This is a genomic window from Peribacillus sp. NPDC097197 (genome assembly GCF_050278025.1).
GTDB lineage: Bacteria > Bacillota > Bacilli > Bacillales > DSM-1321 > Peribacillus.
Genome location: NZ_JBNNST010000005.1, coordinates 1 through 115343, shown reverse-complemented (window position 1 = coordinate 115343; position 115343 = coordinate 1). Strand labels below are relative to the sequence as shown.

The 115343-nt window shown below is 40.8% G+C and carries 123 protein-coding genes, 1 pseudogene and 2 other annotated features (1 of these 126 running past the window's edge); of the genes and pseudogenes, 30 read left to right on the top strand and 94 right to left on the bottom strand.

Annotation, left to right across the window (positions count from 1 at the left end; all coding sequences use genetic code 11):
- The 15 genes from ACQKL6_RS08830 to ACQKL6_RS08760 form a co-directional block, all read right to left on the bottom strand.
- On the bottom strand, positions 1 to 177 hold the 5' portion of the coding sequence (locus tag ACQKL6_RS08830; protein WP_402868183.1) for a DUF1290 domain-containing protein. It extends 57 nt beyond the left edge of the window; only the first 177 of its 234 coding nucleotides appear in the window; it begins with the start codon at positions 175 to 177; its stop codon lies off the left edge, out of view.
- A gap of 377 nt (positions 178 to 554) precedes the next feature.
- Entirely contained in the window at positions 555 to 1331 is a 777-nt protein-coding gene (locus ACQKL6_RS08825; RefSeq protein WP_402987781.1) for a cell division protein FtsQ/DivIB, read from the bottom strand.
- A 113-nt stretch (positions 1332 to 1444) separates the two neighbouring features.
- The gene (gene murB / locus ACQKL6_RS08820; RefSeq protein ID WP_402956204.1) at positions 1445 to 2356 is read right to left on the bottom strand and encodes a UDP-N-acetylmuramate dehydrogenase; all 912 of its coding nucleotides are present in this window, start codon (positions 2354 to 2356) and stop codon (positions 1445 to 1447) included.
- Positions 2357 to 2719: 363 nt separating this feature from the next.
- Entirely contained in the window at positions 2720 to 3826 is a 1107-nt protein-coding gene (spoVE, locus tag ACQKL6_RS08815) for a stage V sporulation protein E (RefSeq protein ID WP_402956202.1), read from the bottom strand.
- A 162-nt stretch (positions 3827 to 3988) separates the two neighbouring features.
- Positions 3989 to 5341 (bottom strand): UDP-N-acetylmuramoyl-L-alanine--D-glutamate ligase, encoded by a 1353-nt coding sequence (gene murD / locus ACQKL6_RS08810; protein WP_402987778.1) that lies wholly within the window; start codon positions 5339 to 5341, stop codon positions 3989 to 3991.
- A 1-nt stretch (position 5342) separates the two neighbouring features.
- Positions 5343 to 6320 (bottom strand): phospho-N-acetylmuramoyl-pentapeptide-transferase, encoded by a 978-nt coding sequence (gene mraY, locus ACQKL6_RS08805; RefSeq protein WP_402868174.1) that lies wholly within the window; start codon positions 6318 to 6320, stop codon positions 5343 to 5345.
- Positions 6321 to 6395: 75 nt separating this feature from the next.
- Positions 6396 to 7868, bottom strand: coding sequence for a UDP-N-acetylmuramoyl-L-alanyl-D-glutamate--2,6-diaminopimelate ligase (locus tag ACQKL6_RS08800; RefSeq protein WP_402987775.1), 1473 nt, complete (start codon positions 7866 to 7868; stop codon positions 6396 to 6398).
- Between the two features lie 153 nt (positions 7869 to 8021).
- On the bottom strand, positions 8022 to 9944 hold the full coding sequence (locus ACQKL6_RS08795) for a stage V sporulation protein D (protein ID WP_402868170.1): 1923 nt from the start codon (positions 9942 to 9944) through the stop codon (positions 8022 to 8024).
- Between the two features lie 120 nt (positions 9945 to 10064).
- Complete coding sequence (locus tag ACQKL6_RS08790; RefSeq protein ID WP_402956196.1) at positions 10065 to 12224, bottom strand: penicillin-binding protein; 2160 nt, start codon at positions 12222 to 12224, stop codon at positions 10065 to 10067.
- Positions 12224 to 12580, bottom strand: coding sequence for a cell division protein FtsL (gene ftsL / locus ACQKL6_RS08785; RefSeq protein ID WP_402868166.1), 357 nt, complete (start codon positions 12578 to 12580; stop codon positions 12224 to 12226). Before ftsL ends, ACQKL6_RS08790 begins: the two co-directional genes overlap by 1 nt.
- A 32-nt stretch (positions 12581 to 12612) precedes the next feature.
- Positions 12613 to 13545, bottom strand: coding sequence for a 16S rRNA (cytosine(1402)-N(4))-methyltransferase RsmH (rsmH, locus tag ACQKL6_RS08780; protein WP_402956194.1), 933 nt, complete (start codon positions 13543 to 13545; stop codon positions 12613 to 12615).
- 50 nt (positions 13546 to 13595) lie between these two features.
- Entirely contained in the window at positions 13596 to 14027 is a 432-nt protein-coding gene (gene mraZ, locus ACQKL6_RS08775) for a division/cell wall cluster transcriptional repressor MraZ (protein ID WP_402868162.1), read from the bottom strand.
- 277 nt (positions 14028 to 14304) lie between these two features.
- Entirely contained in the window at positions 14305 to 15933 is a 1629-nt protein-coding gene (gene bshC, locus ACQKL6_RS08770; RefSeq protein WP_402956192.1) for a bacillithiol biosynthesis cysteine-adding enzyme BshC, read from the bottom strand.
- 109 nt (positions 15934 to 16042) lie between these two features.
- Entirely contained in the window at positions 16043 to 16435 is a 393-nt protein-coding gene (locus ACQKL6_RS08765) for a DUF3397 domain-containing protein (protein WP_402868159.1), read from the bottom strand.
- 4 nt (positions 16436 to 16439) lie between these two features.
- Positions 16440 to 17321 carry a 2-dehydropantoate 2-reductase gene (locus ACQKL6_RS08760; RefSeq protein ID WP_427650969.1) on the bottom strand — a complete coding sequence of 294 codons (882 nt, stop codon included), beginning with the start codon at positions 17319 to 17321 and terminating at the stop codon, positions 16440 to 16442.
- Positions 17322 to 17774: 453 nt separating this feature from the next.
- Between ACQKL6_RS08760 and ACQKL6_RS08755 the strand changes: the two genes are divergently transcribed.
- Positions 17775 to 18260, top strand: a complete 486-nt coding sequence (locus ACQKL6_RS08755) for an N-acetyltransferase (protein WP_402868156.1) — start codon at positions 17775 to 17777, stop codon at positions 18258 to 18260.
- Positions 18261 to 18297: 37 nt separating this feature from the next.
- Here the strand turns inward: ACQKL6_RS08755 and ACQKL6_RS08750 are convergent, their stop codons facing one another.
- The 4 genes from ACQKL6_RS08750 to ACQKL6_RS08735 all read right to left on the bottom strand — a co-directional run bounded on the left by ACQKL6_RS08750 (position 18298) and on the right by ACQKL6_RS08735 (position 20669).
- Positions 18298 to 18930, bottom strand: coding sequence for an RsfA family transcriptional regulator (locus ACQKL6_RS08750; protein ID WP_402868155.1), 633 nt, complete (start codon positions 18928 to 18930; stop codon positions 18298 to 18300).
- Between the two features lie 79 nt (positions 18931 to 19009).
- Positions 19010 to 19768: an enoyl-CoA hydratase/isomerase family protein gene (locus tag ACQKL6_RS08745; protein WP_402956188.1), complete on the bottom strand. Its 759-nt coding sequence runs from the start codon at positions 19766 to 19768 to the stop codon at positions 19010 to 19012.
- 140 nt (positions 19769 to 19908) lie between these two features.
- Complete coding sequence (rpmF, locus tag ACQKL6_RS08740) at positions 19909 to 20082, bottom strand: 50S ribosomal protein L32 (protein ID WP_402868151.1); 174 nt, start codon at positions 20080 to 20082, stop codon at positions 19909 to 19911.
- A gap of 65 nt (positions 20083 to 20147) precedes the next feature.
- Positions 20148 to 20669: a YceD family protein gene (locus ACQKL6_RS08735; RefSeq protein ID WP_402868149.1), complete on the bottom strand. Its 522-nt coding sequence runs from the start codon at positions 20667 to 20669 to the stop codon at positions 20148 to 20150.
- A gap of 217 nt (positions 20670 to 20886) precedes the next feature.
- Between ACQKL6_RS08735 and ACQKL6_RS08730 the strand changes: the two genes are divergently transcribed.
- Positions 20887 to 22110 (top strand): nucleotidyltransferase, encoded by a 1224-nt coding sequence (locus ACQKL6_RS08730; RefSeq protein WP_402956186.1) that lies wholly within the window; start codon positions 20887 to 20889, stop codon positions 22108 to 22110.
- A 63-nt stretch (positions 22111 to 22173) separates the two neighbouring features.
- On the opposite strand, the gene ACQKL6_RS08725 is transcribed toward ACQKL6_RS08730, so the two are convergent.
- Together ACQKL6_RS08725 and ACQKL6_RS08720 are read right to left on the bottom strand one after the other, a co-directional pair.
- Positions 22174 to 23199 carry a SepM family pheromone-processing serine protease gene (locus ACQKL6_RS08725; protein WP_402868146.1) on the bottom strand — a complete coding sequence of 342 codons (1026 nt, stop codon included), beginning with the start codon at positions 23197 to 23199 and terminating at the stop codon, positions 22174 to 22176.
- Positions 23189 to 23986 carry a patatin-like phospholipase family protein gene (locus ACQKL6_RS08720; protein ID WP_402956184.1) on the bottom strand — a complete coding sequence of 266 codons (798 nt, stop codon included), beginning with the start codon at positions 23984 to 23986 and terminating at the stop codon, positions 23189 to 23191. Before ACQKL6_RS08720 ends, ACQKL6_RS08725 begins: the two co-directional genes overlap by 11 nt.
- 243 nt (positions 23987 to 24229) lie before the next feature.
- Between ACQKL6_RS08720 and ylbJ the strand changes: the two genes are divergently transcribed.
- Complete coding sequence (gene ylbJ, locus ACQKL6_RS08715; RefSeq protein WP_402956182.1) at positions 24230 to 25459, top strand: sporulation integral membrane protein YlbJ; 1230 nt, start codon at positions 24230 to 24232, stop codon at positions 25457 to 25459.
- A 39-nt stretch (positions 25460 to 25498) separates the two neighbouring features.
- Here the strand turns inward: ylbJ and coaD are convergent, their stop codons facing one another.
- Positions 25499 to 25990 (bottom strand): pantetheine-phosphate adenylyltransferase, encoded by a 492-nt coding sequence (gene coaD, locus ACQKL6_RS08710; protein ID WP_402868140.1) that lies wholly within the window; start codon positions 25988 to 25990, stop codon positions 25499 to 25501.
- Positions 25991 to 26002: 12 nt separating this feature from the next.
- Positions 26003 to 26566 (bottom strand): 16S rRNA (guanine(966)-N(2))-methyltransferase RsmD, encoded by a 564-nt coding sequence (gene rsmD, locus ACQKL6_RS08705; RefSeq protein ID WP_402868565.1) that lies wholly within the window; start codon positions 26564 to 26566, stop codon positions 26003 to 26005.
- A 467-nt stretch (positions 26567 to 27033) separates the two neighbouring features.
- On the opposite strand from rsmD, the gene ACQKL6_RS08700 reads away from it, so the two are divergent.
- A complete protein-coding gene (locus tag ACQKL6_RS08700) occupies positions 27034 to 27423 on the top strand; it encodes a DUF7147 family protein (RefSeq protein WP_402868138.1) in 390 nt (129 codons plus the stop codon).
- A gap of 148 nt (positions 27424 to 27571) precedes the next feature.
- Here ACQKL6_RS08700 and ACQKL6_RS08695 read toward each other — a convergent pair whose 3' ends face one another.
- From ACQKL6_RS08695 to ACQKL6_RS08675, 5 genes are all read right to left on the bottom strand, one after another.
- Positions 27572 to 27847 (bottom strand): YlbG family protein, encoded by a 276-nt coding sequence (locus ACQKL6_RS08695; protein WP_402868136.1) that lies wholly within the window; start codon positions 27845 to 27847, stop codon positions 27572 to 27574.
- Positions 27848 to 28096: 249 nt separating this feature from the next.
- A complete protein-coding gene (locus ACQKL6_RS08690; RefSeq protein ID WP_402868134.1) occupies positions 28097 to 28546 on the bottom strand; it encodes a YlbF family regulator in 450 nt (149 codons plus the stop codon).
- 60 nt (positions 28547 to 28606) lie between these two features.
- A complete protein-coding gene (locus ACQKL6_RS08685) occupies positions 28607 to 29026 on the bottom strand; it encodes a hypothetical protein (RefSeq protein ID WP_402987771.1) in 420 nt (139 codons plus the stop codon).
- Between the two features lie 60 nt (positions 29027 to 29086).
- Positions 29087 to 29329 carry a YlbE-like family protein gene (locus ACQKL6_RS08680; RefSeq protein ID WP_402868130.1) on the bottom strand — a complete coding sequence of 81 codons (243 nt, stop codon included), beginning with the start codon at positions 29327 to 29329 and terminating at the stop codon, positions 29087 to 29089.
- Positions 29330 to 29353: 24 nt separating this feature from the next.
- Positions 29354 to 29788: a YlbD family protein gene (locus ACQKL6_RS08675; RefSeq protein WP_402868128.1), complete on the bottom strand. Its 435-nt coding sequence runs from the start codon at positions 29786 to 29788 to the stop codon at positions 29354 to 29356.
- Between the two features lie 126 nt (positions 29789 to 29914).
- Here ACQKL6_RS08675 and ACQKL6_RS08670 point away from each other — a divergent pair, with 126 nt between their 5' ends.
- Entirely contained in the window at positions 29915 to 30415 is a 501-nt protein-coding gene (locus ACQKL6_RS08670) for a PaaI family thioesterase (RefSeq protein ID WP_402987768.1), read from the top strand.
- Positions 30416 to 30438: 23 nt separating this feature from the next.
- Here ACQKL6_RS08670 and ACQKL6_RS08665 read toward each other — a convergent pair whose 3' ends face one another.
- Positions 30439 to 31476, bottom strand: coding sequence for a CAP domain-containing protein (locus ACQKL6_RS08665; protein ID WP_402868125.1), 1038 nt, complete (start codon positions 31474 to 31476; stop codon positions 30439 to 30441).
- Between the two features lie 332 nt (positions 31477 to 31808).
- Here ACQKL6_RS08665 and ACQKL6_RS08660 point away from each other — a divergent pair, with 332 nt between their 5' ends.
- On the top strand, positions 31809 to 32171 hold the full coding sequence (locus ACQKL6_RS08660) for a YugN family protein (protein ID WP_402868123.1): 363 nt from the start codon (positions 31809 to 31811) through the stop codon (positions 32169 to 32171).
- Positions 32172 to 32275: 104 nt separating this feature from the next.
- On the opposite strand, the gene ACQKL6_RS08655 is transcribed toward ACQKL6_RS08660, so the two are convergent.
- The 7 genes from ACQKL6_RS08655 to cyoE all read right to left on the bottom strand — a co-directional run bounded on the left by ACQKL6_RS08655 (position 32276) and on the right by cyoE (position 39173).
- Positions 32276 to 32737, bottom strand: coding sequence for a DUF420 domain-containing protein (locus ACQKL6_RS08655; RefSeq protein ID WP_402868122.1), 462 nt, complete (start codon positions 32735 to 32737; stop codon positions 32276 to 32278).
- 239 nt (positions 32738 to 32976) lie between these two features.
- Positions 32977 to 33879: a cytochrome c oxidase assembly factor CtaG gene (ctaG, locus tag ACQKL6_RS08650; protein WP_402956174.1), complete on the bottom strand. Its 903-nt coding sequence runs from the start codon at positions 33877 to 33879 to the stop codon at positions 32977 to 32979.
- A 149-nt stretch (positions 33880 to 34028) separates the two neighbouring features.
- Positions 34029 to 34364 carry a cytochrome c oxidase subunit IVB gene (gene ctaF / locus ACQKL6_RS08645; RefSeq protein WP_402868119.1) on the bottom strand — a complete coding sequence of 112 codons (336 nt, stop codon included), beginning with the start codon at positions 34362 to 34364 and terminating at the stop codon, positions 34029 to 34031.
- A gap of 3 nt (positions 34365 to 34367) precedes the next feature.
- A complete protein-coding gene (locus ACQKL6_RS08640; protein ID WP_402868118.1) occupies positions 34368 to 34997 on the bottom strand; it encodes a cytochrome (ubi)quinol oxidase subunit III in 630 nt (209 codons plus the stop codon).
- Positions 34997 to 36868, bottom strand: a complete 1872-nt coding sequence (ctaD, locus tag ACQKL6_RS08635; protein ID WP_402956172.1) for a cytochrome c oxidase subunit I — start codon at positions 36866 to 36868, stop codon at positions 34997 to 34999. Before ctaD ends, ACQKL6_RS08640 begins: the two co-directional genes overlap by 1 nt.
- A 24-nt stretch (positions 36869 to 36892) precedes the next feature.
- Positions 36893 to 37975 carry a cytochrome c oxidase subunit II gene (gene coxB / locus ACQKL6_RS08630; RefSeq protein WP_402868114.1) on the bottom strand — a complete coding sequence of 361 codons (1083 nt, stop codon included), beginning with the start codon at positions 37973 to 37975 and terminating at the stop codon, positions 36893 to 36895.
- 259 nt (positions 37976 to 38234) lie between these two features.
- Positions 38235 to 39173, bottom strand: coding sequence for a heme o synthase (cyoE, locus tag ACQKL6_RS08625; protein WP_427650968.1), 939 nt, complete (start codon positions 39171 to 39173; stop codon positions 38235 to 38237).
- A gap of 636 nt (positions 39174 to 39809) precedes the next feature.
- Here cyoE and ACQKL6_RS08620 point away from each other — a divergent pair.
- The gene (locus ACQKL6_RS08620; protein WP_402868112.1) at positions 39810 to 40793 is read left to right on the top strand and encodes a COX15/CtaA family protein; all 984 of its coding nucleotides are present in this window, start codon (positions 39810 to 39812) and stop codon (positions 40791 to 40793) included.
- 157 nt (positions 40794 to 40950) lie between these two features.
- Here ACQKL6_RS08620 and pyc read toward each other — a convergent pair whose 3' ends face one another.
- Positions 40951 to 44388, bottom strand: coding sequence for a pyruvate carboxylase (gene pyc, locus ACQKL6_RS08615; RefSeq protein WP_427650967.1), 3438 nt, complete (start codon positions 44386 to 44388; stop codon positions 40951 to 40953).
- Between the two features lie 533 nt (positions 44389 to 44921).
- Positions 44922 to 45203, bottom strand: coding sequence for a YlaN family protein (locus ACQKL6_RS08610; protein ID WP_402868108.1), 282 nt, complete (start codon positions 45201 to 45203; stop codon positions 44922 to 44924).
- Positions 45204 to 45402: 199 nt separating this feature from the next.
- Here ACQKL6_RS08610 and ACQKL6_RS08605 point away from each other — a divergent pair, with 199 nt between their 5' ends.
- Positions 45403 to 45906 carry a peptidyl-prolyl cis-trans isomerase gene (locus ACQKL6_RS08605; protein WP_402868563.1) on the top strand — a complete coding sequence of 168 codons (504 nt, stop codon included), beginning with the start codon at positions 45403 to 45405 and terminating at the stop codon, positions 45904 to 45906.
- A 60-nt stretch (positions 45907 to 45966) separates the two neighbouring features.
- Here the strand turns inward: ACQKL6_RS08605 and ACQKL6_RS08600 are convergent, their stop codons facing one another.
- A complete protein-coding gene (locus ACQKL6_RS08600) occupies positions 45967 to 47295 on the bottom strand; it encodes a PhoH family protein (protein WP_402868106.1) in 1329 nt (442 codons plus the stop codon).
- A gap of 211 nt (positions 47296 to 47506) precedes the next feature.
- Here ACQKL6_RS08600 and ACQKL6_RS08595 point away from each other — a divergent pair, with 211 nt between their 5' ends.
- The 3 genes from ACQKL6_RS08595 (at position 47507) to ACQKL6_RS08585 (ending at position 48866) form a co-directional block, all read left to right on the top strand.
- Positions 47507 to 48106, top strand: a complete 600-nt coding sequence (locus tag ACQKL6_RS08595) for a YhcN/YlaJ family sporulation lipoprotein (protein ID WP_402868105.1) — start codon at positions 47507 to 47509, stop codon at positions 48104 to 48106.
- Positions 48107 to 48253: 147 nt separating this feature from the next.
- A complete protein-coding gene (locus tag ACQKL6_RS08590; RefSeq protein WP_402868104.1) occupies positions 48254 to 48454 on the top strand; it encodes a YlaI family protein in 201 nt (66 codons plus the stop codon).
- Positions 48444 to 48866: a hypothetical protein gene (locus ACQKL6_RS08585; protein WP_407407928.1), complete on the top strand. Its 423-nt coding sequence runs from the start codon at positions 48444 to 48446 to the stop codon at positions 48864 to 48866. Before ACQKL6_RS08590 ends, ACQKL6_RS08585 begins: the two co-directional genes overlap by 11 nt.
- A gap of 31 nt (positions 48867 to 48897) precedes the next feature.
- Here the strand turns inward: ACQKL6_RS08585 and ACQKL6_RS08580 are convergent, their stop codons facing one another.
- The 3 genes from ACQKL6_RS08580 to typA are packed head-to-tail and all read right to left on the bottom strand — an operon-like array spanning position 48898 to position 51368.
- The gene (locus tag ACQKL6_RS08580; protein WP_402868101.1) at positions 48898 to 49182 is read right to left on the bottom strand and encodes a hypothetical protein; all 285 of its coding nucleotides are present in this window, start codon (positions 49180 to 49182) and stop codon (positions 48898 to 48900) included.
- A gap of 7 nt (positions 49183 to 49189) precedes the next feature.
- Complete coding sequence (locus tag ACQKL6_RS08575; protein ID WP_402868100.1) at positions 49190 to 49498, bottom strand: YlaH-like family protein; 309 nt, start codon at positions 49496 to 49498, stop codon at positions 49190 to 49192.
- Positions 49499 to 49520: 22 nt separating this feature from the next.
- A complete protein-coding gene (typA, locus tag ACQKL6_RS08570) occupies positions 49521 to 51368 on the bottom strand; it encodes a translational GTPase TypA (protein WP_402868099.1) in 1848 nt (615 codons plus the stop codon).
- Between the two features lie 125 nt (positions 51369 to 51493).
- On the opposite strand from typA, the gene ACQKL6_RS08565 reads away from it, so the two are divergent.
- Positions 51494 to 51676, top strand: a complete 183-nt coding sequence (locus ACQKL6_RS08565; protein ID WP_402868097.1) for a YlaF family protein — start codon at positions 51494 to 51496, stop codon at positions 51674 to 51676.
- Between the two features lie 96 nt (positions 51677 to 51772).
- Here ACQKL6_RS08565 and ACQKL6_RS08560 read toward each other — a convergent pair whose 3' ends face one another.
- Both ACQKL6_RS08560 and ACQKL6_RS08555 read right to left on the bottom strand, forming a co-directional pair.
- The gene (locus ACQKL6_RS08560; RefSeq protein WP_427651003.1) at positions 51773 to 52576 is read right to left on the bottom strand and encodes an inositol monophosphatase family protein; all 804 of its coding nucleotides are present in this window, start codon (positions 52574 to 52576) and stop codon (positions 51773 to 51775) included.
- Positions 52577 to 52909: 333 nt separating this feature from the next.
- The gene (locus tag ACQKL6_RS08555) at positions 52910 to 53107 is read right to left on the bottom strand and encodes a hypothetical protein (protein WP_402868093.1); all 198 of its coding nucleotides are present in this window, start codon (positions 53105 to 53107) and stop codon (positions 52910 to 52912) included.
- 202 nt (positions 53108 to 53309) lie between these two features.
- On the opposite strand from ACQKL6_RS08555, the gene ACQKL6_RS08550 reads away from it, so the two are divergent.
- Positions 53310 to 53930 carry a YktB family protein gene (locus tag ACQKL6_RS08550; protein WP_427650966.1) on the top strand — a complete coding sequence of 207 codons (621 nt, stop codon included), beginning with the start codon at positions 53310 to 53312 and terminating at the stop codon, positions 53928 to 53930.
- 88 nt (positions 53931 to 54018) lie between these two features.
- Here ACQKL6_RS08550 and trpA read toward each other — a convergent pair whose 3' ends face one another.
- The 9 genes from trpA to ACQKL6_RS08505 all read right to left on the bottom strand — a co-directional run bounded on the left by trpA (position 54019) and on the right by ACQKL6_RS08505 (position 62464).
- Entirely contained in the window at positions 54019 to 54798 is a 780-nt protein-coding gene (gene trpA, locus ACQKL6_RS08545) for a tryptophan synthase subunit alpha (RefSeq protein ID WP_403080053.1), read from the bottom strand.
- The gene (gene trpB, locus ACQKL6_RS08540) at positions 54791 to 55996 is read right to left on the bottom strand and encodes a tryptophan synthase subunit beta (RefSeq protein ID WP_403080055.1); all 1206 of its coding nucleotides are present in this window, start codon (positions 55994 to 55996) and stop codon (positions 54791 to 54793) included. Before trpB ends, trpA begins: the two co-directional genes overlap by 8 nt.
- A complete protein-coding gene (locus ACQKL6_RS08535) occupies positions 55997 to 56614 on the bottom strand; it encodes a phosphoribosylanthranilate isomerase (protein ID WP_402868087.1) in 618 nt (205 codons plus the stop codon).
- Between the two features lie 17 nt (positions 56615 to 56631).
- A complete protein-coding gene (gene trpC / locus ACQKL6_RS08530; RefSeq protein WP_427650965.1) occupies positions 56632 to 57411 on the bottom strand; it encodes an indole-3-glycerol phosphate synthase TrpC in 780 nt (259 codons plus the stop codon).
- Positions 57412 to 58434 (bottom strand): anthranilate phosphoribosyltransferase, encoded by a 1023-nt coding sequence (gene trpD / locus ACQKL6_RS08525; protein ID WP_427650964.1) that lies wholly within the window; start codon positions 58432 to 58434, stop codon positions 57412 to 57414. It lies immediately after the preceding gene.
- A gap of 26 nt (positions 58435 to 58460) precedes the next feature.
- Positions 58461 to 59066, bottom strand: a complete 606-nt coding sequence (locus tag ACQKL6_RS08520; protein WP_407407924.1) for an anthranilate synthase component II — start codon at positions 59064 to 59066, stop codon at positions 58461 to 58463.
- Complete coding sequence (gene trpE / locus ACQKL6_RS08515; protein ID WP_402868080.1) at positions 59063 to 60457, bottom strand: anthranilate synthase component I; 1395 nt, start codon at positions 60455 to 60457, stop codon at positions 59063 to 59065. The genes ACQKL6_RS08520 and trpE overlap by 4 nt, the downstream gene beginning before the upstream one ends.
- 153 nt (positions 60458 to 60610) lie before the next feature.
- Positions 60611 to 60843, bottom strand: a binding site (T-box leader).
- Between the two features lie 35 nt (positions 60844 to 60878).
- Positions 60879 to 61116: a binding site (T-box leader), on the bottom strand.
- Between the two features lie 69 nt (positions 61117 to 61185).
- Positions 61186 to 61458: a UPF0223 family protein gene (locus ACQKL6_RS08510; RefSeq protein WP_402868078.1), complete on the bottom strand. Its 273-nt coding sequence runs from the start codon at positions 61456 to 61458 to the stop codon at positions 61186 to 61188.
- A 46-nt stretch (positions 61459 to 61504) separates the two neighbouring features.
- Positions 61505 to 62464 (bottom strand): NAD(P)H-dependent flavin oxidoreductase, encoded by a 960-nt coding sequence (locus ACQKL6_RS08505; protein ID WP_402956155.1) that lies wholly within the window; start codon positions 62462 to 62464, stop codon positions 61505 to 61507.
- A gap of 338 nt (positions 62465 to 62802) precedes the next feature.
- On the opposite strand from ACQKL6_RS08505, the gene ACQKL6_RS08500 reads away from it, so the two are divergent.
- Complete coding sequence (locus ACQKL6_RS08500; RefSeq protein ID WP_427650963.1) at positions 62803 to 64260, top strand: aminotransferase class I/II-fold pyridoxal phosphate-dependent enzyme; 1458 nt, start codon at positions 62803 to 62805, stop codon at positions 64258 to 64260.
- Between the two features lie 163 nt (positions 64261 to 64423).
- Here ACQKL6_RS08500 and ACQKL6_RS08495 read toward each other — a convergent pair whose 3' ends face one another.
- The 5 genes from ACQKL6_RS08495 to hutH form a co-directional block, all read right to left on the bottom strand.
- The gene (locus ACQKL6_RS08495; protein ID WP_402868072.1) at positions 64424 to 64549 is read right to left on the bottom strand and encodes a GapA-binding peptide SR1P; all 126 of its coding nucleotides are present in this window, start codon (positions 64547 to 64549) and stop codon (positions 64424 to 64426) included.
- 203 nt (positions 64550 to 64752) lie between these two features.
- Positions 64753 to 65748, bottom strand: coding sequence for an agmatinase family protein (locus tag ACQKL6_RS08490; RefSeq protein WP_427650962.1), 996 nt, complete (start codon positions 65746 to 65748; stop codon positions 64753 to 64755).
- A complete protein-coding gene (gene hutI / locus ACQKL6_RS08485) occupies positions 65741 to 67018 on the bottom strand; it encodes an imidazolonepropionase (protein WP_427650961.1) in 1278 nt (425 codons plus the stop codon). Before hutI ends, ACQKL6_RS08490 begins: the two co-directional genes overlap by 8 nt.
- Entirely contained in the window at positions 67019 to 68686 is a 1668-nt protein-coding gene (gene hutU, locus ACQKL6_RS08480; protein WP_427650960.1) for a urocanate hydratase, read from the bottom strand.
- A gap of 16 nt (positions 68687 to 68702) precedes the next feature.
- Entirely contained in the window at positions 68703 to 70205 is a 1503-nt protein-coding gene (gene hutH / locus ACQKL6_RS08475; RefSeq protein WP_402987734.1) for a histidine ammonia-lyase, read from the bottom strand.
- 323 nt (positions 70206 to 70528) lie between these two features.
- On the opposite strand from hutH, the gene ACQKL6_RS08470 reads away from it, so the two are divergent.
- Complete coding sequence (locus ACQKL6_RS08470) at positions 70529 to 70963, top strand: DUF1885 family protein (protein ID WP_402956145.1); 435 nt, start codon at positions 70529 to 70531, stop codon at positions 70961 to 70963.
- A gap of 265 nt (positions 70964 to 71228) precedes the next feature.
- On the opposite strand, the gene ACQKL6_RS08465 is transcribed toward ACQKL6_RS08470, so the two are convergent.
- From ACQKL6_RS08465 to ACQKL6_RS08430, 8 genes are all read right to left on the bottom strand, one after another.
- Positions 71229 to 71471 carry a hypothetical protein gene (locus tag ACQKL6_RS08465; RefSeq protein WP_402868059.1) on the bottom strand — a complete coding sequence of 81 codons (243 nt, stop codon included), beginning with the start codon at positions 71469 to 71471 and terminating at the stop codon, positions 71229 to 71231.
- A 192-nt stretch (positions 71472 to 71663) separates the two neighbouring features.
- Positions 71664 to 72476, bottom strand: a complete 813-nt coding sequence (locus ACQKL6_RS08460) for a polysaccharide deacetylase family protein (protein WP_427650959.1) — start codon at positions 72474 to 72476, stop codon at positions 71664 to 71666.
- Positions 72477 to 72540: 64 nt separating this feature from the next.
- Positions 72541 to 72798, bottom strand: a complete 258-nt coding sequence (locus ACQKL6_RS08455; protein WP_402868055.1) for a hypothetical protein — start codon at positions 72796 to 72798, stop codon at positions 72541 to 72543.
- A gap of 247 nt (positions 72799 to 73045) precedes the next feature.
- Positions 73046 to 74458: a dihydrolipoyl dehydrogenase gene (lpdA, locus tag ACQKL6_RS08450; RefSeq protein ID WP_402987728.1), complete on the bottom strand. Its 1413-nt coding sequence runs from the start codon at positions 74456 to 74458 to the stop codon at positions 73046 to 73048.
- 3 nt (positions 74459 to 74461) lie between these two features.
- Positions 74462 to 75844, bottom strand: coding sequence for a dihydrolipoamide acetyltransferase family protein (locus ACQKL6_RS08445; protein WP_402956139.1), 1383 nt, complete (start codon positions 75842 to 75844; stop codon positions 74462 to 74464).
- A gap of 121 nt (positions 75845 to 75965) precedes the next feature.
- The gene (locus ACQKL6_RS08440) at positions 75966 to 76943 is read right to left on the bottom strand and encodes an alpha-ketoacid dehydrogenase subunit beta (RefSeq protein WP_402956137.1); all 978 of its coding nucleotides are present in this window, start codon (positions 76941 to 76943) and stop codon (positions 75966 to 75968) included.
- Between the two features lie 3 nt (positions 76944 to 76946).
- Positions 76947 to 78062, bottom strand: a complete 1116-nt coding sequence (gene pdhA, locus ACQKL6_RS08435; protein ID WP_402956135.1) for a pyruvate dehydrogenase (acetyl-transferring) E1 component subunit alpha — start codon at positions 78060 to 78062, stop codon at positions 76947 to 76949.
- A 633-nt stretch (positions 78063 to 78695) separates the two neighbouring features.
- Positions 78696 to 79361, bottom strand: a complete 666-nt coding sequence (locus ACQKL6_RS08430; RefSeq protein ID WP_427650958.1) for a YkyA family protein — start codon at positions 79359 to 79361, stop codon at positions 78696 to 78698.
- Between the two features lie 216 nt (positions 79362 to 79577).
- Here ACQKL6_RS08430 and ACQKL6_RS08425 point away from each other — a divergent pair, with 216 nt between their 5' ends.
- Together ACQKL6_RS08425 and def are read left to right on the top strand one after the other, a co-directional pair.
- Positions 79578 to 79745 carry a YjcZ family sporulation protein gene (locus ACQKL6_RS08425; protein WP_427650957.1) on the top strand — a complete coding sequence of 56 codons (168 nt, stop codon included), beginning with the start codon at positions 79578 to 79580 and terminating at the stop codon, positions 79743 to 79745.
- Between the two features lie 222 nt (positions 79746 to 79967).
- Entirely contained in the window at positions 79968 to 80522 is a 555-nt protein-coding gene (gene def, locus ACQKL6_RS08420; protein ID WP_427650956.1) for a peptide deformylase, read from the top strand.
- Positions 80523 to 80594: 72 nt separating this feature from the next.
- Here def and ACQKL6_RS08415 read toward each other — a convergent pair whose 3' ends face one another.
- Positions 80595 to 81362, bottom strand: a complete 768-nt coding sequence (locus ACQKL6_RS08415; RefSeq protein WP_402868042.1) for a Cof-type HAD-IIB family hydrolase — start codon at positions 81360 to 81362, stop codon at positions 80595 to 80597.
- Between the two features lie 893 nt (positions 81363 to 82255).
- Between ACQKL6_RS08415 and ACQKL6_RS08410 the strand changes: the two genes are divergently transcribed.
- Together ACQKL6_RS08410 and rnjA are read left to right on the top strand one after the other, a co-directional pair.
- Positions 82256 to 82468, top strand: coding sequence for a DNA-dependent RNA polymerase subunit epsilon (locus ACQKL6_RS08410; protein ID WP_402868040.1), 213 nt, complete (start codon positions 82256 to 82258; stop codon positions 82466 to 82468).
- 3 nt (positions 82469 to 82471) lie between these two features.
- Complete coding sequence (rnjA, locus tag ACQKL6_RS08405; protein ID WP_402868038.1) at positions 82472 to 84142, top strand: ribonuclease J1; 1671 nt, start codon at positions 82472 to 82474, stop codon at positions 84140 to 84142.
- Positions 84143 to 84227: 85 nt separating this feature from the next.
- Here rnjA and ACQKL6_RS08400 read toward each other — a convergent pair whose 3' ends face one another.
- The 8 genes from ACQKL6_RS08400 to ACQKL6_RS08365 all read right to left on the bottom strand — a co-directional run bounded on the left by ACQKL6_RS08400 (position 84228) and on the right by ACQKL6_RS08365 (position 90917).
- A complete protein-coding gene (locus ACQKL6_RS08400) occupies positions 84228 to 84887 on the bottom strand; it encodes a potassium channel family protein (RefSeq protein WP_402868561.1) in 660 nt (219 codons plus the stop codon).
- 72 nt (positions 84888 to 84959) lie between these two features.
- A complete protein-coding gene (locus ACQKL6_RS08395; RefSeq protein ID WP_402868037.1) occupies positions 84960 to 86090 on the bottom strand; it encodes an N-acetyldiaminopimelate deacetylase in 1131 nt (376 codons plus the stop codon).
- Positions 86091 to 86160: 70 nt separating this feature from the next.
- Entirely contained in the window at positions 86161 to 86871 is a 711-nt protein-coding gene (gene dapD / locus ACQKL6_RS08390) for a 2,3,4,5-tetrahydropyridine-2,6-dicarboxylate N-acetyltransferase (RefSeq protein WP_402868035.1), read from the bottom strand.
- A 127-nt stretch (positions 86872 to 86998) separates the two neighbouring features.
- On the bottom strand, positions 86999 to 87883 hold the full coding sequence (locus tag ACQKL6_RS08385) for a LysR family transcriptional regulator (protein ID WP_402868033.1): 885 nt from the start codon (positions 87881 to 87883) through the stop codon (positions 86999 to 87001).
- Positions 87884 to 88198: 315 nt separating this feature from the next.
- The gene (locus tag ACQKL6_RS08380) at positions 88199 to 89743 is read right to left on the bottom strand and encodes an MDR family MFS transporter (RefSeq protein WP_427651002.1); all 1545 of its coding nucleotides are present in this window, start codon (positions 89741 to 89743) and stop codon (positions 88199 to 88201) included.
- Between the two features lie 91 nt (positions 89744 to 89834).
- The gene (cbpB, locus tag ACQKL6_RS08375; RefSeq protein ID WP_402868031.1) at positions 89835 to 90275 is read right to left on the bottom strand and encodes a cyclic-di-AMP-binding protein CbpB; all 441 of its coding nucleotides are present in this window, start codon (positions 90273 to 90275) and stop codon (positions 89835 to 89837) included.
- A 124-nt stretch (positions 90276 to 90399) separates the two neighbouring features.
- A complete protein-coding gene (locus ACQKL6_RS08370) occupies positions 90400 to 90546 on the bottom strand; it encodes a hypothetical protein (protein ID WP_402868029.1) in 147 nt (48 codons plus the stop codon).
- Positions 90547 to 90677: 131 nt separating this feature from the next.
- Positions 90678 to 90917, bottom strand: coding sequence for a YkuJ family protein (locus ACQKL6_RS08365; protein ID WP_402868027.1), 240 nt, complete (start codon positions 90915 to 90917; stop codon positions 90678 to 90680).
- A 183-nt stretch (positions 90918 to 91100) separates the two neighbouring features.
- Here ACQKL6_RS08365 and ACQKL6_RS08360 point away from each other — a divergent pair, with 183 nt between their 5' ends.
- On the top strand, positions 91101 to 92078 hold the full coding sequence (locus ACQKL6_RS08360) for an MBL fold metallo-hydrolase (RefSeq protein WP_427591059.1): 978 nt from the start codon (positions 91101 to 91103) through the stop codon (positions 92076 to 92078).
- Positions 92079 to 92131: 53 nt separating this feature from the next.
- On the top strand, positions 92132 to 92365 hold the full coding sequence (locus ACQKL6_RS08355; RefSeq protein WP_402868022.1) for a glutaredoxin family protein: 234 nt from the start codon (positions 92132 to 92134) through the stop codon (positions 92363 to 92365).
- A gap of 77 nt (positions 92366 to 92442) precedes the next feature.
- Here ACQKL6_RS08355 and ACQKL6_RS08350 read toward each other — a convergent pair whose 3' ends face one another.
- The 4 genes from ACQKL6_RS08350 to ACQKL6_RS08335 form a co-directional block, all read right to left on the bottom strand.
- Complete coding sequence (locus tag ACQKL6_RS08350; protein ID WP_402987717.1) at positions 92443 to 92943, bottom strand: DUF3993 domain-containing protein; 501 nt, start codon at positions 92941 to 92943, stop codon at positions 92443 to 92445.
- 193 nt (positions 92944 to 93136) lie between these two features.
- A complete protein-coding gene (locus tag ACQKL6_RS08345) occupies positions 93137 to 93367 on the bottom strand; it encodes a hypothetical protein (protein WP_402868018.1) in 231 nt (76 codons plus the stop codon).
- 72 nt (positions 93368 to 93439) lie between these two features.
- The gene (locus ACQKL6_RS08340; protein ID WP_402868016.1) at positions 93440 to 94645 is read right to left on the bottom strand and encodes an EAL domain-containing protein; all 1206 of its coding nucleotides are present in this window, start codon (positions 94643 to 94645) and stop codon (positions 93440 to 93442) included.
- A 200-nt stretch (positions 94646 to 94845) separates the two neighbouring features.
- Entirely contained in the window at positions 94846 to 96702 is a 1857-nt protein-coding gene (locus tag ACQKL6_RS08335) for an SLC13 family permease (protein ID WP_402868015.1), read from the bottom strand.
- Between the two features lie 160 nt (positions 96703 to 96862).
- Here ACQKL6_RS08335 and ACQKL6_RS08330 point away from each other — a divergent pair, with 160 nt between their 5' ends.
- Positions 96863 to 97723 carry a metallophosphoesterase gene (locus tag ACQKL6_RS08330; protein ID WP_427650955.1) on the top strand — a complete coding sequence of 287 codons (861 nt, stop codon included), beginning with the start codon at positions 96863 to 96865 and terminating at the stop codon, positions 97721 to 97723.
- A 143-nt stretch (positions 97724 to 97866) separates the two neighbouring features.
- On the opposite strand, the gene crcB is transcribed toward ACQKL6_RS08330, so the two are convergent.
- Together crcB and ACQKL6_RS08320 are read right to left on the bottom strand one after the other, a co-directional pair.
- Positions 97867 to 98223, bottom strand: coding sequence for a fluoride efflux transporter CrcB (gene crcB / locus ACQKL6_RS08325; RefSeq protein WP_402868011.1), 357 nt, complete (start codon positions 98221 to 98223; stop codon positions 97867 to 97869).
- Positions 98220 to 98600 (bottom strand): fluoride efflux transporter FluC, encoded by a 381-nt coding sequence (locus ACQKL6_RS08320; RefSeq protein WP_402868010.1) that lies wholly within the window; start codon positions 98598 to 98600, stop codon positions 98220 to 98222. The genes crcB and ACQKL6_RS08320 overlap by 4 nt, the downstream gene beginning before the upstream one ends.
- A gap of 118 nt (positions 98601 to 98718) precedes the next feature.
- Between ACQKL6_RS08320 and ACQKL6_RS08315 the strand changes: the two genes are divergently transcribed.
- Both ACQKL6_RS08315 and ACQKL6_RS08310 read left to right on the top strand, forming a co-directional pair.
- Positions 98719 to 99096: a hypothetical protein gene (locus ACQKL6_RS08315; RefSeq protein ID WP_402956118.1), complete on the top strand. Its 378-nt coding sequence runs from the start codon at positions 98719 to 98721 to the stop codon at positions 99094 to 99096.
- 315 nt (positions 99097 to 99411) lie between these two features.
- Positions 99412 to 99918: a YkyB family protein gene (locus ACQKL6_RS08310; RefSeq protein ID WP_402868007.1), complete on the top strand. Its 507-nt coding sequence runs from the start codon at positions 99412 to 99414 to the stop codon at positions 99916 to 99918.
- A gap of 49 nt (positions 99919 to 99967) precedes the next feature.
- Here ACQKL6_RS08310 and ACQKL6_RS08305 read toward each other — a convergent pair whose 3' ends face one another.
- The 3 genes from ACQKL6_RS08305 to corA form a co-directional block, all read right to left on the bottom strand.
- The gene (locus tag ACQKL6_RS08305) at positions 99968 to 100873 is read right to left on the bottom strand and encodes a chemotaxis protein (RefSeq protein ID WP_402868006.1); all 906 of its coding nucleotides are present in this window, start codon (positions 100871 to 100873) and stop codon (positions 99968 to 99970) included.
- Between the two features lie 246 nt (positions 100874 to 101119).
- Positions 101120 to 101626, bottom strand: a complete 507-nt coding sequence (locus ACQKL6_RS08300) for an RDD family protein (RefSeq protein WP_402956116.1) — start codon at positions 101624 to 101626, stop codon at positions 101120 to 101122.
- A gap of 106 nt (positions 101627 to 101732) precedes the next feature.
- Positions 101733 to 102707 carry a magnesium/cobalt transporter CorA gene (gene corA, locus ACQKL6_RS08295; RefSeq protein ID WP_402868003.1) on the bottom strand — a complete coding sequence of 325 codons (975 nt, stop codon included), beginning with the start codon at positions 102705 to 102707 and terminating at the stop codon, positions 101733 to 101735.
- A 166-nt stretch (positions 102708 to 102873) separates the two neighbouring features.
- Between corA and ACQKL6_RS08290 the strand changes: the two genes are divergently transcribed.
- Positions 102874 to 104016 (top strand): aminotransferase A, encoded by a 1143-nt coding sequence (locus tag ACQKL6_RS08290; protein ID WP_402987708.1) that lies wholly within the window; start codon positions 102874 to 102876, stop codon positions 104014 to 104016.
- Between the two features lie 88 nt (positions 104017 to 104104).
- Here the strand turns inward: ACQKL6_RS08290 and ACQKL6_RS08285 are convergent, their stop codons facing one another.
- The 8 genes and pseudogenes from ACQKL6_RS08285 to ACQKL6_RS08250 all read right to left on the bottom strand — a co-directional run bounded on the left by ACQKL6_RS08285 (position 104105) and on the right by ACQKL6_RS08250 (position 110283).
- On the bottom strand, positions 104105 to 104470 hold the full coding sequence (locus ACQKL6_RS08285; protein WP_402868000.1) for a hypothetical protein: 366 nt from the start codon (positions 104468 to 104470) through the stop codon (positions 104105 to 104107).
- Positions 104471 to 104536: 66 nt separating this feature from the next.
- On the bottom strand, positions 104537 to 105409 hold the full coding sequence (locus ACQKL6_RS08280) for an NAD(P)-dependent oxidoreductase (protein WP_402987705.1): 873 nt from the start codon (positions 105407 to 105409) through the stop codon (positions 104537 to 104539).
- Between the two features lie 39 nt (positions 105410 to 105448).
- A complete protein-coding gene (locus ACQKL6_RS08275) occupies positions 105449 to 106234 on the bottom strand; it encodes an SDR family oxidoreductase (RefSeq protein ID WP_402987702.1) in 786 nt (261 codons plus the stop codon).
- A 326-nt stretch (positions 106235 to 106560) separates the two neighbouring features.
- A complete protein-coding gene (gene ptsP / locus ACQKL6_RS08270; RefSeq protein ID WP_427650954.1) occupies positions 106561 to 108279 on the bottom strand; it encodes a phosphoenolpyruvate--protein phosphotransferase in 1719 nt (572 codons plus the stop codon).
- The gene (locus ACQKL6_RS08265; protein ID WP_402867991.1) at positions 108279 to 108545 is read right to left on the bottom strand and encodes a phosphocarrier protein HPr; all 267 of its coding nucleotides are present in this window, start codon (positions 108543 to 108545) and stop codon (positions 108279 to 108281) included. The genes ptsP and ACQKL6_RS08265 overlap by 1 nt, the downstream gene beginning before the upstream one ends.
- Positions 108546 to 108759: 214 nt before the next feature.
- Positions 108760 to 109546: pseudogene (locus ACQKL6_RS08260) on the bottom strand (ABC transporter permease).
- On the bottom strand, positions 109546 to 109770 hold the full coding sequence (locus ACQKL6_RS08255) for a hypothetical protein (RefSeq protein WP_427591054.1): 225 nt from the start codon (positions 109768 to 109770) through the stop codon (positions 109546 to 109548). Before ACQKL6_RS08255 ends, ACQKL6_RS08260 begins: the two are co-directional and overlap by 1 nt.
- A 3-nt stretch (positions 109771 to 109773) precedes the next feature.
- Positions 109774 to 110283: an ATP-binding cassette domain-containing protein gene (locus ACQKL6_RS08250; protein ID WP_427650953.1), complete on the bottom strand. Its 510-nt coding sequence runs from the start codon at positions 110281 to 110283 to the stop codon at positions 109774 to 109776.
- A gap of 75 nt (positions 110284 to 110358) precedes the next feature.
- Here ACQKL6_RS08250 and ACQKL6_RS08245 point away from each other — a divergent pair, with 75 nt between their 5' ends.
- The 3 genes from ACQKL6_RS08245 to ACQKL6_RS08235 all read left to right on the top strand — a co-directional run bounded on the left by ACQKL6_RS08245 (position 110359) and on the right by ACQKL6_RS08235 (position 112356).
- Positions 110359 to 111189 carry a thermonuclease family protein gene (locus ACQKL6_RS08245; protein ID WP_427591052.1) on the top strand — a complete coding sequence of 277 codons (831 nt, stop codon included), beginning with the start codon at positions 110359 to 110361 and terminating at the stop codon, positions 111187 to 111189.
- Between the two features lie 85 nt (positions 111190 to 111274).
- Positions 111275 to 111634 (top strand): PilZ domain-containing protein, encoded by a 360-nt coding sequence (locus tag ACQKL6_RS08240; protein ID WP_402956096.1) that lies wholly within the window; start codon positions 111275 to 111277, stop codon positions 111632 to 111634.
- Between the two features lie 233 nt (positions 111635 to 111867).
- Positions 111868 to 112356 carry a sigma-70 family RNA polymerase sigma factor gene (locus ACQKL6_RS08235; RefSeq protein ID WP_402867981.1) on the top strand — a complete coding sequence of 163 codons (489 nt, stop codon included), beginning with the start codon at positions 111868 to 111870 and terminating at the stop codon, positions 112354 to 112356.
- A 49-nt stretch (positions 112357 to 112405) separates the two neighbouring features.
- Here ACQKL6_RS08235 and ACQKL6_RS08230 read toward each other — a convergent pair whose 3' ends face one another.
- The gene (locus ACQKL6_RS08230) at positions 112406 to 112600 is read right to left on the bottom strand and encodes an abortive phage infection protein (protein WP_402867979.1); all 195 of its coding nucleotides are present in this window, start codon (positions 112598 to 112600) and stop codon (positions 112406 to 112408) included.
- A 425-nt stretch (positions 112601 to 113025) separates the two neighbouring features.
- On the opposite strand from ACQKL6_RS08230, the gene ACQKL6_RS08225 reads away from it, so the two are divergent.
- Together ACQKL6_RS08225 and ACQKL6_RS08220 are read left to right on the top strand one after the other, a co-directional pair.
- Complete coding sequence (locus tag ACQKL6_RS08225; RefSeq protein ID WP_402867977.1) at positions 113026 to 113202, top strand: YkvS family protein; 177 nt, start codon at positions 113026 to 113028, stop codon at positions 113200 to 113202.
- A 202-nt stretch (positions 113203 to 113404) separates the two neighbouring features.
- Positions 113405 to 114034, top strand: a complete 630-nt coding sequence (locus ACQKL6_RS08220) for a hypothetical protein (RefSeq protein ID WP_402987691.1) — start codon at positions 113405 to 113407, stop codon at positions 114032 to 114034.
- Between the two features lie 42 nt (positions 114035 to 114076).
- On the opposite strand, the gene ACQKL6_RS08215 is transcribed toward ACQKL6_RS08220, so the two are convergent.
- Complete coding sequence (locus ACQKL6_RS08215) at positions 114077 to 115120, bottom strand: YkvI family membrane protein (protein WP_402867973.1); 1044 nt, start codon at positions 115118 to 115120, stop codon at positions 114077 to 114079.
- Positions 115121 to 115343 lie beyond the last annotated feature (223 nt).

Sequence of the window (115343 nt, the reverse complement as noted above, 5' to 3'; positions counted from 1 at the left end):
CAGAAAAAAATCTCTTATCCAACTGTGCCCTTTGAATTTCACCCGTATTTTGAAAGTTTCACACGTAAATACAAAGATTCCAGCTAAATACAAGTCTACACCAAGATGTACACCTAGAAAAGTCAAACTTGCAGATAAAACTATTATTAAATAAGAATACAACGGCCAATACCACATCTTCACGGGAAGTTTGAAACGTCCCCGCAACTCCCCACATTAAAAATTCCGCATGCAACAAAGACTACAAAAATGAATATCAGGTCCAACTAAAATCCATGGATTTTAGCACTCAAGAGAATCAACCAGTTGGGGCATGGTCCCCTATCCCATTAAAGGCGGAGAAGGACCCATATATGTATAGTTCTTGGAGTCTCATTTTTACTGGCACTATCAGCAAAATCACTGCAGACCCACATTATCCACTTCCATTTTTAGCTAAAAACGTATTACATTCGGTCATCCTGTACTTGCCTTTTCTATGTTGGTCAAACACTTATTCTTTTCCGAAAATGTACGCTAACTTTAGTTCAATCATTGTTGTTAAAGCAACGGATTCACTCCGGCTCGTCTTCCTTTTGTTCAGACTCATCAAAGGCTTTAAAGTAGGAACCGACCTCTAGATCGATGACTCCCTTTACCTCGGGATCCAATTGGCTGATAATGGATGGATAGTGTATCATTTTCTCAGATAGAGTACGACTTGTCGCACTAACTTCAAATCCATCATTCATGTACATAACAATATGGTATTTATCCGTTTTAGTCGGGTCATGGTGAATCTCGGAAATAGCATTTTGTATGGCCACAGGAAGCTTGTCCAGTTCCTCCAAAAGTAACTTTAATGCTTTACCCTCTTTGAAACCAATTAAAACAGGGGCAAATACTGGATTTTCACCACTCTCTAACTCTTTTAGGATGTCACCGTTTTCCAATATCGGAGCAAATTTACCATTCATGGATAAATAGGCAATTCTAGTATGCTCAGAAACCGTTATTTTAACGGAATTAGGAAAAACAGGTACAACACTGGCACTTTTTATATCCGGATTTTTTTTTATGTTGGCGGCAGTCTCTCCCGTGTCAACTTTCCAGATGCTTCGGTCTTTCTTGATGTTACTTAATTTAATAATTTGCTTAGAAGTAATATACTGGTTTCCCTCTACCTTTATGGACTTCACATAGCTTAGCGGGGATAAAAAATATAATACACAAGCAACCAAAATGAAGAAAAGGGAAAGCAAAAGAACAAGTCGTCTATTTGCTTTGCTCTTTCTAATTTGCTTTAGCTTAGGAATGCGGTCCTCAATGGAAACGATTTTCCCCTTTTCCACCTATTTCACCTCTTCCTAAAATGGATGATTGGTGACACTCACCAAAAAATAAGAAATAGAATTTTTCAAGTAACACATTATACCACAATATTTGGATATAAAGAATGAATATCCTATTGTTTTCTCCCGATGATTTCTACTTCTGTTTCCAATTCAATTTCATACTTGCTATATACCGTATCCTTCGCGTGTTGAATCAGAGCTTCCACGTCTGCCGCACTTCCATTACCAGTGTTGACGATGAAGTTTCCATGCATAGGGGAAATTTGGGCCCCGCCTATCGAATGCCCCTTAAGGCCAGCATCCTCCACTAACCTTCCTGCATGTCTTGGCAGTGGATTCCTGAAAATGCTTCCAGCACATGGCAAGTTATATGGTTGGGTATCTTTACGATAGTTTTTGTTATTCTGCATTCTCTCGACGATTTCACTTCGGTTACCCTCTTCTAATTGAAAGATGGCCTCCAGCACGATACCAGGTTTTTTCTTTTGAAGGAGAGATGTTCGATACGAAAACTCCATTTCCTCCTTAGAAAGCCAAGCCAAGGTTCCATCTTCAAATAGGACATGCACTTGCTTAAGGATGGCACTCATATCCGAATCGTGTGCACCTGCATTCATATACACAGCACCACCAACGGAACCTGGAATTCCACTGGCAAACTCCAGCCCGGCATATCCCTTTTTACTAATCTTCACTGATAAACTTACAAGGGAAACACCAGCTCCAGCCTTCACTTCCGTCCCATTGATTTCAAGATGATCCAGACCTTTACCTAACTTCAGTACCACACCTTCGATTCCATCATCGCTGACAAGGAGGTTTGAACCTCTTCCTATTGCTCTCCATGGCAAATTATTATCTTTGATGACCTTCATCGCTTTTTCAATATTTTCAATGGAGGATGGCTCGATGAATAGATCCGCGGGTCCACCAATTTTCATTGTCGTATGATTAGCAAGTGGCTCATGTTCCAGTATCTTGCCGATTTGCATGTCGGTTAATTGTTGTATCGCTTTATCCATGATTAACCTCCTTGTGCACCTAGATTTTAACATTATAAGTTTCATTTCCCCACCGTAATGAGGCCTCTAATTATGCAATATCAAAAACACTATTTTGTTTAACTTGAAAATGAGCAAGAGTAAGCGCCTCTTCGGTCGAACCCTCTTATACTATAGTCTAAACAAGGCCGTATTGCCAATATTTATTGTAGATATCCCCACATTCCTCTTTGGTAATATTTAAGCACCATTTCATTTTTTTCAAAATCTTCTCATACGGGGCCGGGCAAATCACCGGCAACCATTCCAATCCATCCATTCCACCAAAAAAGAAGCCCGATTTTATGACGGGCTTCCTCTTTAAGAAATGTATATCATCTTGCTTTAAAACCTTGAATACCGACTGATATTCAGCAGTACGCCAATGGCCATCAACATGAGTGTCAGGGAGGAGCCACCATAACTTAATAGCGGCAAGGTGATACCGGTAACCGGCATTAAACCAGTGACCACGCCAATATTGATCATGACTTGAATAGCTACCATTGCAATGATCCCGACCGCTACCAGGCTACCGTATAAGTCTGGCGCACCAAGGGCGATTCGTATCCCACGCCATAGCATGAGAGCGAATAATAAAATCACAAGTGAACCTCCAATGAACCCTAATTCTTCAGATAGTATCGCGAATATAAAGTCGGTTTGCGGTTCTGGTAAATAGAAAAACTTTTGACGACTTTGTCCTAATCCGAGGCCGAACAACCCACCGGGGCCGATTGCATAAAACGACTGGATCATTTGAAATCCACTTCCGAGCGGGTCTTCCCAAGGATCGAGGAAGGAGGTAATCCGTTTTATCCTATATGGGGCCGATAAAATAAGGCCGACAAAACCAGCTACTCCGAGTAGGGCTAGGCCAACAAAATGGCTGATTCTCGCACCTGAAATAAAAATCATCACGATACATGTTCCAACCATCACTGTTCCTGTACCGAGATCAGGCTGTAACATGATAAGCCCAAATGCTAAAAATACAATGCCCAACGATGGCATCATCCCTTTTTTAAAGGAAGTGATCAGTTTTTGTCTTTCCGATAAGAACTTAGCTAAAAAAGCAATCATCGCTAACTTCATGAATTCGGACGGCTGTACGGAGAAAGCTCCCACGCCAATCCAACTCCGGGACCCGTTTCTTGCCATCCCGATACCTGGTACCAAAACGGCCACCAGTAAGATGAAGCAGATAATAATTAGCAATTTGGCCCAAGTACGCCATGTCCAGTAATCGACATTCATGATAAAAAACATGGCTACGACACCTACACAGGCAAACAGCAACTGTCTTTTAGCAAAATAAAAGGAGTCATCGAATTTATAGTCTGCCCAAATTGCACTGGCGCTGTAAACCATAACTAAACCTATTGTCAAAAGGCTTAAGGTGACGATAATGAGAATAAGATCAGGATTGGATTTTTTTAATGGCACGGACATTCACCTCTAGGAAGTTTTTCGAGCCTGTACGAATATAAAACACTACCTGATATGCCACTTTTTTAGCGGCACTTAAGTCAAAAAAAAGCGATAACGGCTCATTATCGCTTTTTTTTCAAGGTGTCAACGTAGAAGCAGGTTCACTTCCTTCTGCGAAAGCTCTTACTTAAGTTTATGCACAGCCTCCATAAACATGTCTCCTCTTTGTTCAAAAGTTTTATATTGATCCCAGCTTGCACAAGCAGGAGAGAGGAGGATGCAGTCGCCTTCATTCGATAAATCAAAAGCAACAGGTACGGCCTTTACTACATTATCGACACGTTTGATATGGGTTATTCCTAATTCTTTAGCTATCCGTTCAATTTTTTCTGCCGTTTCACCAAATGTGATGACCGCTTTGACGTGTTTCATAGCCGGTTTCAACTCGTCGAATTCATTACCTCGGTCCAATCCGCCAGCCAACAAAATAACCGGTTCCGTGAATGAAGTAAGCGCCTTGGATGCTGCAAGGATATTCGTCGCTTTGGAGTCATTATAGAATTTACGTTTTTCAATCGTTGCAACATATTGCAGACGGTGCTCCACACCGCCGAAAGTCGTCAAAACGGTATGAATGGCCTCATTAGACACACCCTTCAACTTCACTGCAGAAATAGCCGCCAGCACATTTTCCAAGTTGTGTTTTCCCGGGAGGGCAATATCCGAAACGGCAATCACTTTTTCACCGCGAAAATACACGGCTCCGTCTTCTACATAGGCCCCATTCTCATGCTTCACTTCTGTAGAAAATGGTACAAGTTCTGCCTTCGTCTTCTTGGTCATGTTTTTAACATCCACTTGATCTGCATTGAAAATCATGAAATCAGAAGCCGTTTGATTTCTTGCAATCGCCGCTTTCGCCTCAGCATATTCTTGTTTGGAACTATGATAATCCAAATGGGCATCATACAAATTCGTCACGATTGAGATTTCTGGCCGGAACTCTTCAATTCCCATCAATTGGAAGGATGACAATTCAATGACGATCGTATCTGCAGCTGTTGCCTTTTCAGCAACACCGGATGCTACCGTTCCAATATTTCCAGCAATAAGTGGTGACTTCTTACCAGCTTGCATCATTTCGAATATTAACGTAGTAGTGGTCGTTTTCCCATTTGTACCCGTGATTCCCAAAAATGGTGCTTCACTTATTTGGTAAGCGAGTTCTACCTCTGTGATGACCGGAATGCCTTTCTCCATTGCACCCTTAACAAGCGGGTTGCTATAAGGAATGCCTGGGTTCTTCACAATGAATTCGAATCCCTCATCCAATAGCTCAATCGGGTGGCTGCCACAAATGACTTTTATCCCTTGTTCAAGAAGCCCTTGTGCTTCCGGATTTTCCGATAGTGGCTTCATATCATTGACTGTTACGAACGCACCTAATTTATGTAGAAGCGAAGCTGCCGTGACTCCGCTTTTTGCCAAACCTAATACCAAAACTTTTTTCTCTGAGTATTTTTCTGTCTCTTTCAATTTATATCCACACCTCTAAATAGATTCCGAGTACCGCACACAATAATCCAACTGTCCAAAACGTCACGACCACGCGCCATTCAGACCAGCCAGAAAGCTCATAATGATGATGAAGCGGGCTCATTTTAAAAATACGCTTACCTCTAAGCTTAAACGATCCTACTTGTAAAATGACGGATAGAGTTTCAATGACGAAGACTCCACCAATAATGACCAACAGCAATTCAAGTTTGGTTAATAGAGCAATCGTAGCAATCGCTCCCCCTAAGGCTAGCGATCCTGTATCCCCCATAAACACCTTTGCTGGGTGGGCATTAAAGACTAGAAAGCCTAAGACTGCGCCGACGATTGCCACTGAGAATATCGCCACGTCGTATTGTGACTGGCTCCAAGCAAGTATGGCAAAAGCACCGAAAGCAATCGCGGACGTTCCTGAAACGAGACCATCCAATCCATCAGTCAAATTGACGGCATTAGAAAAACCTACCAACCAGAAAATCACGATAATTAGGTACGCCCAACCAAAATTAATGGAAAAATCAGTACCTGGAATCGTCAATTCAGGGTTGAAGCCGTCAGTCTGTTTGAAAACGAAGTAAAAAATGACGGATATCACGATTTGGCCTAGAAGTTTTTGCTTTGAAGTCAAGCCTAGGTTCCGTTTCATGACGACTTTGATAAAATCATCCAAGAACCCTAGTAAACCAAATCCTAAGGTAACGAATAATAATAAGTACGTTTCAGTGGATGGTTCTGAAAATTTAAATGTCATAACTAATGTGGCGATGGTGACTGATAATAGAATCACCAATCCGCCCATAGTAGGCGTTCCTGTCTTCTTTAGATGGGATTGTGGGCCTTCCTCCCTGATACTTTGCCCAAATTTCAGCCTTCTTAAAAACGGTATGAAGATTGGTGATAGAAGAACCGTTACTAAAAATGCCATCAAAATTGTATAAAAAATTACTTGTTCCAACATTCCTACTCCCTCATTCCTAACACAATTCAAATATACATTATCCTTGTTGCTATTTCTTTGTTTGGCGGGCGTGAATTAATTTGCACCCAATTTTGTTTGAATTGCTTTTTCTGCTTCTTCACGATCATCAAAGTGAAGGATGGCATCTCCGACCAATTGGTAAGTTTCATGCCCTTTTCCTGCAATTAAAATGACGTCTCCCGCTTCGGCTTTTGAAACGGCATACTCAATCGCTTCTCTTCGGTCCACTATCACCGTATATTCTTCTCCTTCAACTCCCGCTTCCATATCACGAAGGATTTGCAATGCATCCTCGCTGCGCGGATTGTCGGAAGTGAATATAGGGTCAGTTGCCAATCTGCAGGCAATCGCTGCCATGATGGGCCGTTTTGTCTTATCCCGATCCCCACCACAACCTACAATCACGAAAATTTTACTTTTTGCAAACTCCCCTACGGTCTTCAAGACATTTTCAAGACTATCTGGTGTATGCGCATAATCAACTATGACGGGGAAATCCTGATTCGCCATAATAAGCTCAAAACGACCAGTAACACCCTTTATTGATTCAATTGATGCTATGGTCTCATCTAGATTAATTCCCCCACACAAAGCCGCGCCAATGGCAGCAAGGACGTTATAAACGCTGAATTTCCCAATTAACTGCAACTTAACGTTACGTATATCCCTGCCAGCTGTTAAAGTGAAAGTCGTGCCTTGAGCGCCAATCTGTATATCACTCGCCCTAATGTCAGCATCTTTATCAATTCCGTATGTAACAACTGTAGCGGCAGTCGCCTTAATAAAATCGGCTGTTGCTTCATCATCCGCATTTAGGACTGCATATTTAGGGCGATTTTCCAATTGCGCATTGCCCAGCTGGGAAAATAACAATGATTTCGCATGTTTATATCGCTCCATCGTTTTATGGAAATCTAAATGATCTTGCGTTAAGTTAGTGAATACTGCTATATCAAAGTCACATCCATGAACACGGCCAAGTTCAAGAGCATGCGAAGAGACCTCCATGATGGCCGTTGAGACACCAGCTTCAGCCATATCATGAAAAGCCTTCTGAAGCGTGACACTGTCTGGCGTCGTATTCTTCGTTTCAAATACTTTATCGACGATTTTTGTATACATCGTACCGATCAAGCCCGTTTTTTTCTTTTGATCTTCGTAAATCTTTTCAAGCAAATGGCTTGTGGTCGTTTTTCCGTTCGTACCGGTGATTCCTATCAGGTTCATCCTTTGGGTTGGGTGACCGTAAAATGCATCAGCGAGAACGGCCATGGCCCTACTTGAGTCACGGACAACAATCACAGGTACATTTAAGTTAAGCTGTCGTTCAGCAATGACAGCTGCAGCGCCATTTTCTACGGCTGATTGGGCAAAATCATGACCATCCACTGTATAACCTTTTATGCAAACGAATAAACTTCCGTCTTTAACTTTACGGTTATCATTTTCAATGGAGGTAATCTCCGGATTTTCTCCTTCATGCGCATCCAAGGAGTGTAAATAAGTTAGTAATGCGTGAAGCTTCATTTTTCCATCCCTCTCAACTTAATTTGAGGATTAATTATATGTGATTAGTTTTGGCTTGTCGAGAAACCAGCTTTTATTATACGGGGTTTAATCGACTCCGTAAACAAAGCGGCTGATTTTTTTCAGCCGCTTTTCACTATTCTTATTTTATACTTATTCTGTTTGTTCGCCAAGATAAATTCTAATTGTTGAACCTTCTTTTAATTTCACTCCTGCATCAGGAGCTTGTTTTATGACTTTATCCCCCTTACCGGCCATGTCTATCTTAAGGTCCAGAAGTTGGGTTTGTAACTCTTTTTTGCTCATTCCAACAACATTTGGTACCTCGATCATCACCGGATCGGTCCAGACTTTTTCTTTTTCAATCTGGTTTTTCCTCGGTTTGACACCCATCGCCCTTAGTGAATCCTCCATGATGTTCCCAACAATCGGGGCAGCGACCACACCACCAAATTGAACGGTCCCTTTCGGATTATCCACAGCGATATACACGACGATTTGGGGATCATCCGCTGGGGCGACACCAATAAATGAGAGTATATAATTATTGTCTAAATATCTCCCGTTCTCGGCTTTTTGGGCTGTTCCTGTTTTCCCCCCGACCCGATACGATTCCACGAAAGCTCCCTTACCGCTTCCTTTTGCCACAACGGATTCAAGTGCTTCCCGAACTTTCTTCGAGGTTTCTTCGGAAATCACCTTTTTTTTTGCCTGTGGGGTTTTCCGCATGACCACTTCCCCCGTTTTCGGGTCGACCAATTCTTTTGCAATATAAGGGGTATATAGTGTCCCTCCATTCACAGCTGCCGATACAGCCGTGACCTGCTGGATGGGCGTGACGGCAACACCTTGTCCAAAAGCCGTGGTTGCCTGTTCAACGGGACCAACACGATCCATATTGAACATGATCCCCCTACCTTCCCCAGATAAATCAATGCCCGTTTTTTGACCGAAACCAAAATCATTTATATATTGGAACAATTTATCTTTACCAAGCCGGTTCCCTAGCTCAACGAAACCCGGGTTGCATGAGTTTTCTACGACTTCCAGAAAAGTTTGGTCACCATGACCTCCGCTTTTCCAGCAATGCAATGTAGAACCTGCAACCTCCACATGGCCGGGATCATAAAAATGGTCGTTTTGTAGATTCACCTTTCCTTCCTCTAGAGCAGCGGCAAGGGTGATGATTTTAAAAGTTGAACCTGGCTCATAAATGCTCCATACCGGCAAGTTACGGTTATATACTTCTGCAGGTACATCTTGGAATTTCGCTGGATCGAAGGTGGGCCTGCTTGACATGGCCAGTATTTCGCCCGTCTTCGGATCCATTGCAATGGCTATGAGTCCATCTGGATCATAAGTGGCCTCCGCATTATCCAGTTCCCGTTCCACAATGGTCTGAATTCGGCTATCAATCGTCAGTTTCAAATTATCTCCGTCTACTGGAGCCTTGAAATCATCCGCCATATTCTCAAGTCTTTTCCCTTTTGCATCCGAATAAAATTTCACAAACCCTCTTTCTCCATTAAGTTCCTTATCATACGATAGTTCGATTCCCATCAATCCCTGGTTATCCGAGCCTGTGAACCCCAGTACATGTGATAAGTACTCACCGAATGGGTAATGCCGCTTGGAGTCTTCCGCGATATATATACCTTTTATGCCGAGGGCCTTGATTTCCTTTGCCTTTTCATGAGAAATTTTCCTTCCCTCGGGAATCCTGGCGCTCATCGCCGGTTTGGTTAACCATTCAAAGGCTTTCTCCTTCGTGATATTCAATATGGAAGCTAGCTGTTCAGAGGTTTCACTTGGATTCTCTATTTGTCGTGGGATGACATATACTGTCGGTGCTGAGATGTTCGTTGCCAACTCGACTCCATTTCGATCCAATATTTCACCACGTTTGGCTTCAAAGGGGATATTCCTACTCCACGAATCCTTAGCTAAGCTTGTCAAATCATTTCCTAGATAAAACTGAACGATCCCTAGGCGAATGTCAATGATAAAAAAGACGACTAATCCTATTGCCAATGCGATTGCGAGCCGTTTTCGGACGGTAACATTTGAAACACGCAAAAACAGGCACCTCCATTTCATACATGCTCAATATATATGCTTGTCTACTTGGTGGTAGAATAAAAACATGCAAGAAAAAGAGTGACCCATATGAGCCACTCTTTTTCTTGCATGCTTATTTTACTCTACAGTCGTCTCTTTTGTTGGCGAATCCTTCGGTGGCTTTTCCGGCTGCCTTAATTCGACTTTGAAAGAGTCTCCTTCTTTAACCTTTGTGCCACCTTTAGGACTCTGTTTACCCACATATCCTGTGCCTGACGTATTCAGATTAAGCTTGGCAATGCTAGCTACCTTCATAACATCACGCAGTGACCAACCAGCCATGTCCGGAACCTTCATTGCCCCTTCAGAACGGAGAATAATTTTTTCCCCTTGAAGAAGGGAACTACCCGATTTAGGGGATTGGTCGAGAACTTTCCGTCCCGTTCCGATTACTTCCACTTCATATCCTAACTCCTCGAGTTCTTTAACGGACGAATTAATAGGTTGATCCGTATAGTCTTCAATCTTGTTAGTTTCCTGCTTTTTCAAATCGGATGGCTTTATGTTTAAATACATGAGGCTGTTTTGCATGACCGGGTTAAATATTTCAGAAAGAGGATCAGCTCCTACATAGGAAACACCTAATTTCGGTTGTTTGACAGCCACATATACGACAAGTTGCGGGTCATCGGCTGGAGCCATTCCCAAGAAGGAAAAGAAATAGTTGTCCTTACCTTCAAGATATCGACCAGTCGGCCCAGGAATCTGCGCAGTCCCCGTTTTTCCGGCTACGTCATACCCATCGATCGCGTACTTCTTGCCCGTTCCTTTTTTTGCCGAGACGACCGTTTCTAAATATTCACGAACTTGTTTTGCCGTCTCTGCCGAAATCGGTTCCCCCGCCACTTTCGGTTTGGTCGTTTTCAACACTTTTCCGGTATCTTGATTGGAAATACTTTTAATGACATAGGGTTGCATCATCTTTCCGTCATTAGCTACCGCTGAAGCCGCTTGTATCTGTTGGATTGGTGTGACCGTTGTCCCTTGCCCAAACGCGGTAGTGACTTTTTCCATTTTATACTTATATTGAATCTTGCCTGTAATCTCATTCGGCAGATCTATTCCCGTCTTTTTATCAAAGCCAAACTTCGTCAAATAGTCGCGGAATGTATCCGCACCTATTTTATCCATGGCTAAGGTTGCAAAAGCGACATTGGAAGACCGTTGAACCCCTTCAAGAAAGGACATGGTCTTGCCTGGCTCGATCCCGCTATGGTCGCCTATGGAACCTGTTGCAGCCTTGTATCTACCTGTTGTAAAACTATCGTTGGGATTAAAGACCCCTTCTTCTACAGCCGCTGCTAGAGTAAATGTTTTAAAGGTGGATCCGGGTTCATAGGTTTCTTCAATGGCCAGGTTGCGCCAAGTATCCGTAAGCCCTTCCTTCGTCGTCGGATGGAATGTCGGCCTTTGGCCCATCGCCAATATTTCGCCTGTTTTAGGATTGGAAACGATGGCGATGATTTGTTCCGGTTTATATTTCCCCTGGACTTTATTCATGGAATCTTCCAGGAATGTTTGTATTTTCTTATCGATTGTGAGCGAAACATTATTCCCATTATGGGGAGCTGATACCTTTTCCTCCGCCCCTGGCAAGATCAATCCCCAAAAGTCACTTTCATAGGTCAGCTTTCCATCCGTTTCCTGCAATTCTTTATTAAGGTACTTTTCGATACCGAATTTCCCTGTCATCTCTTCTGTTTCTTCATCCTTTTCTACATATCCAATCAAATGAGAAGCAAAGACCCCATTTGGATAGAAGCGTTTGTTCGTTCTTCCAAACGTGATTCCTGGCAACTCTAATTTTTCGATTTTCTGTTTGGTGTCCTGCGTCAAGTCTTTTCCAGCACTCCCAAACTCCACTTGATACGCCCCTTTTTTTGATAGGCGTTCATAAATGGCCTGTTCATCCATATCTATATATTTAGCAAGCTTACTCGCGGTCATTTCTGGGTCTTTCACCCGTTCGCTTTCTTTTTCGCTCAAGATGGCACGTAAGATATAGGAGGAAGTATCCACAGCGATGACGTCTCCCTTAGTATCTAGAATACTGCCACGTTTCGCTTCAATAACCTGCTCTTTCTCATATTTCTTATCGATTTTTGAAGCAAGTACCTCTCCCCCGGCTGTACCCGTCACACCAATATATAAAAAGCGGCAGATTAATACAAAGAAGAGCAGGCTGAATACGAAGAATAATCCAGCTGCTCCAAGCTTCATATTTTTTTGTTTCTGCATCAGTTCTGCACAACCTTCACGTTATTATCATCCAATCCAAGGCCTAATTTGGCAGCGATTGCCCAAATGCGCTCATATCTACTAAGTTCGTCGACCTGCACCATTAAATCATCATTCAATTTACCTTGTTCTTCAATGGTCGCTTCAACCTGTTGGATTTCTTTATTCGTTTCATAAATGGCAGCTTGATTGGAAACTATCTTCACACACGCAAAGGTAATCATGATAGCAATGGCGCATAGTAATAACACTTCACCAATCGATATTTTCGCTTTACGGATGACAACAGTTTGCTGGGATTGTTGCTGTTGATCTTCATATTGCTTTTCTTGTATTTTTTTTGCTATGGCACTCATTCATGCTCCCCCTTACTGTTTTTTTCTGTAGTTTACTGTTTTTCGGCAATCCTTAATTTCGCCGAGCGTGATCGGTTATTACCTTCCAGCTCTTCTTCCGAAGGTAAAATCGGTTTTCTTGTAATTAATTTCAGAGTCGGTTTGAATTCATCAGGGATGATCGGTAGGCCATGCGGAAGATCTGGTAGGGCGCTGGCTTTTTTAAATACCGTCTTACATATCCGATCTTCCAATGAATGGAAAGTGATGACAGATATTCTTCCCTCGGGATTCAACATGGATATCGCTTGTTCAAGGGAATCCTCAAATACGCCCAATTCATCATTTACAGCGATTCTGATTGCCTGGAATACTCGTTTCGCAGGGTGTCCACCTTTACGTCGGGCCGGGGCAGGAATTCCTTCTTTAATTAATTCCACTAACTCAAATGTCGTTTCAATCGGTTTTATTTCACGGGCCGCTTCTATTTTCCGGGCAATTTGCTTGGAGAATTTCTCTTCCCCATACTGGAAGAAAATCCTGAGCAAGTCATGGTAAGACCATGAATTCACCACATCATAAGCTGAAGTCGCCGCACTTTGATCCATCCTCATATCCAGTGGAGCATCGTGATTGTAGCTGAATCCACGTTCAGGTGTATCTAGTTGTGGAGAGGACACACCTAAATCATAAAGGATCCCATCTACCTTATTGACTCCACGAGCATTCAACTCTTCTTGAAGATATTTAAAATTATTAGGAACAAGTACGACACGGTCCCCATAGCTTTCTAATTTAGCTTTAGCATTCTGAATCGCCGTTTCATCCTGATCAAAAGCATACAATCTGCCTTTGTCAGAGAGCTGTGACAGCAAGTATTCGCTGTGACCTGCTCCTCCTAAAGTACAATCTACATAAATTCCATCAGGTTTGATGTTCAAGCCATCAACCGTCTCTTTTAATAACACTGTTGTATGTTGAAACATGTTAGACATCCTTCCAATCGGTAATTGAGTCACTCTATTCGAGGGCAGCCTTAAATTTCAAAGCCAATCATATTTTCTGCTATCTCAGCGAAAGAATCCTCTGAAGCTGAAAAATAGTTTTCCCAAAGGGATTTGCTCCAAATCTCAATTCGATTGGTAACACCAAGAATTACACATTCTTTTTCCAATTGGCCATATGAAGTAAGCGGCGTGGGAATATTAATTCGCCCTTGCTTATCAATTTCGCATTCTGTTGCAGCGGAAAAGAAAAAACGGGTAAAGGCACGAGCGTCTTTTTTGGTTATGGGCAGGGCTTTCAGCTTCTCTTCCAATAGCTTCCACTCATTCATAGGATAACCAAATAGGCATTGATCGAGTCCGCGGGTAAGCACAAATTGTTCCCCTAGGTTGTCCCTGAATTTCACCGGGACAATCAGACGGCCTTTTATATCGATGTTATGATGGTACTCTCCCATGAACATACCCACTACCCCCACATTCTAATCTCAATGTACCACATTCCCCCACCTTTCTCCACTTGTTTTTACTTTCGCCTTTATTGTAAAAATCCCCTTCTTTTACATAGAAGTTTATTTAGCCAATATTCTTATCGAAAACCTCTCTTCTTCTCGAATGGGCACAAACTAAGAGAGTGTTCCTCTTTTCCTGTCGAAAGTTTTCGGAAAACAAAAAGAAGACAGGCGAATCACCTGTCTTTAATCTTCTTTATATCCTCCACTTTTCTCCACCGCGGAGACCTTACAAGTAAATCAGTTTATGCTGGTTATTAAACTGATAGTCCAGTTTCATGATTTCCTTTATAAAATCGGGTCCATATTGATTCAAGTAATAAAAAACATTCCAGGTTCTCTCTTGGGGAGATTCCAAAGGATACAGCGAATTGGCGATACGTTCGTATTTTTTCAAGACGAACGAGTGACGTTCTTTCGTCCGTTCCCCAATCTTACCGTTCATGAATGCTAGTTGTTTCTGGATGAATTCAATATTTTTATTTAGAATCGGTTCAAGCCCCTTATCCAATGAAACAGCATGCATCGATAACTTTTGATGGTTCTCTTCAAGTTGGGATTTCATCGTCTGGAATAAGTGATCGACCGTTTCATCTTTCACAGAATCGAGATAACGCTGTACGGTTCTTCCCGTCCCTTCGGTTAGCACTGTCTTCAACGTTATTTCCGTTTCATCCAAGTCCGTCTGGATACCCCGCTCAACGATAGTTATATTCAATCTTGGGATGATGGGTGGCATCTTCATAGCAAATAGTTCAAATGCTCGTTTCAATTCTGCCCAATAGGCAATTTCACCCGGTCCAGAAATGAAGGCTAGAACGGGAAAGAGCATTTCCTGCATGAGTGGGCGCGTAACAACATTATTACTTAATTGCTCTGGATGGGTTTTCGCCATTTGCAAGAGTTCCTGCTCCGAGAAAGAGAGCTCACCATTTCTGGCAGTGAACTTGCCCTCCGACCGTTTAAGTAAGCAGCGATCTTTTTTGGCAGTATCGTAATAAAACAGATTGGCTGGCTGTTCTCCCATTTCAATCATTTTGGAATAACCTTGTTCTTGCATGAAGGTTTGTTGCTTTCCAACCTCTTCTGCAATCTTTTCGCTTTTTCCTATCAACGACTCAAAAAAGCCTGTTTCTAAATTTCTAAGGGCTGGATCTCCTGCGTCAACAAGCAAGAGGCCATATTCTTGGAACCATTCGTGAATCAAACGAGCAAAAAAGTCGACGAATGTATTCGATTGCTTAACGGTTTCCTTCATATCCATAAGGAGTTTATTCGTAAAGGCGGTTTCGCCATATGTTTCAATGATTTCTTCGAACCATTGCTCCATCTTTTTTTCATCGATTTCTATATCTGTGATCATGGTCTTGAAAGGCTGATAAGAAGGATAAGATTTTTTATCCGGTTTACCATTTTTCATGACATACACATGGTTGACCTCAGCTAGGTCATGATCTTCACCAGCTATCCAAAACACAGGAATGACCGGTTTTCCCAGTGACTTCCTTTGTTCTAGTGCAAGCTTGATGATTGAAATCACTTTATGTATCGTATAAAGGGGACCAGACAACAAGCCCGCCTGCTGTCCTCCAACGACAACGACCGAATCATCACGTCGTAATTCTTCAATGTTTTTATTAACAGCCTCACTGCTTGAAAAACGAGACATATATGTCTGTATGTAATTGGATAATGCTTCTCGTGAAAAAGTCCTGTTCATCAGCTCTTGATATCTATTGCGATAGATGTCCGGGTTGGACAAGTCATAGTGAAAATAATCTTCCGTTTCAAGCTCGCCCTGTAAATAGTCCGATGCGAAACGGTTTAATGATGGTAACGCGAGATCTTTCATCTCCATGTATGTTCTCCCTTTCTCTGCAACTACAATTCTTTTTAGAGTATAACATTCTGTTTTAAGAAAACAAAAAATGTTGCCCAGGAGCAGAAAATTGATGCTTTGCCATTCATTATGCAGTAAAGATTCTAGTAATTCTCGTAATAAATCCTATAGAAAATAAAAGAAGGTACGCGCAAAAAAAGAATGCGAAGTTCACTCTCCAAAATCCTTTCAATACTTTTTGAAAAATGATTTCTCCTTTAACTTGATAATGGACAAGAACAACAACGAATGCATTGGCTATCATGATGAGCATGATCACCCAAAAAATATGTATGTCCCAAATTGTCACGATTAAATAATGGACCGATAATACAAAAAACAAAGTACTCATATCCATGGCAAATTGAACGGAACGCTTATGGTTCCTTGTAAATTGCTTGGCACTAATAAAAAATATGACATAACCTATAAATGGAAGTGTAATGAAAATCGCGGCAAGACTTGAAACAAAGTTTGGCATACCCTCATCCCCCTTGGAACTCTTTTCCTTTGATCATTGCATAAAGAGAAGACGTTAAACATGCCTTTTTCTCTTTTCGTATTGCCTCCGAAATGATATAACCTAAGATTGCGTCGATTTCCGTTTTTCTTCCAAGTTCAATATCTTTCAGCATGGAAGATCTATTTTCTGAGGTCTTCGAACACACGGATTTTACGTGGTTAAAAGATTCCTCTGCATCTGGTAATTCCAGTACAGACGATATTTCAGCAAATAGTTCCTGGAATAATCGGTAATAATACGGATTACTGATCAAACGCCCATTTTCCACTTCCAATAACGCGGTCAGAGGGTTGATTACAGCGTTAACGATTAACTTGTCCATTAGCATGGCATGGTAGTCCTCACACTTACGGAATGGAAAGTAGTCGTTGTTCGCATCCAGAAATGGAAGTACATTCAAGTCCCCCCTGAAAGACGCAACTCTGGTTATACCAAACCCGGTATGTTCCACTGTATTCGGGTCGAGCTTCAACGCCCCATGTTCCACCACACCAACACAAACGGTCGCTGACTTCAACTCCTTTAAATAAGAAATGTGCCCATAGCCGTTCTGCAAAAACAACAAAGGTACATCCATCCCCTCGATCACTGGCAGGACTTGCGGTATATGATACTGTTTAACCGCGACTAGGATTATCTCTTCTCCCCTTATTCCACTTTCGATTGCGTTGGATGTTATATTTCTTTTCCTGGTCACTCCATTCACGATGCAACGGAGACCCTCACTATTAATACATGATCCCTGTTCCTCTGTACGTGTATAAATCGTTACACTGTGCCTCTCACTTAAATAAGAGGCGAATAACAATCCAACGGAGCCGCCTCCAATTACGCCGATTTTCATATTACCCTTCCTAACTTTTCTCATATACTGACTATTTTAACACATTTTCTTTTTTCACTACCTTGCTTTTTCCATATCAAGGGGGACCAACAAAATGCTACAAACAAATCGTTATCACCATTTCCGTCTTTCAACAGCTAATTGCACAAAAACACAAAAACATAGAGAAGTATAAATACGCCAGCCATGGGTATAACTCCTTCTTCACGAGCTAAATTAATGGTATATTATATATGAAAAGTCGTGAATTCCTTAAAGTTTTTAAACACAAACGAATGATACCCTATCTTTATTCTTTGATGATCGATATAAAGAAAAGGAAAGGGATAATGATCAAACGGCTTGTTAGACTCGATTTAGTGAGGAAAGGTTTTAATGGTGACTGTAGTTAGGGTTACTTGTTGATTTAAAAGCATGACGGGAGTAGTTTATCAGAATGAGGGGGAGTTTTATATGGAATACAAGGTGGAACGGTTACTTGTGAATTTTAAGACGCTTGAGGAGTTCAAGAAGTTCAAGGAATATGGGATGCAAGAATTATCCATGCTCGATGATTTAGAGGGGAATATCATTGAGAACGACAGTCAATCGCCTTTCTACGGCATCTTTTATGGTGACATGTTGGTTGCTAGAATGAGCCTATACAAAAAAGATGCTAAATTCGACCGATATTTTGATAAAACAAAAGACTTTCTTGTCCTCTGGAAGCTCGAAGTTCTTCCCAACTACCAAAACAAAGGGTACGGCAAAGCTTTAGTCGACTTCGCCAAAAGCTTTAATATGCCAATCAAAACGAATTCCAGGGTACACTCCCAAGCGTTCTGGGAAAAGATGGGCTTCTCTCCCGCATCCTATGAAATGGATCGTGACTACGGAGAAAATCCTTTGATTTGGACCCCCATTGAAAAACAAGATGAAATCATAGATACACAAGAATAAATGAAAAATGCGGGCGGATTTTTTCCACCCGCATTTTTCATTTATTTACCCTTTCCAAGTTACCGTTCTTATCCATTTGAAAACTCACCTTTGGATTTAACTTTTCATCTTCTAGGACACTGAGTTTTCTAGCCCGCTCCATAATTTGCATGAGAGCCCGATAATCTTCTTCCACTACTCTTAAATTATCCCGTAATAACTCATTCTCTTCCCGCAGCCTTTCATTTTCCTGTTCAAGATTATAAGAATGCCGGGCATTCCTTTCCATTTCTTCCCTATCAATTTTAAAGGTTTCATCCACCTTCGTTAAATATGAAATAACGTCTTGGAGAGGAGTAGATGGCGATGATGGCAATTCCCTTTTCCACTCAGCTGCTACCTCTTGTTCGTTCGGGACTTCTTCATTCTCAACAGCTTCCCCTTCGAAACCATTATCCCGCATGGCCTGTTCTTTTCTCTGCTTTTTAGCCAACTCAATTCCTGACTTATATTGCTTTCTGACAAAAGAATTCCAACGAAAACCGCAGGCTGCAGACGTTCTTGTTAACTGTTTCCCCACCTCTTCAAATGCCTTCAGTTGCGTACTGCCTTCCCTAATATGCCTTAGCACCACTTCAGCCAACAATAAATCCTCGTCCTGTGTCCATGCATCTTGTCTCGCAATCGTCATCTCTCTACCTCCAAGCAAGTTTTACTTCATGATATGCACTTGATAGGAAAGATAGACGGAATATAGAAGCGATAAAGATTTATTTTTTTTTATTAAAAAAACGGCTGACCGCGTCATGATGGGCTTCCGTTGCCCATAGTTTGGAACATTCACGGATTTCCGCATCCATTCTTTCTTTCAGGCCTCCATCTTCCCATTTCTTAACCAGTATTCTTTTATAAGCCATTAAAACCCCGGGTTCATGGCGTAGGAAATGTTGGGGAAATCTTTCCCAGTCTTCCATATCAATTATCTCGTCTATGAAACCAAATTCCTTTGCATCCTCGGAGCTATGTACTTTAGCATCAAGCAGTAACTTCATCGCTTTTTGTTCCGGAAGTTTTTCAAACAAGAGTGACGCTGCCCCCCAGCCTGTTGTTATCCCTAGCGTTCCCTGAACAAACCCTAACTTTATCCCCTTTTTCGCCAATCTGAAATCACAAGCCGTGGCAATTTCACACCCGCCTCCGACAGCGCTTCCGTTGAGTAGGGCAATTGTAGGTTTCGGAAAGATCGCCAGTTCATACAGTACTTTCCCCATCCTCGATAGCATGGCAAAAGCCTCTTCCTCTGTATAAAGATTTTGAAATTCACTTAAATCGCCCCCCGAGCAGAAAGCCTGTGAGCCCTCTCCCGTCAAGAGTAATACTTTGACATCCTTATCACTAGCCGCTTGTGATAAAGCTATTCCTAGTTCATCCATCAACTGAAAATTAACCGCATTTCTTTTCTCAGGTCTATTAAATGAAATCTTCAAGTATCCTTTTGCATTCTTTTCAACGATTAATGTGTTATACACGTGAACACCTTCTCCATGTCTCTATTTATTCTAAATATTCAATTAAATTAATTTGTAAAAAAAGCGCAGAGATTTATCTCTGCGCTTTGATTAGCGTGTTGCATAATCAAGAAAGCAATGCTTTCGAGTAGGTCAAGAAATTATTTTGCGACAACTTCTTTTCCTTTATATGTTCCACATTCTTTACACACGTGATGTGAAAGAGTCATTCCACCACAGCTCGGGCATTCTACCATACCAGGTACTTGAAGCTTGAAGTGCGTACGACGTTTTCTTTTTGCAGTTTTCGACGTTCTTCTAAAAGGTACAGCCATTATTCCCACCTCCTTAAAAAATATAAAAAAGCTGGAAAAATCGGATTAGCGATTTTTCGTTCCAATTAAGATTCTTTATTGTTGTCAAAAAAGTCGGCAAGCTTTGCAAATCTAGGATCAACCTTATGTTTAGTTTCTTCTTCAGAAATAACAGCCCAGTCTTTCCCGGATTGAGGAGCAGCTTCATTAGGATCGACATCCTCACAAAAAACCTGCATCGGAATTTCTAGCAATAAATTTTCTTTAATTACCGGTATAAGATCTACAACATCGCCTTCCACCACAGTAACGTCTTCTCCGTAGAAATGATCGCCATCTGCTTTTAAAAGAAAGGTTTCCTTTGTATCAATATCAATCGGATATTTCACGTCTACCAGTGTACGGGAACAAGGTAATGTTAATTCACCTGTAAGATGTAAGTGAAAAGTAATCTCGGTCGAGTTGATATCAGCTCTTCCTGTTACTCTAATTGGAGAAACGTCGCGTATTTGCTTGTCTCTTTCCTTAATGTCTAAGACATCCACCAATTCATCTAACTGCAAATTTTTGTCCCGAATTTTTTGAAGTTGACTAATTGTCCATTTCATATGAAATCACCTCAAGGCAACAAAAATAATTATAGCTTTCAATTATAAGTTTGTCAATATTTTTTCTTTACACTATAATGTAGTCATCCTAACTGATTTGCCAAGTTTAAAATCATTTCAAACAAAAAATCAGGACGAAACATTCTAGTTCTCTTACTTGAAATACTATTTTAGCACTAAGTTGGAAAAATACAAAGTTTTTCTCTGAGGTGATTGAATGAAATCTTGCGGTTTAGTAGTCGAATATAATCCATTTCATAATGGCCATGCACTCCATGCCAGAGAAAGCAGACAAAAGACAGAGTCGGATATAGTAGTTGCTGTGATGAGCGGACCGTTTTTACAGCGAGGTGAACCGGCGCTTGTCAGTAAGTGGTCACGAACGGAAATGGCCCTACTGGGTGGCATTGACCTTGTCATTGAACTTCCCTATTCCTTTGCTGTCCAAAAAGCGGAACTATTCGCGAAAGGTTCCATATCCCTTCTCGAATATTTGGGCTGTGACTCCTTCTGTTTCGGCAGTGAAGATGGCCGAATCGAACCCTTCATCGAGGCCCATGGCATTCTATCTGAAAATGCCGAAACATATAACGAAACTCTTAAATCTTTGATGGAAAAGGGAAACAGTTACCCTGCAAGTGCATCAAAGGCATTCCAAGCGATAAGCAAGAACACGGAGATGTTGGATTTAACAAAGCCAAATAATATCCTTGGTAAAGAGTATGTTAGTACGGCCCTATCCAATGGATTCTCGATTGAACCCTATACGATACAACGGGTGGCCGCTGGCTACCATGATGTCCAGCTATCTTCAAGCCCCATCGCGAGCGCAACAGGGATCCGCAAGGCGCTACTAGAACAAAAACAGGAATTAGAGGCAGTGGGGACTTATATCCCCCCTTCAACCTTGCATGGGCTTCAACATTACCTAGCCACCTATCATGCTTTACATGAATGGAATATGTATTGGCCTTTATTGAAGTATCGGATTCTCGCATCCTCCCTGACAGAGTTGGCCGACATCTATGAAATAGAGGAAGGAATCGAGTATCGGATGAAGGAAATGGCAAAGGAAGCTATGAACTTTCATGACTTCATAACCGCCATGAAAACAAAACGCTATACCTGGACCCGAATTCAACGGATGTGTGTCCATATTTTGACCCATACGTTAAAAGAAGATATGATTCATGCCGAGCAACCTTCTTATATCAGGTTGCTTGGGATGAATCGTAGGGGGCAAGCTCACCTTCGAAAAGTAAAAAAAGAGTTGCCGGTCCCGCTCATATCCAGGCTTTCAGCCTATCAAGATCATCATATCGATACGGACATGCGAGCTGCACAGGTATATGCAATGGGGCTACGCGAACCTTATCAAACGGCGCTAATGAAGAGGGAGTTTGAAGCTCCAATCATAAAAACCAATTCGTTGGACACATGAAAGGCAGATCCTCTCCCTATCACACAAAAAAGCGCAAAACAGTTAGACTGCTTGCGCTTTTTTTCATTTTTTAGTTTCCTTGATCTTGGATAAATACTCTAATGCGTCATCAAAACTATCCACGGGGATGATTTTCATTTTCGTTTTAATGTCCTTCGCTGCTATCATCGCCTCTTCATAGTTCGACCCTGACGCGCCATTTTCATTAGGGGCAAAAAAGATTTCGGCTCCGGAATTATCAGCTGCGACAATCTTCTGCTGGATTCCGCCGATTGGACCAACCGTCCCATCATCCGTTATGGTTCCTGTCCCCGCTATATCGTAGCCTTTTGTAATATCCCCCTCTGTTAATTGGTTGTAAATTTCAAGGGAGAACATCAATCCAGCTGAGGGCCCACCAATTTGATCCGTATCGATCGTAACGGTCGGCTTCGTGATAACCTTACGATAATCATCAAGGGAGATGCCTATTCCTACCCTACTGGAATCATCCTTAAATGTTTTTAAAGGAATCGTGACCTTTTTCTCTTCACCTTCCCTTTTAAACACCAAATCAATCTCGTCTCCAGCTTTCTTACCATTGATATAGTCCATGAACTCTTGGGCTGACTTGAATCTCACACGATCGACTTGTATAATCTGATCTCCCGCCTTCAATTCCTTCGCTGCCGGCATTTCTTCGAGTACATCCAGAACATATACACCTAAGTATTGATAATCTACCTCTTTGCCCGCTTTATCATAAGCAATCTTAATTGCGTTATTTTTAGACCCGTCCATTAAATGCAACTGCCTGACATTATATTCTTCGTCTGTTTCATCTTGACTACGAATCGAGGTCTCCGGATAAATTTCCTGGTACTTACTCCACTTAGCTAATAAATAGGAGTAAATATTCGCCTTCCCCATCCTTACGGTAGTCAACATGAAGCTCCCTTGCTCTTCGTCCGCACCCGATACTTGAATAATCGGCTCCAATTCTTTAGCCATTCCTGGTTTCGTCACATAATATGGGAGAGAATATAGCGCCGAGGCTATAAGGAGTATAGCGGCCACCAGGATAGTGCGTACAAACATTTTACGATTCATCTACATAAGACTCCTTCCAAGCACTGATACTTTGCTTAATCTGATCTACCTTATCCCTAGCAGCATCTTCTCCAATACTAATTATTTCCTGTATATTTGTAAATGCCTTTGAACTGTATTTTTCCACTCTTGGTCGGATCATGACATCCGAGGCAACTACTCTACTTTCGACCAATTCCATTTGCAAGATGTCGAGACTCTGCATGATAACGTCATATATCGAATTTATTTCTACGTCCTGTTTCACATGTGCAACATCCACAGCAATGATAATATCCGCTCCCATTTCCTTTACGACCGAAACCGGGACCCTATCAATTACCCCTCCATCGACAAGGAGTCGATCTCCAATTTTCTCAGGAACGAAAATTCCCGGGACCGAGATACTGGCTCTTACCGCAGGGGCTAGCGGTCCTTCACGAAATACGACCTTTTCCCCCGTCCTGATATCCGTGGCAACAACAGCCACCGGTATATCCAAATCTTCAAGATTCTTGCCGTATGTGAAAACCCGGATTAAATCCTTCGTTCGTTTACCTGAAATAAAGCCCATTTTTGGTATCGTAAAATCCAAGTAATATTTACGTTTAAATGCTCGCGAAAGTGTATAAAGCCTCTCAATATCTGAACCCGCGCCATAAAAGGTAGCCACCATCGCTCCCATGCTGCTTCCGGCGATCATATCTATTGGAATGCCTTCTTTTTGCAACACCTTAATTACCCCAATATGTGCAAAACCTCTCGCTCCCCCCGACCCGAGTGCTAACCCGATCTTTGGATGCGGCATAAAAATCTCCCCTCACTATAAAAGTTCAATTCTTTTCAAAATCGTACTCATACAAAGTTATGGTCTTAAACAGTTTTATAGAAGCATATTGTTTATATTGACAGTAAAACAAGCCAAACAACAGAAGATTCAGATAACTTACCGAAGCATATAGCCTTTCACTGTATCTATTATCTACATTTTATCATGTTTTACCAGTAGACCCTACGCTATTCGTAACCCTTTTAGGAGGAGGCTCAGAACTTGCTTAAATCAAAATCTAAAACAATAGTATTAGCCATCACGGTTACCATGATGGCAGTTGGCTTAGTCATCTTCCCCCAGGAATCCTTTGACGCTTCTAAAGGTGGATTAAATATGTGGTGGAAAATTGTTTTTCCCTCCCTCCTTCCTTTCTTGATTTTTTCGGAGTTATTAATTAGCTTTGGCGTAGTCAAGTTCATCGGTGTGATACTCGAACCTTTCATGCGACCCTTATTCCGCGTACCCGGTGTTGGAGGGTTTGTATGGGCTATGGGGCTTGCATCAGGTTTTCCGGCAGGAGCCAAATTCACGGTAAGGCTCCGTCAAGAGAAACAAGTCAGCCAAATTGAAGCGGAAAGACTCGTTTGCTTCACTAATTCATCCAACCCTCTGTTCCTATTCGTTGCAGTTGCCGTAGGATTTTTCCACAATCCCCACTTGGGCATCATCCTGGCACTTGCCCATTATTTAGGCAATCTGTGTGTAGGGATTTTGATGCGCTTTTATCGGAGAAAAGAGGAAAAGGGGAAATTCCAGCCCAAAAGCACAGCTAAACTGCCTTCCATCAGACAAGCCTTTAGTCAAATGCACCGCACACGCTTAAAAGAAACCCGGCCGTTTGGAACGTTGCTTGGTGATGCCGTTCTATCCTCCATTCAAACGCTCCTTATGATAGGTGGATTCATCATCCTATTTTCTGTTGTCAATCGACTTTTATTTCATATGAATATAACCAGCCTGCTTGCGACAGGAATCGGAGGGATATTGCATCTCATGAAATTTCCCGATTCTTTAAGCCTTCCATTCATCTCAGGCATGTTTGAAATGACTCTTGGATCTAAATTAACCAGCAAGATAGAAAATGCGAGCCTCCTGCAACAGACAATCATGACTAGTTTCATCCTTGCTTTCAATGGATTTAGCATTCAAGCCCAAGTGGCCAGTATCATCGCAACGACCGATATTCGTTTTATGCCATTTTTCCTGGCCAGAATTGCACATGGCTTCTTTGCCGCCATTTTTACCGTTATACTCTGGGAACCCTTCTATAGAGGCACTGATTACAATGGAAATGTAATTAATGATTTCCCGGTCAATGGATTTACAGGAGAACGTGCACATTCTCTTTACCAATACATGTTGGATTTTGGTCCGCTTCTCACACTCGCTTTTCTCATGATTTACATCATCTTATTCGCTAAACGTCTCATCAGCGACTTTCATAAATAAAAAAGAGCACAGTCCACAAAGCGGGCCATGCTCTCTTTCCTATGCTTTTTGTTCTTCGTACTTTTGTGTCAAAGCTTTCTGAACAACAGGCGGTACTAATTCTGTTATATCCCCACCATATTTCGCGACCTCTTTTACGATACTGGAACTTAAGAATGAATATTGATTTTTCGTCATGATGAAAAATGACTCAATATTGTTGTTCAAAAATCTATTCATCGAGGTTCCTTGCATCTCATATTCAAAATCTGAAGTCGCCCTCAAGCCCCTGATAATTGCATTGGCGGAAACGCTTTCAGCATAATCGACCGTCAATCCCTGGTAGGAATCCACCTTAACATTCGGCATATGAGCCGTTGCTTCAGTGATTAACTTCAATCTCTCTTCTACAGTAAACAGTGAATGTTTTGCTGAATTGTTCACAACAACTACATAGACCTCATCAAATACGTTAGCTCCCCTTTGAATGATATCAAGATGGCCAAAAGTAATCGGATCAAAACTTCCCGGACAAATCGCTATTTTCGACATTCATCGTTCCCCCTATTCGTGTACGTTCCCCCACTGATAAATCGTTACCGCAATACTCCCATATACTTCTTTTCTCTTGATTGTAAAGTCGCCAATTTGTTCTGGCAACGAAACATCATCGCCATGCTCACAAACAATATACCCCATATCGCTGAGCAAGCGGTTTTTATGTATCTCTTCCAATAAATCCACGAGCTTTTGCTTTTTATAAGGTGGATCAAGAAAAATCAAATCAAAGATCATTTCTCTTTTCACCAACGCCTTTAAAGCACGTTCTGAATCATTTTTATAAACCTCAGCACAGTCCGTGAATTTACATAATTCCAAGTTCGCCTTGACAGTTTGGTTAGCTTTAAAATCGCGGTCTACAAAGATAGCTCGATCCATCCCCCTGCTCAAGGACTCGATTCCCAATCCACCACTGCCGGCAAACAAGTCTAAAACAATCCCGCCCTCAAAATAAGGACCAATCATGTTAAAAATGGATTCCTTGACTTTATCCGTAGTCGGCCGGGTTCCTGTACCCGGTACAGCCTTAAGTGGTCTTCCTTTGCAACTTCCGGAAACGACCCTCATCATTCTCACCACATTTTATGACAAATTTCTGTTACTTTCCTATCCTAACATATTAGAAATTACTAGCCAATAACAAAAGCCAAATACACCCGTTTAAGCGAGAACAATTTAAATACATTCCCCCTTTAAATAAAAAGGGCATATCCTCCTCATTAAAATCTCTAATAGTTTGAATAGATAAGCTGATTTTGGTCATAATGAAAATAACAACATGACTTATTAAGTGTTGTTGCCAACCGCGGAGAAGGCTTACGTTTCCCCATAAGTCTTCCTCCGGTTTCTCCTCTCCCTTTGCCTTCTGGTCCTTAATTAGACATAGAAGGACCCTGCATGAAAGTGCAGGGTTTTTTTTATGAAACTGCCGTTATCATGGGCTTTTAGAACCGATTCAGCTTTAAGTTGGCTCTTCTCTTTTACGGGATAAAATGATAAAGTAATGAAAGATAAGTTAGTGAGGAGAGGTTTAATTGATTCAACGTTTTATAGAACTTGGACAAGGTTATTCAGATATATATGAACTGATCGAGGTAGGGCGCAATCAGCAACACCGTGTAGCTAGGATGCTGGCCATGCATACTACGCTTGATGATAAAAAGGTAACTTCATTGGTTATCGTCATGCAACCAACAGATCCGGGAAAATTCCAACCTCTATATATTTGCCGTGAGGGGATCCCAAACCCTCATTTTACCGCCAATAAACGATATCAACTATTTGAAGATCTGGCTAAAGAACTAGACAGACCAATTATAGAAATAGATGTGAAGTCTTCAAAACTTTTCGCCGAAATAGAATTGTACTATCAGCACTTGATAGGTATTTTGCGTATGAATAGATACCTACCGCCATTGGGCTGAAGAGATGAAAAAAAGGGGCTGTCTAATAAGTTCTTATTCCAGTGAATTTCGCAAAAACAAAGAGGCAGAAATGTTGTTAAATCAACGTTTCTGCCTTTTACTATTTATTCAATTTCGGTGTAATTACACCTTTTGGGACAGCCCCTTTTTAGATACCCATTTTATAATCGTATTCCTTAGCCTTATCCGGTTTAGAATTTTCGAATTCCATTTTAAGGAAAGGTTTATAAGAAAGATCAACCTTTTTGACAAAGGAGTAATTATTCAGCTTTTCAACCAATGGTTCAACTTCATCCATGTTCGTATAAAGGACGACATATTTCAGCTTCTTTGAAACGTAATGGATATTTCCAAACTTCCTAAGCATTTTGGCTTGTTTTAATGTATGTAAATAGACGATAATTCCTTGTCTTGCTCCAAGCATATCAATAACTCCCTTTTATAAAGGCTTTAACTAATTTTAGCATAGCAGAATCCTTTCTTTCAACCAAGAAAAATGATTATAAACAAAATTCTCTTACTATTATGAATCATTTCGGGGTCATGAGTAAAAGGGGATAAAAACCATTGAGTGACTAAGAAGTAATGATTGTCCAGACTGTATCTTGCTCGTGAGTGAAATGAACATTTGCCGAAAAAAAAAGCCTGGTGAAATGTCCAGGCTTTCATCATCTTATGCAGAACAACCACAGCTTCCACCTGTTCCGCAACTTCCTGACGAGCAGCCGCCTGAAGATACGAAAAATGGATTTCCTGCAGGTGTTTTCACTTGTTCCGAAACAGCATGGCCGATTAAGCCACTAATTTCATCTAGGATACTCTGCAATTCCGTTTCTGCCATCTTGAACTCAGCAATGGTAGGGTGCATATCCATATCCCGTTTTGCCTCTCGGGTCTCCATATTGATGCGCTTATAGTCCGGATGATACTTACCGAACCTTTGTACATCTTCAAAAAGATCCTTTAGAGAAGTAAACTTGGAGATTTTTGTTTGCGCCTCTTTATCGCTTTGTAATTTATATAAACTAAGAAGATAATTTTCCCCTATATCAGAATGAAGGATCGTTTCTGCTAATCCGTCTGCATGTTGTAAAATATCAACAATTTCCATAGTAGCAAGCATAAATAAGCTCACCTCCACCATCATTTTACCATTTATTCTTTTCATATGCCATTGCTATGATTACATAGTGGACGTGATATGTACTTCGATCTCTTTATTCAGACCCGTTTTTTGACCCGAGTCATTCAATATCTCCAGCCTGATCTTATGCGCGCCATGTGGAATATCTTTTAGGATAAAGGCTGCCGTATGCTTATTGATTCTCTTTTTATCATCTAAAAGGACAGAAACAGTGGCCAACTGTTTTGAAGTATCTCCTGAAAAACTATAGTCGTTCAGGTAACATTCCACATATACAGAGTTTCCTTTGACAAAAGTCTTCACTTGAAAATCCTCATCCATCGTTTGGGCGCTTTGTACAGTGGTGGCAGCCTTAAGGTCAGAAACACTAGCAGCCGAGACATTTTTGGGTTCAGGGATTTTCTTTCCACAACCTGTTGCTGCCATCAGCACTGTTAGAACTATAATCATTCTCTTCATGACATCGTCCCCCTTTTGTCAATATTATTTGCCAAAAGGAGTAATTTACTCTTTTTTTCTTCATTCGCTTGGTACATTCATCGCTTGGAACATATGGAGCATCATCGAAGCAACCTGAACACTATCGGAGAATTTAGAGATTCGATGGGGAATTGATTTTTCAAAAAAGTACTTTGCTTCTGTTTCAAATTTATCCAACTCATGGGGATTACGCATTAACCTTTTATACCAAGCAGGCTGAATCCTTAAATACTTTTTCATATCCTCATTAGTCTGGATGAAGTCATACACATTTTGACGCATGGAATCCTTCCTCCCTCCCGCTACTTAATCCTTGTTAAATAAAAATGGATTACTTCTCTGCTCAGGTGCTTTTGGCGGAGGAGTGGAGTCCCCGCCCGATTTATTTCCCTGGAAAGCCGATAGCACACCTTGAATGGCTCCAATTGCTTGGTTGGCACTTGAAATATATTGTTGTATTTGTCCGATATCCATGTTTTTAACGGCACTCATGACCGTACCCAGTAACTCAGAGCTCTGCTCTCCCTTTTCTGTGGCGGTTACCACCGGTTCAGTCTTTCCTACAGAAGCTTGCACACTGTCCTCAGCCTGCCAGCGTGGATGATCTTCACCGAGTAGGTACCATTCTTCAAAAAGCTCCTGCCATGTTGCTTGCTTATTTCTCACTTCATTCACTAAATATGGATGCACCTTGACAAACTCCCTAAATCCATCAATGGAGGGGCGTTTTTTTTTTGCCATTACTCTTCACCTCACACTAAGACATCGCCTATTTTACGATATGCCTCTATGTATGAAAAAGTGCATGGATCTTATTCATTCATCCGGCTACATATAGTATAATATTGGAAAAAAGGATGTTTTTTTATGAGTATAGAAGCACTTGTCGAGGATTTCAAGAACTTGGCAATCACGGCCGATGAAGCAGATCTACGCGTATTATCAGGAATCATCTCCAGCCTGAAGGAGAAAAGAAAAAATGAAAAATACTCCTATATCTCCAATCTCCTTAAGCTTAACAAACAGGTTAGCCACGACGGCACATCTCTTTCGATGGTGATGCCTATCACCCCTTTATCCCATAATGAATTGAACATCACTCACGGAGGAATCATCGCCACACTAATTGACTCAGCAATGGGCACTCTTGCCGGCTCGACAGTCCCAAAGGGTTATGCTACTTTGACAACGGACATTCAGGTACGATATGTAAAACCTGCTATCGGTGAACAGTTGACTTGTACGTGTAACATTATGCATACAGGCAATAAAACCATCATTCTTGAAGGAAAGGTTTATCGAGATGACGGATTACTTTGTGCCGTTTCCACTGGTAGTTTTTTCATCGTGAATATGAAAGGACAATAAAACGGATCCCAGAAGGATCCGTTTTATTTCTTCGCAATAAAGTTCTGTGTGTAATACTTTTTATAAACCCCTACACCTAAATCGGTAAACTCTTCACTCAACATCGTTTCCCGATGACCCTCGCTATTCAGCCAGCCTTCCATAACAGCCGCTGCGTCCACATAATTTGCTGCAATATTTTCGCCTGCCGCACTATACTGGATATTCCCCGCTTTTAATCGGTCAGCTAAATCCCCTTTGGTTTCAGAGACTTGTGTTTCTTCCTGAGTGCCTTTCATCTCTTGGCTATTAAGGTAAGCAATCTTTGCAATTGAATCATTCCAATTTAATGGCTTCAAATCAAACCTACTACGCATGATATTCGCAATATCAAATATTTGCCGTTCATTCCCTACTCTCACATTAGTCCATTCCTCTTCGGAAAGATCCTTAACAGGCACTAGCGAACCATGATAGGTCAGCTCATATGGCTGCTGTTTTAAAAGAGTGGAATCATCCAAAAACCGGACACTCGAAACGGTTCCAGAAAACTTATCTAAATACAACTGAACATGAATATCCCCAAGTTCTATCAATGGTCTCATATTCATATCCTCTTCAGACAATTCGAAACGGTAGACGCTATCGCCAGCCTCTATATCAACCGTTGGTTCTATATATAAGCTAGAATAGATAGCATCAATGGATTGGCCGATTTTAAAAGGGGAAATATTCACATTGTCCCCGATTCCGTATGCAGAAACGACTTTCCCATTTTCCATGGCCAATTGAAAATAGTCATTATAATCTTTATTATATATCCACCAATCATATCCATATGCGGACATATCAATTCGATCCGGTTCACCGAATTCCTTTTTGACCTCTTTTATATTCTTCCCAATTGTAATCGCTAATCCTTCTTTAGCCATTACTTCATCTTTCTCCATATGCGGATTCTTTTCATTTATCGTATCGTTAGGATTAACATCTTTGTTTCCATCTATGAGAGGATTCAGCTTTTCCTCCAGACCGATATTCGTATAAATGCCGATTATGAAAAAAACAATACTTAACAGCAACACCTTTCCGAACCTGCGCAGAGGACACACCCTCTCTCTATGCTTATGTATCTAATACTAGCTTTCTTTCCTGATTATAACATTGTTCCATCATAATTTTCTATTTAACGATAGATTACATCATTTTTTAATTTTGCAAAAATGGAACTTTTGTGAATCATAAAAATACAATGTCGAGTTCATTGCAACTTCCATCATTTCATACTATTATAAAATATAGGATAAAATGGTATATTATAAATATGCTTGGGGAATTTTCGTTACTTTCACTACATAATATTTTCCTTGTATGTCATTTTAATTCCCAAATGCAAAAATAGGAGGTACTACTCGTGAAATTTGAAAGCTTTGGAATTGAGAACATCACAGCCGACTTAAACCGATTAGATGACCTAATGCCGGAATACGGTTTAATACGTGCCGAACAATGGGACTATGAGAGAGTAAGTTATGACCGTAAATTCGAATTGAGAGAAGGCACTTTTTATCTGCGTATACTAGGCTATGCCGTCGAAGGTGATGTGGGGGCTCATAGGGCCACAATGAAACTAATGGTTCCACTTTTAGGAAAACACTATTATCCACATGGCATTGAATATGGAGAAGGAGAGTTCTTCCCCCCTTCATTAGTGAAACAGTGTGAAAAAATCCTGGCTCAGGTTAAAGAGGAACTTACACAATTTAATGGACTGTAAAAGTGACTGGAAACTGAACAAACAGAAGAGAGGAATCTCTGAACACCCCTCTTTTCTTGTATCAAAAAGGCCTGATGTTTTTACACATCAGGCCTTTTTTAGTTTTATGATCCAAGAATCGCTTTAATCAGTGATGTTGTCTCTCCACCGTGATAAATGACATATAGTAAAAGATAAACGGCCAAACCAGTGATTCCAGTGAAAAACCAAATAATGCTAGTCGTAGGACCGATTTTTCTATGAATCGCATACTTACCTTTTAAACCTGTTGTCAGCATAATGATTCCAAGTACTGCCCCGGTAGTCGCAAGTGTGATATGGAAAATCAAAAAGATCGTGTAATAAATTTTAATATCATCCGGTCCTCCGAAAGATGTATTACCAACGAAAATCGTACGAGAAAGGTAGATAGTGAAGAAAATTATCGCAAAAATCGCGGCCACTATCATGGTCTTTTTATGTGTCTCTGTTCTGCGCTGTTTAATTTGGTACCAGCCTATTGCAACCGTGATTGAACTTAATACAATGAAAGCTGTGCTAATTGTTGGAAGAATCGGTAAAGACATAAGATGTAGTCCTCTCTATATTTATTAATCATCTATTATTCTATAAGAGGTATTCATAAAATTCAATAAAAGCAAGCAAACTTAACACAATGCTCACTTTTATCAAAAAACCAAGTCAAATAACTAGCCTTTCCTTGGGTTTCATGTTTAGCCTATATTTTGAAGTAAGAATACCGGAAACCCCTAACAAGGCAAATGAAAGACTTGTCCACTCAGTAGACAAGTCTTTCACGAAATGATCATTCTACAGTCTGGAAATCTGTAGGAATAGGGTCAATTTCGCTTTCACCGCCATTCTCCTTCTTGAACCAAGCAAAGAAAATGACACCTAGAACATATCCTAAAACGATTTCTTGAATGACCTTCATCAATACTCCACCTAGCTGTTGGTCTTCAAGCAAAGGCAGCCCATTAAACATTTCTGGACCACTGAGCGTCAGGCCTGACAATGCCGATGCAGGCACGCACAGTTCCATGGCACTAGCCCAAGATTCAGCATTAGTGAACGTATCATACATTGGATAATCGGCAAAAATGATCAATGCACACGCAGGGGTCATTAAAATGCCACTACCAAAAATATATGCTACTTTTTTAACCCCCGAAAGGCTTTCATATTCAGGAAGCTGATTAACCAAAGGAAACCACATCAAAACAGCTGTCACAAATAAAATCACCGTATAGCCTGCATGGACCAACATGCCAGTTTTGATGAAATCGAATACCAATGGGATATGATACAGCGAAAAAAGAACATTAAATAGCATAAGTGCAAAGAGAGGCTTCGTGAAGAAGCGAAACAGCGACTTCATTCCCCTTATATCTATTAAAGATCTCCACACCCATGTGGGTATCGCAATGATAAATAAGGGAGGTATCACCAAGTAAAGCAGTGCCATTTGAAACATATGTGCACTGAACATGATATGACTGAGCAAATCGATAGGCGACCCCTTGACCACATAAAGAAGAATCATGGCCATTAAGAAATAGACTACCTGTTTCAAGGGAACCGGTGAACTATCCTCAAATCTATTCCTGTACTTTGTCACCATCAAAAAATAGCCAATGGTAATAAGTACGAGGACGGCAAAGTAAAATGGACTCCATAAAGCACGAAAGCCAAAAATATCAATAGACATAAAATCACCTCGTTCGTAAACTTTTTTCCATTACTATCCTTCTATTATACCTAAAATAAACCGCAGTAACAAATATAGATAAACCTGGATTTTACTGGGCGATAATTATAAGAAAACCGGCTATTTTAAAAATAGCCGGTCCCTATCTATCATATCCAGACAATCGTGATAAAAGCTAGCACTGTAATCAACCCGACTGCAAGGCCGGAAAAGAGAAACAATGTAATAGTGCCATGACCTTTATGCTTCATATGCATAAAATAATAAAGCTGGAAAATGACTTGTATAACTGCCAGCAATAAAATGACTGGCTTAATGAACCAATGTGAAAAACCTTCTATTCCTACAGCGGCAAATGCCACTAAAGTTAAGAAAATCATAAGACTAAAAGTAATTACTTGATGCTTCATCTCTTCAGCATTTTTCTTACGACGATATTTTAAATCGACATTCGGGTTTGCTGAATTTGACTGTTCATTCGCCATCAGTTATCCCACCATTCCCATTAAATATACGACTGTAAAGATAAATACCCAAACAACGTCAATGAAATGCCAGTAAAGACTTGCCACATAAAATTTAGGGGCATTATATAAATTCAATCCCCTTTTCGCATTTCGGAGCATCAGGGATATGAACCACATTAAACCGAAGGCAACGTGTCCTCCATGAAATCCGACTAACGTATAGAACGCCGAACCGAATGCACTACTAGTAAAAGTATGCTTAAATTCATGAACATAGTGGTTAAATTCATAAATCTCAAGACCGAGGAAACCAAAACCTAATGCCACAGTGATAACGATCCAAGCTTGCATTTGTTTAAAATGATTATTTTTCATGTGATACATTGCGTACACGCTTGTTAATGAACTAGTCAGCAAAAGCATGGTCGCAACAAACGTAAGAGGTAATTCGAATAGATCTTTTGCCAGTGCTGCATTTTCATTAGGAACTTTATCCTTTAATGCAAGATACGTAGCAAAAAGTGAAGCGAATAATACCGTCTCTCCACCAAGAAACAACCAGAATCCTAAATATTTATTTTTACCTTCTAAAGTCGCTTTCTCAGGAGAAGCAGGCCAAGTAGCATCCGTGAATTTTTCATCTGCTTGCATTATGCCTTAACCTCCTTATCATCATCATCCATAAGGTCTTCTTTATGAATATGATATCCATGGTCGTCTTTGACAGAACGTATGAACATGGAACCAAATGTAATCAAAAGCCCGATTATGATTACAGGCAAGGTCCAATTTTTATCATCCATATTATATAAAGCACCAAATGCGGCTACAAATAAACCGAATGACATTACTACAGGAAGGATAGAATTATTAGGCATATGAATATCACCAAGTGGCTCTGCTGGCGTCATTTCCTTTTTACCTTCCATTTTCTCGACCCAATATGGATCTAACCCGCGGACAAGCGGAAGTTGCTTGAAATTGTAGAATGGCGGCGGTGATGGGATGGCCCATTCAAGAGTACGGCCATCTCCCCAAGGATCATTGCCGACCTTGACGTTTTTAACAGACGTAATGATAACATTTATGACTAAAACGATGACAGCAAATGCCATTAGGAAAGCCCCTACTGTACTAATCATATTTCCTGTATTAAGTCCTTGGTTATCCAAGAATGTGAATACACGACGTGGCATCCCCATTAGACCAAGGAAATGTTGAATAAAGAATGTTAAATGGAAACCAATCAAGAAAGTCCAAAAAGTGATTTTCCCTAAGCCTTCATTTAACATCGTTCCAAACATTTTCGGCCAATAGAACGTAATCCCCGCCAATAAACCCAATACAACCCCACCGACGATTACATAGTGGAAATGGGCAACGACGAAATAGCTATCATGAAACTGGTAATCAGCTGGTGCAGCTGCATTCATGATACCTGTCACGCCACCCATTGTGAAGGAAGGGATAAAGGCGACGGCATAAAGCATTGGAACCGTGAATTTCACACTTCCGCCCCACATCGTGAAGATCCAGTTGAAAATCTTAATACCGGTAGGTACCGCAATTGCCATAGTGGCAACGGCAAAGATTGCATTTGCAATAGGACCTAAACCAGTGGTGAACATATGATGTGCCCATACCATGAAACCTAAGAAACCAATTAAGACGGTTGCAAACACCATGGATGAATAACCGAATAATCTTTTTCTCGAAAAAGTTGCAAAGATTTCAGAGAATATACCGAAAGCAGGCAAGATCAAGATATACACTTCCGGGTGACCGAATATCCAGAATAAATGCTCCCAAATAATCGTATTACCCCCGGCTGCGACATCGAAGAAGTTGGCTCCGAACATCCTGTCAAACATCATTAATACTAGCCCGACAGTAAGTGGTGGGAAGGCAAATAATATTAATGCAGAAACAACAAATGTTGACCATGTAAATAGTGGCATACGCATATAGGTCATTCCTGGCGTACGCATATTGATTATGGTCACAAGGAAGTTAATCCCTGCAATTAAGGTTCCCAAACCGGAAATCTGTAGTCCCAGTACATAAAAATCAATACCATGCCCTTCAGAGTGAAGGGATAAAGATGCATAAGATGTCCAGCCTGCATCAGGGGCTCCACCTAAAAACCATGAAAGATTTAAAAAGATACCCCCGAAGAAAAACAACCAGAAACCTAATGAGTTTAAAAATGGGAACGCAACATCACGTGCCCCAATTTGTAGCGGCACAACCGCATTCATTACCGCAAATACCAACGGCATGGCCGCCAGGAAAATCATCGTCGTGCCGTGCATGGTCAATATTTCGTTATAAAACCCGGCACTTACAAAATCATTATTCGGGATTGCCAGCTGGATACGGATGAACATCGCTTCCAAACCGCCGATCACAAAGAATAATCCGCCTGCAATTAGATATAAAATGGCGATTTTCTTATGGTCTACCGTAGTTAGGTAATCCCAAATCGTAGCGCCAAAACCTTTTTTATTAGCGTGCGTACTCACGATTTAACCTCCTTAATCAATGTTCTATTTTTCTTCCACCTTGAGCTCTAAAAGGTAAGCTGTCAGTGCATTAATTTCTGAATCAGAAAGCTCGCCGTAAGTACCGGTCATTGTGTTACCCGGTTTATACTTTTCAGGATTTTTGATCCATTTTTTCACGTTTTCTTCCGTGTGATCCAATACTCCCGCCACTCGTTCACGTTCGCCGAATGTAGCCAGGTTTGGAGCTTGACGGGCTGCTTCAGGTCTACTGTCATTTGGGGTAACCGCATGACATCCGATACAGCTTTTATTGAAGACCTCTTCCCCTTGCTTAGCAACATCCCCTTTTGCCACAGGTGCTTTTGCAGTCTTCATATCTTTAGTCCAAGCTTCGAAGTCAGCTTTTGATTTCGTAACGACCTTAAAATCCATCAATGCATGGGATGGCCCGCAAAGCTCAGCACATTTCCCATAGAATAAATCGTTAGAATTTTCTGCCTTTTCGCTATCGAATTCTAAGAAAAATGAATTGACTCCATCAGTGTTCGTATCCATTTTCCCTCCGGCAGCCGGAATCCAAAATGAATGTTTAACATCTGAAGCTGTCAAATTGAAATAAACTTTCTGATCAGTCGGAACTACCAAATCCTGACTGGTAATTACACCTAGGTCTGGATATTCAAATTCCCACCAATAAAGGTTTGCCCTAACGTTGACCACCAAAGCATCCTTCGTTTTTCCATCTTTATCTTTCTTATCCATTGCACTAGTGTCAGCTAAGTCAAAAGTGGTAACGACAGTCGGAACAGCCAGAACAATCAAAAGAAGGATAGGAATAACAGTCCAAATAATTTCGAGTTTGTGACTTCCTTCAATTTGTTTCGGTATTGTCTCGTCGCCTTTCTTTCGGCGGAAGCGGAATAAAACTACAACGAATAAAATGATTACTACAATAATCACCAGTACCATGATTAATGTGCTCAATACCAGTAAATCAAACTGTGTTTGCGCAACATCGCCAGCTGGCTTCAGCGTGGATAGGAATGGTTCACCGCAGCCCGAAAGGACAAGTCCTACTATACCCAGCAAAGCAATTAGGCGCCATTTGTGCAGCCTTTTTTTCATAGCTTCAGAAACCCCTCTTTCATCAAAATTTTCTCACAAAATTCAAAATGGGCGCTATTGCGAATATTCTCTCTATGTCAATTTCTTTAAAAGAAAGAATCCCTAAACTAAGGATTACTCTAGTGAATCAAACCGCTCTAAGGATGGAATCTCATGATGTTTTTCTGAATAATATGTATAGCGGTCAGTGTCCAATTTATTATCAAGTAAGGTGCAGCCCATTAACAAACGGGCTACAACCCTATGATATATACTAAGTTTAAATAAGTGTAACGATAACCATCGCTACAAATAATATAGTCATATAATTAAGCGAATATACAAACATGGAAGTTGCCCACTTAATATCATCTTTCTTTTTATACCCCTTCAATCCCAAAATAAGCCAGCCGGTACTTAATAGTGCGGCCAAGACAACTAATGGAGTGCCTAAGGGAGTTAAAAAGAATGGAATGAACATTAAAGCAATGATCCATACTATAATTGATTTTTTTGCCCTTTTAAAGCCTTTTACAACAGGAAGCATTGGAACCCCAGCTGCCCGATATTCCTCAACCCGCCTCATTGCAAGGGCGTAAAAATGTGGGGGCTGCCAAAGGAACATGATAGCGAATAAAACCCACGCAATCACATCAAGGTTTGGATCGATCGCTGCCCATCCAATCAGGGGTGGGACCGCTCCCGAGATACTGCCTATTATGGTATTCGAAACAAATCTTCTTTTGAAAATCATCGTATAAAGAACCACATAGGCGAATACGCCAAACGCCCCAATCAATAGCGTCGTCATATTAGTCAAGGCAAGTAAAATAAGTCCTGTAATAATCAATCCAAAACTTAGGAACAACACCCTGGAAGGTTGTGCTTTTCCAGTTACAGTAGGACGGTTTTTTGTTCGTTCCATCAAATGATCGATATCCCGATCATAGTAATTATTAAAACTGCAAGATCCAGCCATGATAAGAGCCGAGCCTGCAAGAGTATAGAACACCACATCAAGATTACTAAAAAAGCTAAGTCCTGAAAAGTGAATCGCTAACCACACCCCAGTAAAAGCCGTGATTATATTTGAATTGACAATCCCCACTTTAATAAGTGCCAGAAAGTCTTTCCAGGCTGTAGTTTTTGGTATATCCGATTGAAGGGTGGCTTTACTGTCCTTCAAGACAGCTTCTGACATACCCCTTGTTTCTGACATTTGTTTTCCTCCTTTGAATCACTCAAAAACATGCAAAAGTAAAAGGTAGCACACTTAGTACATAACTATAAATCATTATTTCATACTTTTCTATATTTGTAACCAAGGAAGCGCAAACAAAAAGTAAATAATTTACTTTTTTTCTATATCATTGACAATTTAAGAAACCATTCAAAGCAACTATACTATATAGTGTTCATCCATAACAGTAAAAATTAGTAAAATCATTTCTTCAATATATTAAAACACATTTTTGGAAGCTTTTGTGAAATTTTTTCGAATAATTTTTGACCAAATTGTGTCGAGTTATTTTTCGATGAAAATACTGTAAACATCATGAATTTCACTTAAATCGCCATGTGGCGATCATTTTGGAAATATCCTACATATTCCCCCATTTCACTCTTTTTTACCATCCCCACTTCTTCAATTTTTATCAAATTCCCTTCTGAGTTTCAATCCATATTGATGGTAGCATTTAGGGATGCACTTTTTTTCGAACTTGTAAAATCATACTATTTTGTGTAATATCGAGGAGGTTCTACAAATATTTATCAATTACATTATGATATGATAATATGGTATGGATTTAATAAAACTAACTAATATGACTCCAAGAAAAAGGTGGGACTACTGGTGAAATCGTCACTTAAATGGTTTGCTGTTTTAACTACGATTGTAATGCTCTTTATCTTAATAGGGGGAGCCTTAGTCACAAAGACCGATTCCGGCATGGGCTGTGGTAGATCATGGCCATTATGTAATGGTCAATTAATCCCCGAAAAAATTACGTTCGCATTGGTTATTGAACTCTCCCATCGGGTTGTCTCAGGTGTAGGCGGATTCATGGTCCTGCTTTTATCAGTTATGTCTTGGCGAAAAATAGGTCATATTCGCGAAGCCCGCTTTCTATCGATTCTTTCATTCGGCTTCCTAGTTCTTCAAGGATTAATAGGAGCTGCTGCAGTTCTTTGGTCTCAATCTGATTTTGTTTTGGCTCTCCACTTTGGTATTTCCCTTATATCCTTTGCTTCCGTATTTTTATTAACCCTATTGATTTTCGAAGTGGACAAGAAGTTTGAGGCTGATAAACTGATTGTTGACAAAAGAATGGGATTTCACATTACCGGCATTTTGATTTTTTGTTTACTGGTCGTATATACCGGTGCTCTCGTAAGACATACTGAATCTAGTCTTATATGTAAAGATTGGCCTCTATGTGGGAATGGAACCTTCCTACCTACTAACACCTATGAATGGATACAAATGGGTCATAGGGCGATAGCAGGGATGATTTTCTTATGGGTTTCCTACGCTACCTTTTTGGCACATAAACACTATAAACATCAACGGGTCATATATGGTGGTTGGAATGCAGCATTCATTTTAGTCTTTTTACAAGTAACCGCCGGAGCTTTCATTATCTTTTCTAAACAAAATCTATACATTGCATTGGCACATGCTTTATTTATAGCCTGTTTTTTCGGGGTGATGAGCTATTTGCTTCTTCTCACTACAAGAAGCAAGAAAAACGCATTACTTATTGAAAAGGAGAATCAAGTTTCTTCTATTAATGAACGAGATGAGGGAATTGTATCACCGACCATTCCTGCCAGATGACGTCTGACTTTTCAAACAATAACAGGTATACAAAAAGCCATCATTCAAAATGATGGCTTTTTGTATACCTGTTAAAAGGATAGCCTGAAAGAGGGCACTCCAGATGTTATCCCATCCGTGCGCCCTCTTTCAAAGCTAGTCTCTGACTCTCTTAGAGTTACTTAGTTATTTCAATCAATAGATCACCTGTACTGATGGCTTCTCCGTCTTTAACATAAATGTCTTTAATTGTACCAGAGAAAGGTGCTTGTACAGTTGTTTCCATTTTCATGGCTTCTGTAATGATCAGGTGATCACCCTGCTTGACTTGATCGCCTTTTTCGACGACAACGCGGATGACCGTACCAGGCATCGTAGCCCCAATATGTTCTTTATTTTTGGTGTCAGCCTTGATTTTGGTTTGCACGGACGATTTAATATTCTCATCCTTGATGATGACTTCACGAGATTGACCATTCAATTCAAAATACACAACCCGTGTGCCATCAGGCAATGGCTGTCCAATTGACACTAATTTAACGATAAGGGTTTTCCCCTTTTCTATTTCGACTTCGATTTCTTCTCCTAATCTCATGCCATATAAGAAAGTGGCTGTGTCTAGGTTGGATACATCGCCGAATAACTCTTTCGTTTTATTATAATCCAAGAATACTTTAGGATATAGGGCATATGCAAGCACATCGAAGTCTGTGACAGGACGTCCCACTTCTCGGAACAACTCTTCTCTTAATGCATCAAAATCTACAGCTTCCAGTAGTTCACCTGGTCTAACTGTAATCGGTTTTTTCCCTTTCAGGATAACTTCCTGAAGTTCCTTTGGAAAACCTCCCGTTGGTTGTCCCAAGTACCCCTCGAATAATTCAATAACGGAATCAGGAAAATCAATGGCTTGACCCTTTGTAAGGACATCCTCTTCCGAAAGGCTATTTTGTACCATGAATAAGGCCATGTCGCCTACAACTTTTGAAGATGGTGTCACTTTAACGATATCTCCGAACATGACATTGACGCGTCGATACATTTCCTTCACTTCATGCCAACGATCTCCAAGACCTACTGCTTTAGCCTGCTGTTGTAGATTACTATACTGTCCACCTGGCATTTCATGCTTATAAACTTCCGTGTGGGGTGCATTCATGCCACTTTCGAAGTCTTTATAGAACTTCCGTACCTCTCCCCAATACTCTCCTAGACGTTCAAGTGAATCCACTTCAAGTTTAGGCTGTCTACCCGATCCCTCCAGTGCGTAATGAAGGGTTTGAATACTTGGCTGCGAAGTTAAGCCTGCAAGCGAGCCAATCGCCGTATCCACAATATCCACTCCTGCTTCAATGGCTTTTGAGTACGTAAAGATACCATTTCCGCTCGTATCATGCGAATGCAAATGAATAGGTAGAGAAGTCGTTTCCTTCAATTCCGATACAAGACGGTAAGCCGCATCCGGTTTCAAAAGACCTGCCATATCTTTGATAGCTAGAATATGAGCACCTGCATGCTCCAATTCCTTCGCCATGTTTTTATAGTATTCTATATTATATTTGCTGCGCGATGAATCATTCAAATCACCTGTGTAACAAATGGCTGCTTCGGCAATTTTACCAGATTGGCGGACAGCATCAATAGCCACTTCCATCCCTTTTACCCAGTTTAAGCTGTCGAAGATCCGGAAGACATCAATACCAGCCGCCGCTGATTTCTCAACGAATTCCTGTATGACATTGTCGGGATAGTTTTTATAACCCACTGCATTGGAAGCTCTTAAAAGCATTTGTAACAGGACATTAGGCGCTTTTTTCCTGAAACTTAACAAACGCTCCCATGGATCTTCTTTCAAGAAGCGATAGGCTACATCAAACGTTGCCCCGCCCCACATTTCCATGGAAAATAGGTTTGGAAGTAATTTTGCTGTAGGCTCTGCAATGTCCAGTATATCCTTTGATCTAATTCTTGTAGCCAATAATGATTGATGTGCATCACGGAAAGTCGTATCCGTAATTAATACTTCTTTCTGTTCCTTAATCCAGTTAACCAGGCCTTCTGCTCCTCGTTCGTCTAGAATATTCTTCGTACCTGGAGTAAGCGGCAGATTCTTGACATCCGGAATCGGTGCTGGGTCAAAGACCGGTTTTTTCTTCGTTTCCACACCTGGAAAACCATTCACCGTTACATTGCCGATATATGAAAGCATTTTTGTTCCACGGTCTTTTCTGACTGGGAAGTTAAACAATTCAGGCGTTGAATCGATAAATGAAGTATCGTACTCGCCCGTAATGAAATTCTTATGTTTGACAACATTCTCAAGGAATGGGATGTTTGTTTTAATTCCTCGAATCCTAAATTCCTTCAGGTTACGCACCATTTTGGAAGCAGCCTGCTCAAATGATAGTGCATGTGTTGAAAGCTTGACTAGCAAGGAATCATAATATGGGGTAATCACTGCACCTTGGAATCCATTACCTGCATCCAAACGTACGCCAAATCCTCCACCCGAACGGTAAACCATCATTTTTCCAGTGTCAGGCATAAAATTATTCAACGGATCTTCGGTTGTCACCCTTGATTGGATTGCATACCCATTTGTTTTAATGCCCGCTTGTTCTGGAATGGCGATCTTTTTACCATGTAGTTCATGGCCTTCGGCAATCATGATTTGCGATTGAACAATATCGATTCCTGTAATCATTTCGGTAATGGTATGCTCTACCTGAACCCTTGGATTGACTTCAATGAAATAAAATTCACCATTTGCCACAAGGAACTCCACTGTCCCAGCATTGACATAGTCGATATTTTTGGCCAATTTGACTGCAGCCTCGCAAATCTCTTCTCTAAGGCTCTCCGGAAGCGAAACTGAAGGAGCAACTTCAACGACTTTTTGATGACGTCTTTGCACCGAGCAGTCACGTTCATATAAATGAACGGTATTACCATGAGAATCTGCCAAGATTTGAACTTCGATATGCTTTGGATTTTTAATGTATCTCTCTACGTATACTTCATCATTCCCAAAGGCTGCTTTCGCTTCAGATTTACAGCGATTGTATGCTTCTTCGGTTTCTTCAAGTTTTTCGACAATACGCATGCCGCGTCCGCCTCCACCAAGTGAGGCTTTTATAATAATGGGGAAGCCATACTTCTTACCGAATTCTTTTACTTCTTCCACGCTTGTTACTGGTCCATCACTGCCTGGAATGACCGGAATACCAGCCAGTTCAGCTTGTGTTCTAGCTTTTACCTTGTCCCCAAACATATCTAAATGCCTTGATTCAGGTCCGATGAAGATAATTCCCTCGTCTTCGCAACGTTTAGCAAAATCTATATTTTCTGAAAGGAAGCCATAACCAGGATGAATAGCGTCAACTCCACTCATTTTGGCAATTGAAATAATCCCTTCAATATCCAAATATGCATCGATCGGCTTTTTACCTTCACCAACCAGATATGCTTCATCAGCCTTATAGCGGTGATAGGATCCGTAATCTTCCTTGGAATAGATTGCAACTGTACAAATGTCTAATTCCGTACATGCCCGAAAAATTCGAATCGCAATTTCCCCGCGATTTGCCGCAAGTACCTTTTCTATACGTTTAACCATTGCTACCACCCTAATCAATATGTATTTTTATAAATATATAGAAAAAAAGTGTGAGAGATATCACAACTTTTCATTCTCTATTAATAGAGATAACTTAAACGTCCATTTCATTAAGTGAATAATGAAAAAGAATAAAGCAAAATTTTTAAATAATTACTATTATTATGATATACCAACTTTTCGTACTTTTTACTTTAATAAGTAATTAATATAACCATAATACTAAAATAAACTGAATACAATAAAAAAATAAAAAATTCTTTCGTTTATATTTAAAAGTATTTTTCAATCCACTTTTTGTCTTAGTGCCATTGGATCAGCAACCGTATTCAAGTTTTGTATAATATTAAATGTTGTGAATGAATTTGATACATCATTACTAATATAAAAACATAAAAAGGACTAAACAAAGAATGTTCCGTCCTATTAGTATAACACTTTTAAAATAAGTATAACCTATTCATTTGATTATGTATACAAATAAAAAACTCAAACAATCATCGAGATTTGTTTGAGTTAGTATGTGCTATATATTATTTTTTTAATGATGCTTCATGTAATACTGACAATTCTCTTTCGAGTGTCTCTAAAAGAGATTTGCCTTCCAATTCCTCTATTAGGTCTAATCGTACAGCAAAATCAATTTCCCGTGATAGACCAAACATTTGAGTATCCAGTACCTCTTCATATAAAGGACATTGAGGCATAGTGAGATTCTCCATTTGAACTTTTATCAATTTTAGAATCTTGTCAGCATCTGCCTTTAATAAAGCAAAAGCTTTTTCTCGATGATTGACAAGCATTTCAGATGCCATGTTAAATCCCCCCGCTCAGAGCGATTAAATCTTATCTTTAAATTCTACCTTTAGTTGTCTTAAAAAGCAAGGATATTGACAAACTAAATGAATAACGAAACCTGGAAGAATTGTGCCGATGCATGCTCGATAATGTGACAATTCTCCTGTAATTGATTATAATTGTACATGTATGTGAGCAAAGGAAGGAATGAGATATTTGGAATCCATCGTGTTTATTAACGGAAATGTGAAATATCCTCTTACAATAGACCCTGGAGTATGGATCTTCGATGACCGTAAAATTGAGATTGATACATATTTCAGTGAAGAAAGAGTACAGATCAATGAACTAGAAGATTATACTAAGAAAGCTTCTAGACATTGGCAAAAAGAAATTCAAGAGGGAGCGGTTCTACCCCCTACAATAAAAACAGAACGGAAATTCGAGAAACAACGATTGCTTGAAGGTTCTTTTGGCATTCTGTTTGAACCTTTTTTAAAAAATGCCGAACCCGCTGATGATGCAACCGAAGTTATCGTTACTTCAGAAGGCAAAGAATTGGCGTTTCCGCTAGAAGATGCCATGAAATTTTTCATCGGGTTTTCAAAGGATGGACAACCACTTAAAGTGTCTGAAGGTGGTCCCATGGAAATTTATTTTGGTGATGGAAGTAATATCAATAATCCAATCAAGTATGTCACGTCTTTTACAGTCAAATAAGCTCGCCAATAGCAATACTCTAGAAAATGGCAGGGGATTTTCCCCGTGCCATTTTTTTATTTATAAAAGCGTTGCAGCAAGCTGTGCCAATGTAGATCTTTCCCCTTTTATCAGCTTGACATGCCCAGCAATCCGCTCCGTCTTGAATTTTTCGACTACATACGTCAAGCCATTATTATATTCATCTAAATATGGATGATCAATTTGTTCTGGATCTCCCATCAACACGATTTTGCTTCGTTCTCCTACCCTTGTTAAGATAGTCTTTACCTCATGTTTCGTCAGATTCTGTGCTTCATCAATGATGATGAATTGATCCGGTATGCTCCTTCCCCTAATATACGTCAGGGCTTCTACTTCAATCGAACTCATCCCTGCTAGAATGGCATCCAATTCTCCTGGTTTCTTGGTATTGAACAAGTATTGCAGATTATCGAATATAGGCTGCATCCACGGCTTCAATTTTTCTTCCTTTTCTCCAGGCAGATAACCAATATCTTTACCGACCGGTACAATTGGCCTTGCGACAAGAAGCTTCTTATAATGGGCTAAATCCTCTGTTTGCAACAAGCCTGTTGCCAAAGCAAGTAACGTTTTCCCAGTGCCCGCCTTACCAATTAGTGTCACAAGCTGTACATCTGAACGAAGCAACAAATCCAAAGCCATCGTTTGTTGAACATTCCTAGGCTTAATTCCCCATATATGTTCCCCTTCATACATCAACTTCTTAACAGTCTTACAGTTTTCATTGATGATCCCAATCGCCGAGGCTGAGCTTCCTAGTGTATCCTTCATGAGGAGAAATTGATTGGGATAGTATTGATCTTCTGACAACTCTTCAAGTTCTAAATAACTTTTTTCATAAAATTTATTTAGGTTGTCAATTGAAACAAATATCTCTTTATATCCACCATAGACATGGTCCAATTCAACGACACGGTCATTTAAAAAGTCTTCTGCCTCAAGTCCGATAGCATCTGCCTTTACACGCACTAGTGTATCTTTGCTAACGAGGATGACCGTCTTCCCCTCTTCCTTCGTCTCTTCTTCCAATGACAAATTTTTAGCAACCGCCAATATTCGATTATCATTTGTTTTCTCGACAAAAATTTCCTGTAGTTCATGAAAAGAACGATGATTAAGTTCTATTCGTAAACTTCCTCCATTATGAAGCGGGATACTCTGGTGTAGTTTCCCTTTTTCCCGAAAATGATCAATTAATTTCGAAACCTGCCTTGCATTCCTTCCGATTTCATCCATATACCTTTTCTTAGAATCCAATTCTTCTAATACAACTGCTGGAATGACGATTTCATTAACCCCGAATGAATAAATGGAATACGGATCCTGCAACAGGACATTCGTATCTAAAACATAGATTTTGTCCAATATGACGCCTCCTGCCTGCTCTTTATCGGATATACCTAACAATGACTGCTCTTAGCAGTTATGTAGCGGACGAGACTGTTGATAAAATATATGTCCCTTTGTATAAAGATAGAAGAACAATTACAGACTATAAAGAAATCTTCCTTGATATAAAGATGCCAAATACACAATATGATCAATGAATTCTACGAGTAAAAAGGAGACGGAACTCTTGCGCAAACAAATTTTTTCATTGGCTGCACTCTTACTGATGTCAGGTTGTTCGACGGATCATGCAAGTGACGATTCAAAAGACCAGGCTAAAAACGGCTTAACCCAAGTTCATAACTCGACCATTCAGGAAAGCGATCGCAGGACCGGACAAGAAACATCCAAAAGGCTAACGAATCTGGCTCAATCAGTACCTGAAGTGAATGATGCCACCGCAGTTGTAATTGGGAAATACGCCCTGGTGGGGATTGATATCGACGCGGACATCGAACGCTCACAAGTCGGAACCGTTAAATACTCGGTTGGAGAGACATTAAAGAATGATCCTCATGGTGCCTATGCGATTGTCGTAGCCGATCCAGATTTAAATGCACGAATCAAAGAAGTTGCAGCAGACATTAAAAATGGCGAACCAGTAAGGGGGATATTAAATGAGTTGGCAGATATCACAAGCAGAGTCATACCTGAGGTACCTGGTGACACCTTGACACCTACCCCTGCAAAGGTTACGGATGATCAAGGGAACTCGCCCCATAATCAAGATGACAGAAAACAATTAGAAAAAGAACAAAACGAACAGTCCAATCATCATAAAGATTAACCTTTTCACCCCGTCGAATCTTCTTCGGGTTTTTTCTTATGTACAATTGCAAATCCCACACGGGAGACTTGTACTTTATCCTCGTTTTGGCATGAAATTATTGGTATACTTAAACACATACTGAAATCGAAGTGAGGTTCAATAATTATGAAGGTAAAATGCGTAATATGCGATCAAATCGAAGACATACCAGATGATAGTCCAGAAGCTAAGAAGCTACGTAACCGTCCTATACATACCTACATGTGCGATATATGTAAACAACGCATTGAAGAACGTACGAATGAACGGATTGCCACAGGCAATTTCCATCTCTACCGCACGATAAAAAAAGAAGATGAATGGTAAATCGTTCAATCGGATACTCCTGATTGGTCTGTTCAATGGATTATTACTTGGCTTTATAACGAAATGGATTGAAGTGTCCTCAGGAATAAAAGTGTATCAGCTTTTATTGAACGTGGATTTCATTCCTATTTTTGGGGAAATCCCTTGGAATGAAGCATGGCTATTTTCTTTTCATTTATTTATATCAATCTTCCTTACTTATGGCTATGCCTATATGATTCAAAAAAGAAAGATTGTAAAGCGATTTGCCTTTGCTAATTTATTCATCATTCCTGCCATCCTGCTTTATTTTCCATTGGCTTTCCTTTCTAAAACCATGGTTATTCCTTCTTTTGACTTGTTCACATTCTTATTGTGGGCACTTGCACATTTTATTTATTCTCTGTTCCTTCCATTGTCCATACAAAAATGACCGTGCGGAAAACCGCACGGTCATTTTTGTATTACTCGATATTTTTATACTTATCTGGCTCAAGTTGTATCTGATCCAACATGATATCAATTAATTCAATCGGGAAACGTTGCTTTTTCATTTCGTCTCCTACTTTATATTCAACAAAATAAAAAGGTTCTGTTTTTGTAACGGAATCAATCCTCACCTGGTGGTCGTTCTGAAGCATCTGCATAAAAAACATTTCTGTTTCTCGTGCGGCTGTATCATCGGGCCTTTCATCACAAACAACTCTTATCGTCAGCCAATTGTATAAAGCATCTTGTAATGATTTCATAGCTCACTCAAGCCTGTTCTTCTTTTTTCGAATTATGAAGACGAATCTTATAAATTCCAAGGACAAGAGATGCTATGACTAACGCTTCCCCCATTGGGAGAAACACAGCGAAGAAAGAAAGAAGGGTACATCCAAGTGCCATTACCGCATAGATAATCACATTTTTGAGCAAAGGTAGCTTTTTGGCGAAACCTAGCTGATAGACAAGGATGCATAATCCAAAGATTGTTAAATACAAATACCACATTCCCGCTTCAGGGTTCTCATCCACTCTGTACAACGCTGCAAAAAATGATAATCGCTCTTGGATATCCAATCTTTACTCCTCCTCTAGCTAATTATTTTTCTTCAACAGCCACTTTTTTTCTTTTAGCTGCTCTTTCACGTTCGTTTTTATCAAGAATTTTCTTACGAAGACGGATTGATTCAGGAGTAACTTCACAATACTCATCATCGTTCAAATACTCAAGTGCTTCTTCAAGAGACATGATTCTTGGTTTCTTCATTGAAGAAGTTTGATCCTTATTTGCTGAACGCATGTTTGTCATTTGTTTTGCTTTAACGATATTAACCGTTAAATCTGCATCACGATTATGTTCGCCGACAATCATACCTTCATAAATGTCAGTACCTGGTTCAACAAAAATGACACCACGGTCTTCTACTTGCATAGTACCGTATTGTGTTGTTTTTCCTGATTCCATAGATACTAATACACCTTGACGTCTTCCGCCAACTTGGCCTTGTGCCATTGGTTGGTAGCTGTCAAATGAATGGTTCATGATACCGTAACCACGAGTGATTGTTAAGAACTCAGTAGAATAACCGATAAGTCCACGGGCTGGAATCGTGAATAGTAAACGAACTTGACCGCTTCCGCTATTGACCATGTCTAACAATTCGCCTTTACGTGCACCCATGGATTCCATGATAGCACCAGTATGCTCTTCTGGAACATCGATTTGAACACGTTCAACTGGCTCGCAACGTACGCCATCAATAAGACGAACGATAACTTCCGGTTTCGAAACTTGAAGCTCATAGCCTTCACGTCTCATGTTTTCAATCAGGATAGAAAGGTGAAGCTCTCCACGACCAGAAACAATCCATACGTCCGGAGAATCAGTATTTTCTACTCTTAAGCTTACATCTGTTTGCAATTGGCTTTTCAAACGCTCTTCGATTTTACGAGCCGTTACGAATTTACCTTCACGTCCTGCGAATGGGCTGTTGTTTACAAGGAAAGTCATTTGTAATGTTGGCTCATCGATACGTAGGATTGGAAGCGCATCAGGATGCTCTACTGGGCAAACCGTTTCACCGACGTTGATATCTTCCATACCGGAAACGGCGATTAGGTCACCAGCAACAGCTTCCTGGATTTCAACTTTTTTCAAGCCGATATAACCAAAGATTTTCGTTACACGGAATTGCTTAACTGATCCATCAAGCTTCATCAATGAAACTTGTTGTCCCACGTGCATTTTTCCGCGGAATACACGACCAACACCGATACGTCCTACATAGTCGTTGTAATCAAGTAAAGCCACTTGGAATTGCAGTGGTTCTTCTGAGTTATCGACTGGAGCAGGAATCGTTTCGATAATTGTTTCGAATAATGGAGTCATGTCTTTTTCTTGTTTAGTAGGATCTGAATCCAAGCTTGCTGTTCCAGCAATACCTGAAGTGAAGACTACTGGGAAGTCTAATTGTTCTTCTTCAGCGCCAAGTTCGATGAACAAGTCGATAACTTCGTCGACAACTTCATCTGGACGAGCAGAGTCTTTATCAATTTTATTCACGACAACGATAGGCGTGATTTTTTGTTCCAAAGCTTTTTTCAACACGAAACGTGTTTGAGGCATACAACCTTCATAAGCATCGACAACAAGTAAAACGCCATCGACCATTTTCATGATCCGTTCTACTTCACCACCAAAGTCAGCATGACCAGGTGTATCCAAGATATTAATTCTTGTGTCTTGATATTGAACTGCTGTATTTTTCGCAAGAATCGTAATTCCGCGTTCTTTTTCAATAGCATTAGAATCCATCGCACGTTCTTCAACGTGTTCGTTTTCACGGAAAGTACCAGATTGCTTAAGCAACTGATCCACTAAAGTTGTTTTACCATGATCGACGTGGGCAATGATGGCTATATTACGAATATTTTCTCTTAATTTCAAAAAATTCACTCCTAAAAAAATTTGGTGTTTAACGTATCACTAGTATTAACTTACATATTATATCACAAACATGGTAGAAACAAATAACGAAATTATGTACAATAGAATTATTAGGGGTGATTTTAATGAATATTAAATGGAATTTCTTAATTTTAGCGATACTGGCTACAGCAAGTATTGGCTCCATTGGCATCTTTATCGCGATAAAGAGCATACTCGGAATAGTAGCTGCAATCGTTGTGCTATGCGGAATAATGGGGTATGGCTTCTCTCAAAAGAAAAAACTGCGTGAAGCAGGAAAGTTATAAATAAAAAAACTCGCTGCTGATAGCGAGTTTTTTTATTTATAACTTTATACTCCGAAAATTTATTTTCCATTAAAGGTTTTTCCTGCATATCGTTCACTACTTTCTTGAATTATCCGACAAGTATCGTTCGAACACTTCCTTATGTAGACCAGGTTTAGAAACAAAAAGAGAATCTCCTGATAGGAAGTTCAATTCCTCCCCTTTAATGTTGGTCACTTCCCCACCAACCTCTTCAATAAGTAACGCCCCTCCAGCAAAGTCCCACGGCATAAGGCGCATCGTTATATAAGCATCCAGGCGTCCAGCAGCTACGAAAGCAAGTTCCAGTGCAGCTGATCCGTATGATCGTGTTCCCCTGACATCACGGACAAGCGGGGCAAGGATGTTTGGATCGATTCGGCGGTTTTCCGTTACCCAACTCGCATTCATCGATAGAATGGATGTACTGACAGAACCTTCTTCTAACGGGGCAAGCCTTTGTTCATTCATAAAAGCTCCCTGCCCTTTAACAGCATGGTATAATTCATCATGCACAACATCATAGACCATGCCGATTTTCCCGATGCCATCCTGGTATACACCGAGAGAAATGGCAAAATTCCGCTGTTGGTGGATAAAGTTCAATGTACCATCGATGGGATCAATAATCCACACCGTCCCCTTTAAATCCTTTATCTGATTCCCCATACCCTCTTCTCCAAAAATACGATGGTCAGGAAATGTTTCATTTATATGTTCAACAAAGAATTTTTCTATTGCCTTATCCATATTCGTTACCAAATCATTGGGATTCGTTTTTTCCTCGATATTCAGCTTGGTTTCAAAGGACGCCCGAAGCTTGACCCCCGCTTCCCTCATCCATACCTTCGCATATGTATCCATTTCTTTAACCGATGCCATCATAATATCCCGTCCTTTGTCATCAAAACTACATTAAATAGATATTCTAAAGAGTAATGCAAATATACCATGACTTCAAGTTTTTAACATCTTCATATTTTAAGCTTTTTAAAAATTTAAAATTCAATCCACTTAAATGAACAGTCCACCACATCAAGACTTCTTTCCTTTATTCCTCAATAGAAATATTCAAATCCGCTATTGGGAACACTTCAGGTATATAATGAAAAACGGACACATTATTTTCTAAAAAAATAAGTGTCCGTTCAACTATTATAGATTTCATTATCCATTTAATTCATATGCTCCTTATTGATCTTTACAACTATTCATTTACAAAGCCTTAAGCTTTAGCAACTCCAAACGGATACGCTCTAATCTTTGCTTGCATAGTGACCTCATCTGATCGTTTTCTTCACTGATCGCTTCAAAAAGGGTTGCTAATTCATAGTCCATTTCCATTCTTAACACTGCAGCTCTATGTCTTTCTACTTCTTTAGCTTTTAATGCTTGGTTCATGACTTGTTTCATAATTAACATTCTCCCTTCATCAATAAACTTAATTTTCAGAATTTAATTTTATTTTATCATATGTCTTCCACCAACAAATAGCAACTAATTTGTGTTCTTACCCATCAATTTATTTGAAATCAAGTTACAAAACGCTATTTTCGAAATTACCTTATACTTATGCTACAATATGTGCAGATATTTACGGTAGGAGAGATAAATGATGAAATTATTAAGTTTCACTTCTGATGATTTTAACGTATTTAAAATTGATGGATTAGAACCGCGAATGGAAGCTTTAAAAGAAAAGATACAACCTAAGCTTCATGCATTGGGCGAACATTTTTCACATCAGCTATCTATCATGACTGGTGAAGAAATGTTTCCTCATGTAGCAAGGCATGCCAGACGGAAAGTGAACCCTCCTAACGATACATGGGTTGCTTTTGCCGCTAATAGCCGGGGCTATAAAATGATGCCCCATTTTCAGATAGGTTTATGGGAGACACATTTGTTCATATGGTACGCCGTCATTTATGAGGCCCCCAATAAGGTAGAAATAGGACAGCATCTTGAGAAAAACATTAACCGGTTAAAAGAAAATATCCCTTCTGACTACGTTTGGTCAATGGACCACACAAAACCTGAAGTCATTCCACATGAAGGGCTTTCTAGTGAAGATTTACATTCCATGTTTTCCCGTTTGCAAACGGTCAAGAAGGCCGAGATCCTTTGCGGAATACAAATCCCCCGCGAAGAGGCCATTCAATTAAAAGAAGTTGAATTCATCCAAATCATTCAAGATGCGTTTGAACATCTTTTACCCCTATATCAATTAAAATAAACGCTTATGTCGTAATATGACGTATATCTACAAAATATAGACCAAACGATGGAAGCACGGAGGTGCCTTTATAGGTACCTCCGTGCTTTTATTTTTGAACCAATATTTTACTTGCGCTGATGAGCTCGGTGATGTGCTCCTCTTTTCCCGTTTCAAAGCATTCTATGACCTTGCTTCCGACGATGACCCCATCACAGGATTGAATCGCATTCCTTACATGCTCGGGCGTTGAGATGCCAAACCCGGCAAGAACCGGGACAGGGCTCAGTTCTTTTACCTGTTTAAGATATTCACCGACATCGCCCCCGAAGGTATCACGGGTACCCGTGATACCCTTTACCGTAACTGCGTAGATAAAGCCTTCAGCTCCTGCTGTAATCTCCGTGATTCGATCCCTTGAAGACGTGAGGGTCACAAGTCGAATCAGTGTGATCCCCGCTGTTTTGATGGATGAAAACACCGTTTCTTCTTCAATCGGCAAATCAGGAATGATACATCCTGCAATTCCAGCATGAAGGCAATCCTCTATAAACTCCTTTAGACCATATGCCATGATGGAATTGGTGTACCCCATTAGTATAATCGGGATATTCACATCGTTTTTGATTTCCGTTACCTTTTTCAAAATATCCTTCAAAGTCGTGCCCTTCTCCAAAGAACGAATCCCGGCCTGTTGAATAACCGGCCCATCAGCAACTGGATCAGAAAATGGTATGCCCAATTCAACAGCGGTTGCCCCGTTTTTTTCTAGGAACATCAGCTGGCCTTTTAATCGATCCAAACCTCCATCGCCTGCCATGATATAGGGGATGAACGCCTTTTCTCCCTTGTTTACACAATCTTGCATCACTTTCGTTAACTTATTCATGATCGCTGCCCCCTAATATGGATTGGACTTGTTCAACATCCTTATCACCACGACCAGAGAGGCAAATAACCAACCCTGTCCCTTTTTCCATTTCTTTTGCCAGTTTTAACCCATAAGAAAGCGCATGAGAGCTTTCTAAAGCTGGAATAATCCCTTCTTCCCTTGAAAGCAATACAAGGGCATCCAGGGCTTCCTGATCAGTAACGGAAGTATATGTGACCCGATTCGTATCCTTTAGGTAACTGTGTTCCGGTCCTACTCCGGGATAATCCAACCCCGCTGAGACCGAATGGGCCTCCTGGATTTGGCCGTCTTCGTTTTGCAAGACATACATGAATGCCCCGTGAAGCACGCCGGGCCTTCCCTTAGTCAAACTTGAAGCATGTAATGGTGTATGGAGACCATGACCTGCAGCTTCCACTCCATATAACTTCACCGTTTCATCCTCTATGAAAGGGTAAAACATGCCCATTGCATTACTGCCACCCCCAATACAAGCGACCACTGCATCAGGAAGCCCATTTACCAAGTCTGAATACTGGCGCTTTGTTTCATTACCAATGACGCTTTGATAATCGCGAACAATTACAGGAAACGGATGTGGACCGAGGACAGAACCCATAATGTAGTGAGTGTCCTCTACATTTGCAACCCAGTATCGTAATGCTTCATTTACTGCATCCTTCAAAGTGGAGCTCCCTTGTGTAACGGAAACAACCTTTGCCCCTAACAATTCCATTCTGAATACGTTCAATTTCTGCCTTCTGATATCTTCTGCACCCATGAAGATGATGCATTCGAGCTTCAATAAAGCACAGACTGTCGCCGTCGCTACGCCATGCTGTCCTGCACCTGTTTCGGCTATGACCTTTTTCTTGCCCATTTTTTGAGTCAATAAAGCCTGGCCTATCGTATTATTTATTTTGTGGGCACCTGTATGGTTCAAATCCTCACGTTTCAGGTAGATATCGGCACCACCTGCAAGTTTCGTCAGGTTCTCAGCAAAATAAAGAGGTGTTTCCCGACCAACGTATTGAGTCAGGTAATAGGATAGCTGCTTTTGGAAATCCGGATCATTTTTTGATTGTTCATAGACCTCTTCAAGTTCAGTGATTGCAGCCATCAAGGTTTCAGGGACAAAACGGCCACCATATGCCCCGAAGTGCCCAGTTTGGTCAGGTTGTGTATACGTACTCATCTATTCATTCCTCTTCTCCTGTATATTTTTTGCCTTCCTTATAAATGCCTTTATTTTTGTTGCGTCCTTCACCCCATCAATCTCCACACCACTAGCGACATCAACCCCGAATGGGGATACGGCCAAAATCGCTTTATCCACATTATCCGGATTTAAGCCACCTGCAAGAATAACCTTGTCCAGTGGAAGCTTGGCTTTTTGGAGCATATCCCAATCTAATGTCATTCCTTTTCCCGAGGAACCTTTCGGCAAATCGACCAGAAGATACTCAGCGGGATAATCGTTAAGGTTTTCAAGGTCCTCTTCTGAATGTATGGCGAATGCCTTAATGACAGGTAGCGGCATCCTTTCGGCAAAACTAGTAGACTCGTTTCCGTGCAGCTGAATATAATCCAATCCAGCGATGCCAGCCGTCCTAATCACATCCCGTTCGGCCTGATTAGAAAACACCCCTACTTTTTTCACATGTCCAGGAAGGTTTCGTCCAATTTCACGCACCACCTCAGGTTGTACTTTCCGGCTGCTTTCTGCAAAAATGAACCCGATGAAATCAGCACCTGCCCCTACAGCCGATTGGACATCCTCCAATGTTTTCAATCCACAAATTTTGACGAACATATTTATCTCCTTACCTCTTAAAAGTTCACTTGAAGTTCATTCATCGTATCCGAAAGGTTGGTGGAAGTCATCAAGGTTTCACCCACTAAAATCCCCCTGGCACCCGCTTTTTTCACACGCAGGACATCTGCTTTCGTTTTGATTCCACTTTCACTGATAATCATATGAATGTTCGGATCAAGCAGTTTCGCAAGCCGTTCCGTTACATCCAGGTCCACTTCGAATGTTTTTAAATTTCTATTGTTGATCCCAATCAATTCTGCTCCTAGGTCCACCGCCTGTTTTAGCTCTGATTCATCATGGACTTCAGTTAATACTTCGAGCCCTTTACTTTTTGCATATTGATACAACTCATGTAGGCGCTCTTTCGAAAGAGCTGCCACAATTAAAAGAATAATGGTCGCACCTGCATGGTAGGCCCGGTCAATCTGGACTTCATCAATGATGAAGTCCTTACAGAGTCTAGGGATTTTGACAAGTTGGCTCACGTTTCGTAAATCATCGATCGTTCCTTTAAAGAAAGACTCGTCCGTCAAAACGGATATGGCAGCAGCTCCCCCTTTTTCATAAGATAGGGCTTGATTGTTGGGGTCAACATCCATGTTTATCTTACCCTTTGACGGAGAAGCACGTTTTATTTCTGCTATAACCGAAATGGAGGCGGCTGTTTTCAAAGATTCCACTAGCGATGGCCTTGTTGAACGGACCGCCTCCGACTGTGGAAAGCCGCTTCCTTCTTTATAATGGGCAACCTCCACTTTTTTCCTTTCGATGATTTTCGTTAAAATATTTTCCATTTACATTACCACCTTATTACGGTTGCCATAGGCAATTAAATTTTCTAATTTCGCAAGAGCTGAACCGCTGTCCAGGCTATCTTTGGCCAGAGAAATGCCCTTTTTAATCGTGGGCGCCGTTCCATGGGCGAATAATCCCAGCCCTGCGTTCAACAAAACGGTATCCCGGTAAGCCCCTTTCTCTCCTTTTAAGACACGTAGCATAATATCAGCATTTTCCTTAGCGTCTCCTCCACGAATTTCCTCATTTCCGTAGATGGGCAAATCCACTTCTTCCGGATTCAGGGTAAAGGGGATGATGTCCCCTTCTTCCAAAAGGACGAGAGAATTTTCTCCCTGTAGACTTGCTTCATCCATAGAACCTGCTCCATGGATGACAACCGCACGTTTTCTGCCTAATTTGTGGAGCACCTCGGCAAATAGCTCAAGCATATCCCGACGGTTAATTCCCAATAGTTGCGTTTGAAGTTGCACTGGATTTGTTAATGGACCTAAATAATTAAAGACAGTTGGGATCTTCAATTCTTTTCTCACTTTCATAATCCGGGCGCTGTTTGGATGGTGTGACGGCGCAAACAAGAAAGTGATGCCGTTTTCCTCCAGCAGTTCTTTCACCATTCCAGGTTCAAGGTATAAATTGACCCCTAGCTCTTCCAAAACATCCGCACTTCCCGTCTTACTCGAAATGCTACGATTTCCATGTTTGGCAACCTTTACTCCGGCACCGGCCAGAACAAATGCAGAAGTGGTACTGATGTTGAAGCTTTGTGAGCCATCTCCACCTGTCCCGCAATTATCCATCACGTTTAAACTAGTCGAATGTACACTTCTTGCTTTTTTTCGCATGACCCTGACCAGACTGGCGATTTCTCCCGCCGTTTCTCCTTTTGCTTTTAATGCTATAAGAAAAGCCGCCATCTCGCTTTCTGTAATATCTGTAGAAAATAACGCTTGGGCTGCTCTACTCATCTCATCTTCCGTCAATGTTTGACGCTCTGCTAACTTCACTAAATACTCCTTCACAACTGACTCCCCCACTCGTTTTAAAATTATAAAATGGATTGTTCCTTCTCTAATTGATATGCATCCGCAATCTTATAAAATTCATGTAACAGTTCTTTGCCAATCTTTGTTCCAATTGATTCAGGGTGAAATTGGAGACCATACAGCGGATAATCCCGGTGTTTCAATGCCATGATCTCTCCATCGTCCAACGCATTCGCCGTAACTAGTAACTCAGGAGGCACGCTTTCCCTCTCAACTACCAGGGAATGGTAACGCATCACTGGGAATTGATGTTCCTGATTAACAAAAACCCCCGTCCCATCATGCTCAATAACCGATGTCTTTCCATGCATGATTACTTGTGCTCCAACCACTTTCGCACCAAAAGTTGCGCCAATCGCCTGATGACCAAGACAGATTCCCAAGATAGGAAGCTTCTTATAAAAGGAACGAATGATTTCCATACTCATTCCCGCATCTTCAGGTCGTCCTGGACCTGGGGAGATGATGATTGCCATTGGGTTCATGTCCTCAATTTCAGCAATGGTGATTTCATCATTCCTTTTCACAATCAAATCTTTCTCGACTTCTCCTAAATATTGATACAAGTTGTAAGTAAATGAATCATAGTTATCAAGCAACAAAATCATTTTTTATTTACCTCCATCAACGCCCGAGCTTTATTCTGTGTTTCCTCATATTCGGTTTTCGGATCCGAGTCATATACAATTCCCGCTCCGGCCTGTACGTAGGCATGCCCCTCCTTGATAATCATCGTCCGTATGGCAAGGGCCATATCCAGGTCACCTCCGAAACCAATAAATCCAATTGATCCTGAATAGACGCCTCGCTTACAGTTTTCAAGTCCATTGATCAATTCCATGGCCCTGATTTTTGGGGCACCAGATACAGTCCCAGCAGGCTGACAGACCGTTAAAGCATCTAAACTCGTAAATTCCTCCCTAAGCTTGCCGCTAATCTTGGAGGCAATATGCATCACATGCTGATATCTCTGAATTTCCATTTCTTCCGTAAGATGAATCGAACCAATTTCACAAACCCGCCCGAGATCGTTTCTTCCCAAGTCTACAAGCATCCTATGTTCAGCCAATTCCTTCTCGTCCATCAGTAAGCTTTTTTCTAACCCCTTATCTTCCTCAACCGTTTTTCCCCTAGGTCGTGTACCCGCGATGGGATTCACATGCACCATACCGGCTGAAACACTGATTAAGCTTTCCGGCGAAGAACCCAGAACGGTGTATTCTCCAAACTCAATATAGAACATGTATGGTGATGGATTGGCTAAGCGAAGTCGTCGATATGCATCGAACGGCTCTCCATCAAAGTCAGCCTGGAACCTTTGTGATAACACGATTTGGAACACTTCACCCGCTACGATCGCTTCCTTCGCTTCAAGCACCATTTTCTCGAACTCCACCTGACTGAAGTTCGAATCGAATTCCAAAAATTCCGACGATAATTCTTGTGACGGTTTACTCGGTTGATTGATTTTCTCCTTCATATCCGCTAAACTTTTTTTTCCATCGTCTTCGGCAGTCAAAAGATGAATCTTTTGCAGGACATGGTCGAATATGTACAATTCCTTAAAGAATAGAAAATGGGCATCTGGCATCTGAAGTGGATCAGGGGGTACATCACCAATCTTTTCAAATAAACGAATAACATCATACCCCAGGTACCCGACTGCACCCCCATTAAATGGGGGAATATTCACCGGGATACCCTCAAGTTCAACCAACAGTTGATCCTTCAGGAACTCGATGATGTTCGCTTCCTTCACTTCCTCTTCCCCGGATACAGAATCCTTGACGTGAACTTGATTGGCTAATGAAGTGACCTCCAAATAAGGATTGGACCCTAGATAGGAATAGCGACCATTATCATGATGTGAATTTGAGCTTTCGAGCAGGAATTTTTTCTTATCATTTAATTTGCGAAATATGGAGATTGGTGTGTGAATATCCCCTTCTATTGTTTCCATTTTAAAATGAAGTTTCTTTTTCTCATTCAAAGAATTCATGAACAATCCCTCCCTTTATGTCAATTACGTTATACGTTTCTTTTCTCCCGCCGTCAGAATAGGAGGTGGAGCTTATCTTTTTAATCCTTCGTCATAACATCGTCAGAAATGGAACATATAAAAAAATCCCCTGCAAACACAAATATTGTGCTTGCAGAGGACGGAATACCGCGGTGCCACCTCAAGTTGGAAAAATCACTCTTTTTCCCTCTTACAGCAGGATATATCCTGCACACCCTTTAACGGAGGCAACCGGGTTTCCCTACTTCATTTCAAGAAACCACTCATAAGTCCATTCATCTTCCTACTTCGTACCGGTTTTCAGCTATTCCGGCTCTCTGTGACGATGCTAAAGAAAGATTACTACTCTTAATCAAAGATTTAATTATCCATTTTAAAAAAACGCAAAAAAGCCCCTCATCCAAAGGACGAGGAACCCGTGGTACCACCTTAATTAGCTATAATAGCTCACTTTACGGCACAAAAAACATTACATGCCTGTCTCCATTAACGATGAGATAATCGCCAAAGCCTACTCCGTCATCCGTTTCGGTTTGGGGCTCGGAAGTCCATTCGCTTAAACTTGTTCACCAGTTTTCAGCAACCACTGGCTCTCTACAGAACAATATTAAGGTACTATTCTTCGTCACTGCCTTTATCTTTTCTTGTTTATTATGTTAAAACATAATTTTCAGGAAGTCAATAAAGTTTTCTAACAATTGAAAATTTTATTTCATTTTAATCCAATCACCATCTGCAAGAGCTTTCGCTTTCTTAATAACATGATAGGCAGAATACGTGCTGGCCGATTCGAATTCGTCCGTATACCTCTTTTCATCCGCCTTACCGGGGACAATCACCTTAAAACGGCGATAGGCATTCATGAATGCTTCTTTTTCAATTTTACTTTCATAAGCTTTCTCGACTGCTTCAAAAAATTTAATGACGTCGACGATTTCTTCCGTTGACCAATCAAGATCCATAGGATATTGATAATCCATACTTATTCACTCCTTCTAGTTAAATCCTGTTGAATGGGGAACTTTCTCACTCAGCCCACTTTGAGCGAATGGCCTCCGCCTCACTGATGATACGTTTGAATAGCTGGGCCGTCGTTGGTACATCATGGATCATCCCCATGACCTGTCCTGCCCAAGCGTAGCCTTCGTCCTCGATTCCATCATGAATATACCTTTGGTTTGCTTCTCCGCTTATGTAATCCTTCAATTGCTCGTATCCACCGTTTTCTTTTTCAATTTCAAGAATCTTATCCGTCCAGCTATTAGAAATGACGCGGGCAGGAGCACCAATTGAACGCTTAATGACAACGGTATCATTTTCTGTTCCGGAAACCAAGGCATTTTTATATAATTCATGGGCATGGACGCATTCCTCGACAGCAATGAATCTTGTACCCATCTCGATACCTTCGGCTCCAAGGGCCAATGCAGCCATTAACCCACGTCCATCCCCGAATCCACCTGAAGCGATTACGGGAATGCGCACGGAGTCAACCACTTGCGGTATCAATACGGATGTACCGATATCATCCCTGCCTAAATGACCTCCGCCTTCCTGCCCGACCACCATCACAGCATCCGCACCCAATTGTTCGGCTTTGACGGCCTGCCTCTTTGCGGCAACTAGCACAAGCTTCTTTACAGGCGTATCTTTAAGAAATTCTAGAAATGGAGCAGGGTTGCCACCAGTTACCGAGACAATGGCAATTCCTTCTTTCATCGCTGCCTCAAGCATATGTTCATAGGGCCTGCCATGCTGACCAATGGCGAAATTGACGCCAAAAGGCTTATCCGTCATAGCTTTTGTCTTTCGGATTTCCTGAACCAATTGATCCGGGTCATTCAACGACATGGCCGTTACCTGTCCCAAACCCCCAGCATTCGAAACCGCTGCAGCCAATTCCGCATAGGCAAGGTGTGCCAATCCCCCTTGCACAATTGGATACTGTATCCCCAATAAATCAGTCACGCGAGTTTTCCATTTCAAGAACATCTTCCCCCTTGTCCATTCTTTAATACTCTACACGAATCATTATGGCAAATACTGTTTATTTATTCAAATCATAAACTCACCTATATCAGGAAGTTCATTCAACAATCGCTAATACATTTCATTTGCCTAGTTTCATAGATTCTTTCGCCTTAGCTTGCTATTTTAGGGTTAAAAAGTATAACTAGGCATTTATTGTTAGACATGCTATAATTCTTTTGTTTTATGTCTACCCATAATTCGCAGCCCGATTTAATAGAGGCTGACACGCAGAATAATATACTGCAGTAAATGGAGTATTTTTATATATTATATTGAAAAGGGGCTACAAGAATTTGTCACAGAATGAAACACCCTTATATACTGCTTTGTTACAGCACTCAAAAAAGAATCCTGTTCAATTCCATATTCCAGGTCATAAAAAGGGGAAAGGGATGGATCCCGATTTTCGTGATTTCATCGGGGAAAATGCCTTATCGATAGATTTGATCAATATTGCCCCACTTGATGACCTCCATCAGCCAAAAGGAATAATCAAAAAAGCTCAAGACCTAGCAGCTGAGGCTTTCGGGGCTGACCATACATTCTTTTCGGTACAAGGAACAAGCGGTGCAATCATGACGATGGTCATGTCGGTCTGCGGACCCGGAGATAAAATCATCGTTCCGAGGAACGTACATAAATCCGTTATGTCAGCCATCGTATTTTCCGGTGCCGTTCCCATTTTCATTAATCCTGAAATCGATAAAGACCTGGGAATCTCCCATGGAATAACTATAGAAGCCGTTGAAAAAACACTAAAGGAACACAGCGATGCCAAAGGACTTTTGGTAATCAACCCGACTTACTTCGGCATTTCGGCAGACTTGCAGAGTATAGTGGAGTTGGCACATACTTACCATATGCCGGTGCTCGTTGACGAAGCACATGGGGTCCATATTCATTTTCATGAAGAACTGCCACTATCCGCCATGCAAGCTGGAGCCGATATGGCAGCTACGAGTGTTCATAAACTTGGAGGTTCGATGACGGGCAGTTCCGTTTTAAATGTAAAGGACGGACTGGTTTCCGCAAATCGGGTCCAGGCAATTTTAAGCATGCTCACAACGACCTCGACATCCTATATCCTTCTTGCATCACTTGATACAGCCAGAAGGCAACTAGCAACGAACGGAAGGGAAATGATCGATGGTGCAATAAGGCTTGCTGAATATGCAAGGAACGCAATCAATGAAATTCCTTATTTATATTGTGTAGGGAAAGAAATATTGGCGAGTAAAGCTGCCTTTAGTTATGATCCGACAAAATTAATCATTTCTATTAAAGAATTGGACCTTACCGGATATGACGTGGAGAAGTGGTTGCGTGAGAAACATAATATCGAGGTGGAGCTCTCTGATTTATATAATATCCTTTGTTTGATCACCCCAGGGGATTCCATAACGGAAGTGGATATATTAATCAATGCCCTTAAAGACTTATCGGAAGAATTTAAGGAGTGGGCTGCCGATCATGGAAGAATCGAAGTCCTGCTTCCCGATACTCCGCCACTTGCCCTATCGCCAAGAGAGGCCTTCTATGCGGAAACCGAGGTGGTGCCTATCGAGGAATCCGTAGGAAAGATCAGTGCAGAATTTATTATGGTCTATCCCCCTGGGATCCCGATTTTCATACCGGGTGAACTGATCACCGAGGACAACATTGCCTATATCCAGAAAAATATCGAGGTGGGCCTTCCCGTCCAAGGTCCTGAGGATCCAGAAATTAAATACTTACGGATCATTAAACATTAAAGAAACGGTAAAAACCAGAGCAATCAGACATACGCTCTGGTTTTTACTCGTCGTTTACAATCATAATCGTTCCTTAATTGGGTCTTCCCTCATGGAAAAAGGGCGTCCAGGTTATATTTTCTGGAACACCCTCAAAATCTATTATCAGTCAATGTTGTATGTCCTATTCCTTAGAGGCAGCTGTATCACAGCTGTGGCAGTTGTGATTATGTGTATAAAGTACACTTACTTTTTCATCTTCAAAATGATCAATCGTGCTGTTGCAAGTTTGACAAACGATAGTTCCCATTTTTACAACCCCTTCCTCTATATTGTATGCATGAAACGATTAATGTAACCGCTTTATTACATTATAATATAGCACATTTAATATTTCAAGCTATAAAGTATGTCATATATAGATTTTTCCAATTCGTTATTTCATAAATTCCAATATTAGAAATTCCCCATTGTTTTCATTGGCTTCAGGAAAACAAGTCCTGATTAGCGTTGCTATTCCCCCCTGATTTGTAGACCGCATATCATCGTCAGAAAAACAGAAGTACCAATCTGTACCGTTGCCTGGTTCAGCGTATCCCTGAGCGGGTCCAAACATACGATATCAAAAGCCCTCACCTTGTCATGGCTTCCGGCAAGAAATACAGCTTCCAGCAATTCCCCCGGTTGCATCCCACCAGTAGTCGCTGCTGGAACACCAGGAGCAAACGCCATGTCGAGAACATCCATATCAATCGTCACGTAAATCATATCCACTTGATCATTTAAATGAGCTAATGCCTCTTTTATCACCTGTTCAAGACCTTGCTTCCTGGCTAATCGTAAAGGGACATACCTGACTCCTTTCTTCTTTGCATAGTCAATTAAATCCCTGGTGTTATAAAACCCATGCAAGCCAATATTATGGATATGCTTTCCCTCGACAATGCCCGCTTCAATCAACTGACGCATGGGTGTACCATTAGTAGGACCGTTTTCTGAAGGATCCCGCAAATCAAGATGCGTATCGAATTGCAGGATACCTATTTTACTATCAGGATAGATTTGCTTCATTCCTTTCACCAGCATGGCTGTTGTAGAATGATCACCGCCAATTCCACCAATCAAGGAATTCCGGTACATATCGTGAACAGCAGCGGATGTCTCCCTAATCGACTGATGACAAAGGCTGATATCCGTTCCATGCATGGGTGCATCACCTAAATCCCATACCTGCATCCCAGAGAAATCCACATCATAATCCATGTTATAGGTAGAAAAGCCTTTCCATGAACGACGAAAATAATCAGGGAACTCCGATGCTCCCGATGGGCTGATGGATGACCTGGATAGTGGGGCCCCAAAAAAGACACAATCCGGTTCATCCATATCTCCTGCCATTCTCTGCTCATCAATTGTCCGAATCCACTGGTGGACCTTCGCTGGGTGGGCTGCCGGGAATGCTTCCTTCCTCCAAGTAAAAGTTGCCGGTTGAAGATGAACGTCACTCAACAAGCGCTCCCCCTTTCACAACGACTCTTCCTTTTTTTATGACGGTATGTGTGTGATTGACTCCATAAAAATACTGAAGTTTCGCAAAGTGATCTACGTCAAAAATCGTGATGTCCGCCTTTTTGCCGACTTCGATGCTCCCGATTTCCTCAGCACGATCAATGGCATGGGCTGCATTGATTGTGACGGCCGTTATCGCTTCAGCAGGACTCATCCCCATCTTCATACAAGCAAGATTCATCATGAAAGGTAGAGATACCGTCGGCGAAGAACCCGGATTACAATCCGTGGAAAGGGCGACCGGTACACCTAGATCAATCATCTTTCTGGCATCGGCGAATTTTTTCATTAAGAAATAGGCTGTTCCCGGTAGTAAAACACCAACCACCCCCGCTTTTGCCATCTTCTTCATCCCCGTAATCGATGCTTCTAGCAAATGATCTGCTGAAATGGCCCCTAATTCAGCCGCAAGCTCCGCTCCTTCATACGGCTCGATTTCATCCGCATGAATTTTAGCCTTCAGTCCGAATTTCTTTCCGGCCTCCAAGATTTTCTTTGCCTGTTCGGGGGTGAATACGCCTTCTTCGCAAAATACATCGTTAAACTCCGCCAATTTAGCTTGTGCAACTGCAGGGATCATTTCATTAATGATTAAATCAACAAAAACTTCAGGGTTTTCTTTAAAATGTAGGGGGACGGCATGGGCACCCATAAAGGTTGAAACAACATCAATTGGATGTTGTTCATGAAGTAACTTTGCCACTTCAAGCTGTTTTCTCTCCGTTTTCCAATCCAAGCCATAGCCACTTTTCGCCTCGACTGTCGTCACCCCTTGTAGAAGAAATCCGTTCATGCGTTCCAAGCTCTCTTCAAACAACTGGGTGTGACTCGCTTTTTTCACAGCCTCGGTCGTCGCATATATGCCCCCGCCATGATTCATGATATCCATGTAAGTGGCACCTTCGAGGCGTTGATTAAACTCCTTTTCCCTGCTTCCGACAAATACTAAATGGGTATGTGGATCTACCAAACCAGGCGTAACCAACTTGCCCGTTGCATCTAGGGTCTCGGCTTGAGCTAGACGATGCGTGTACATTTCCAGTAAAGCACTCGTTCTGCCTACCGCTTGAACGATTCCGGCTTCGAGCCAGACGCTTCCATTTTCGATGATTTGCAAGTCTGACATTTCTGCCTTAATCCTGGGGGCTTTCATCTTTCCGTCGAGTGTGATCAATTGGGCCGCGTTTTTTATGAAAATGGGTCTACTCATCTACTTCTCTCCCAACATCGGCATATGAATTCCCTTTTCCTTGGCTGTCATAATCGCCAGTTCGTAACCGGCATCAGCATGGCGCACCACACCCATTCCAGGATCTGATGTAAGTACCCGCTCAAGCCTTGCTTCCGCTTCCTTCGTACCGTCCGCCACTATCACCATGCCAGCATGAATCGAATAGCCCATACCGACACCGCCTCCATGATGAACCGAGACCCAACTTGCCCCGCCAACAGCATTGATTAATGCATTTAAGATTGGCCAGTCGGAAACGGCATCACTGCCATCCATCATCGCTTCTGTTTCACGGTTAGGCGAAGCAACAGAACCTGCATCCAAATGATCCCTTCCTATCACAATCGGCGCTTTCAATTCCCCAGCTTTGACCAGGTCATTAATCATTTTCCCGAGCCTGGCCCTGTCTCCATATCCAAGCCAACAAATTCGGGCTGGAAGGCCTTGAAAGGGAATTTTCTCCTGCGCCAGTTTTATCCAATTGCATAGATTCTGGTTTTCTTTGAATTCTTCGAGCAAGACTGCATCAATTTTATAAATATCCTCGGGATCTCCCGATAAGGCAGCCCACCTGAATGGGCCCTTCCCTTCGCAAAAAAGCGGACGAATATAAGCCGGGACAAAGCCTGGAAAACTAAATGCCTGATCCACGCCTTCATCTTTTGCCATCTGACGAATGTTGTTTCCATAATCAAAGGTGATGGCCCCCTTTTCCTGCATACTCAACATGGATCTAACATGGCTGGCTATCGTTTGTTTAGAGGCAACAACATATGCCTTCGGATTATCTTGTCGAAAACGTCTGGCTTGTGCTACCGTCATTCCTGAAGGGATATAGCCATGTAACGGGTCATGGGCGGATGTTTGGTCCGTCAATACGTCAGGGATGAATCCACGTTCAATCAGAAGTGGCAAAATATCTGCTGCATTTCCAAGCAGACCGATGGATAAAGGTTCACCCGCCTGCCTTGCTTTTTTCACAATGGCAATCGCCTCATCCATATCGGATGTTTTACGATCGAGGTAACCGTTTTTTATTCTCCGGTCGATTTTGGTTTCATCCACTTCAATGGCGAGACAGACCCCCTGATTCATGGTAACCGCTAACGGCTGCGCTCCTCCCATTCCACCAAGGCCGGAAGTCAAGGTGATGGTATGTTTTAATGACCCTTGGAAATGTTGCCTGGCAAGCTCCGAGAATGTTTCATACGTCCCCTGAATGATTCCTTGGCTACCAATATAAATCCAGCTGCCAGCAGTCATTTGTCCATACATCATCAATCCTTTTTTATCGAGTTCATGAAAGTGATCCCAATTGGCCCAGGCCGGCACGAGGTTGGAATTAGCTAACAAAACTCGAGGCGCATCCGGGTGTGTTCTGAAAACGGCCACAGGTTTCCCTGATTGAACCAATAAGGTTTCATCCGTCTCCAATTCATGTAGCGTTTTCATGATTTTGTCATAGCTTTCCCAATTTCGAGCTGCTTTGCCTATCCCTCCGTATACAACCAGTTCTTCTGGATTTTCAGCTACTTGAGGGTCAAGATTGTTCATCAGCATCCTTATCGCCGCTTCTTGAATCCATCCCTTCGCATGAAGAGTAGAACCTTTGTAGTTCACAATTTTCCTTTGTTCCTTAGCTCCCATGTTTTTCACCCCTTATCTAAAAGTCATGCATCCATTCCGTAAAGTCATACGTTTTCAACCACGTGGTACAGGCTTCAATATCAGTGGAAAACATTCGGTCAGACTTAATGGTCGGTACAATTTCCCTGGCCTTTTCATAAAATTGAAAAGTCTTCGGACTCATATATTCTGTACCTCTATATTCAACGCCTTGCATCGCCGTAATGCATTCAATCGCCAACACCCTCCATGTATTCTGGATTATTGCATAAGCATGTCTAGCAGCGATGGTCCCCATGCTCACATGGTCCTCTTGATTAGCTGATGAGGGAATGGAATCGACACTCGCAGGATGAGCTAGCGTCTTGTTTTCCGAGACGAGTGATGCTGCACAATATTGCATGATCATCGCTCCTGACTCCAGTCCAGGTCTGGCACTTAAAAAGGGAGGGAGATCATTCAATTGGGGATTAACGAGCCGCTCAATCCTTCTTTCCGATATACTTGCAACTTCCGCAACCCCTAACTTTAAGAAATCCATGGCAAAGGCAATCGGCTGTCCATGAAAGTTCCCCCCGGATATTACATGGTCACCTCCATCAAAAATCAGCGGATTATCGGTGGCTGCATTCATTTCAATTTGCAATTTTTCTTTTACATATCCGAATACCTGCCAGGAGGCCCCTAGGACCTGGGGGATGCACCGGAGCGAGTATGCATCTTGCACCCGAATTTCCCCTTGCCTGGAAGTAAGCCTGCTTCCTTCGAGCCACTTCCTCATTCTCTTGGCAACAGCAATCTGTTCCGGGTATCCTCTTGCTAGGTGAATCCTTTCATCAAACGTGTCTATAATCCCATTTAATGCTTCGACAGTCATCGCGGCAATCGCTTCAGACAACCATCCGATTTTTTCCGCTTCCAGAAAGGCCACCACCCCCATCGCCGTCATGGCCTGCGTACCATTGATTAGTGCGAGCCCTTCTTTGGCTTCCAACTCGATTGGTGAAATGCTTTCCAGTTTCATGGCCACGGAAGCATTCACAATTTCTCCTTTATAAAAGACCTCTCCCTCCCCCACTAATGCAAGCGCTAAATGTGAAAGTGGAGCTAAATCCCCACTTGCACCAAGAGATCCCTGCTGTGGGATAACCGGATGTATCTCTGCATGTAAAAGTGCCAATAAAGTAGAGATGACTTCAAGTCTCACGCCTGAAAAGCCTTTAGCGAGAGCATTTGCCCGAAGTAGTAGCATAGCTCTGGAAACACTTTCGGGAAATGGGCTTCCTACTCCACAGGCATGAGATTGGATGAGGTTATATTGTAGTTGTTTTACATCTTCGGTATCGATAAATACATCACTGAATTTCCCAAACCCAGTCGTAATCCCGTATAGTATGCGTTTATCCAAGACAATTTTTTCTACTGCTTTCCTGCTATTCAAAACATTTTCCAGAGCATTTTGGGAGAGGGTGACCTTTTCCTTCTCAAATATGACCTTTTTTGATAGATTTACCGTTAAATCCTCACCAGTAAGAATCATGCCCTACACCCCTTTAACATAGTAAAGGAGCTGCATCACTTTAAATAAAGCGATACAGCCCCTTTTTTGTAGCAACTACAATTGAATCGATACCATGTATAGTCATATTCATCTCACTCCTGGAAGAATATTAATTGTTTAAATTTTACAAATAAAAAAGGCTATTTGTCAACCTGTTATTACATATTTTACCATAAAACTGTATCTGGTTTGAGAATGTGAGGAAGGAATTATCCCAATTACAGTTACATATAGATAGGTATATAAAATATCCATTTAATGTTAATCTATTATAAAGAAAACAAGGAAAAGGAGGCTGAATAATGATTGAAAATGCCTATATCAAACTAGTCCCGGAGTCTGTGAAAACCAATGTCACGATTGAGGACGTGAAGGAATTACTCACCTATTACCAAATGGTCACCTCAAAAACAGGAAAGCAACTGGATTGGGACTATGATAAAAAAGCCTTTCCTTATGATATGAAAGAGCCGGATGAAATGAAGGGGAACATGATTTATTTACAGTCCAATGTCGACCGTTATCATATGATATTAATTGGGGTCGACCAAGAAATCATTCAAGATGAGGACGGCATGGAACGGATTCAATCATATATCCAATTCACTCTTCCTGAAACAGCTACATTCGGGGATAAAGGCAAAGCTAATGAATTATGTAAATTCCTCGCAAAAAAATTGCAAGGCCAACTCCACCTCTTTAATAAACGAATCATGTATTATTATCCCAGAAAGTAATGAACACCCCTTAAGGCATTCGTATAAGGATATAGACATCTATATTAAGGCTAAGTCTAAAATAGTCACAATTTCCAATCATTTTTTCTTTGGTAAGGTACGTGAAAGAATCATTATTTAATGGATGGTTATACTTCTGCAATAATAATTTATGACCTTATTTCGAATCTCAACTTATCAATACGGGTAGATTATACGAAAAAGGAACCAAAAGCATTCTCCTTGAATGCTTTTTTCTTTTGGTTACAATAATAATGAGTCATGATTATTGACCTATCAAGTGAATTAACTTAATGTTGATGGATGTATTATTTGTATTATTAGGAGGAAATGGTTTGAAGAAACTAATCACACTCATAATATCTTTTTGGGTTCCTGGTGCTGGGCATCTATTCTTAAGCTTACATCCTAGTTGGGAATGGGCATCAAGAGACAGAAAGCTATTTAAAAGAGGTATATTTTTTGCTTTGGCATATTTAGTGTCTTGCTTACTTGCGTTCGTCTCCATAGGGTTCATTCTTGCCCCTATTGTGATAATATGTGCAATGATTGACAGCTATAGACAAGCGAATAAGATTCTATAAAAGCAAAGTCCTGAACTGTTGTTCATCATAAAAGGCATTCGGAATATTTCCCGAGTGCCTTTTTAATCGCAAAGTAATAATCAATGAGACCGATTTCGAATGATTAATAGATACTTTTATGCAGGGGTTTCTATTAATCTGGGATCAAGGAATGTGTAGCCTTTTTTTTGAAAACCATTTACGATATCTTCAATCGCGTCATGCGTCCATTTCCGATCATGCATCAATAAGTTCGCTCCATTCGATAAATATGGACTATTTAACATGATATTCGTTAAAGCCTTATCATTTTGATACTCTTTTTCCCAATCATAGCCATAGGTCCAGTTCATAACCAACATTTTTTCTTGTTTCGCAATTCCTTTGGAATATTCGGTATTCGTCCCGAACGGAGCCCGGATGAATTTGGGCCGCTCCCCAACGATTTCTTCTACCAAATCATTTAATTTAACGATTTCTTTTTTTTGAACCACATCAGTCTGTTCCTTCAAGTTAACGTGAGAATATGTATGGTTCCCAATTAGGAAGCCCATATCATGGATTTCCTTCAATATTTTTTTCTTTTCATCATCTTCAATAAAATGGCCATTCACAAAAAATATAGCTGGCACTTGAAGCTCATGGAGCGTTTTTGCAATGTCTAGTGAATATTTATCAGGTGCATCATCAAATGTCAAAAGGACAACTTTCGGATCAGCATCTTTAATTGGTTCAAATGACCAATTTGCCTCATTCAAACGATATTGGACTTGAACCTTCTCCTCTTCTGCCTTCCCTTTTTCAATTGGTTCCTTCCGTTTCTCACTAAGCTCTACTTCTTTTTGTTCATTTTTGATATTGCTCGATGTTTCGACGGTTTTTTGATTTTGTACAGGGGTAACATCCATTCCATTACACCCCATCAATACAAGTGATATCATCGCAAACATGCACAAGGGTCTGATAAGCATAATTCCTCCATTGGTATAAGTCGCATCACGGCGTAAACCTCATTCAATAAACAGGTACTAATGTTTCTAAAAGGATTTGCAATACACCATAACAGAGTAAACTGATAACGGTGACTAGCAACGTCCTTCTATTGGATTTCAGTATCATTTTTCCGATATAAATGGCTAAATAAGAAAAGACCAAAAACATGAATACTTTAAAAACAAAACGATCATTGACTGACAGCCATTCAACCACCGTATATCCACTCCAAACAATTAGTTGAAAAAGGATGACAAGATAATCTTTCAAGTGATCCACCCCATTTATATGAACAATTGGCCGTTGCTTTATTTCGGCAAACTTGTTCTCAAGTCACACCGCTCCTGCTATTTTTTTATCCTATTCTACAAATTTCAAACCTTTTTCCCTATTAAAACGGATCATGTTCTTTATAAATATATGCCCGTCTTCACATTTCATTAAGTATTTCGGATCGGTAACCTTAACTTATAACGAAAAAAAAGCACACTGCCCAGGAAGGGCAGTATGCTTTTTGGGAAAATAATTATTTGATGATATGGATAGGAGTTCCAAGGGCTACTTCAGCAGCTTCCATTGTGATTTCCCCTAAAGTTGGATGCGCATGAATTGTCATCGCGATATCTTCAGCAGTCATTCCTGCCTCGATAGCTAAACCAAGTTCTGCAATCATATCAGAAGCGTTTGGTCCTGCGATTTGTGCGCCAATTACCAATCCGTCTTCTTTACGGGTAATAAGCTTCACAAAACCGTCCGTGCTGTTCAATGAAAGAGCACGTCCATTTGCAGCGAACGGGAATTTAGAAGCTAATGCTTCGATTCCTGCTTCTTTCGCGTCTTTTTCATTATAACCTACAGAAGCAAGTTCCGGTTCAGTGAATGCCACAGCCGGAATCGCTAGGTAGTCAATTTCAGAAGACTCGCCAGCGATAGCTTCCGCTGCGATTTTTCCTTCATAAGAAGCTTTATGTGCTAATTGAGGTCCAGAAACGATATCACCAATCGCGTAAATGTTTTTCACATTTGTACGACATTGTTTATCAATTTCAATCAAGCCTCTGTCCGTCATTTTGATGCCGACTTGTTCAAGACCGATTTCAGATGTATTCGGACGGCGACCTACTGTCACTAACACATAATCCGCTTCAACTTTTTTCTCTTCGCCTTTTACTTCATAAGTAACCGTAACGCCAGTTTCAGTTTCTTCCACGCCTTTAGCAAGAGCTTTTGTAACAATTTCAGCACCTTTGTTTTTAAGGTTCTTTTTAACTAGGGCTGCCATTTGTTTTTCAAAACCTGCAGAAAGAATTTCTTCTGTACCTTCAAGGATCGTTACTTTCGTTCCAAAGCTTGCTAATGCGCCGCTAAGCTCTGTACCAATGTACCCTCCGCCGATAACGACGATTGAACCTGGTAATTCTTCCAAAGCAAGAGCACCAGTAGAATTAAGTACACGTTTAGTATATTTAAATGACGGGATTTCGATTGGTGTAGAACCAGTTGCGATAATCGCGTTTTTAAATGTATATGTTTGAGCTGAGTCTTCATTCATGACACGGATGCTATTTTCATCTACGAAGTAAGCTTCTCCTGACACGACCTCAACTTTATTTCCTTTTAATAGGCTACTTACGCCACCTGTCAATTTATTTACAACAGATTGTTTCCATGCTTGCACTTTAGAAAAGTCAACAGAAACCTTTTCCGCAAAGATCCCCATATCTTCTGAATGCTGAGCATTATGGAAACGGTGACCTGCTGAGATCATCGCTTTTGAAGGGATACAACCTACGTTCAAACAAACTCCGCCAATTGATCCTTTTTCAACAACTGTTACTTTTTGTCCAAGCTGTGCTGCGCGAATTGCGGCAACATACCCCCCAGGTCCTGAACCTATTACTAATGTATCTGTTTCGATCGGAAAATCTCCTACTACCATTGTTTACGCCTCCATTAACAATAATTCTGGGTCGTTCAATAACTTTTTGATGTGATTTAATGCATGCTGAGCAGTGGCCCCGTCAATAATACGGTGATCAAAGCTAAGTGATAATGCCAGAACTGGAGCGGCGATAATTTCCCCGTCGCGAACAATTGCTTTTTCGGCAATGCGTCCAATCCCTAGAATGGCAACTTCTGGATGATTGATTACAGGTGTGAACCATTGACCGCCTGCGGAACCGATATTCGTGATGGAGCAAGAAGCGCCTTTCATTTCATTGGAAGCCAACTTACCATCACGAGCTTTCGCAGCTAATTCATTAATTTCTTGTGAAATAGCAAAAGTTGATTTTCGATCTGCATCTTTTACAACTGGAACTAACAGACCTTTTTCTGTATCTGCCGCAATTCCGATATTGTAATAGTGTTTATGGATAATCTCACTTGTTTCATCATCAAATGATGTATTAAGCATAGGAAATTCACGTAATGCACTAGTTAAGGCTTTAACAACATAAGGTAGGAATGTAAGCTTGATTCCTTTTTCTGCAGCAATATCCTTGAATTTCTTACGATGGGCAACTAGCATCGTCACATCAATTTCATCCATTAATGTAACATGAGGAGCCGTCTGTTTCGACTTAACCATTGCCTTGGCAATCGCTTTTCTCATGCCGCTCATTTTTTCGCGTGTTTCAGGGTATTGCCCTTCTGGAATTGCCACTTTCGTATTATCTTCTTTCGTATCCGAATCTATTTGTTGTGAAGCATCATCACTTTGACGAGCTGGTTCTTTTGAAGCGGATGTGCCATTTTTGAAAGCATCTATATCTTCTTTCATGACGCGGCCATTATCTCCTGAGCCAGTAATCTCGCGAATATTTACCCCTTGTTCCCGTGCATACTTTCTAACAGAAGGCATGGCAATGATACGTCGTGTAGGATCTGCTTCAACCTGTGGCTGAGATCCCGCCTTTGGTTGAGCTCCTGCGCCCGTTTCTTCACTATTTTCCTGAACCGGTGCAGCTTCTTTATTGACTTTCTGTCCGCCTTCAGCAGTAGCTTGAACCTGAGCTTCAGTATCTTTATCACCTTCTGCTTTCGCTTCTTCCCCATGATCCCCTTTAAACTGAAGATCTTCATACCCAGGAGCATCAAAAGTGACAAGTACATCTCCGACTACAGCCACCGTTCCTTCTTGAACAAGAATTTCTTCAACGGTACCTTTCACCGGTGATGGAATTTCGACTACAGCTTTATCGTTCTGAACTTCACAAAGTACGTCATCTTCTTGAATTGTATCTCCTGGTTTAACAAACCATTTTACTATTTCACCTTCGTGTATACCTTCTCCGATATCAGGGAGTCTAAATTGGAATGCCACTGAATTCAACCTCCTATATTAAATCATACTTAGGGCTTTGAATAAAGCCCTTTGTCATGTATTTCTACTAATGAGAAAGACTCTCCAAAGCCTTTACTTTCATTCTTCTCATTAAAAGTAATTAGAATTTCAACACTTTTGTCGCTGTTTCGATAATATCTTTATAATTTGGAAGCCATACCGTTTCAGCCTGAGAAAATGGGAAAACTGTATCGGCAGCCGTCACTCGTAAAACGGGAGCATCCAGACTTAAAATAGCACGTTCGTTAATTTCTGCTACAACATGTGCTGCTACACCAGCTTGTTTTTGGGCTTCTTGAACGACAATGGCCCGTCCCGTTTTTTCAACAGAGGCAATAATCGTATCAATATCCAATGGAGAAACAGTACGAAGGTCGACCACTTCTACCGAATGTCCTTCTTTAGCCAATTCTTCCGCAGCCTTGATGGATTCCTGCACCATCGCACCATACGTAATAATGGATAAGTCCGTTCCTTCTCGTTTTACATCTGCTTTTCCTAATGGAATCGTATATTCTTCCTCAGGAACTTCCTGACGGAAAGAGCGATATAATTTCATGTGTTCAAGGAAAATGACAGGATCGTTGTCGCGAATTGCTGAAATCAACAAACCTTTTGCATCGTATGGAGTGGAAGGAATAACTACCTTTAATCCAGGTTGCTGAGCCATTAATCCTTCTAGACTATCCGCATGCATTTCAGGAGTATGAACTCCACCGCCAAATGGAGAACGAATGGTAACCGGTGCATTGTAGCGACCGCCTGAACGGTAACGCATACGAGCAAGCTGTCCACTGACTGAATCCATTACTTCATAAATGAATCCAAAGAATTGTAATTCAGGAACAGGACGGAAACCTTGTAAGGAAAGACCGACTGTCAATCCACCGATGCCTGATTCTGCAAGGGGTGTATCGAAAACACGTTCTTCACCGAACTCTTTTTGAAGATTTTCAGTCGCCCGGAACACTCCTCCATTAACGCCGACATCTTCTCCAAAAACGAGTACGTTCTCATCATTTTTAAGTTCTGTACGTAATGCATCTGTAATTGCTTGAATCATCGTCAATTGAGCCATGGCTTACTTCGACTCCTTTTCTTTATAAATTTCATATTGTTCTTTTAGGTTGTAAGGCATTTCTTCAAACATGATTGAAATAAGGTCTGTCACTTTTTGTTTTGGTTCTGCGTCAGCCTTTTTGATTGCTTCTTTTATATCTTCTTTTGCTTTCTCTATCGTTTCATTCTCTAATTCTTCATTCCAAAGCTCTTTATTTTCCAAGAACTTACGAAGTCTAACAAGTGGATCCTTTTGTTCCCACTCATTATCCAAATCCGTTGTCCGGTAACGCGTTGGATCATCCCCAGCCATAGTGTGAGGTCCATAACGGTAAGTCAAGGTTTCAATCAGTGTTGGGCCTTCTCCATTTATGGCGCGCTCACGTGCTTCTTTCACTGCAGTATAAACCGCTAATGCGTCCATGCCGTCTACCTGAATGCCTGGAATACCAGCAGCCACCCCTTTTTGGGCCAATGTTTTAGCTGCAGACTGCTTATCGACAGGTGTTGAGATTGCAAACCTATTATTTTGTACAATGAATATAGCTGGCGCTTTAAATGCTCCGGCAAAGTTGATTCCTTCATAGAAATCCCCTTGTGAAGTTCCTCCATCACCCGTATATGTTATCGCGACAGCTTTTTTACCACGCTTCTTAAGACCAAGTGCTACGCCGGCAGCTTGAATATATTGGGCGCCGATAATGATCTGTGGTGAAAGGACATTCACATCTTCCGGTATTTGATTCCCTTTAAAATGTCCTCTTGAGAATAAGAAAGCTTGCCAAAGTGGCAGGCCATGCCAAACGATTTGTGGAACATCACGATACCCTGGAAGAATGAAGTCCTCTTTCTCCAAAGCAAATTGAGAAGCTATCTGAGAGGCCTCCTGCCCTGCGGTAGGCGCATAAAAACCTAATCTTCCTTGTCTGTTAAGGGAAATAGAACGTTGATCCAATATCCGTGTATATACCATACGGCGCATCAATTCCTGTAATTGTTCATTACTTAAGTCAGGCATTGCCGCTTCGTTCACGACTTCTCCCTCTTCATTTAAGATTTGAAACATTTCAAATTGTTCTTCAACTTTTTTCAGCTGGTCTTGAACATTAATTTTAGCCTGTTTAGTTTTCTGAGCCATTTGGCACCTCATCCTTTCATTAAAAAGGTTAGTAATTATTATTCTATAAAGCAAAATGATTTGTCTTATAGTTTCTTCAAGAACTTATTGTTTTATTTTCCCCTTAAGAATAATCTCTCAAACAAGGGAATCGTATTTATGTCTTAATCTTAAGCTGTACCAATAAAATAATCAAGAAATATGATACAAGAACTTTGGTAAATTTAGTGTACAAGATGAATTAACATCAAGTCAATCACTTATACTTCCCTACATTCAAAATTTCATTAGTTTTATTTTCCACTAATCGACCCTCTGTTATAGTTTTTGTTATGCATCTGTACTATAAACTTTGCCACTTTTAGCTGCCATAAGATGCCAAAGGATAGTATTTCGCTTCAACTCCTATTCCTAAAGAATCAATCATGACCTTTATCTAAAGGCATTTCCAACTTTTGAATAGTATTGTAAAAAAACTTTATATACTTTCAATCGTCTCAACTGTTAGAATTTCTTTATTTATTTTCCCTTAGTACAGGTCAGTAAATATTTCCGTTGAGTTTTTTCACTTTTTAACGGAAATCTGATCATTTTATTTTCTTACCCAAACGCACATAAGGCTATGAGCAATGCCCATAGCCTTATTCCTCTTCTTTAATCTTTGTCAGAGTCCGTTTTTTTTATGCCTGCCGTTTCATAAAAGCTATCTTTTTCTTGATTATATTTTGTTGTTACCGCATTAAATTTCTCATTGGCTTTCACAACTTTTTCATATGTTGTATTAATTTTATCAATTTGACTTTGGAGTTCATCCATTTTTAGATCCTCTTTTTTGAATAGTTCATATAGTTGCTTATCATTCGCTAAGCTTTGTTGATAGGTTTTGTATACGTCCTCATATTTTTCATATCGTTCATTCATTGTCTTTTCCATTTTGACAGCTTCTTTTTTTACCTTTTGATCTTCAATTTTATCAGTTTGCCCTTCCATTTTGTCGAATTGCTTTTTCGAGGCATCCATACTCTCTTTTTCTTTTTCGATTAACTCTTCTCGTTTTTCGATATTTTTTAATGCTTCGTCGGAAAGTTCCACGATTTGGTCATACTCTTTCATCCCGAGTTTGATGATTTTTTCATATATTTCTTTTTCTTCTTTTTCCAAATCATTTAAAGGCTCTTGTTTCTCTGTAAAATTACTTTCTTTCTCAACTGTCTTGTCTAGAATTTTAACGACTCTTTCCTCAGGTGAACCGCTATTCATACATCCGGTCATCATTATGACAGAAACAAACAAAACGACGTATAGACGATAAAGCTTCAAAACTAACACTCCCTCTGATCCTTCTATTAGGATGTTTTTAAGAAATTCCCACATCTGAATTTAATAGCAGTCACTACACGCGTTCCACTACCGAAAACAGGATATTTTTCAAGTCTGGGTTAGAGCCTACACGATTCAACCCCTACCGCATAGGCTGTATTAAACCATTTCAAATCAAGATGGTTGAATCCCAAAATATAAAACGGAGGTATAATTATGTATTATGGAGGTTTCACCCAAGATTGTTGTTATCCAGTATCCGCTGCACCAAGTTATGGTTATGGAGGTTATGGCGGTGGCGGCGGTTGTGGTTTCGGCGGCGGCTTCGCTTTAATCGTAGTCTTATTCATACTACTGATCATTGTCGGCGCATGCTTATGCTAAACAGATAATCACCCTCTCCCTTTACCCAAAATATCATGTAACTACCCTTATTAAAGAAAATTATAAATGAAAATGAAAAAGAAACAGACTATAATGCCGTAAATAATATAATGATAGGGATGGTCCTTCTTCCCTATCATTGTCTCTTATATTAACTTCCGAGCATATTTTTGTTAAAATAATCCCATACATATATTATGAAACTTAGTGGGGTGAAAGAACTTGTTTACAATGGATGATTTTGTTGAAGAAGACAATCCAATATTAAGGAAAGTGGCTGAAGAAGTTCCACTACCTGCTTCTGAAGAGGACAAAAAGGTCTTGGCCGACTTAATGGAGTATGTACAAAATAGCCAGGATACTGAAATCGCTTTGAAATATGGTTTGAGGGCAGGAATTGGTTTGGCCGCACCACAGGTGAATATATCCAAACGTATGATCGCCGTACATCTTAAAAATGAAAAAGGCGAATTAATTAGCTACGCTCTATTCAACCCTAAGCTCGTAAGCCATTCCGTTGAAAGGTCCTATCTTACCGCCGGCGAAGGCTGCCTCTCCGTTAATCGGCCCGTTTCTGGTTATGTACCTCGTTATGCCCGTATAAAGGTGTCCGGTACAAACATAGAAGGAGAAGAAGTTCAGCTCCGGTTAAAAGGTTTGGCCTCCATCTGCTTCCAACATGAAATCGATCATTTAAATGGCATTATGTTTTATGACCACATCAATCATGACGATCCTTTCAACGTCCCAGAAACTTACATTCCAATTGAAAGATGAGTTTCATCCCAGTAAAGGCAGCAAAGACCCCCACTGTTTATATAAGTGGGGGTCTTTGCTGCCTGCCTTACATTAAATCAATTCAAGTTCTTTTAGCCCATGGAGGATGCCGTCTTTATCGACGTCCGTTGTCACGTAATCAGCTTCCTGTTTGACGAGCTGTCCTGCGTTGCCCATAGCCACTCCATACCCCACAGCTTTAAGCATTTCTATATCATTTAAGCCATCTCCAAATGCATATACATCCTCAAGGTCAAATCCGACCTTTTTCATCAAAGTCTTTATCCCTTCAGCCTTTGAACCCCCAAAAGGCAAAACATCCGTTGAATAGGTATGCCATCTAATAAAGTTAAATTTATCGTACATACCCACGTACTCCGATTCTTCATCCTCAGAGCAAAATAATAAGGCTTGATAAATGTCATTATTTTCATAAAAATCCGCCTGATGCCCCGGATGTGGGAATTTTAGAGTGCTCAAGGCTTCTTCAATCCGATTATGATACGGAACGCTTGATTGCATCGTTTCCTCATTCATGAATACGATAGGCACTTCATTTTCCTCCGCAGCCTTATGCAGCCTTCTGATTTCAGATAGATTCAACGGGTTCTTATAGATGACTTCCCCTTCAAAAACGACATATTGTCCATTAAAACTAACGAATGTATCGATACCAAGTTCTTCTCTTAAGTCTTCAAACATGAATGGTGCACGTCCCGTCGCAATGGCTACGAAGACTCCGCTATCCTGCAGTTGCTTCACTGCTTTCTTTGTTGAAGCCGGTAATTTTTTTTCATGATCCAGTAATGTTCCATCAATATCAAAGAATACGATTTTCACTGACTATTCACTTCCAATTCATTCAGTTTACCTTTTTTAATATGTACCCATTTAATAATTGTCATTAAAATAAGTCAAGTAACTCCTTTTCAAAACACCACATTTATCCAGGTTTTTCATTCGTGGTTCAGCATATATTATATATGAGACATCTAAATCCCCCTTCACACTCTCCCAAGATAACCAAGCATATGGTAGAAATGACGGCCTTTTTTTCATAAATAAGCCTTTTACCTGTAAAGACGTATTTACTTTATTGAATAATCCTATACAATAATAACTAAGGGAGCGTGATCGCCATGTTAAAGAAGCTTCGTAAAAAGCTTGTAAAACAATGGAATGATCTTCTAAGAAAAAAATCAATCGCATGATGCCATTTTCATTCTGCCAATGGCCGTCATCCATTTGCGAGATTTTTTTGTACAGCCCTTCAAAAACTTGCGGAGGGCTTCTTCCTTGTTGTACAGTTCTTATTAAGCCTACTTTGAAAGATTACATGTACATACTATAATATCCATCTCTTTGCACAGGTTCACACATCGGTGATCCCCTTTCTTTTAGCAAGAAACCGATTTCACCAAGCATTGATTGAAGGATTATTTTTTAAATACATAGATGTTCCTTTTAAAGAGGCCCATTCCGGAACATTTCTTTATCCAATTAAGTTTTACATGTAGTAAAAACGGAAAGGATAAAGGATAGAGGTCGGTTAAACTACGAATTCAGCTATTTATTTTTATATACTATTCCGTATTGGTATAATAAGTTAAATAAAAACCCCTCTTCCAAAAGGTAAGTTGGGTTTGTTTTTCCATGATGTTGAAAAACATGTAAAAATTGTTGTTTTTATATATAATGAAAAAAGCAATGTAAACAAGTGAGGAGAGATTAAAATGGTTTTTAAGGTATACTATCAAGTAACCATATCTGAGGTTCCCATCAGGGAGAATACGCAAACGATGTATGTGGAAGGTGAATCCGTCCGCGACGTCCGTTTAAAGCTAAAGGAAAAACCTTATAACGTAGAGTTAGTAGCACCAGTAGCTGGCGCATATTTGGAATACGAAAAACAAAGTGAAGATTTTAAAGTATTGGAGCTAGGATAATTTATGAAATTTGTGAAAAACGATCAAACTGCTGTATTCGCCTTGGGCGGTTTAGGCGAAATCGGTAAGAACACATATGCTGTTCAATTCCAAGATGAGATCATCGTCATCGATGCGGGAATTAAATTCCCGGAAGACGAACTCCTCGGAATAGACTATGTGATACCAGATTACAGCTATTTAGAAAAAAATGTAGATAAAATTAAAGGTGTCTTCATCACACATGGTCATGAAGATCACATTGGCGGAATTCCATATTTACTAAGAAAAGTGAATGTCCCTGTATACGGCGGCAAGCTAGCCCTTGGACTACTTCGCAATAAATTGGAAGAACATGGTCTATTACGCCAGACAACGATGATTGAAATCAGTGAAGATGAAGTCATCAAATTCCGGAAGACTTCTGTCTCTTTCTTCCGTACGACTCACAGTATCCCGGATTCTTACGGAATCGTGGTTAAAACTCCTCCTGGACAAATTGTCCATACTGGTGATTTCAAATTCGACTTTACACCTGTAGGAGAACCGGCCAATTTGACAAAAATGGCCGAAATCGGAAAAGAAGGCGTATTGTGCTTACTATCCGACAGCACGAATAGTGAAGTGCAGAACTTTACGATGTCAGAGAGCCGCGTAGGCGATACGATTCAAGATATCTTCCGTAAAGTAGATGGTCGGATCATCTTTGCAACCTTTGCATCCAATATCCATCGCCTTCAACAAGTCGTTGAAGCAGCTGTTGAAAACGGCCGTAAAATTGCCGTTTTTGGACGTAGTATGGATTCAGCTATCGCTATCGGTCAAGAACTTGGTTATATCGTTGCACCTAAAGATACATTTATCGATGTACAGCAATTGAACCGGATGCCTGCAAACAAGGTGACCATCCTTTGTACAGGTAGCCAAGGTGAACCAATGGCAGCTCTTTCAAGAATTGCAAACGGAACTCACCGTCAAATTCAAATTATACCTGGAGATACTGTCGTTTTCTCTTCTTCACCAATTCCAGGTAACACGATCAGCGTATCAAGAACCATTAACCAATTATATCGTGCGGGCGCAGATGTCATTTCCGGTCCATTGAATAATATTCATACTTCCGGTCATGGCGGTCAACAGGAACAAAAGTTAATGCTTCGTTTAATCAAGCCAAAATTCTTCATGCCGATTCATGGTGAATACCGTATGCAAAAACTTCATGCAGGTCATGCAATGGATTGCGGTGTACCTGAGGAAAATTGCTTTATCATGGATAATGGTGAGGTACTTTCATTAAGTGAAAATACGGCTCAAATCGCCGGGAAAATCCCTTCAGGATCGGTTTATATCGATGGAAGCGGCATCGGCGATATCGGGAACATCGTTTTACGTGACCGTAGAATCCTATCCGAAGAAGGACTTGTTGTTGTCGTTGTCAGCATCAATATGAAGGAATTCAAAATCGCTTCCGGTCCGGATATCATTTCACGTGGTTTCGTTTACATGAGAGAATCTGGAGACCTGATCAATGATGCTCAGTCCCTCATCACCAAGCACCTGAATAAAGTGATGGAGCGCAAGACCACTCAATGGTCTGAAATCAAAAATGAGATTACAGATACTCTATCACCATTCTTATATGAAAAAACAAAACGCCGCCCGATGATCCTTCCGATCATCATGGAGGTACAATAATTAAGAAACCCCAGCCGAATGGCTGGGGTTTTTTTTAGTTTAAAGGAAAGGAGGACCTGCAGAAATCGGCAGGTCCTCCTTTTTTTTAATCGACGATTTTCTTTTCAAACCGATTGATGTCAGAATCGGCTCCAATGACTATCAAGATATCCCCTTTATGGATCAAATCATTGGCCTGGGGCGAAACATTAATTTCATTTTCTCTTTTAATCCCGACAATATTCAACCCGTAGTGGGCCCGGATGTCTAGATCGAATATCGATTTTCCGTTCATCTTTTGGCTTGCCACGATTTCCACAATGGAATGTTCATCGGAAAGCTCAAGATAATCCAGGATGTTATTAGAACCGATGTTATGGGCAATACGCCTTCCCATATCCCGTTCTGGATGAACCACGAAATCCGCTCCAATCTTTCGGAGCACCTTCTCATGATAGTCATTCTGGGCCTTGACCGTAACATTGCTGACACCCAGTTCTTTAAGCATGAGGGTCGTTAAAATGCTTGCCTGAATATTTTCCCCAATAGCGACAATGACGTGTTCAAAATTCCGGATACCGATATTTCTAAGTACGTTTTCATCAGTCGTATCTCCAACGACGGCATGCGAAGCTATTCTGGCATATTCATTAACGCGGTCTTCATCCACATCGATGGCTAGCACACCCATTCCCTCTTCTGCCAAGGTCCTAACAATACTGCCGCCAAAACGGCCAAGCCCTATCACTGCAAATTCCTTTTTCACAGTAAGCCCTCCAAACTCTTCCATTCGTCTTACAGGATATATCATCATTTACCATGGTCATACCCTCTACTGTTATGCTCTTTTACCTTTATACGTTATATACTTTGCTAAATGATCGATGGCAAGTTGAATGGCTTTCTCATCGGGCATTAACTTGGCATGATGCAACCCATAATCGGATGCTACACCAAGCCAGAACATGAAGCCCGGAATCTCCTTCAACATATAACCGAAGTCTTCCCCCGTCATCGCTTCTGTACAGCGATGCAATTGAACCTCTGATGATTGTTCGGTGAAATCCATGAATTCACTGGTCAACTTCTCATCATTATATACTTGATGATACATGCAGCCATAGTCTATTGTCGCTTTACACTCATATCCTACTTTAATGCCCTCTACAAGGGCTTCGATCCGTGACTTAACCTTAACCATCGTTTCAGGGTCCAGGGTCCTTATAGTGCCTTCTAAACGAGCCTTCTCCGCAATGATATTTTGAACGGTTCCTCCCGTAATCTTTCCAATGGTGATGACCGCTGAATCCAATGGGTTCACATTACGGGAAACAATGGTTTGCAATTGTCCCACAAGTGAACAGGCAGTAATGACCATATCATTCGTATTGTGCGGATATGCTGCATGTCCGCCCTTGCCTTCCAGATCGATGAATAGTTCAGATGTATTTGCAAATAAAAGCCCCTCTTTAACCGCAATCGTCCCAACCGGGTATTCAGGTGCCACATGGAGAGCAAGTATCATGTCAGGCTTCCATTTTTTCATAGTCTCGGATTTCAACATCGGTTCAGCCCCGCCAGGCCCTTCCTCAGCCGGTTGAAAAATGAATACTAAGTCATCATCGATTGGATATTCAACAAAATGTGTCAGTAGACCGAGGCCTATGCTCATGTGGAAATCATGTCCACACGCATGCATATAGTCGTCATGTGTAGAGGCAAATGGCAATCCTGTCTCTTCTATAATTGGCAAACCATCGATATCAGCTCGGTAGCCAATTACCTTATTGGGATTATTTCCTTTGATTTTCACGAAGATCCCTGTTTTCCAAGTTTCGACTTCCATTCGTTCTGAAGCCAAGTTCATTATGTATGTAAGCAAATATTGTTGCGTCTTGAATTCTTGAAAACCTATTTCCGGTATTTGATGTAAATCGCGCCGTATCGTAACAAACGGGCTCTGTTCCATATTTTTTCACTCCCTATACAGAAAGCGTGGATATAGGTATCCACGCTCTTGAACATATTTCAGGTTGGAATTAAAGTTGACGAAGCTCTTGCATGATTTCAGTTTTTGATTTTGTTTTTTCATCTATTTGTTTAATGACTTTAGCCGGTATACCAGCAGCCACTGAGTATGGAGGGACATCTTTCGTGACGATGGCTCCTGCCGCCACAACTGAACCTTTCCCGATTGTAACGCCTTCCAGAACGACTGCGTTAGCACCAATTAACACATCATCTTCCAACACGACAGGTTTTGCTGAAGGTGGCTCAATGACACCAGCAAGGACAGCTCCAGCCCCCACATGACAGTTTTTGCCCACTGTTGCACGTCCTCCAAGAGTTGCATTCATGTCGATCATTGTACCTTCACCAATAACAGAACCGATATTGATTGATGCTCCCATCATGATAACCGCATTGTCACCAATTGAAACTTGGTCACGAATCACTGCACCTGGCTCGATGCGGGCCTTGATGCCTTTTAAATCTAATAGTGGTATAGCAGAATTGCGACGATCATTTTCAATCACATAATCTTCAATCTTCGATCCAGCTGTTTCGATAGCCGTTTCAATTTCAGACCACTCACCGAATACAACGCCGGTGTTGCCTGTAATGAAAGTTTTAGCAGCAGGGCCAAAATCTACGCCATCTAATTCACCTTTGACATATACCTTTACTGGTGTTGACTTTTTACTATTGGAGATAAAAGAAATAATTTCATTTGCATCCATTTTGTTCATGCTCGGTAAAACCTCCTAATTATGTATCGTTACTCGTTTTAAATTTAACAGACAACAGCTTACAAGACAAGGAATGAATATCTTTTTATAAATGGTTTTTACTAGCGTGACACCATCTTTCGAAGACTCACAACATGCCTTGATCACGTATATGTTCTTTGACCACTTCCGTGAAGGCTTGTACCTGTTTAAGCTGAAAAGCAGATTCATATCCACAAAGCCATGTATCCCGTTCGATTGAATGGTTTTGTCCATCCAAGAGGGGAATCTTAAAGATATTCGTGTCTTTATCATGTAAAGTGATGGCAGGTAGGATCGCATAGCCAATCCCATTGAATACCATTTGCTTACATGTTTCAATTTGATCGACGACTATCGTATTTTTAGGGGTGGTCTTGAATTGACGATGCCACCAATCCTGTATTTCCTGATAATAATTCGAATCACTTTTAAACTGGATAAAAGGGCGATCCGTTTCGAATACCTGGTCCAGTTCCTTCATCTCTGTGTCCACCAGGTAAAGCATATCCGTAAACAAATGCTGTTTTACGCCTTTCCAATCTGGTGCCCCACGGATGATGCCGATATGTACCTGCCCCTCATATAAGGACTTTAAAATTTCACTGCTCCAGCCAGTGATTAAAGAAATTTTGGCATAGGGATATTTTTGTACGAACTTTTTCAAAACTTGTGGTAACCAGTTCTGTCCGACTATTGAAGCACAAGCAATTTTCAAGGTACCATATACTTCATGATCCATTGCCTGGATACTTTCCCTCACCGTTTCTTCCTTGGCCAATATATCATTAGCCAATCGAATGACCGCTTCACCAGCAGGTGTCAAGGAAAGCCCTTTTTGCGAACGCAGGAATAACTTTGATCCCCAATCCTTTTCTATTGTTTGCAGACGTTGTGAAAGCGCAGGCTGGGAAACGAATAAACGCTCCGCAGCTTTCCTCATATTCATCTCCTGGGCCAAAACGGATAATAAGTGATATTCTGAAAAAGACATACACACCAACCTCTTGATAATTAATTCTTATCACATTGATTCATTTTATATAAATTTAATTATCAACAAAGATCACCTATATTACAAGAGAAAAGAAATGGAATGAAACTCATGAAGATGTTTTATTGCTCATCATCGGGTTTGCGGCGTCTAGAGTGCCATGATCTAAATTCTCGAAAGAAGCCCCCCCACCCAACAGTTCAAATTTATTTTACATGGCCAACGCCTCATTGATTCATCTTGGCACTCGTGTAGGCAAGATTTGAGCATCCAAAAAAAGAGGCAACCCATGTGTAGATTGCCTCTTCTTTCTAACTATTCAGTTCGCTTTTCCCTTTTCTTTAGTCTTGTCAGAGTCACAAGACTAATAACGGCAAAAAGTAAGACGATAAGATAAATGGTGTGCAGGGACGTCGTAAGTCCTTCCTGTAATACCTCTACTACATCTTTAGGCAGCATAGCACGCTCTTCACTATCCAATAATTTATTGGCTGTGTCGATCGTCACTTTTGAATCAACTGCTGCATGTTCATTCAAATAGGCTTGCAGCCTTGTATTCATGACTCCCCCGAGTAAAGCGGCTCCCACAGTATTCCCAAGATTCCGCATGAACATATTCGAGGCAGTTGCAATCCCCCGGCGTTCCCAACTGACCGTCTTTTGTATGACGACGATGAAAGATGTCGATGTCAAACCCATCCCCACCCCAACAAAGAAAGATCCCATTGCTGCAATAAGTGGACCAGCTTCTGGCTTCATCAAAACTAAAATCGCGCTTCCAAGAATCAAAGAAACCCCACCAAGGAGTGATGTAGCCTTAAACCCTATTTTTAACAAGAGTCTACCAGCAAAAACCGAAGCAATTGGCCAACCAATGGACATGGCAGTCAGTGTAAAACCTGCAACTGTCGGTGAGCGTTCCATTACTCCTTGAACAAACGTTGGCAGGAAACTCGACAACCCAATCATCATCACCCCTGTTGTCAGGGAAACAAGGTTCGCTATTAAAATTGAGCGCTCTTTCCATATTTCAAATGGCATCATTGGCTCGGAAGCCCTTTTTTCCTGAACGATGAATAAAATAAACGAAACGACGGCAATTCCAACAAGTGAAATGGCTGGAGTAGAAGCCCAGGACCATTTTACTCCACCTTGGACAAGGACCACCATCAAGGTGGATATCGATAAAGTTAACAACGCCGCCCCTATATAGTCAATATCACGTTTTTTCTTTTCAATATTTTCATGAAGGAACATCCAGATTCCAACAAATGATAGTAAACCCAGGGGAATGTTGATCCAGAATACAAGTCTCCAAGAAAGAGACTCGACAATCAACCCGCCCAATGCCGGTCCCATGACAGCAGAAATACCCCATACGCTTGAGAGGTATCCTTGGATGCGGGCCCTCTCTTCATTCTTATAAATGTCCCCGACAATGGTTGAGGCTACTGGCGCGACCGCCCCGGCACCAAACCCCTGCAGAAATCGATAAAATATGAGCTCCGTCATCGAGTCAGCAAAGCCACATAGAACCGAACCAATCAGGAAGACGATAATGCCAAATAAAAGAACAGGCTTTCGACCGACTATGTCGGATAACTTTCCATATATCAAGACCGTCACGGCATTCATAAGTAAATAGCCGGAAAAAACCCAGCTATATAATGAAAAGCCACCCAGGTCACTGACAATGGCAGGCATGGCCGTCGACACAATGGTACCTTCAATTGCATTCATGAACATCGCCATCATGATCGCCGCAAGGATGAATGGCCGCTTTAATTTTAAGTTTTGACCGTTCGAAGTATTTATTGCTTGTACCAAGTTACGCATCCTCTCAACTAATATGATATCTATGGTTAACCCATTTTTAGTGATTTATGTAGAATAAGAAAACTCGCCACTTGGCGAGTCTGAGGTAAACTGTTCATTTACTATGGATATTTCCTCATTCAGGCAACAATTGTTCTTTAAAGACTTTCTTCAAAATCGCCCTTCTCGTAAGAATGCCTTCAAATAGATGTTCGTCATTCTCAACACAGACAAATGGATGATCAATTAACATTTCTACCCCTTTTATCAATGGATCGTCTATATTCAGACGAGGTATATCTATATTCATAATTTCGGAAACTTTTTTATTCTCCAGATTATCAAATTCAATTCTCTCAAGTCCCAAGATAGAGTCGAGAATGACTGGTGTGCTGATTAAGCCATGCAGTTTGTACATTGGATCTAACACAGGAATGGCCGTATAACCGCTCTTCGTTAATACCAATAGCGCATGTTCTAAATTATTGGTTACCTGCACGTGGGCCACGCGTTCAGAAGAAATCATTAAGTCTTTCACGCTGGATTCCAATAAATCCCCATCATGAGTACCGATCATGTTAAAACCCCTTACCATATGTTTTTATATATATATCCCTTATTCTAGTTTAACATAAACACGCAGAAAAGGCCCAATCAAACACCCCTTCAATTCCAAAAAAAGGGACCTTTTAAAAGGTCGATTACCCCTTGCTTGTTTTGATATCACCTTTTTCATAACCACATTCAGGGCATCGATAAATAACATTTTGATTGGACTGGGCGGTTAAAACATCCTCTAATATCCTCTCATCGGAACAAACAGGGCATATCGCTTTTGGTTTTTTCATCTTCATCCCTCCTCTTTATAATGTGTCATAAAGTCATTGTATTCATTCAAACCACCTGGCTCCCTAAATCACACTAATAAACAAAATAAAAAAGCTGCTTTCCTAATGGAATGCAGCTTTTACAAATTAAATTAAGATTGAAGAAGATCAAAGATTTCAATGGTAATCATATCAACATTATCGAATTGATATTTTGATGATTTCCCTTTATCACTGTATACTTCAAGCTCGAACATTTCTGTTTTGCTGAAATATGTAACCTGGCATTTTTTCACACCATCTATTTCAAAAAAACGCTGAGCAGATTCAGATTCCTTTGCTTGCTCTTGAAGACTTTTCAATCTGGTAAGAATGCCCTGTAATTGAGACATACTCCCTCTCCTTTCTGAATAAAACCTTTTCGATAGGTTTCACTATACCATACTTTTCTATACAGTAGCCACGCTGAAATAAATTCAGAATAATTAAAACCTTCATTCTTTACATGCTACTATTATCAGAATAAAATAAGGAATGAATTTTGTACACAAAAAATTTTCCGGAGGTGCATTTTATTGGTTAAGGTTAGTGATCTCGGTTATCGTGTTTCTCTCATTGACGGTTTTGATCTAGGTAGGGAGAACCGAACTGGTACGTATGTAATGGCCGATAGGGACATTACTTTAGTTGAGACATCTGCCAGCCCCTCCATCCCTCATGTACTCAAGGGGTTGCAAGCGCTGGGGATTGCTTTAGAAGACATTACATATATCATTCTAACCCATATTCATTTGGACCATGCAGGGGGGGTTGGCCTTTTTTTACAGCATTGCCCGAACGCAAAAGTGGTTGTCCATCCAAAAGGTGCGCGCCATCTTGAAGATCCAACGCGATTGGTTGCAGGGGCAAAAGAGGTCTACGGTGCGGATTTCGACAAACTTTTCAACCCCATCCTTCCAGTTCCGCACGAAAAAATCATCATTAAGGGAAACAAGGAATCCCTTGAAACGAGCGACAACTGTACCTTGACCTTGTATGATACCCCAGGCCACGCAAACCACCATCTCAGCATATACGATTCAGTTTCAAAAGGAATGTTTTCCGGTGATACGGTCGGTGTGTACTATCGTGAACTTGAACCAGATGGCATCGAATTATATTTACCTTCTACATCACCTAATCAATTTAATCCCATAGCGATGCTTGCCGCTGCGGATTTGTATGAAAGTTTGGATGTGAATCGGATATATTTTGGCCATTACGGCGTTTCGGATAATCCAACGGAAGTATATAAACAATTGCGTTACTGGTTGCCCATTTTCGTTCAAACAGCTGAAACTGCCTTCAACGAATACAAAACGTTCAAGGAACAAGTCGATGCAACTATAGAAATGATTTTCGATAAAGTCACCACCCACCTTGCATCAATGGGCATAACGGGGGACCATCCCGTGTTCGAGATTATTAGGATGGACCTGGAAGTCTGTTCCATGGGGTTAATCGACTATTTGGTCAAACGTGATAACCCAGGATATAATCCTATCCAAAAGTAGTGCCATTCTTTATAATGAATAAGAACTCAATTAAAGATTATTTGGAGGAAATCATGAAAGACATTACCCTATATACACAACCCGAATGCCCTCCCTGCAAGATAACGAAATTGTTTCTGGATGATAACAATATCGAATATAAGGAAAAAGATATTAAAGCAGATGGGCATGCCCGCAAAGAATTAACTAATAAATATGGATCATATTCCACACCTACAGTAGTCATCGATGGAAAAGCCATCATTGGTTTTAATATCGATGCCATTGAAAAGGAATTGAATCTTTAATTTTAAAAAAGTCTAAAGAAGATCATCCTTCTTTAGACTTTTTTCATGCTGGATATTCGATTATCCAATCAACTATATTACTTATCTGCCTGTTCTTTTTGATTTGCGCTTTCATATGAAACGTCGGCAACCTTCCAGACGTCATTTTCTTTTTTCAAGGTAACTGTCTCTACATGTTTCCCGGAAGTGACAGGGCCCCCTTCTGATGCCTCAAATGACTCTTGTACATACATGTAGTCCAAGTTTTCCCCATAGATTACTTCTGTATGATCATCATAGCTAAAGAAAGGAATATAATAGGGTGCGAAATCCGAACCGAAGGCCATATAACCTCCCTCGACTTGCACGACATTGGCTTTATAAAACTTATCTATGAACTCTTCCGTGAAGTGATCATTCAGTTTTCCTTTAATGTCTTTCTCCGTTCTTATTTCCTCACTGAGTGAACCTTGATCATTTAATGCTTCCTGCATTAACGAAAATACTTGTTCCCTATGTATGCCTTCTTCTGCAGTAACAGGTAAGCCTCCGATTAAAAGAAGAGCACTAACGACGCAAGCAACTAAATATTTTTTCATAGTTTCATCTCCTAGGTAGTATAATATCCGAATCATACCGGTTTTTGTCTATACTTTTCCTTACCCGCCATGGATAAGACCAAACTGAAAAAAAATACCATATTGGAAAACTACCCGAATATTGGTAGTTTTCTTCTCGCTATTCCATAAAAAAAGAAGATTTCATAATTTCCGAAATCTTCCTTCTTATGAATTATTTAAATGCATAATAAAAAATGAAACCAGCAATCAAGACCGTTGCAACCAATAAAGAAATAAAAATCGGATTCCACAAATATGGATGCTCTTTTACTGAATCATCGAGAGACGAATCGTACTTCCCTTTGACCGCTTTCTGCCCTTTTGCAACAGAATAGGTATAAAAGAGTAAATATATCGACATGATGATTACGACAATGAGTAGAATCCAAATATATGTACTCAAAATATGTCTCCTCCAAGCATTATTTTTGCTTATCGTTACACATTTTGAACAATATTATACCTGCATCCGCTTTTATAACAAGGCTTCGTTTTCATAGAGGAAGCTATAGGACAAATCAAAGAAAATATATTCTTTATTATTCAGCGGATATGAAAAGGTTCTAATCGTCTCCCCCGTTTCGATATCACTGTACAGATCAGATAAAATGCCTTTTTTTTCATTGCGCATTTTAACGATATTTTCAAGGAAATAAGGGCGCCAGCTCCAATTATGATTCATATATTTAGGTTGGACCACCCATTGTCCGTCTTTATGAAGAATATTAGGCGATTTCTGATACCCTTCTTCATCACAAATATATAACCGAAAACATACTGAATCCAATTTTTTCGCCAGGATTCCGAGGAATTCCTCATGCGAACCTTTTCCTTTTTGTTGTTTGATGAAATCTTGCATCCCTTCATTAAACTGCAGGGTTTTTTGATAAACGGCTTCCATCTTTTTTGTTTCCAGAGATATGAAAGATTGGCATTCCTGATGAAATTTTTCTCGAAGTAAATCTTTATCAATAAATTCCCCGTCAGGTTTTGCTAAGAAATACCCCTGATAATAACGCCCCCCATTCTTCCAAGCAAAACGGAGCTGGTACTCAGACTCGATATTTTCAAACAGTAAATTGGCCCCTATCCTACGTGCTAGCATACTGAGCGAGAAGAGAATGACCTGGTATGCGTCTCCCCCTGATATTCGAAGTTGATTCAAATTCACTTTTAAAATATTCGGAGAAATCTGAGCAATATGATCGAGTTGACTATCTTCCCCAAGATGATCAAATGCTATTTTAATGCCGTATGTTTTAAAATAGGCGAGTACATGTTGTAATGGTTCGTAGTTTTCCGGGCTGATCGTATCCGATAGTTCAAGAACGATTCTATTCATTTCCTCCGGTTGAAAGTGACGATGGAGAATTTCCATAAATTCTTCGCCATGATCGAGCATAAGCAAATTGGGATCGCGATTAATAAAAATGAGAAAATCCTCACCATAATCCCTTATTCGTTCGAGAGCTATTTCCAACACATAATTATCCACTTCTATCCGATATTCTTCAGGCACGGAAGAATCGTGAAAAAAAGTACCAAGACTTTCATATTCGCCCTTTTCCTCATAGCGCCCTAGTATTTCATACCCGATGACCTGATGTTGATCTGCACTGAAAATGGGTTGAAAAAAAGGTGTTACCCTGTCTAAATTCTTTAATATTTTTTCTGCATCCATGATGTATTCCCCCTAATTACGAAACATCAATATGCAAAAATTATACCATTAGTTGTTGGCGTTGATAATACTAACTTTCGCAATCCTCCCTTTTCACCCTTTATATGGGTAAAAATATAGGAAGGAATCTCTATTATTTTACTCGGATATAGTAAAAGGCCATTGTTCTAAAATCGAACAATGGCCTTTTTAATGCACGATTAAAATGGGAAGAACAATGGAATCGTTATGACCACGATGACACCGATGAAGATTTGTGTCGCAATGCCTATGACGGTGAAATCTTCATATTTATAATCGCCCGCAGTCATGACCAACGCATTTGTAGTCGCCACTCTTGGTGTCGCCAAGGCCAGGCTTCCTGCAACCGCCAGTGAGAGGAAAACCGGAACGGGATCGATTCCCTGATTGACTGCCGAGGTTAATGCCAGGGGCGTCATAACGACTGTAGCTGCCCCATACGGGATGAATTGGCTCAGGATCAGGGTCAAGAGATAAAAGACCGCCAATAATCCATGTGCACCAATATTATTGAATAATAAAGCCATCCAATCACTTATCATCCTGACACCACCTGTATCATCAAAAGCAGCGGTCAGCCCCAGCATGGCCGCAATTAATAGGATAGGTTCCCAATTTATCTTTTGATAGGCATCTTCCATGGAACGGACACAGCCAGTTACGATCATCAGCAAGGCAGCGGTAAGGACCGACAAAGCAGGAGGAATCGAATCAATCGATAATAGAACGATCATGATGCCCATTATGGTCAAGGCAATCCACGTTTTGGATTTTGAATCCACAGCGGAACTTTCTTCTGAGGTTGTACCTATCACTATCACATCCTCTAGATCGGAAGAAATCCTCTCGATATTCTCCCACTCCCCGTGAATCAATATCGCATCGCCAGGTTTCAAACGCTCTGTTCCGACATCCGCCTGGATATATTCACCATTCCTATTGATTGCAAGCACGTTACATTGGTATTTTTCACGAAAATGAACATCAATAAGAGTTTGATTTTCATAGTCCGAGTTCGGGACGATCAATATTTCCGTCAAACCAAATTTACTGCTAAGGAAATGTTTCTTAATTTGTTCCGTATTAAAGTGTTTGAATTCCAATTCATAGTGCTCCGCTAATCTCTGAACCGCGTCTTCTTCACCAAAAACCAAAATGATGTCATCCGGATGCAGTACCTCATTGGCCCTGGCAGATATCGTTTGTTGCTTTTGAAGCAACGGCAACTGCTTGTCTTTGGATTTCCGTTGAATTTCAATTAATGTCAATTCATATTGAATGGGAAGCTGAAGGTCGGATAGCCTTTCTCCGACAATATCCGATGAAGCAGGAATGTGTAGGTAATGCAAAAGATCATACACTTTGTACATTCCAGCCAGTTCCCCCGCGGATAAGCCCTTTACACTATTATTGGCTGCAATTGTTTTTTCCGGTAATAGCAAACGTCCCAGTGTGAGCATGAAGAAAAGCCCAGCTATAAATGCAATCAAACCGATTGGTGCGAAATCAAAGAAAGAAAATGTCTCTAACCCATTTTCCCTCAATACATTGGCTACAATCATATTTGACGGGGTACCGGTTAGTGTAATGAGTCCGCCAATACTGCATGCATAGGCCAGTGGCAATAAATAACGGGTCGGACTTGTTTTTTGTTGCAAAGCCATGCTCATTACAAGTGGAAGCAAAATGGCAACAATACCGGTACCGCTTAATAGTGCACTTAATAGGCCTGCCGTTACCATGACGATCAATAGTGACTTCCACTCATTCCCACCACAATAGTTAAGCAATTTGTTTCCTATCTTTTCTATGATTCCAGTATTGAATAATCCTGCCCCGACGATATATAGGGCCGCTAGCATAATCACTACGGGATTGGCAAACCCCGCCACCAGTTCATTAAATGTAAGTATGCCAGTCAGCCCCAGAACAGCAAGGGCACAAAGAGCGATTAAATCCGCACGAAATTTACCTTGTATAAAAAGCGCGAACGCGCATAGAAGTATAATCAGTGTAATAAACATTGGTTCGGTCATCATGCTACCTCCGTGTAAATGTCAGTTTTAAACTGGATATTAACCATTCGACTCCAATAAACTAGGTTTCCCTTTGCCTATAGAAGAGATTTCTTCTAATTATGTACATTGTTTGTTAATATGAGGAAGTAACATTCTTAATGTAGATAGGTTGATTAATTTGAGTAAAAGTATTTCCCGAAGAACATTTATAAAAAATGGCCTGCGTACGCTGGCGACTGTAACTGGTTTAAGCGTTGGGGGCGGATATTACGCCCATAACTTAGAGCCAAAGTGGTTAGAAATAAAGCACAATTTTATCAGCCACCCTCTTATTCCTAAAGGTTTTGATGGTATGAAAATGATACAGTTCAGCGATACCCACTTAGGCTTTCAATTTCAGCTTAGTGACTTGCAAGCGATTGTCGAGAAGATAAACCAAATGGATCCGGATATTGTTTTATTTACCGGTGATTTGATGGACGAGCCCAATAAATATAATGCTCAAAATGAAATCCCACCTGTGTTGAATCAACTTAAAGCGCCCTTGGGCAAGTTCAGCATTTTCGGTAACCATGATCACGGTGGGTATGGCTCCGAGATATATCGAGATATCATGGAAAAATCGAATTTCACCATGTTGCAAAATAATTCCGCCCGGGTTTCATTACTTTCAGCAGAAGAAATATTCCTAACTGGTGTGGATGATGCGATGCTCGGAAAACCTGACTTTGAAAAGGCTCTCTCAGGTATACCAAAAGGGGGGTTCGCCATTATGCTCTCCCATGCTCCAGACCTGGCAGATATATCTAGCACTTATGATATCCACTATCAGATTAGCGGGCACAGTCACGGCGGGCAAGTTCAAATTCCTTTGATTGGTGCCCTTGTCACTCCCCCATATGCCGAAAAGTATACGGAGGGGACCTTTGATCTTGGTTCCTTGACTCTACATGTTAACCGAGGTCTTGGCACAACCCGACTTCCTTATCGCTTTTTATCGCGCCCTGAATTGACCATTTATGAACTAAGAGCAGAATAACAAGAAATACAGGGGAAAATCGCCAGACTCATTAACAAAGCCTGTGCGTGAAAATTCCTATGTAGTGAATTATAGCATTAGATGGTGAATGGAAACACCTCGATAATTTTACCATCCTGCAAAAGTGTTAATGGATAAGACCTTTAAAGCATATAACCATATAGGAACGCCAAGATGCCACCAATAACCGATACCGTTATGTAGATAAGACATTCTATGTAGCGGTGTTTTTTCATAAGGTCAAGAGCTTCCATACTGAAAGTGGAGAAAGTCGTAAAAGCACCGAAAAATCCCATTGAAAGCATCAACTGCATAGAAAGTTCCCATTCTTCCTTTCTTGGAAAGATCCATCCTAACCCGAAACACCCAATTAGATTAATTAGCAAAATACTAAATGGTATGGGCTTCGAAGGCAGAAGCTTATTAAATAAAGTCTGAAACATATATCTGAAGGCTGCACCGAAAAACCCTCCAATCAAAACGGAGAAAACATGAATCACAAGGTCTCACCTCTTTTGTCAGTAAAAGGACGCAGCCCTATAAAACCAGCAAACAGTCCCATTACAAGCGTAGCTCCTAGATAAATCGCTGCTTGAATCATGGAATGCCGCATAAGCGTTACCATTTCCTGAGAAAATGTAGACATCGTGGTAAACCCTCCGCAAAACCCACTACCAAGAGCTAAAAAAACGAGTGACTTTTTTTTAGAGGCGAAATACCCATTTATCGTTCCAAGCAAAAAACACCCTACTATATTTATAAGGAGCGTCCCAAATGGAAAGAAAAAAACGGATGTCGAGGCACTAATTGAATAGCGTACTAATGCTCCACCCGCACCTCCAAAACCTACGGCCAAAACCTTCTTAAACGGCTCCATAAAACCACCTCAACTATTTGAAAAACGAATAGATTCATTATAACAGATTCAGCTGGAACAGGCTCTTTTCATAAAATAAACCATACTATGTAAAGACATAGAGAAAAGGAGGCCAACCATGCAAACACAATATTATTATCCTTTCTATCCCTACCAACAATATCCACATCCGCAAAATGTATATCGTAACGGATACGGGGATGAAATGGGAATTGAATATGGGAACGATGAACGCTTCTTTCCATTCTTTCCTTTATTGCTCCCTTTATCATTTGTGGCTGGATTAGCAGTAGGTCCGTTATTATTCAACAACCGTCCACCATACCCGCCGCCGTATCCGCCGTATCCTCCCTATCCGCCCGCTTACCCTCCTTATCCTGCCCCTCCCTATCCAGGCAATCAGGGATATCCGGGGTACCAAGGTTTTCAGGGCTACCCACAACAATTCGGCGCACAAGCCGCAGTCAATGAAAATATTAATATCTACACCCAATAAGGGTTGCACAGAAGGCGGAATGAACCGCCTTCTTTTCTTAATGGATACAAGTTCTTTACCTTATAGTTTTTCACAAATTAAAGCGTCACAGTATTAGAATTTGCTTCCTTATATATTTTGTAGTGGTATAATATGAAATGCATAGATGGTAAAGTGTTGGGAATAACTTTGAATTATAAATTTTTGAACTATTTTCCATCCGACTCTACCTTACAAGCCTAATATCACACCAATATAAATAAACGGTAGACTTGATTGAAGAAATCTATTTCAATAGCATTACTTCTAAACCTATGATGAAAAGGAGTTTCTACTATGAATCAAACGAAAGGACATTCTGAAATGGATGAGTTTTCGATAAACTCCCTTGCCCAAGCCGTGTTTATAGTAAATAAACATGCTAAGACTGCATTGGAGCCTAAAAATCTGTACAATTTAAAGAAGCTCGCATTAAATAAGCTCATGCAAGAAGGAAAAGCGAAGAAGATGGGACTCCATTTTTCTGACAACCCTCGCTTTGCCGCGCAACAATCCGATGTCATTGTTGAATGTGGATCATACGTCTTTCACCTACCGCCTACGAAGGAAGACTTAAAAACCCTCCCCCATCTCGGCAGTCGCGCAGCGTCCATACGAAATCCTAAAGCTGCCTTGTCACTATCAAAAGCAAAGCAAATTTTACAAACTTACGTTGGACAAGCTGGCGAAAAACAAACCAGCCCTGTAAAGGCCGAAAAAAAGTCATATGGACGGAGTCAAGTTAAACAGCCCTTTCATAATCCATTCCCCTCTTCTTTTTTAGGAAAAGGTTCAAAGTATTAAAAGAAAAAAACGGGACGAGGATCTAATATCCTCGTCCCATTTTCATAGGTTATAAAACAAATTGATCGATCAATCTTATCAGTTCCGCAATCTCCGGTTTGCTGATCTGTGCATCCGCACCGACTACCTGCCCTTTATGGCGTAGGCTATCTGTAATCAACGATGAAAATATAATGACCGGCAATTCAGCGAGTTTGCCATTCTCCTTAATTCTTCTAGTAAGATGATGCCCGTCCATTTGAGGCATCTCAATATCCGTAATCACCAGTTGGATTTCCTCCACAATCGTTTTGCCGGCTTCTACGAGCCCTTCCAAATAATTGATGGCATCCTGACCATTTTCGTAGAACTCCAATTGCTTAAATCCGGCTTCAGTCAATGTATCGAACAGCAACTTACGCAGTAATGGCGAGTCCTCAGCAATCAAGATTCTCTTTTCGGAATTTTGACGTTGACCAAGTTTTCTAACCTGCTGAACATTGATTCCTGACTCAGGATTGATTTCGACGACGATTTTCTCAAAATCCAGCAATAATATCATTTCACTGTTTAGTTTGATAACGCCGATAATCTGGCTTTCCAAGCCTTGATACATATCCGAAGGCTTTTCGATTTGTGTCCATGAGATACGATGGATCTGTGTCACCGTATGGACATGGAAGACGACTTTTTGCTGATTGAATTCAGCGACTATGAATTTATCCTGTTCTGGATTTTCCGATGCAGGAAACCCTAAGGCATCAGCTACATTAACGACAGGAAGCACTTCACCACGAAGCTCAATGATCCCCTCCACATTCGGATGGGAGTGAGGCACAAGGGTAATATGTACAGGATTTATGATTTCCTTCACTTTAATTACATTTATGCCGAATTTATTCTTTCCAATCCCGAATTCGACGATTTCAAGTTCATTCGTACCGCTTTCAAGTAATATTCCTTTATTGGCTTCCATTTATTTATCTCGCCCTTCCCTTACATCTATCATTTATTTATTCAATATACTACTTTTCTAGATTGAAAAATAATACATTTTAGCAAAAAAAACCTTTACCTTATAGATAAATGACTTCTACCTAATAATTCGGTTATTTACGCCGATTGTTTAGAATCCTGGGCAAAAAATAATATTGTGAAAATGAATTACCGAGGCACACGAAAAAAAGAAGGCCCACCTTTGAGCCTCCCTACTTTGATTCATTTACTTTTTTACGACAAGCGTTCCGACTATCATATCGTGGAGCGCTTGTTTCTTTTCCGTGAACCCGGCCATGATATAGCCGATATAAAGGATGACTCCTGAAATAATCGTAGCGAAATAGCGGCCCGCAGCCTTGCCGAAACCGATACGATTTCCATTTAAATCCACCACTTTAATATTAAGCAGTTTTTTCCCGACAGTCCCCTGCCATTTCGAAGAGTGTAATAGAGTATAATATAGAAAGCTAATAAGTATAGCTAAAAATAAGGTGATGAAAGTCCCGCCCATGAAGGCCAAGATTTCTCCGCCTCCCGGCTCATAATTGGGATCAAGCATGTCTTCCTGAACGCTTGACATGCTGCCGAGCCAAATTAGATTCACGATGGTCATCAGGATTCCTGTGGGGATACCGATTATGATTCCATCAATGATATTGGCACCAAATCGTATCCAAAAACCTGCATACTCTCTTCCTTCATCTGGATAAACCTCTACTAATCTTTCCATAATAAACTACCTCTCTTTCACATTTTTGGAAATTAATGATAACCTATCCATTATAACAAAGACTTTTATCATTGTTCCATCAATATGGCAGATCGCTTAATCGATTTTACCTATTACGAGACTTTTTACCTATTTCCAACCAGCCTTTTTTGACGAAATATAAAAACATCATAAAAGCAATGCCACCCATCATCCCAAGGATTACATAATAGCCATAGTGCCAATTCAATTCAGGCATATACTTAAAGTTCATACCATACACGCCCACTATGAAAGTGAGTGGCATGAAAATGGTCGTAATGACAGTCAAAGTCATCATCGTAGAATTCATATTATTCGAATTGACCGACAGATAACTATCGCGAATATCTGAAGAAAAATCCCGATAGGATTCAAGCATCTCCGTTAGCTTAATAAGGTGATCATATACATCATGGAAATATAGATGCTGATCCTTTAAATAGTTCAACCTATCAGAAGTAATCATCCTATACAATAAGTCACGCATGGGCAAGATTGTACGCCGAAGCTTCGACAAATCCGTTCTCAAATCGAATAGCTGATTCATCAATTCCGATATCGTTTCATTCTCCGTGTTATCCTCGATACTGTTAAGCTCGCTTTCCATTTTATAAACAGGAGGAAAGAATTCATCGACGACCCGGTCAATCAGTCTATGCATCAAGAAGAACGGCCCTTGCTTTAAGGTTTCCAACTCAGGGATTTCCCTCCAAACCTCTTCTAGTTCCTGGAGTTCTTCCTTATGAAATGTGACCAACCATTTTTCCCCGATAAAAAGACCCAATTCGACAGCCTTGAAGATTTTCTGCCTTATGGCATGTATCACGAGGAATTGATAGCCTTCATAAAAATCCATTTTTGGCCGCTGGTTATAGTCATCAAGGCAATCTTCGATGGCTAAATGGTGAAAGTGGAAATGGCTCGATAGCACCTTTATTTCCTCTACAGTAGGTTTTGAAAAGTCCACCCAATACCATTCAATATAATCATCACTTAATTTTTTTAGCTCTAAATCAAAAATGACCTCTTTTTCTTTTGTTATGGCACAGGTTCTAATCATTTATATCAATCCTCAAAATTTTCTTGATCTTGAACTTCATTATACCTTCAATACATTAATCACAAAAAGTATTTTTTCCTCTCCCCTTACAAAATGATAAAATAGAATGGATTTGATACATTCATATAACCATTCACAAACTGATAAGAACAAGGAGGATATTCAAATGGAACATTTAGTAAACCCGCTTGTAAAAGAGGTTCAAATATCTGGAATCCGAAAATTCTATAATCTAGTCGCCGATATTAAAGGGACCATTTCTTTAACGATAGGTCAGCCCGACTTCCCTACACCCCGACATATTAAGGAAGCCGCAAAACAGGCGATTGATGATGATTATACGGTTTACACCCATAATGCCGGATATTTGGAATTAAGGGAAGCCGCGAGCGCTTATGTAAAAGATAAATACCAGCTTTCATACAATCCAGTCAATGAAGTCATCGTAACTTCGGGAGCAAGCGAAGGAATCGACATTACATTTCGGACCATCCTCACCCCTGGAAATGAAGTGATCCTCCCGGGCCCCGTCTATCCAGGCTACGAGCCGATCATTAAAATGAGCGGGGCCGAGCCTGTTTACGCTGACACGACTAAGAACGGTTTTCGTTTGACCGCTGATATCCTAAAAACATACATAACCGAAAAAACCCGTTGCATCGTTTTGCCTTACCCTTCAAATCCAACCGGGGTCACACTAACGGCAGAAGAGCTACAGGACATCGCAGAGCTCGTGCGTGGCAAGGATATTTTCATTTTAGCCGATGAAATATATAGCGAGTTGGTTTTCGACCAGGATCATGTTTCAATCGCCACTTTTTTAAGGGAACAAACCATTGTGTTAAATGGTTTATCAAAATCCCATTCAATGACTGGTTGGAGGATTGGTCTGTTATTTGCTCCCGAGTCGATTTCTAAACATTTGTTAAAGGTCCATCAGTATAACGTAACTTGTGCCTCCTCCATCTCGCAACGTGCTGCCTTAGCTGCGTTAACAGTTGGAAAAGACGATAGCATGTCCATGAAAACGGAATATGCTAGTAGGAGGGACTACGTGTACAACCGATTACAAGCAATGGATCTGGATGTGGTCAAACCGGATGGTGCCTTTTACTTTTTCGTAAAACTGCCTGAAGGCTACCCATCCTCCTTGGAGTTCTGCCTGGAACTAGTAAAACAGGAAAAGGTAGCTGTCGTTCCTGGAGATGCCTTCTCGCCACTGGGGGAAGGATACTTCCGGATTTCCTATGCCTATTCCATGGAAACACTTAAAGAAGGATTGGATCGTATCGCAGCCTTTTTAAAATAACTGTGAGTATAGTATGCACAAAAAAATGGCCATCAACAGTAGGAACCGTTGAGGCCATTTTCTTTGTAAAAAAGAGAGTATGGCAATATTAATACAACCTTCGTAAGAATCGCACTTCGCGATAGCCTTCTTCCTTATTGGTTGTCGTAAGGCTGACCTCGACTATTGAACCCAATAGATCCGTCATCACCTCTTCAAATTCCCTGGCGTTTCGCGGTTTCGAATGCCCTAGGTTTTTTAACTCCCTCATTAATATTTGAAAACCAGCATCGGTCTCGATATGACTGAATTTCACCGGTAAGATCAAGGGGCTCTCATTCATCAATTTCAATTCCCAACGAATGGGCTTTGTTTGGTGAATCGTTTTTTCCCGTTTATACCCCTCGATTCGGACAATATATATGCCATCTTCAAGTTCCTGGAACTTCATGTGGATATCGTCAAAGTCACCCATACGTATCTCTCCTTTTTGTAAAGGCTGTCGCTTACAGCTTATTCAAAAAAGGAGCGGATAGCACTTTTAATTATAGTGTTTATATAAAGCCTGGGTGCCGCTGTTCTCCTCACCAGCCTCTGCAAGCCCATCATACAGAGATTTGCTCAAAGTTAATCCAGGCGCATCCCACCCCATTTTCTCCACTTCATCAAGTGCAATTTTCATATCTTTAATAAAATGCTTGATATAAAACCCTGGTTCAAAATCACCTTTGACCATTCGTGGGACAAGATTGGATAGGGACCAACTGCCGGCAGAGCCCGAGGAAATGCTTTGGAGGACTTTTTCCGGATCAAGCCCTGCCCTTGTAGCGTATGAGATGGCTTCCGTAACCCCGATCATGTTGGAGGCAATCGCTATTTGGTTGCACATTTTCGTATGCTGACCTGAACCCTCAGGGCCTTGATGAACAATATTGCTTCCCATGCACTCAAGAATTGGGCGTACTGTTTCAAATGCAGCAGGATCTCCGCCCACCATGATGGTTAGATTGCCATCACGGGCACCCACATCTCCTCCGGAAACTGGGGCATCAAGAGCTTCCAGCCCCTTTTTCCGTGCTTCTCCCGCTATCTTCATGGCCAAGGAGGGTGTGGAGGTTGTCATATCTATTAAAAGTGTCCCTTCTTTTGCACATTCAATAAGGCCCTGTTCCCCCAGATAAATTTCCTCGACATCACTCGGATACCCGACCATGGAAATGATCACATTCGTTTGTTGGGCAATCTCCCTAGGTGTTGCTGCCCACTTTGCCCCCTTACCAATCAACTCTTCTGCCTTTTCCTTGGACCTGGTATAAACATGTACCTCGTAACCTGCTTTAAGCAAGTTTCCCGCCATGCTCTTTCCCATAACCCCTGTACCAATAAATCCGATTACTGTGTTTTTCTCTTTCATGTTCATTCTCCCTTCGAATCATCTGTGAATTAATGCAAACTAGATGGATTTAACCATCCCTCCATCTACCAAATAAGATTGGCCGGTTAAATATGTATTGGCCCCAGAAACGAGGAAGGTTACGAACTTCGCAAATTCCTCTGGTTCGCCATAACGCCCAAGCGGGATGTTACTAAGGGCTTTCCCTGTGATATCTGCAGTTGAGACACCCTGTTTCTCGGCATTGAATTGATCCAGATGTTGAATGCGCTCGGTTGCGATTCGACCCGGTCCAACCGTATTGATCAATATCTTGTCTGGTGCTAGCTCTGTAGCCAATGTTTTCGCCAATCCCACGATTGCCGTGCGGAAAGTATTCGATAGCAATAGGCCGGGTATTGGCTCTTTAATAGAAGACGATGCAATGTTAACGATCTTGCCGCCTTGTTTTTTTAGAAGCGGTAAGCTTTCACGAATGGTTCGGATAAAGCTCAATAAATTCAGTTCAAATGAATGTTGCCAGTCTGCATCACTAAAATCATTAAATGTCCCCCCTGGAGGACCTCCGGCATTATTGATAAGGATATCTAGCCCGCCAAATTCTTCAGCCACTTTCTCCAACAACGACTTAATATCATCAGGTTTTGTAATATCCGTCACTTTATACGACACTTTCCCCTTGCCGATCTTTGATAATTCCTTTTGAACTGCCACCAATTTTTCTTCACTTCTCGCAGCGAGCATGACGTTGGCACCTTCTTTAACAAGCTCTTCCGCTATTGCCTTTCCCAACCCTTGGCTCGAGGCCAGAATCAAGGCATTTTTCTTTTGTAAATATAAATCCACTGTACTTCCCCCTTTTTCATAAAAAATACCAAACATGATTTTATTATATCCTTTATTGTATAAAGTGAAAAATCTGAATTATCAATATCCCAATTCCCCGGAGAGTTTTATCCTATTCCCCCAAAAAAATCGCCGGCTGGGAAACCCAGCCGGCTTTAAAAGGGGGAAATGAGAATGTCAGTTGCTCATATCGAGCTAAACAACTGTGCTTGTCCTTTATTTACCCATGTATAACGTTGTTAAACATCTTTTGGAAGATTTCAAAAAAATAAACACGGTGCTTTCATCCATTGAAGTTTCATTGGATGAAAGCGCCGTTTGTCATGCTATTTATTCACTTTTTCAAGTACAGCTTCTTTCACTTGTTCGTTTGTATCCATCACCAAGACATCTTGTGATAGTTTTTTCATTTCTTCAAGTGAAAGTTTCCTGATTAGAGATCGAGCTTTTAAGATAGAGGTGGCACTCATCGAGAATTCATCAAGGCCCAACCCAATTAAAATAGGGACAGCCACTTCATCTCCCGCCATCTCGCCGCACATTCCTGCCCATTTTCCTTCTTTATGGGCAGCATCAATTACCATTTTAACAAGTCGTAATATTGCCGGGTTATATGGTTGATATAAATACGAGACTCTCTCATTCATCCGGTCCGCTGCCATTGTATATTGAATCAAGTCATTCGTACCAATGCTGAAGAAATCGACCTCTTTGGCAAAAATATCTGCCATGACCGCAGTGGAAGGAATCTCAACCATGATGCCGATTTCAATCTTTTCTGCCACCGGGATATCCTTTTCAAGTAATTCCTGCCGCACTTCTTCCAACACAGCTTTGGCTTCGCGGAATTCCGTTAAGGTCGCAATCATTGGGAACATGATTTTCAAGTTTCCGTAAATGCTTGCCCGTAGCAACGCCCGTAACTGGATACGGAAAATTTCTTGCTCATTTAAGCATAAACGAATTGCCCGATAGCCAAGGAATGGGTTCATTTCCTTAGGTAACTGCAAGTAGGGTAACTCTTTGTCCCCGCCTATATCAAGTGTTCTGACGACAACCGACTTTCCGGCCATCCCTTCCAGCACCGTCTTATAGGCTTCAAACTGCTCTTCTTCACTAGGCATTTCATTTCGTCCCATGTAGAGGAATTCTGTCCGGTACAAACCGATTCCTTCCCCACCATTTTTGTGAACACCTTCTAAATCCTTCGGTGTCCCAATATTGGCTGCCAGCTCTACTTGGTGCCCATCTTTTGTAACCGTTTGTTCATGGACCAACTTTGCCCATTCAGCCTTCTGCAAGGCATATTTTTTCTGCATTTCCTCGTACCGTTGCACAAGTTCAGGGGTCGGGTTAATATGCACTTCGCCATTAAGCCCGTCTATGATGACCAAGTCCCCATTTTCGATGGAAGCGGTCACCGTTTTAGTTCCTACAACTGCCGGAATCTCTAATGAACGAGCCATAATGGCTGAATGTGATGTTCTGCCACCGATATCAGTCGTGAACCCTTTAACATACATCGGATTTAACTGGGCCGTATCAGAAGGCGTCAAATCCTCGGCAATGATGATCACTTCTTCTGCAATCATGCTTGGATTCGGAATATGTATACCCAAAAGATGAGATAGGACACGTTTTGTTACATCACGGATATCAGCGGCTCTTTCCTTCATGTACTCATTATCCATTTGTTCAAACATCGTAATGAACATGCTTGCAACTTCATGTAAAGAAGATTCAGCATTTATGTTTTCGGACTTGATTTTATCCTGTACAGGGTTCAAAAGTTCCGGATCGGAAAGTACTAGTAAATGGGCATCAAAAATGGCTGCCTTATCGGCCCCCAAATCCTGCTCGGCCTTGTTCCTGATGATTTCCAATTCTGAAGTAGATTTTTGGATGGCTTCCTTGAAACGGGTTACTTCAGCCTCAACATCCTCAATACTCCTTTTTTCAACCGACAATTCCGGTTCGATAAGACGATAGGCTTTCGCGATGGCTATGCCGCTTGACGCTGCGATTCCACTTATCAGCGTGGACATTATTCTGCCAAACCTTCTCTGCTCAATGTGTCAGAAAGTGTTTTTAGAGCATCATTTTCATCGCTGCCTTCTGCAGTAATCGTGATTTCTGCACCTTTACCGATTCCAAGAGACATAACACCCATAATGGATTTAAGATTCACTTTTTTCTCTTTATATGCAAGGTTAATTTCTGAATCAAATTTACCAGCTGCTTGTACAAGCAATGTAGCGGGACGAGCATGAATTCCTGTTTCTGCAGTTACTGTAAACGTTTTTTCTACCATATAAATCATTCTCCTTTAATATAAAATAAACTAACAAGAATAGGATATGTAAGGTTTTTCCCTATTCATTTAAGAAAGATACGAAAATCTACGATTTCCTTTTCAGAATATCATTATCATTCTCAACAAACAAACCATAACTATCCTGTTTCTAAAGAATCGTACAAAAATTAGGATAAAACTGCAACAATTAATTTATTTCCTTTAAAAAGTTTTAGATGGACAGTTGTGCAGACTTTGTGAAAAACGCCTTAAAACTCAGCAAGATAAAGAGGATGACCGTTATGGAGACACTACCAAGAATCCCAATAAGTATGGCAATTTGATATTCTATGGCGATGAGCGGACTGATTCCCGAAAGAATTTGCCCAGTCATCATTCCCGGAAGGAAAATGATCCCCATACCCAACATATTATTCAAAGTCGGCAGCACTGCCGAATCGAAAGCGGCATCCACATATTTTTTGACGGCTTTCTGCGGCGTGGCGCCAAGCATCAACATCGCCTCCACCTTATCGCGGTTACTTGTGATGCCTTCGTGCAGGTTCTTTAAAGCTAACGTAACGCCGGTCATCGCATTCCCCACAATCATACCAGCAATCGGGATAAAGTAACGTGGTTCATACCATGGCGTGAAATGGATGACGACCAAGTTAAAATAAAGCAAAGCGGCCATCGGACCTGTGAGCATACTCAAAATGACCATTCGTTTGATTTTCTTGCTGAGCGTAAAGGGTATTTGTTTAAAAATATTTCGGATAGAGAACCAGGCTATCAAACATAAAAAATCCTATTGAAAGCAAGGGATGGGGATTCTCGAATATATACGTCAATACATACCCTGCAAGAATAAGTTGGACCGTCATGCGTACTGTAGCGAGCAAAATTTGTTTTTCCCTCGATATCCCTCGCCATTTTACAATGATAAGCAGGAGAACCACGAATACATAGGCCGCACATAAACGCCAAAGCTCAATATTTATTATCCCACTACTCTCCATTAATAGTCCCCCTCCTTTGACTTTTTAAGAACGATCCTTTCCTCAGCATATTCATCCACAAGTTGCCTGGAATGAGTAATCATGACCACGGTTCCCATTTCCTGTTTCACTTTAGTTAAAAACCGGTTCATGACATCCAACTCTGACTCTTCATCAAGAGCGGATGTTGGCTCATCCAATAAATATACGTCAGGCTTCAATAGAAGCAATCTTGCCAATGCCAACCTTTACTTCTCCCCACCCGACAATTTCTCTACATCAGCTGATAATGGCTTCTTTAACAATACCGTTTCAAGTACGTTTAGTAGCTCGTCCTTTGATTCCTTTTCTCTTTCGGTCAACTCTAATCCAAATTGGAGGTTTTCTTCAATGGTTCCAGGTAAGGTGAGTGCTGTTTGAGATAGCATCGTAACTTGGCGACGGAGCTCTATCGGGTTAAATGTTCCAAGGAGTTGCTCTTGATAAAAAATCGACCCGGTGTCCGGCTCATTCATTCTATTTAATAGTCTAAGCAGTGACGTTTTCCCAGCTCCGCTCTCCCCAGTCAAACAAGTTATTTTCCTTGCCGGGATTTCAAGATGGTCAATATTTAGAATCCCTTTAAACGTTATGTTTTCTAACCTGAACATATTTCCGGTTCCTACCTTTCTTGCTTCACGATTTCTTAATAAGAATAAACCATCAGAGAGGACAGTGGATATGGTGAAAATAGAATATTTTTCATTTTCTTTCATCATTTTATAAGGTAGTATTATTTGCGACCCTTACTTATCCATGACACCATGGAAAACAACTTGAATGGAGGATTTATGGTGACTACACCGACATATAGTACTTTTTTTAAATATGTATTTTTACTGATTTCGTTATGTGCGTTTACATTAACAGGTTGCCAGGAAATAACCGACGATTTGTCAGAAGAAAAGTCCACAGAAGAAACGAATACTTCCACCAAGGAAAACTCCCTTTCTACAGACCAAGTCTCCAATGAATCAAAAGGAAAAACCTTCACAGCTCAAATAGTTCGCGTGGTCGATGGCGACACGGTGAAAATTAAGACGTCTAATGGAAAGCAAGAAACGGTCAGGCTTCTTTTAATCGATACCCCCGAAACCGTCCATCCTTCCAAGCCCGTACAACCCTTTGGTCCTGAAGCTAGCAAGTTTTCAAAAGAGCTAATGCCTGCCGGTTCGGAAGTGGAAGTGGAGACAGGAATCGGTGAACGAGACAAATATGGCCGTCTGCTGGCCTATTTTTATGTAGATGGAAAAATGGTAAATAAGCTTCTGCTAGAAAAAGGGCTCGCACGGGTCGCATACGTATATGCACCCAATACAAAATATCTTGACGAACTGGAAGCCATCCAGAAACAAGCTCAAAAAGAGGAAATCGGCATTTGGTCGATTGAAAACTATGCCACTTCGAAAGGATACGATGATTCGAAAACGGATAAAGGAACAACAGAAAAAACCACCGAAAAATCATCGTGCTCCAATCCGAACATTAAAGGAAATATCAATTCAAAAGGTGATAAGATCTACCACATACCAAGTGGACAATACTATGATATAACAAAAGAAGAAGAAATGTTTTGTACAGAACAGGATGCAGTGAAGGCCGGCTTCCGGAAATCACAGAGTTAAGGTCATACACGTATCCATCCGTTCATTCTTGTAAATGGATAAAATAGAAAACGGAAAAGATACTGAATTTCCAGGGGGACATATTGTGAAATATAACAGGGATGAAGCATTTCGTTTTATTTTCGATCGTCCGCTTTCTGGTTTTTTTAGCATCATTAGAGTAAACAACTTGGAAAATAAAAGCCGAAATGGGGCCATGTCCGTTCTGGACATCAGTGCCGGAGGGCTCAAGTTCCAGTCCAATCTTGACCTTCCGGAGCAAGCGGACCTCGAGCTTTTGCTAACTTTCATCATAAATGCAGACGAGATTGATTTACGTGGACGAATTCTCTGGAAAAAGAAAAGTGGATCCGCTTATATGTACGGTTTCATTATGAATGAAAATGAAAGTTTGAAAGAAACGATAATCAAGGAACTGAAAATCTATCGGAAAAATAATCAATAGTTTCATTAGGCACACCCGGCAAGCCGGGTGTGCCTTTATTTATTTTGTCTAACCCAATCAAAACTTCGAAATATCGATAATGGATGGTGCTTTTTTACGTTTTTCCGTCGCAAAATTCAATTTTCTCCCCTTTATTTTATGCATTTTTCCATTTCGATATATTCCATGAAATTATTTAAGGTGAAAGCACCCGGGAATATACGAAAAGTGCACTTTTTAAAAAGGCGTAGAAAATGGACGGTTTTACAAGTTTATCAGAACAATTCACTCCGATGATTCATCATGTTATCCGCTCACTATCCATTTATAAAAACAAAGAGGATTTCTTTCAAATTGGATTAATTGCATTATGGGAAGCTCAAGGCAAGTACAAGGAAGCAAACGGACAATTCTCCAACTTCGCATATACAGTCATAAAAGGGAGAATCATCAATGAATTAAAACGCCTCCATAAATACGACACGCATATCCAGCCAGTTGACGCAGCGGTTCTTGAAATAGAAGATCCCTTTTCTATGCACACAGAGGCCCTCGTGACAGAGAACCTCTTAGCCTACACAGAAAACTTGACATTGAACCAGCAACGCTGGCTCATCTTTACTTTCATCGGAAATAAAAATCAAAATGAAATCGCCAATACATTCAATGTCTCGATTGCAGCCGTGAAATCATGGCGAAAAACCACCCTTCTTAAATTGAGGAAGGAGATGGATATTCCATAAAAAAATAGGAAAAGGACGGTTCATCGATTCGAACCGTCCTTTTCCTATTTTAACTTCTTGCTTCCTCTAAATACGTATAAATGACTTCCCCATTATGTTGGGCATTTCCTCGGAAATGTTTGAAATCCGCTCTTTGAACAAGCACTTCACGAAAACTCAAAAATTCTTCCTTATTGATCCTGAACTCTTCCATTTCCCGATTAGCCAGTTTATTCAGGACTAGTTTTGCTTCTTCGGAATCCATTCTATTTCCTCCTTATTAGTTGTTTCTGTTCCTTACCTGTATAGGAGAAATTCCGTTTCTATTTTAACATAACCTTAACGCTTATTATCAATCAGAACTTTTTGTGGTCTCTTGACTATATTATTCTTTACGAATACATAAAAATAGTGCAAACTGTAAAGTAAAATATCACATTGTAAATTGATTGGTATTTTTCGTACATAAGTATCATCCAGACTCATACAAGTAAGAGTAAGTGTGCTTATATTGATTTCCATAATATGTAAAAAACACATACCTGTACTTTCTAACCAGTCATTATAACTACTCTATATCTTTTTACTTGCACTTCCCAGGTCAAAATCTAAACAGCAAGGTGTTCGAATAATCCATTTATTCATAGTTACTGATTATCATTGAAAACGAGATGGGAAAGGATGATTACCATGAAGAAAGCGGAAGTTGGAAATATCATTGAATTTAGAGAAGGCTTACAAGGAATCGTCGAGAAAGTGAATGAGAACTCTGTAATCGTGGACGTCACGTATATGGAAAATTACCTTGACTTGGAGCTTGAACAGAAGACAGTTGTCAATCATAAAAATTATAAGATCATCGGATGAAGGTACTGAACGACGGAATGGTTTTTGACCATTCCGTTTTCCTATGCAGGAACTTTATGGTTCATTTGGTTACCATGATATCATTTGTAACTTTTTTCTTTTTCATTCGTCTATATATAAAAGGGATGATTCTCTCCAGAGCGTCGATAGGTCATGCCTTTCTACACATATGAGAAATTCAACAGAAAGTTGAGGGAAAACGATGAAAAAATGGACGCAATATTTAGGCGGAGCGACAATGGCGGCCCTATTGCTGAGCGGATGTGGGACAACCACGGACGACAAGACGGCTGAACCACAAGAAGATACGGTAAAAGAAGAGAATACAGCAGGCTCAACAAATGGAGCTACTGATAGTTCTGAAGGGACAAAAAAGGTTAGGCTTATGGAACAGAATTTGCAATATACAAGTAATGGGGAAGCAAAAGAAGAAACAGCCTTCCTGAAAAATAGTGATAATCAACCATTTAGCCTATACGTCTTACAACAGTTCGAGTTGACTGCCGAGGAGCCTGGAAAGGATGTCCTTTTCCTGACCGATGACGACTCTGTATCCATGAGGATTGAATTATTAACGGGCGATGTCAAATGGGACGAAGTAGAGGAAAATGTCCAAACCCAACTGAAAAGCATTTCAGAGAAGATAGAGGACCCGGCACTTAACATAGATAATGGTTCCGGCTATGAAGTCGTGAACGGCGATGATGTGGTTACTTCTGTCTTACTCAAAGATGAGAAGTCCCCTGTCCGCTTAACCATGTTTACAAAGAAGGACAAAGATTACCGGGATGCCTTTCTAGAGATGGCTAAAACAATCATGAAAGAATCCTGATATCAAATAAAGGGAAAGGGCACGTAAGCCCTTTCCCTCGTTTTATATTTTTTTGCCTGCATCACTTTTCCAGACGAGGATTAAAAACAGTAAACTTATGTATCCAAATACCGGATAGAGATAACCCAGGAGTCTTCCATATCCGTACGTGCCGATAATCAACGCCACAATAAAGCTGAAGGCGATGATGAATATGCCAGGCACTTTAATATAGTTGCTGATTTGCCTCTGCAATCCGTAAATATTTCCGATGACTGAAGTGAAGATTTCGCCGTATATCACCAAGATGAACATCCAATGTAAATGACCGCCCACCATTTTCATAAGGACCGCCGATGGAATTTCATAGCTCATCACATCCGGAAGGGTCATAAGTGATAAATGCCCAGTGAGTAGAATAATCGTAAGGAATACCCCACCCAAAATAGCACCTTGCTTTATAATTCTTTCATCCTTAACCTCATACGCCACCGGAACAAGCACCGCCTGCGCTAAAGCCAGGTTAAAAGCGGTATAGGCAAACGGGGAGAATATCATCTTCAAGCTGATCCGTTCTTCTGGGAATTGCGTTAGAGAAGATAAAAATTCACCCGTCCCTAAAGTCGAGAAGAACAGAATCAAGCTAAATAGAATCATGATGGGAACAACAAAAGAATTCACTGTAAAAAGCCCACGCATTCCTAGCATCAAAACCAATGAAGCCAGAAGGGCCGTTGTCCAGCTCCCAACGTTTTTCGAGATGCCAAGCTGTTCCTCGAAAACGGCACCTGATCCCGAAATCATGACCGCTGTAACACCTAGCAGCATGATAAGGAAAAAAACATTGATGACGCCCGCTAATTTCTTCCCAAATAAAAATTGATTGAATTCTTCATAGGAAGCTGCCTTGATCCTTGAGGAAATCAACATGATCTTCGTACCACTGAAAATGAAAATATAGCCTGCTATTAAAATCCCGATAAAGCCATAAAAGCCATAACGGGTAAAGAACTCAACAACCTCCTTTCCAGTTGCAAAACCCGCTCCGACAACTGTACCTACATAAACGGCTGCAACCTGAAAGATTCCTGACCACCTAGAAAGCATGTACACCCCTCCTCCCTACATCTATATGTAAGAGGGAGAATTTTAAGACAGTCCAAGTCAGTTTAACCTAAATTAATGGGAAAGCTTCGGTCCTCCCATTTTAAAAACGCTCCCTCTAAAGGGAGCGCCAGACTGTAGACAAACTCGATGAAAATCGACTTTGCCTACAGTCTTTTTTATTTTAAAATAAAAGTATTAAAACTTGAGGTGATAAAGATGCTTT

Excerpts from the sequence above, each read along its gene's own strand:
- ACQKL6_RS08725 (WP_402868146.1), bottom strand. The coding sequence starts at position 23,199 with ATGAATCGTAAAATGTTTGTACGCACTATCCTGGTGGCCGCTATACTC.
- rpmF (WP_402868151.1), bottom strand. The coding sequence starts at position 20,082 with ATGGCTGTACCTTTTAGAAGAACGTCGAAAACTGCAAAAAGAAAACGT.
- ACQKL6_RS08305 (WP_402868006.1), bottom strand. The coding sequence starts at position 100,873 with ATGGAAGCCAATAAAGGAATATTACTTGAAAGCGGTACGAATGAACTT.
- ACQKL6_RS08565 (WP_402868097.1), top strand. The coding sequence starts at position 51,494 with ATGAATATTAAATGGAATTTCTTAATTTTAGCGATACTGGCTACAGCA.
- ACQKL6_RS08215 (WP_402867973.1), bottom strand. The coding sequence starts at position 115,120 with ATGCTTTCTAGGTGGTCAGGAATCTTTCAGGTTGCAGCCGTTTATGTA.
- ACQKL6_RS08590 (WP_402868104.1), top strand. The coding sequence starts at position 48,254 with ATGAAGGTAAAATGCGTAATATGCGATCAAATCGAAGACATACCAGAT.
- ACQKL6_RS08365 (WP_402868027.1), bottom strand. The coding sequence starts at position 90,917 with ATGTCTCAATTACAGGGCATTCTTACCAGATTGAAAAGTCTTCAAGAG.
- hutI (WP_427650961.1), bottom strand. The coding sequence starts at position 67,018 with ATGAGTAGACCCATTTTCATAAAAAACGCGGCCCAATTGATCACACTC.
- ACQKL6_RS08735 (WP_402868149.1), bottom strand. The coding sequence starts at position 20,669 with ATGAAATGGACAATTAGTCAACTTCAAAAAATTCGGGACAAAAATTTG.
- trpE (WP_402868080.1), bottom strand. The coding sequence starts at position 60,457 with ATGAATTCTTTGAATGAGAAAAAGAAACTTCATTTTAAAATGGAAACA.
- ptsP (WP_427650954.1), bottom strand. The coding sequence starts at position 108,279 with ATGTCCACGCTGATAAGTGGAATCGCAGCGTCAAGCGGCATAGCCATC.
- dapD (WP_402868035.1), bottom strand. The coding sequence starts at position 86,871 with ATGAACAAAATGGATGCAAATGAAATTATTTCTTTTATCTCCAATAGT.
- ACQKL6_RS08580 (WP_402868101.1), bottom strand. The coding sequence starts at position 49,182 with ATGAAATCATTACAAGATGCTTTATACAATTGGCTGACGATAAGAGTT.
- ACQKL6_RS08470 (WP_402956145.1), top strand. The coding sequence starts at position 70,529 with ATGATTGAAAATGCCTATATCAAACTAGTCCCGGAGTCTGTGAAAACC.
- bshC (WP_402956192.1), bottom strand. The coding sequence starts at position 15,933 with ATGGAGATGAAAGATCTCGCGTTACCATCATTAAACCGTTTCGCATCG.
- rsmH (WP_402956194.1), bottom strand. The coding sequence starts at position 13,545 with ATGTTTCAACATACAACAGTGTTATTAAAAGAGACGGTTGATGGCTTG.
- cbpB (WP_402868031.1), bottom strand. The coding sequence starts at position 90,275 with ATGATCGGTACTCATGATGGGGATTTATTGGAATCCAGCGTGAAAGAC.
- ACQKL6_RS08310 (WP_402868007.1), top strand. The coding sequence starts at position 99,412 with ATGAATCAAACGAAAGGACATTCTGAAATGGATGAGTTTTCGATAAAC.
- ACQKL6_RS08655 (WP_402868122.1), bottom strand. The coding sequence starts at position 32,737 with ATGTCTTTACCGATTCTTCCAACAATTAGCACAGCTTTCATTGTATTA.
- ACQKL6_RS08510 (WP_402868078.1), bottom strand. The coding sequence starts at position 61,458 with ATGGATTATCAATATCCTATGGATCTTGATTGGTCAACGGAAGAAATC.
- ACQKL6_RS08535 (WP_402868087.1), bottom strand. The coding sequence starts at position 56,614 with ATGTTCGTCAAAATTTGTGGATTGAAAACATTGGAGGATGTCCAATCG.
- ACQKL6_RS08585 (WP_407407928.1), top strand. The coding sequence starts at position 48,444 with ATGAATGGTAAATCGTTCAATCGGATACTCCTGATTGGTCTGTTCAAT.
- ACQKL6_RS08800 (WP_402987775.1), bottom strand. The coding sequence starts at position 7,868 with ATGAAGCTTCACGCATTACTAACTTATTTACACTCCTTGGATGCGCAT.
- ACQKL6_RS08790 (WP_402956196.1), bottom strand. The coding sequence starts at position 12,224 with ATGCAGAAACAAAAAAATATGAAGCTTGGAGCAGCTGGATTATTCTTC.
- ACQKL6_RS08610 (WP_402868108.1), bottom strand. The coding sequence starts at position 45,203 with ATGGCATCTGAAATGCTTGTCAATCATCGAGAAAAAGCTTTTGCTTTA.
- ACQKL6_RS08460 (WP_427650959.1), bottom strand. The coding sequence starts at position 72,476 with ATGTTTGCGATGATATCACTTGTATTGATGGGGTGTAATGGAATGGAT.
- ACQKL6_RS08290 (WP_402987708.1), top strand. The coding sequence starts at position 102,874 with ATGGAACATTTAGTAAACCCGCTTGTAAAAGAGGTTCAAATATCTGGA.
- ACQKL6_RS08760 (WP_427650969.1), bottom strand. The coding sequence starts at position 17,321 with ATGAAAATCGGCGTAATTGGAGGCGGCTCCGTTGGATTGTTATTCGCC.
- ACQKL6_RS08235 (WP_402867981.1), top strand. The coding sequence starts at position 111,868 with ATGGACGGTTTTACAAGTTTATCAGAACAATTCACTCCGATGATTCAT.
- ACQKL6_RS08520 (WP_407407924.1), bottom strand. The coding sequence starts at position 59,066 with ATGATTTTGTTGCTTGATAACTATGATTCATTTACTTACAACTTGTAT.
- pyc (WP_427650967.1), bottom strand. The coding sequence starts at position 44,388 with ATGGTTAAACGTATAGAAAAGGTACTTGCGGCAAATCGCGGGGAAATT.
- hutU (WP_427650960.1), bottom strand. The coding sequence starts at position 68,686 with ATGGGAGCTAAGGAACAAAGGAAAATTGTGAACTACAAAGGTTCTACT.
- mraZ (WP_402868162.1), bottom strand. The coding sequence starts at position 14,027 with ATGTTCATGGGAGAGTACCATCATAACATCGATATAAAAGGCCGTCTG.
- mraY (WP_402868174.1), bottom strand. The coding sequence starts at position 6,320 with ATGTTGGAACAAGTAATTTTTTATACAATTTTGATGGCATTTTTAGTA.
- ACQKL6_RS08685 (WP_402987771.1), bottom strand. The coding sequence starts at position 29,026 with ATGAAGAGAATGATTATAGTTCTAACAGTGCTGATGGCAGCAACAGGT.
- ACQKL6_RS08280 (WP_402987705.1), bottom strand. The coding sequence starts at position 105,409 with ATGAAAGAGAAAAACACAGTAATCGGATTTATTGGTACAGGGGTTATG.
- ACQKL6_RS08250 (WP_427650953.1), bottom strand. The coding sequence starts at position 110,283 with ATGATGAAAGAAAATGAAAAATATTCTATTTTCACCATATCCACTGTC.
- ACQKL6_RS08395 (WP_402868037.1), bottom strand. The coding sequence starts at position 86,090 with ATGGAACAGAGCCCGTTTGTTACGATACGGCGCGATTTACATCAAATA.
- ACQKL6_RS08695 (WP_402868136.1), bottom strand. The coding sequence starts at position 27,847 with ATGCTTGGAGCAAGACAAGGAATTATCGTCTATTTACATACATTAAAA.
- trpC (WP_427650965.1), bottom strand. The coding sequence starts at position 57,411 with ATGGAAAATATTTTAACGAAAATCATCGAAAGGAAAAAAGTGGAGGTT.
- ACQKL6_RS08315 (WP_402956118.1), top strand. The coding sequence starts at position 98,719 with ATGCAAACACAATATTATTATCCTTTCTATCCCTACCAACAATATCCA.
- ACQKL6_RS08555 (WP_402868093.1), bottom strand. The coding sequence starts at position 53,107 with ATGAAACAAGTCATGAACCAAGCATTAAAAGCTAAAGAAGTAGAAAGA.
- ACQKL6_RS08355 (WP_402868022.1), top strand. The coding sequence starts at position 92,132 with ATGAAAGACATTACCCTATATACACAACCCGAATGCCCTCCCTGCAAG.
- ACQKL6_RS08640 (WP_402868118.1), bottom strand. The coding sequence starts at position 34,997 with ATGCAAGCAGATGAAAAATTCACGGATGCTACTTGGCCTGCTTCTCCT.
- ctaG (WP_402956174.1), bottom strand. The coding sequence starts at position 33,879 with ATGTCTATTGATATTTTTGGCTTTCGTGCTTTATGGAGTCCATTTTAC.
- ACQKL6_RS08755 (WP_402868156.1), top strand. The coding sequence starts at position 17,775 with ATGGAATACAAGGTGGAACGGTTACTTGTGAATTTTAAGACGCTTGAG.
- ACQKL6_RS08720 (WP_402956184.1), bottom strand. The coding sequence starts at position 23,986 with ATGCCGCATCCAAAGATCGGGTTAGCACTCGGGTCGGGGGGAGCGAGA.
- rnjA (WP_402868038.1), top strand. The coding sequence starts at position 82,472 with ATGAAATTTGTGAAAAACGATCAAACTGCTGTATTCGCCTTGGGCGGT.
- ACQKL6_RS08350 (WP_402987717.1), bottom strand. The coding sequence starts at position 92,943 with ATGAAAAAATATTTAGTTGCTTGCGTCGTTAGTGCTCTTCTTTTAATC.
- rsmD (WP_402868565.1), bottom strand. The coding sequence starts at position 26,566 with ATGAGGGTCGTTTCCGGAAGTTGCAAAGGAAGACCACTTAAGGCTGTA.
- ACQKL6_RS08370 (WP_402868029.1), bottom strand. The coding sequence starts at position 90,546 with ATGAAAAAACCAAAAGCGATATGCCCTGTTTGTTCCGATGAGAGGATA.
- trpB (WP_403080055.1), bottom strand. The coding sequence starts at position 55,996 with ATGAGTACGTATACACAACCTGACCAAACTGGGCACTTCGGGGCATAT.
- ACQKL6_RS08230 (WP_402867979.1), bottom strand. The coding sequence starts at position 112,600 with ATGGATTCCGAAGAAGCAAAACTAGTCCTGAATAAACTGGCTAATCGG.
- lpdA (WP_402987728.1), bottom strand. The coding sequence starts at position 74,458 with ATGGTAGTAGGAGATTTTCCGATCGAAACAGATACATTAGTAATAGGT.
- ACQKL6_RS08680 (WP_402868130.1), bottom strand. The coding sequence starts at position 29,329 with ATGCGTCAAAATGTGTATGACTTCATCCAGACTAATGAGGATATGAAA.
- ACQKL6_RS08550 (WP_427650966.1), top strand. The coding sequence starts at position 53,310 with ATGAAATTATTAAGTTTCACTTCTGATGATTTTAACGTATTTAAAATT.
- ACQKL6_RS08670 (WP_402987768.1), top strand. The coding sequence starts at position 29,915 with ATGAGTATAGAAGCACTTGTCGAGGATTTCAAGAACTTGGCAATCACG.
- ACQKL6_RS08285 (WP_402868000.1), bottom strand. The coding sequence starts at position 104,470 with ATGGGTGACTTTGACGATATCCACATGAAGTTCCAGGAACTTGAAGAT.
- trpA (WP_403080053.1), bottom strand. The coding sequence starts at position 54,798 with ATGAATAAGTTAACGAAAGTGATGCAAGATTGTGTAAACAAGGGAGAA.
- ACQKL6_RS08675 (WP_402868128.1), bottom strand. The coding sequence starts at position 29,788 with ATGGCAAAAAAAAAACGCCCCTCCATTGATGGATTTAGGGAGTTTGTC.
- ACQKL6_RS08220 (WP_402987691.1), top strand. The coding sequence starts at position 113,405 with ATGAAAAAATGGACGCAATATTTAGGCGGAGCGACAATGGCGGCCCTA.
- pdhA (WP_402956135.1), bottom strand. The coding sequence starts at position 78,062 with ATGGCTCAGAAAACTAAACAGGCTAAAATTAATGTTCAAGACCAGCTG.
- ACQKL6_RS08300 (WP_402956116.1), bottom strand. The coding sequence starts at position 101,626 with ATGGAAAGATTAGTAGAGGTTTATCCAGATGAAGGAAGAGAGTATGCA.
- ACQKL6_RS08265 (WP_402867991.1), bottom strand. The coding sequence starts at position 108,545 with ATGGTAGAAAAAACGTTTACAGTAACTGCAGAAACAGGAATTCATGCT.
- hutH (WP_402987734.1), bottom strand. The coding sequence starts at position 70,205 with ATGATTCTTACTGGTGAGGATTTAACGGTAAATCTATCAAAAAAGGTC.
- ACQKL6_RS08495 (WP_402868072.1), bottom strand. The coding sequence starts at position 64,549 with ATGGGAACTATCGTTTGTCAAACTTGCAACAGCACGATTGATCATTTT.
- ACQKL6_RS08225 (WP_402867977.1), top strand. The coding sequence starts at position 113,026 with ATGAAGAAAGCGGAAGTTGGAAATATCATTGAATTTAGAGAAGGCTTA.
- ACQKL6_RS08690 (WP_402868134.1), bottom strand. The coding sequence starts at position 28,546 with ATGCTTGCTACTATGGAAATTGTTGATATTTTACAACATGCAGACGGA.
- coaD (WP_402868140.1), bottom strand. The coding sequence starts at position 25,990 with ATGTCGAAAATAGCGATTTGTCCGGGAAGTTTTGATCCGATTACTTTT.
- ACQKL6_RS08320 (WP_402868010.1), bottom strand. The coding sequence starts at position 98,600 with ATGGAGCCGTTTAAGAAGGTTTTGGCCGTAGGTTTTGGAGGTGCGGGT.
- ACQKL6_RS08765 (WP_402868159.1), bottom strand. The coding sequence starts at position 16,435 with ATGCCAAACTTTGTTTCAAGTCTTGCCGCGATTTTCATTACACTTCCA.
- ctaF (WP_402868119.1), bottom strand. The coding sequence starts at position 34,364 with ATGGCGAATGAACAGTCAAATTCAGCAAACCCGAATGTCGATTTAAAA.
- ACQKL6_RS08730 (WP_402956186.1), top strand. The coding sequence starts at position 20,887 with ATGAAATCTTGCGGTTTAGTAGTCGAATATAATCCATTTCATAATGGC.
- spoVE (WP_402956202.1), bottom strand. The coding sequence starts at position 3,826 with ATGTCCGTGCCATTAAAAAAATCCAATCCTGATCTTATTCTCATTATC.
- ACQKL6_RS08440 (WP_402956137.1), bottom strand. The coding sequence starts at position 76,943 with ATGGCTCAATTGACGATGATTCAAGCAATTACAGATGCATTACGTACA.
- murB (WP_402956204.1), bottom strand. The coding sequence starts at position 2,356 with ATGGATAAAGCGATACAACAATTAACCGACATGCAAATCGGCAAGATA.
- corA (WP_402868003.1), bottom strand. The coding sequence starts at position 102,707 with ATGATTAGAACCTGTGCCATAACAAAAGAAAAAGAGGTCATTTTTGAT.
- ACQKL6_RS08335 (WP_402868015.1), bottom strand. The coding sequence starts at position 96,702 with ATGACCGAACCAATGTTTATTACACTGATTATACTTCTATGCGCGTTC.
- ACQKL6_RS08340 (WP_402868016.1), bottom strand. The coding sequence starts at position 94,645 with ATGGATGCAGAAAAAATATTAAAGAATTTAGACAGGGTAACACCTTTT.
- cyoE (WP_427650968.1), bottom strand. The coding sequence starts at position 39,173 with ATGTCAGAAACAAGGGGTATGTCAGAAGCTGTCTTGAAGGACAGTAAA.
- ACQKL6_RS08410 (WP_402868040.1), top strand. The coding sequence starts at position 82,256 with ATGGTTTTTAAGGTATACTATCAAGTAACCATATCTGAGGTTCCCATC.
- coxB (WP_402868114.1), bottom strand. The coding sequence starts at position 37,975 with ATGAAAAAAAGGCTGCACAAATGGCGCCTAATTGCTTTGCTGGGTATA.
- ACQKL6_RS08750 (WP_402868155.1), bottom strand. The coding sequence starts at position 18,930 with ATGACGATTGCGAGACAAGATGCATGGACACAGGACGAGGATTTATTG.
- ACQKL6_RS08560 (WP_427651003.1), bottom strand. The coding sequence starts at position 52,576 with ATGGCATCGGTTAAAGAAATGGATACATATGCGAAGGTATGGATGAGG.
- ACQKL6_RS08465 (WP_402868059.1), bottom strand. The coding sequence starts at position 71,471 with ATGGAGACGAACGCAAGTAAGCAAGACACTAAATATGCCAAAGCAAAA.
- ACQKL6_RS08385 (WP_402868033.1), bottom strand. The coding sequence starts at position 87,883 with ATGTCTTTTTCAGAATATCACTTATTATCCGTTTTGGCCCAGGAGATG.
- ACQKL6_RS08425 (WP_427650957.1), top strand. The coding sequence starts at position 79,578 with ATGTATTATGGAGGTTTCACCCAAGATTGTTGTTATCCAGTATCCGCT.
- ftsL (WP_402868166.1), bottom strand. The coding sequence starts at position 12,580 with ATGAGTGCCATAGCAAAAAAAATACAAGAAAAGCAATATGAAGATCAA.